Here is a 109787-nt window from a genome sequence, read left to right as displayed (position 1 = left end):
AGCGACGCCTCCCACAGCGCCGACTCCACCAGAGCCTCCGGCGTCGCCTTCCCGTACTTCTTCAGCAGCCGCGCGTCCAGCGAACCCGCGTTCACGCCGATCCGGATCGGCGTACCGGCATCACCGGCCGCCTTCGCGATCTCCTTGACCTTGTCGTCGAACTGCTTGATGTTCCCCGGATTCACCCGCACCGCCGCACAGCCCGCGTCGATCGCCGCGAACACGTACTTCGGCTGGAAGTGAATATCCGCGATCACCGGAATCTGCGACTTGCGCGCGATCGTCGACAGGGCATCCGCGTCATCCTGCGTCGGACACGCCACCCGCACGATCTGACAGCCCGACGCCGTCAGCTCGGCAATCTGCTGCAACGTCGCACCGATGTCCGACGTACGCGTCGTCGTCATCGACTGCACCGACACCGGTGCGTCCCCACCGACCGCCACCGACCCGACCTGGATCTGACGGCTGACCCGTCGGTCGGCGAGCTTGGTCGGAACGGCCGGCATTCCGAGAGAAATCGCAGTCATGCGCTGAGCATCCCCAAGGTGTGGATCGAGGTCCCGAGAACGGCGGGCTCCAGAGTTCGAGGTTACGGCACCGGAGGAAGGACGGGCGCACCCCGTCCGGCAATACCGCCGAACGGTGAGTGGCCGGACACCGCCTGTGTGCCCGGCCGCCACCTCCGGGACGCGGGAGGCGTCAGGTGATCTTGACGGGGTTCACGATGTCGGCGACCAGCACCAGCAGCGTGAAGCAGATGAATACGCCGGCGACGACATAGGCGACCGGCATCAGCTTGGCCACGTCGAAGGGGCCGGGGTCGGGCCGCTTGAAGACGCGGGCCACATTGCGGCGCAGGGATTCCCAGAGAGCACCGGCGATGTGTCCGCCGTCGAGCGGCAGCAGGGGCAGCATGTTGAAGAGGAACAGCGAGAGGTTGAAGCCGGCCAGCAGGAACAGCATCATCGCGATCTGGTTCTGTGCCGGGACGTCGAGGTTCATCACCTCGCCGCCGATCCTGGCCGCGCCGACCACGCCGACCGGCGAGTCGTCGGCGCGCTCGCCGTCGCTGAAGGCCGCGTTCCACAGATCGGGGATCTTGGAGGGCAGGGCGATGATCGAGTCGACGCCGTTCTCGATCATGTCGCCCATGCGGACGACCGAGTCGCCGAAGGAGAGCGGCAGGATCTCCGTGTTGGCGGCGAAGCCGAGGTAGCCGGCCTCGACATAGGCCTTGGGGACGACCTGGCCGTCGGAGTCCTTCTTGGCGACGGTGTTCTTCTGCAGCACGGCGTGCAGGGTCTGCTCCCGGCCGTCGCGCTCCACGGTGAGGGTGGCCGGCCCGATGGTCTTCCGGATCCGGTCCGAGAGGGTCGCCCAGTCGTCGATCTTCTCGCCGTCGAAGGCGACGATCCTGTCGCCCTTCTGCAGCCCGGCGGCCTTGGCGGGCGAGACCGGGTCGGAGGCCTTGCAGGCGTCACGTTCCTCGCTCTGCTCGATCACGCACTGCTGGACGCCCGCGACCTCCGTGGTCTGGGTCTGGAAGCCGAAGGTCATGGCCACGCCCATGAAGATCGCGACGGCCAGGACCAGGTTCATGAACGGCCCGGCGAACATCACGATCACGCGCTTCCACGGCTTGCGCGTGTAGAAGAGCCGGGTCTCGTCGCCCGGCTCGAGCTCCTCGAAGGCGGCGGATCTGGCGTCCTCGATCATGCCGCGCCAGGGCGAGGTGGAGCGTGCCTCCAGCCGCCCGTCGGGTCCCGGCGGGAACATGCCGATCATCCGGATGTAGCCGCCGGCGGGAATGGCCTTGATGCCGTACTCGGTGTCGCCCTTCTTGCGCGACCAGATCGTCGGGCCGAAGCCGACCATGTACTGCGGCACCCGGATGCCGAAGAGCTTGGCGGTCGACAGGTGACCCAGCTCGTGCCAGGCGATCGAGAACAGCAGACCCACGGCGAAGATGGCGATCCCCAGGACCGTCATCAGGATCGTCGTCATACTCATGCGTGCGCCTCCGCTGTCGCTTTCGCCGAGAGTTCCCTGGCCCGGGAACGGGCCCAGGTCTCCGCCTCGAGGACGTCCGCGACGTCGAGTGAAGTTCCCGTGGCAGGGGTGCCGTGTTCGGCGACCACTGCGGTGACCGTATCCATGATGCCGTTGAAGGGCAGCCGTCCTGCCAGGAATGCGTCCACGCACTCCTCGTTGGCGGCGTTGAACACCGCCGGGGCGGTGCCGCCCAGGGTGCCGACGTGGCGGGCGAGCCCGACGGACGGGAAGGCCTCGGTGTCCAGCGGGAAGAACTCCCAGCTGGAGGCCCTCGTCCAGTCGAAGGCGGGGGCCGCGTCCGGGATCCGCTCGGGCCAGCCGAGCCCGATGGCGATCGGGCCCCGCATGTCGGGCGGGGTCGCCTGCGCGAGGGTGGAGCCGTCGGTGAACTCCACCATCGAGTGAACGTACGACTGGGGGTGGACCACGACCTCGATCCGGTCGAACGGAATGTCGTAGAGGAGATGCGCCTCGATGACTTCCAGGCCCTTGTTGACCAGCGTCGCCGAGTTGACCGTGATGACCGGGCCCATGGCCCAGGTCGGGTGCGCGAGGGCCTGCTCGCGGGTGACGCCGGCGAGCTCGCTCCTCGTGCGTCCGCGGAACGGCCCGCCGGAGGCGGTCACGACGAGCTTGCGCACGTCGGCGCGCTTTCCGGCGGCGAGGGCCTGGAAGAGCGCGGCGTGCTCGGAGTCGACCGGGATGATCTGGCCGGGAGCCGCGAGGGCCTTCACGAGCGGGCCGCCGACGATCAGCGACTCCTTGTTGGCGAGGGCGAGCGTGCGCCCGGCCTTCAGCGCGGCGAGCGTGGGGGCCAGGCCGATGGAGCCGGTGATCCCGTTCAGCACGGTGTGGCAGTCGCTCGCGGCGAGCTCGGCCGCGGCCCCGGGCCCGGCCAGGATCTCGGGGAGCGGTTCGCCCGCCCCGTAACTCGCGCGCAGGGCCTCGCGCAGCGCGGGCACCTTGTCCTCGGCGGCGACCGCGACCGTACGCACCCGCAGCTGCCGCGCCTGCTCGGCGAGGAGCTCGACCCGGCCGCCCGCGGCGGACAGCGCCGTGACACGGAAGCGGTCGGGGTTGCGCAGCACCAGGTCGATGGCCTGCGTGCCGATGGACCCGGTGGAGCCGAGGATCACAAGATCCCGGCGGCCGTCCGCGGCGTCGAATACGAGATGCGGATCGGCGAGGGGTACGGGGCTGTCGCTCATGCCCCCCATTGTTGCCGCATCCGCTGTGCGCGCGGACAGTGCGTCCCCGTCGGGGCGTGCCTCAGGCCTGCCCGGCACGGAATTTCTTCCACTGGGCGGCCATGATGTCCTGCGGCACCCCGCCGATGTCCTTGGTGGCGAGGATCTCCCCGCGGAAGGCGAGCGTGGTGGAGCCGGCCCGTACGACGGTGAGGTACTCGTACAGCTTCACCTTGTCCTTCACGTCGAGGATGGTGAAGCGGTACGCACTCGCCTCGTCGGCCTCGCCCGCGAAGGCGGGCAGCCCGGTGGGTTCGACCTTCACGTACCTGGCCCGCGCGATGGCCCGCTCCTCCATCAGGCCCCCGGCACAGTCCCGGCCGGCCTTGCGGAGGGACTGCATGACCTTCGCGGCCTCGCCGTTCCCGTACGAGCGAAGGGTCACGTCGACCATGACGCCGAGCATGTCGTCGGGGACGTCGACCCTGCGCTGCACCTGGGCGGCGGGGTCGTGGTCGCCGGCGTCACCGGCGAGGCTGACGAGCGGCTGGCAGACGGCCGGGGTGGCGGTGTATCCGTCGCCGAGCGGCCCGTCCAGGGCGTACTCGTTGGCGGTGTAGGCGCCTGCCTTCTCCCCGTCGGTGAAGGCGACCGCCTCGAGCTCTGCTTCGGTGAGCGCCGGGGCCGCGGAGCGCGACGGGGCGGGGCTCTTCCCGGCCTTGTCGTTGCCGCCGTCGCCGCTGTCACCGCATCCGGTGACGCCGAGGAGCGTCACCACCGCGCATCCCACGGCTGCGGCGCTCCGCCATCCGGCCCGCCGGTATCCCGCCCCGAACATCCTTGCCCCACTCTCCCGTTGGTGGTGACGATCATGTCTCCGACCGCCGCCGAGGCTCGATTGTGCTGCATACGGGGGTCAGATTCGCGTATCGATGCCGAACTTCTTCCTCAGCTGCGCCATGTCCCGGACGTCACGGTCGGCCGGTTCGTACCCCTGGTGGAACAGGACCTGCTGCTCCGCGGAGATGCAGCGCACGGTGGTCGCTCCGATGGTGCCGGTGACGAAGCAGGACGCGGGGTAGCGAAAGGGCTCGGCCGGATCGAGTGAGGACTGCACCGCGGAGCCGTCGGCGGCGAACTCCAGCGGATGCAGGTCGATCTCGAGCCCGGAGGGATGGCTGAGGACGAAGCGCGCGGGGCGCCAGTCGAGTGTCTCGGCATAGCCCGCCGAGGTCAGGGCCGCGACGACGGCGGGCTCCTGCTCCCGGACGTGCAGGAGGTCGAGGTCCCGGTGCTCGCGGGTCTCCTCGCCGAGCAGGGCGTCGATGCCCCAGCCTCCCGCGATCACCACGTCGGCCCCGGCCGCTCGGAGCAGGGACAGGATGGACAGGACATCGCTCCGGGACATCATGCGGGCAGGGTAGGCGCCGCCGCCGGCCGTGCGCACGGCCTTTTCCGTCAGCCGGTGCTCCCTGCCGCGAACTCCGCGAACACCTCGTGGAATTCGGGGAACGTCTTGCGTACGCAGCCGGGGTCGTCGTAGCTCATCCCGGGCGCGCGCAGCCCCGCGACCGCGAACGACATCACGATCCGGTGGTCGCCGTGGGTGGCGATCTCCGTGGCACGGGGGGTTCCGGGGTGGATCTCGATCCAGTCGGGTCCGGTGTGCACGGTGATCCCCATCCGCCGCAGGTTCGCCGCGCAGGCCTCCAGCCGGTCGCACTCCTTCACCCGGGTGTTGGCGACGTCCTCGATCCGTACGGGCGACGAGGCGAACGGCGCGATCGCGGCCAGGGTGGGCATCGTGTCGGAGATGTCGCGCATGTTGACGGTGAGACCGCGCAGGGCACCGGTGGACCGGACCGTCGTCGCGTCGGCCGTGGTCCGCACCTCGGCGCCCATGCGGCGCAGCACGTCGGTGAAGCGCAGGTCGCCCTGGAGCGCGTCCGTCCCGAGGCCGGGAACGGTGACCTCACGGCCGGTGAGAGCCGCGGCCGCGAAGAAGTAGCTCGCGGTGGACGCGTCGGGCTCGACGGCGTACGTCGTGGCGCGGTAGCCGCCCGGGGGGACGCTGAACGTGTTCCCCTCCCGGGCGACCTCGACGCCGAAGCTGCGCATCATCGAGAGGGTGATCTCGATGTACGGCGCCGACACGAGCTCCGTGACGTCGATCCGCAGCCCTTCAGCGGTGAGCGGTCCGAGCATGAGCAGGGCGGTGAGGTACTGGGACGACTCCCCCGCGTCCAGGGTCAGTTCACCGCCCTTGACCCCCGATGCCTCGATGCGGAGCGGGTGGTGGCCCTCCGCGCCCTCGTGGTGCAGCTCCACGCCGAGGGTGCGCAGGGCCTCGGTGAGCGGGGCGAGGGGGCGCCGGCGCATCTGCGCCGAGGCGTCGAAGCGGTAGGTGCCGGTGGCCGCGGCGGCTGCCAGCGTCGGCAGGAAACGTGCGGTGGTGGCCCCGTCGCGGCAGTGGACCTCGGCCTCGGTGACGGCGGGACCGGAGGGGCGGCCCTCGATGTGCCAGCGGTCCGGCTCGCGCGTCACCCCGTATCCGAGGCGGGTCAGCCCTTCGGTGAACCCTTCGGTGTCGTCCGAGCGCAGGGGCCTCAGGAGGGTGGTGGTGCCGTCCGCGGCGGCGGCCAGGAAGAGGGCGCGGGCGGTGACGGACTTGGAGCCGGGGATGTGGATGACGGTCACGGGCACCCATCCTGCCGTGCGGCGGGCGCACCCGCGGGGCGCGTCCAGGCAGTGGACGCGCCCCGCGGGGGTGTTGCCGGTTCAGCGGATGGGGCGGTGGACGTTCTCCCCGGTGGCCGGGCCGGGGGTGGCGTCGGCGATCCAGGGGCCGTCGCCGCTGGGGTCGATGACGCCCTCCTCCAGCCAGGTGTACGTACCGGACAGGACTCCGTCGACCACACGCCGGTCGATGTCGTCGGTGTTGGACCACAGCCGGGTGAAGAGTTCCTCCACCCGGATGCGGGACTGACGGCAGAAGACGTCGGCGAGCTGGTACGCCTCGCGGCCGTGGTCGCCGTTGACACGCAGGTGTTCGGCACGGACGCAGGCGGCGCTCATGGCGAAGAGTTCGGCGCCGATGTCGACGATCCGGCCGAGGAAGCCCTGCTTGGTCTCCATGCGGCCCTGCCAGCGGGACATCGCGTAGAAGGTGGAGCGGGCGAGCTTGCGGGCGGAGCGTTCGACGTACCGGAGGTGGGCGGAGAGGTCCGGGTGCCCGGGAACCCTGAACTCGCTGTACGCGCTGGGGAGCTGCCCCGGCCCGCTGACGAGCTTCGGCAGCCACCGTGCGTAGAACCCCGCCGCGTTGGCGCCCGCCTTCGCCTTGGCCGAGAGGGGCTTGTCGGGGTCGATGATGTCGCCGGCGACCTTGAGGTGGGCGTCGACGGCCTCGCGGGCGATCAGCAGATGCATGATCTCCGTGGAGCCCTCGAAGATCCGGTTGATCCTCATGTCGCGGAGCATCTGCTCGGCGGGTACGGCGCGTTCGCCGCGGGCCGCGAGCGAATCGGCGGTCTCGAAGCCGCGCCCGCCGCGGATCTGGACCAGTTCGTCGGAGATCAGCCAGCCCATCTCGGAGCCGTACAGCTTGGCCAGGGCGGCTTCGATCCGAATGTCGTTGCGGTTCTCGTCGGCCATCTGCGAGGAGAGGTCGACGACCGCCTCCAGCGCGAACGTGGTGGCGGCGATGAAGGAGATCTTCGCGCCGACCGCCTCGTGCCGGGCGACCGGTCGGCCCCACTGCTCGCGCACGGCCGTCCATTCGCGGGCGATCTTCAGCGACCACTTCCCGACGCCCACGCACATGGCGGGCAGCGAGAGGCGTCCGGTGTTGAGCGTGGTCAGGGCGATCTTGAGCCCTGCGCCCTCGGGGCCGATCCGGTTGGCCGCGGGTACGCGGACCCGGTGGAAGCGGGTCACCCCGTTCTCGATGCCGCGCAGGCCCATGAAGGCGTTGCGGTGCTCGACGGTGATGCCCTCGGAGTCCGCCTCGACGACGAAGGCCGTGATGCCGCCCTTGTGGCCCTCGGACTCCGGGACGCGGGCCATCACGACGAGCAGGTCGGCGACGACGCCGTTGGTCGTCCAGAGCTTCACGCCGTCCAGGACGTAGTCGTCCCCGTCGGGAACGGCCGAGGTCGCGAGCCTCGCAGGGTCGGAGCCCACGTCGGGTTCGGTGAGGAGGAACGCCGAGATGTCCGTACTGGCCAGGCGGGGCAGGAAGGCGTCCTTCTGCTCCTGGGTGCCGAACATCTTCAGCGGCTGCGGTACGCCGATGGACTGGTGGGCGGAGAGCAGCGCGCCGAGCGAGGGGCTGGCGGAACCGACCAGGGCGAGCGCCTTGTTGTAGTAGACCTGGGTCAGTCCCAGGCCGCCGTACTTGGGCTCGATCTTCATACCGAGGGCGCCGAGTTCCTTGAGGCCGTTGACGACCTCGTCGGGGATCCTGGCCTCCCTCTCGATGAGCGCCCCGTCGATCCCGGTCTCGCAGAACTCGCGCAGCCGGGCGAGGAAGGCCTCGCCGCGCCGTACGTCGTCTGCGGCGGGCAGGGGGTGCGGATGGATCAGGTCCAGCCGGAAGCGTCCGAGGAAGAGTTCCTTGGCGAAGCTCGGCTTGCGCCAGTCCTGTTCGCGGGCGGCCTCGGCCACCTGCCGTGCTTCACGCTCGGTGACCTTGGGGGCCTGGGGAATGTCGGATGGGGCGGACATGAGGAGCTCACCTCGCCGCGAGTCGGGTCGATGGTCGGGACGTACGCATACCGATCGGTACTACTCGTCCGTATGTACCCGATCCGCGCCACCCCCACCACCCCTGGGACCGGCTCGCGGCGGCTACGGAACCGGCCGGAGCCCCCGCACAGCGGGCTCCGGCCGGTTCCTGACCCACGCGCGGGCTACAGGGCCAGGCCAGTGAGGACCAGGACCCTCTCGTAGGTGTAGTCGTCCATCGCGTAGCGGACGCCCTCGCGGCCCACGCCGGACTGCTTGGCGCCGCCGTACGGCATCTGGTCGGCGCGGTAGGAGGGGACGTCGCCGATGACCACGCCGCCCACCTCCAGGGCGCGGTGGGCGCGGAACGCGGTCTGCAGGTCGTGCGTGAAGACGCCTGCCTGCAGGCCGTACTTGGAGGCGTTCACGGCGGCGAAGGCCTCTGCCTCGCCGTCGGTCCGCTGCACGGACAGCACCGGGCCGAAGACCTCCTCGCAGGCGATCTTCGAGGTGCCGGGCAGGTCGGTGAGGACCGTCGGGGCGTAGGTGGCCCCGTCGCGCTTGCCGCCGGTGAGCAGCTGGGCGCCCGCCTCGACGGCCTCGTCGACCCAGGACTCGACCCGGCGGGCGGCGTTCTCGTCGACGAGCGGGCCGACGTCCGTGGCCGCGTCCGAGGGGTCGCCGGTCACGAGGGCCTCGACGGCCGCGACGATCTTCGGGACGAGGCGGTCGTACACCGAGGAGTCGGCGATGACGCGCTGCACCGAGATGCAGGACTGGCCGCCCTGGTAGTTGGAGAAGGTCGCGATACGGGTCGCGGCCCAGTCCAGGTCCGCCTCGGAGGCGTAGTCGGCGAGTACGACGGCCGCGCCGTTGCCGCCGAGTTCCAGGGTGCAGTGCTTGCGCGGCACCGACTCCATGATCGAGTAACCGACCGGGCCGGAGCCGGTGAAGGAGATCACGGGCAGCCGCTCGTCCTTGACCAGGGCGGGCATCCTGTCGTTCGGCACGGTCAGGACGGACCAGGAACCGGCCGGGAGGTCGGTCTCGGCCAACAGCTCGCCCAGGATCAGGGACGAGATGGGGGTGGCCGGGGCGGGCTTGAGGATGATCGGCGCGCCGACGGCGATGGCCGGGGCGACCTTGTGGGCGCTCAGGTTGAGCGGGAAGTTGAAGGGCGCGATGCCGAGGACGGGACCGCGCGGGAAGCGCCGGGTCAGTGCGAGGCGGCCGGTCCCGCCGGCGTCGGTGTCCAGCCGCTGGGCGTCGCCGCCGTTGAAGCGGCGGGCCTCCTCGGCGGCGAACCGGAACACGGAGACGGCACGGCCGACCTCACCGCGGGCCCACTTGATGGGCTTGCCGTTCTCGCCGGAGATCAGCTGGGCGATCTCCTCGGTGCGCTCCGTCAGGCGCCGCACCACGTGGTCGAGCGCCGCGGCCCGCACGTGCGCCGGGGTGGCGGCGAACTCGTCACGCACGGCGTGCGCGGCGGCGACGGCCTCCTCGACCTGGGCGTCGGTCGGCACGCTGACCGTGCCGATGAGACGGCCGTCCCAGGGGTTGGTGACGTCGAAGCTGTCCTCGCCGGTGGCCTGGCGGCCGGCCAGCCAGAAGGCGTGGGTGGAAGTCATGGCGGTTCCGGCCCTTCGGGGGGTGTGAACGGGAGGTCTCGGGCACCGCGGAGGCACCCTCCTGGCCCCACCGTAGGTCGGCCGGGCGCCGATGACGTTTGTCCGGCGTGGAGCGGACCGGAGGGGCGTTGCGCCGGATTGTCGGAGCCGGGCGGCCGCGGTCCTGCCCGCTACTGGGTCCCGGACGACGCGGCTGTCGTCTTCAGGGCCAGCCACAGCTCCATGCGGACGTCCGGATCGTCCAGGGAGCGGCCCAGGATCTCCTCCACCCGGCGCATCCGGTACCGCAGCGTGTGGCGGTGGACGCCCAGGTCCGCGGCGGCGGCGTCCCACTGGCCGTGCCGGGAGAGCCAGGCCTGCAGCGAGGCGACCAGGTCGCCCCGGCCCTTCGCGTCGTGCTCGTACAGGGGGCGCAGCATCCCGTCGGCGAAGGCCCGTACCGCGTCGTCGGCCAGGAGCGGCAGGACGGAGCCGGCGGCGAGCTCCTCGTGCTCGACCAGGGCCCTGCCTCTGCGGCGGGCGACCGAGAGCGCCTGTTCGGCCTGCTTGTACGCGGCGGCGACGGCGATGGGGCCGCAGGGGGCGGACAGCCCGACGACGACGTCACCCTCCTCCTTGCCCGGCTCGTGGGCCGGGCGCTCGTCCTGCGTCCCGGCATGCGCGGCGCACGCGGCGACCGCGGCGCCGCCGTCCGCGGCCAGCACCACGACCCGTTCGCCCTCGGGGACCATCAGCAGTGCCTCGCCCGACCGGGCCGCCGCGGCCTCCATCGTCTCGGCGAGCAGCTCGGTGGCCACGGGGGCGGAGGGGGCCGACGGGGTGAAGGCCTCCGCGATGAGCAGCCGGAAGGGGGCGTCGAGCAGGCCCCCGTACAGGTCACCGGCGACCGCACGGGCGTGGTCGGGCTGCCCGGCCAGCAGCATGCGCAGGACCGCCGCGCCGAGGCGCTGCTCCGCGCCCTGGAGCGAGCGGGAGCGGGCCGTGGTGAGGGTGAGCAGGGCGACCGCGGAGTGCACCGCGTAGCGCTCGGCCGTGCCGAGCGCGGCCCCCGTGCCGACGGCCAGCGCGCCGCGGGTGCGGTGGCCGGTGCCCAGCGACTGGAGCTCGACCCGGTCGTCGGTGTCTCCGACGACGGCGCTGGCCGGGGCGGGACGGTCCCGGAGGCGCTCCACGTCGGGCGTGAGCCGGGCGGCGCGGCGGGCCGCCCAGTCGGGCGCCGCGGCGACGACCGCGCCGGATGTGTCGTACAGCGCGGCCCAGCCGTCGACGTACGCGGCGAGGCGCGTCAGGAGTTCTCCCGGGCCGTCCCCGGCGAGTGCGGCCCGGGTCAGCTCCCGCTGGGCCTCGAAGCCCGCGGTGACGGCCCGGTACTGGTCGGCGGCGATCGCCGCGGACACGGCCTTGCTGATGGCGATGAACGGGGTGCGGCGGGGTACTTCGAGGAGCGGCAGCCCGGATTCGTCGGCGGCGGCGACGAGGGCATCGGGAATGTCCTCGTAGGTGACGCCGACGGCGAAGCCGATCCCGGCGACTCCGGCGCCGGCCAGGCGCTGGACGTACCTGCGCATGGCCTCGGGGTCCTCGGCGTCGAGGTTCGTGGCGGTGACGAGGAGGAGCTCGCCGCCGTCCATGTACGGCACGGGGTCGGCGAGCTCGCTGGCGTGCGCCCAGCGCACCGGCGTGTCGAGCCGGCCCGCCCCTGCCCGGACCGTGAGCTTGAGCGCGGAGTGCTGGACGAGCGAGGCGAGAGTGGGGGGCATGGGATCGCCGGACCTCTGGGAGTCGATTGCGCCGTCCCGTACAGACGGCCGCAATCGATTCTGCCAGGGCGGCAGGTTTCCCGTAACCGCTTGCCCCGGCCCGCGCCCTCAGCGTCCGAGCTCGACCAGCAGGGGCGGCGCGTGTTCGCCGTCGACTGTCGTCAGGGACAGGACGGCGTGTCCGGAGGGCAGTGAGTAGGCCAGCTCGGACGCCGACCAGCGCTCCCGTTCGACGCGCCGTACGGTCACGGCGTCCCTGGTCACGGCCTTGCCGGTGACCAGTTTGCGCAAGCCGTGCAGCGCGCGGGTGAACGGCTGGTCGGCGAAGACCGCGTGCTGGGCGACCTCGCGGGTCTCCACCCACTCCTTGCCCCAGACCTCCGCGAAGCGCTTGCCGTCCCAGGTGGTGACCCCGGAGAAGGCCATGCAGCAGCCGACCGCGCCGAGCAGCGCGGTGTGCAGCCCTTCGGGTACGTCGTCGACGGTACGCAGGGTGAGGACGGCGCCCGCGTTGACCGACCGCAGCCGCCTCACGCCCCTGACGGTCTCGGTGGTGACGGTGTGCGTGGCGTCGTCCAGTACCAGGCAGACGAAGAGCGAGTGGTCCGTGCGGGCGGCGGCGATCGCGTTGAACTGGGCGAGGACGAGCCGGGCGAGGAGCCGCGAGGCCTCGGCGTGCGCACGCTCCGGCAGATCGATCCTGACCCGCAGCGGAAGGTGCTCCAGGGAGCGCAGCGAGAAGGGGCGGGCGCCGTCGCCGGTGGCGAAGAACGGGGCGAACGCGGGCCGGTCGAGCAAGGCGATCCGGTCGGCGAGCACCGGCGCCGGGTCTCCGGCGCCGCCCTTCTGGCGCGCGCGGGTCTCGAGTTCGCGCAGCATCGCGTGGTGGCCGCCGGCCGACAGGGCCTCCCGCAGGGTGCCGATCGCGGAGTCGTCGCCGTCGAGGAGTTCCCTGAGCGCGGGCACCCCGGGAAAGTGTCCGTGGACGGCACGGTAGGGGCCGAGCAGCTGGGCCAGCACCGTGGCGGCGCGCCTGCTGTCCAGGTGGGTGACATCGCCGACGAGCCCTTCCGCGAGCACACCAGCGGCCTCGTCGGGGTCGGTCGTGCCGCCGTACAGATCGAAGTCGTGGACGGATGCGGGGTCGCCGATCCGCACGACGACGTCGTACGCGTCGTCGGGGCCGAGCCGGCCCCCGGCCGAGCCGACCGCGAGTACGGCCGCCCGCCCGGCGAGTGCCTGGAGGGCGAGCGACTCCACGACCGGGCGCACCAGACGGGCGGACTTCCCGGCCCCCGGCGGCCCGACCGCGAGGAGCGAGGTGCCGAGCAGCGCGGGTTCCAGGGCGACGCCCGAGCCGCGGCGCGCGTAGGGGTTGTGCGGGTCATCGGCACAGCTGCCGATGCGGACCTGGCCGGTCAGCAGGTCGTGGTGCGCGGTGCGCTGCGGCAGGTCGCGGGCTCCGGAGGGGTGGAGCGCCGCGGCTCCGCCGGTGCGCAGGACGGCTTCGGTGAGTGCGGCGACCCGGCCGGCGTGCGTCCGGCCCACGGTCCAGGCGTGGCGCAGACGCGCGACGTCGACGTCGTTCATCCGGCCGGTGCGTACCTCGGCGGCGAGTGTCTCGGCCGCGTCGGTCTGCCCTGCCGCGCGCAGTTCCGGCCACTGTTCGGGGGTGGTGGCGTCCGGGGGTGCGACGGGGGCCGCCGGGACGGGGGCCGGGGCGCCGGAGCGGCCCCTGAGGCGCTCGGCGGCCGTCTCGCGCCAGTTCCCGAGGCGGGCGAACGGCCAGAGGACCCCGAGAGTGATCAGGGTGTAGATCACGTTCACCACGGCCTGGCTCTGGAAGATCTCGCCGCCCGCCACCGAGGCGACGAGGACGAGCACCGGCCTGACGACGGGCACGGCGTCCTTCCACACCAGGAGCTGCGCGACCCCCGCGGCGGCGGCCGTCACCAGGGCGAGGAAGGGCTGCCCGCGCCCGGCGACATGACGCCGGAAGATCTCGGACCAGTTCCCCAGGCGCCCGCACCCGTAGACGAGGAGCCCGAAGAGGACGGCCTCGTAGACGGTGAGGGCGTCGGCGCCCTCGACCGTCCTGGGTCCGCCGAACGTTCCCGCGTACCACCAGTCGCCCGGGGTGAAGAGCTTCAGGGGGACCAGCCGGTAGGGGATGTAGCCGTTGCGCCACAGGGACCACAGGAGGAGCCCGCACAGCGCCGAGATCAGAACCCCGGCCACCAGCGAGCGGTCGGAGACGCCCTCCGGCTTCTCGGGCGGGCGCGGGGTGTGTCCGTAGCGCCAGACGCCCGGTTCCCTTACGGGGCGGGGGGTGCGCAGCCACTCCTCCAGCGGGGGGCCGGCGGCTGCGGGGGCGTGCGCGGGGGGCGGTGGAGCGGACGGCGGTGGTCCCGCCGGGCGGGGCACCCGGTCCGCGCTCGTACCCCGTTTGCCGTACGTGCCTTCGGTGTCCATGAACCGCTGCCCCCTGACCAGCCACGTCCCGCCTTCTGCACCGGTCAATCTAGTGCCAGGACACGGGGAGTTCAGCAACCCGGCCGGATGGCGCAGGTCGGGGCGGCACAGCATGCGGGGAAGGCCATCTGTCCGCCGCGGACAAGGACACGCCCCCAGTGCTCCCGATCGGAGCATGCCTGCCGCCCGCCGCCGCCCCTAGCCTGCAGAAAGAGAAGCGTCCGAAACACCCCCAGGAGCCCCGCATGTCCGACATTCCGCAGGAGCGCCGCGTCGTCACTGCCATTCCCGGCCCGAAGTCGGTCGAGCTGCAGGCTCGCCGCGTCGCGGCCGTCGCCGCGGGCGTGGGCTCCACGCTGCCGGTGTTCACCGCCAGGGCGGGCGGCGGGATCATCGAGGACGTGGACGGCAACCGGCTGATCGACTTCGGTTCCGGTATCGCCGTGACGTCCGTGGGCGCATCGGCCGAGGCGGTCGTGCGCCGCGCCACCGCGCAGCTCGCCGACTTCACCCACACCTGTTTCATGGTCACGCCGTACGAGGGGTACGTCGAGGTCTGCGAGCAGCTCGCGGAGCTGACGCCGGGCGACCACGCGAAGAAGTCGGCGCTGTTCAACTCGGGCGCCGAGGCCGTCGAGAACGCCGTGAAGATCGCCCGCGCCTACACCAAGCGCACCGCGGTCGTCGTGTTCGACCACGGCTACCACGGCCGGACGAACCTCACGATGGCCCTGACCGCGAAGAACATGCCGTACAAGCAGGGCTTCGGCCCGTTCGCGCCCGAGGTCTACCGCGTCCCGGTGGCGTACGGCTACCGCTGGCCGACCGGCGCCGAGAACGCCGGTGCCGAGGCGTCCGCGCAGGCCATCGACGAGATCACCAAGCAGATCGGCGCGGACAACGTCGCGGCGATCATCATCGAGCCGGTCCTCGGCGAGGGCGGTTTCATCGAGCCGGCCAAGGGCTTCCTCCCGGCGATCGCGCAGTTCGCGAAGGACAACGGCATCGTCTTCGTCGCGGACGAGATCCAGTCCGGCTTCTGCCGCACCGGCCAGTGGTTCGCCTGTGAGGACGAGGGCATCGTCCCCGACCTGATCACCACGGCCAAGGGCATCGCGGGCGGCCTGCCGCTCTCGGCGGTGACCGGTCGCGCCGAGATCATGGACGCCGCGCACGCCGGCGGCCTCGGCGGCACGTACGGCGGCAACCCGGTGGCCTGCGCGGGTGCGCTCGGCGCCATCGAGACGATGCGCGAGCTGGACCTGAACGGGAAGGCCAGGCGCATCGAGGAAATCATGAAGGGCCGTCTGGCCGAGCTGCAGTCCAAGCTCCCGAACGGCGACATCATCGGTGACATCCGAGGCCGTGGCGCGATGATCGCGATCGAGCTCGTGAAGTCCGGCACGAAGGACCCCGACGCGGCAGCCGCGGCGGCGCTGGCCAAGGCCTGCCACGCCGAGGGCCTGCTGGTGCTGACCTGCGGCACGTACGGCAACGTCCTGCGCTTCCTGCCGCCGCTCGTCATCGGCGAGGACCTGCTGAACGAGGGCCTGGACATCATCGAGCAGGCGTTCGCCACGCTCTGATCCCGTGCGGGCCCGCCGGCCGCCGCGAGGCGATTTCGGCGGGGATGACCTGGGCCCGCGTGTGGGCCTGTGAAGAAGGTGTGCGGGGGCCATGGCGGGATAACGTGGGCGCTATCGGTCCCCCCTCCCTCTGACGTACGGTTTCCGCAGATGAGAGAAACACCCCGCCCGCAGGGGACTGCGGGCGATGCCGGGCCGGGGCTCCCCCAGTGCCGATCCGGTCGTGCCCTGGCGCACACCACTGGAGCTTCTGGCTCCGGAACTCCTCACCGATCGGATGGCCGCTCGCCCCACACCCCCCGGGGCGCGCGGCAAACCGATCCGACCGGCCACCTCGGAACAATCCCCCCTGTTCCCCGGTGGCCGGTTCTTCTCGTTTCCCAGGTGTCGGCGCTGCTGGTGCTCTTCGCACTGGTCACCTGGCAGGTCGTGGCCGACGGCCCCCTGCTCGGACCCGACGAACGGGCCGGTCTGGCCCTGGCCGGACGGGGTTCCGCCCGGCTCTCCGACTTCTTCGCCGATCTCGGCAACATGCAGGTCGCCGTGCCGGTGCTGGCGTGCGCGGTCGCCTTCGCCTGGTTCCGCCGTGACCGTCGTGCCGCGCTGTGCGCCGTGGCGGTCATGGCGGCGGTACCCGTGCTGGTCGTTCCCCTCAAGCTGTGGACCGATCGCCAGGGACCGCTGACCGAGGCGACCGGCTACTACCCCTCGGGCCACACGGCCACGGCGGCGGTGGCGTACGGGGCCGCGGCCCTGCTGCTGGCTCCGTACGTGCGCCGTTCATGGATGATGCTCGTCGCCGCCGTCCTGATGACGGCGGCGACGAGCATCGGTCTGGTGCTGCGCGGCTACCACTGGCCGCTGGACGTGATCGCCAGCTGGTGCCTGAGCGCGGTACTGCTGCTGGTGCTGCGGGAGGTCAGCTGCCGAAGTAGGCGTCGAAGTTCTTCTGGAACTCCCAGTTGTTGAAGCGGTCCCAGTTGATGGACCACGTCATCAGCCCGCGCAGCCCGGACCAGGTGCCGTGGGTCTGGTACGAGCCACAGGACGTGCCCGCCTTCTTCGTCAGGCAGTCCAGCGCCTTGGTTACCTCGGCGGGCGAGGTGTGGCCGTTGCCCGCCTGGGTGGAGGCCGGGAGGCCGAAGGCGACCTGCTCGGGGCGCAGGGCCGGGAAGACCTTGGTCTGGTCGCCCGCGACCGGGAAGCCGGTGAGGAGCATGTCGGTCATGGCGATGTGGAAGTCGGCGCCGCCCATCGAGTGGTACTGGTTGTCCAGCCCCATGATGGAGCCCGAGTTGTAGTCCTGGACGTGCAGCAGGGTGAGGTCGTCGCGCAGGGCGTGGATGACCGGGAGGTAGGCGCCGGCGCGCGGGTCCTGGCCGCCCCAGGGGCCTGAGCCGTAGTACTGGTAGCCGAGCTGCACGAAGAAGGTCTCGGGGGCCATGGTGAGGACGAAGCCGGCGCCGTACTTGGCCTTGAGGGACTTCACCGCGGAGATCAGGTTGACGATGACGGGGCTCGTCGGGCTGCGGAAGTCGGTGTCTCCGGTGTTCAGCGAGAGGGAGTGGCCCTCGAAGTCGATGTCCAGGCCGTCGAGCCCGTAGGTGTCGATGATCTTGGACACGGAGGTGACGAAGGCGTCGCGCGCGGTGGTGGAGGCGAGCTGCACCTGGCCGTTCTGGCCGCCGATGGAGATCAGCACCTTCTTGCCGGCGGCCTGCTTGGCCTTGATGGCGGCCTTGAACTCCGCCTCGGACTCCACCCCGGGGCACTCGGCGGCCGGGCAGAGCGAGAAGCGGATGTCCCCGGAGGTCACGGACGTCGGCTCGCCGAAGGCGAGGTTGATGACGTCCCACGAGTCGGGCACATCGGCCATCCGGGTGTAGCCGGAGCCGTTGGCGAAGCTGGAGTGCAGATAACCGACGAGGGCGTGGGCGGGGAGGTCCCCGTTCCCGCCTCCCCCGCCGCCGGCGGTCGTCGTGGCGCTCACGGCGGCGGACTTCGCGGACTCCCCGGCGGCGTTGACCGCGGTGACCTGGAAGCTGTACGCGGTCGACGCGGCCAGCCCCGTCACGGTCGCCGAGGTACCGGAGGCGCTGAGCACCTTCGTCCCGCCCCGGTAGACGTTGTAGCCGGTGGCTCCGGCGGAAGCGGTCCAGGACAGCGGAACGGCGGACGCGGTGGCCGTACCGGCCTTCAGCCCGGTGGGCGCGGCGGGCACGACGACGGGTTCGCCGCCGGGGCCGACGAGGGTGAGGTCGTCGGCGTAGTAGGCCGGGGTGCCGTACCAGCCGTGGGTGTAGACGCTGACCGAGGTGGTCGCGGCGCCGGTCCTGAACGTGGTGGTGAGCTTCGTGTACGCACCGGCGGACTGGGTCCAGGTGGAGACGTCGGTGGTCCCGGTGCCGGAGGCGCCGAGGTACACGTAGCTGCCCTGCACCCACGCGCTCAGCGTGTACGTGGAGTCGGGCTTCACCGTGACGGTCTGGGAGCACTTGGCGTTGTCGCTGCCGGCCGGTGTCGCCTTCAGCGCGGAAGTGCCGCCGTGTACGGGCGTGCTGACGACGGCTCCGCTGCCGCCGGTACAGCTCCAGCCGTCCAGGCCCGCCTCGAAGCTGCCGTTGCGCGCCAGGTCCGCGTCGGCCGCACCGGCGGCCGGCGCCGTGGCGACGAGCCCCCCGGCGGCGAGCAGGGCGGCCGAGAAGGCAGCCAGGAGTCCGGAGAATCGGGCGGGTGGTCCGATGCGTTCCACAACAGCCTCCGTGCAGGGGGGAATTGAGTGGGGCCGCGCACAACATGGTCCAGACCAATCAAGTTGTCAAGACCTCTGGCGGCTCCTCGCTCCTCGTCGTCGCCGGCGCCGAGCGCTGCGGCCTGCCCGTCCGGCCGGGCGGATGCCGCTGTTCGGGGGATCCGCAGGCCGCCTTCGCCCTCCTCCCGCACGGAGCGGGTATCCCCTGACGAAACGAAAGAGGGACACGATGCCGCTCTACCTGTCGAGGTTCAGCTACACGCCGGAAACGTGGGCACGCCTGATCGGCCACCCCGAGGACCGCTCGAAGGCGGCCCGGTCGTACATCGAGTCCGTCGGCGGGAAGCTCCACGGCTTCTGGTACGCCTTCGGCACGCATGACGGCTACAACCTCTGGGAAGCCCCGGACAACGTGTCCATGGCCGCGGTCGCGCTGGCGATCGGCGGAGGTGGCGCGCTCGACTCGTTCGAGACGACGGTCCTCCTGAGCGTCGAGGAAACGCTCGATGCCCTGCAGAAGGCCGGGCAGGTCCGGTACCGCGCCCCCGGCACGTAGCGATGCGGGCTCAGGGCAGAAGAAACACCGCCCCGCTCAGTCGCGTTCGCCTCCCCCGTAGGCGCTTCGGGCGGCTGCGGCCTCGTGCATCGCGAGCTCCAGGACGGTCGCGTCGGTGAGGGTCCCGGACCCGTCCGGCTGGATGAGCCACCGCACCCCGCCTACCGTGCGGCCCGGGTAGGGAATGACGATCCAGGTGCCCTGTCCCGCCCCGCGGATACCGGTTCCGAGCCAGCGCGCGGCCGTTCCCGGCGGCACGAAGAACCCCATGCGGGCGTCGCCGAAATCGGCGAGGACCGGCCCCGGCCGGTCGATGAGCCGGGTGAGCACATCGAGGGTCGGATAGCCCAGCTCCCCCGGCAGGATCAGTACGTCCCAGCGCTTTCCGGCGGGAAGGAGCGCAATCCCCTGCGGATTGCGCTCCCATTCCCACCGGCATGCTGCCGGGTCCGGTGCCACCGATGCGAGCCATTCGACCGCGGCGTGAGCCCCCGTGCCGGTCATGGACTGCCTCCTTTGACGTGGGCACCGGCAGGTTTCTGCCGGTGCGTTCACGTGGGAGAGAGCCGTCCGCCCGGATCATGACGCGGGTTCGGCCACCCGTCTGCAGTGAGCTGGGTCACTCACGGCCCTTGGGGCTGCCGGGGCGTCAGCTGTCGAAGCCGAGCCCCATCCGGTCCATGGCCCGCAGCCACAGGTTGCGGTGTCCGCCGTGGCTGTCCGCGCGGGCGAGCGACCGTTTGGTGAGCTCGATCCCGGCCCAGGCGAAAGGCTCGGGCGGGAACGGCAGCGGCTTGGAGCGGACCATTTCGAGGGCGGTGCGCTCCGTTTCCTCGCCGGACAGCAGATCCAGCATCACATCGGCCCCGAAACGCGTGGCCCCGACGCCCAGTCCGGTGTATCCGGCCGCATAGGCGACCCGGCCGCGATGGGCCGTTCCGAAGAATGCGGAGAATCGCGAACAGGTGTCGATCGCACCGCCCCAGGCGTGGCTGAAACGCACATCAGACAGCTGCGGAAAACACTCGAAGAACTGGCCTGCGAGCTTGAGGAAAGTCTCCGGGCGCTGGTCGAGATCGGAATTCAGCCGGCCCCCGTAGGGATAGATCGCGTCGTATCCGCCCCACAGGATCCTGTTGTCGGCCGAGAGCCGGAAATAGTGGAACTGATTCGCGCTGTCCCCCAGTCCCTGCCGGTTCCGCCAGCCGATCGAGGCGAGCTGGTCGGCAGTGAGCGGTTCGGTCATCAGCGCGTAGTCGTACACCGGGACGGTGAACGGGCGCATGCGCTTGACCAGCGACGGGAAGATGTTCGTGCCGAGCGCGACCTGACGGGCGAAGACCCTGCCGTACGGGGTGCGCACCGCCATGCCGGCTCCCTGCGCGGCGAGGTCGAGGGCCCTGGTGTGCTCGAAGATCCGTACACCCAGGCCGAGGCAGGCCTGCTTCAGCCCCCAGACGAGCTTCGCCGGGTGCAGCAGGGCGACCCCGCGCCGGTCCCACAGACCACCCAGGAATGTCGGTGAATCGACATGGGTACGCACCTGTTCCCGGTCCAGGAACTCCACTCCGGTGAAGCCGAGCTCCTCGGCCCTGCTGTGCCATTCCCGCAGCTCTTCGAGCTGGTGGGGCTGGGTGGCCACATCGATCTCGCCGGTGCGCTCGAAGTCGCAGTCGATGGAGTACCGGGCGACGGCGGCCTCGATGGCGTCGAGGTTCCGCCCGCCCAGCTCCTCCAGCTTCCCGATCTCGTCGGGCCAGCGCTCCAGTCCGTTGGCCAGGCCGTGGGTCAGCGAGGCCGCGCAGAATCCGCCGTTGCGGCCCGAGGCCGCCCAGCCCGACTCGTTTCCCTCGATGAGGACGACATCGCGCCCGGGGTCCCTCTCCTTGGCGAGCAGCGCCGTCCACAGTCCGCTGTAGCCGCCGCCGACGACGAGGAGGTCGCAGTGCTCGTCCGCGGTGAGTGCCGGGAGCGCGTCGGGCTTTCCCGGGTCGTCGAGCCAGTAGGAGAGGGGGGTCGCATCGGAGAGCGAATGGGCAGCAGTACGCATGGCATCCGGGGCCATGGTTTCCAACTCCTTCAGGTGTTACTTTCGCGCGTTGCTCTTCCGCCGGGTCGCGATGAGCTGTCCGACGAGTACCACCGCCACGGCGATCACGAACATGGCCGTACCGATGACGTTGATCTGCACAGGTGTACCGCGCTGCGCCGATCCCCAGACGAACATGGGGAAGGTCACCGTGGAGCCCGCGTTGAAATTGGTGATGATGAAATCGTCGAAGGAGAGCGCGAAGGCGAGCAGTGCGCCCGCCGCGATCCCGGGAGCGGCGATCGGGAAAGTCACCCGGACGAATGTCTGTACGGGGCCCGCGTAGAGATCGCGTGCGGCTTCCTCGAGCCTCGGGTCCATCGACATCACACGCGCCTTGACCGCCGTCACCACGAAGCTGAGGCAGAACATGATGTGCGCGATCAGCACGGTCCAGAAGCCGAGTTCGGCTCCCATGTTGAGGAAGAGCGTGAGCAGCGAGGCTGCCATGACGACCTCGGGCATCGCCATCGGCAGGAAGATCAGCGAGTTGATCGCGCCGCGCGCCCGGAAGCGGTAGCGGACCAGCGCGAAGGCGATCATCGTGCCGAGCACGGTCGCGCCGATGGTCGCCCAGACGGCGATCCTGAGCGAGAGCCCGAGCGATCCGCACAGGTCGGCGACGCCGCAGGGGTCCTTCCAGGCGTCCAGCGAGAACCGCTGCCAGGCGTAGTTGAAGCGGCCGTTCGGCTTGTTGAAGGAGAACACCATCACGACGATGTTCGGCAGGATCATGTACGCGAGGGTCAGCAGACCCGCGATCACGATCAGGTTCCGGCGAATCCAGCGGAGTACGGGCATCAGACCAGGTCCTCCGTCCCGGAGCGGCGGATGTAGAAGCTGACCACGAGCAGGACCACCGCCATGAGGATGAAGGAGAGGGCGGCCGCCGTCGGGTAGTCCAGGACTCTCAGGAACTGGGTCTGGATGACGCTGCCGACCATCTTGGTGTCCGTGGAGCCGAGCAGCTCCGCGTTGACGTAGTCGCCGCTGGCCGGGATGAAGGTCAGCAGGGTTCCGGAGACCACACCGGGCATGGACAGCGGGAACGTGACCTTGCGGAAGGTGGTGGCGGGGGTGGCGTACAGGTCGCCCGCCGCCTCGTGCAGCCGGCCGTCGATCCGCTCCAGCGAGGTGTAGAGCGGAAGGATCATGAATGGCAGGAAGTTGTACGTCAGGCCGCAGACGACGGCCATCGGGGTGGCCAGGACCCGGTTGTTCTCCGTCCAGCCGAGCCAGCTGGTGACGTCCAGGACGTGCAGGGTGTCCATGACGTCGACGACCGCGCCGCCGTCGGCGAGGATCGTCTTCCAGGCGAGCGTCCGGATCAGGAAGCTGGTGAAGAACGGGGCGATGACCAGCACGAGCACCAGGTTGCGCCAGCGGCCCGCCTTGAACGCGATCAGGTACGCGAGCGGGTAGCCAAGGAGCAGGCACAGGAGGGTGGCGGTGCCGGCGTACAGCAGGGACCGGATGAACTGCGGGTAGTAGTCGGCGAAGGCGTCCCAGTACGTCCGGAAGTGCCAGGTGACCTGGAAGCCCTTCTCCAGGGATCCGGTCTGTACGGAGGTCGACGCCTGGTAGACCATCGGCAGCGCGAAGAAGACGAGCAGCCACAGGATGCCGGGGAGCAGCAGCCAGTACGGGATGAGCCTCTTGCGCGTGGAGGGCTTGCGGATCTTCGGTTCGGTGGGCGGCGCCGGCGGCGCGTCGGTGACGCTCACGCCGCGTCCTCCACGCTCTCCACGCCCGCGTCCATGTCCTGTGCGGCGTCCAGGCCGAAGGTGTGTGCGGGGTTCCAGTGCAGGACGACCTCGGCACCCGGGACGAGGCCCGCGCGGTGGTCGACGTTCTGCTCGTACACGTGCAGCGCCTTGCCGGCCGGGCTCTCGACGACGTACTGCGTGGAGACACCGATGAAGCTCGAGTCGGCGATCCGTCCGGTGACCCGGTTGCGGCCGTCGGCTATCGCGTCCGCCTCGTCGGCGCGCGTGAGGGAGATCTTCTCGGGGCGGATGCCGACGAGCAGCCTGCCGCCGCTCACCGTGGGTGCCGAACACCGGCCGCCGGGCAGCCGGAGCTTCCCGCCGCCGGCCGAGACGACGATGTCCGTGCCCGCGGAGACGATCTCGGCCTCGATGAGGTTGGAGGTCCCGAGGAAGTTCGCCACGAAGGTCGTCTGCGGGTTCTCGTACAGCTCGGCGGGGCTGCCGAGCTGCTCGACCCGGCCGCCGTTCATCACCGCGACGGTGTCGGCCATGGTCATGGCCTCCTCCTGATCGTGGGTGACGTGGATGAACGTGATGCCGACCTCGGTCTGGATCCGCTTGAGTTCGAGCTGCATCTGGCGGCGCAGTTTGAGGTCGAGCGCGCCCAACGGCTCGTCGAGCAGCAGCACCTGCGGGTGGTTGATGAGTGCCCGGGCCACGGCGACGCGCTGCTGCTGGCCGCCGGAGAGCTGGTGCGGTTTGCGCCGGGCGAAGTCTCCGAGCTGGACGAGATCCAGCATCTCCCCCACCTGCTTCTTCACGGACTTGATGCCGCGGCGGCGCAGCCCGAAGGCGATGTTCTCGGTGACGTCGAGGTGCGGGAACAGCGCGTAGCTCTGGAAGACGGTGTTGACGGGCCGTTTGTACGGCGGCAGGCCCGTGATGTCCTTGCCGCCGAGCGAGACCGTGCCGGTGCTGGCTTCCTCCAGGCCCGCGATCATCCGCAGGGTCGTGGTCTTGCCGCATCCCGATGCGCCGAGCAGGGCGAAGAAGGAGCCCTGGGGGACGGTCAGATCGAGTGGCTGTACGGCGGTGAAGGAGCCGAACGTCTTGCTGATCCCGGTGAGACGGACGTCGCCGCCCGCTGTCTGCTGCTGTGTCATGGGTCGCAGTCCCAGTGGTGTCGAGGGAGGTCGGGAGGGGGAACGGGCCGGTCAGGCGCCGATGAGCTTGGCGAACTTCTCCTCGTACGCCGTCTCTTCCTTGGAGCTGAGCGAACGGAAGGAACGCGACTTCGCGGCCATTTCCTTGTCCGGGAGGATCAGCGTGTTCGAGGCCATCGACGCGTCGATCTTCGCGAGCTCCGCGGCGACCCCGTCGACCGGGCAGACGTAGTTGATGTACGCGGCGAGCTGGGCGGCGACCGGGGGCTCGTAGTAGTAGTCGATGAGCTTCTCGGCGTTGGTCTTGTGCCGGGCCTTGGCCGGGACCAGCAGGTTGTCGCTGGAGGTGATGTATCCGGCGGCGGGTATCGCGAACTTGATGTCGGGGTTGTCGGCCTGCAGCTGGATGATGTCGCCGGCCCAGGCGACACAGGCGGCCAGGTCGCCCTTGCTGAGGTCCGCCGTGTAGTCGTTGCCGGTGAAGCGGCGTATCTGCTTCTTGTCGACGCCCTTCTGGAGCCTGCCTATCGCGGCGTCGAAGTCGGCGTCGGTGAACGACCCGGGGTCCTTGCCCATGTCGAGCAGGGTCATGCCGACGGAGTCGCGCATCTCGGAGAGGAAGGCGACCTTGCCCTTGAGCTTCGGGTCGTCGAGCAGCTGGGTGACGGAGTCGACCTTGCGGCCGCCGGTCGCCTTCACGTTGTACGCGATGACGGTGGGGATGCCGGTCCAGGGGTAGGAGTAGGCGCGTCCCGGGTCCCAGTCGGGGCTGCGGAACTGGGCCGAGAGGTTGGCGAACGCGTGCGGCAGGTTCGCCGGGTCGAGCTTCTGCGCCCAGCCGAGCCGGATGATGCGGGCGGCCAGCCAGTCGGTGACGACGACGAGGTCGCGCCCGGTGTCCTGGCCGGCGGCCAGCTGCGGCTTGATCTTTCCGAAGAACTCGACGTTGTCGTTGATGTCCTCGGTGTACTTGACCTTGATCCCGGTGCGCTTCGTGAACGCCTGCAGTGTCGGGCGGCTCTTCTCGTCCTCGCTGACGTCCATGTACTCGGTCCAGTTGGAGAAGTTGATCTGTTTCTCACCGGCCGAGTGGTCGTCCGAGGCCGCCGCCGCGTCCCCTTCACGCTTCGCGGGCGGTATTCCGCACGCGCCGAGCGTTCCTGTGCCGCCGAGCACGAGGGCGCCGGCGCCGGAGGCGCGCAGCAGTGAACGGCGGGTGAGGGCGCCCCTGCCTGTGGTCAGGCTGCGCCTCATGGCGGCCAACTGGGCCGCGGAGAGGTGCTCGGGCTCGTACTGCTCCATACGCGTTGCCCTTCCGGGTGGGTGGGCCGCCGGGCGGCGGCCGCTGCTATCGGTCCCCGAAGACGGTGCGGTGCCAGTCCTTCCTGGCCACCGCGGAGTTGTCGTACATGACGTGTTTGACCTGCGTGTACTCGTCGAAGGAGTACGACGACATGTCCTTGCCGAAGCCGCTGGCCTTGTATCCGCCGTGCGGCATCTCGCTGATGATCGGGATGTGGTCGTTGATCCACACGCAGCCCGCCTTGATCTCACGGGTGGCGCGGTTCGCCCGGTACAGGTCGCGGGTCCACGCGGAGGCGGCGAGTCCGTACGGGGTGTCGTTGGCGAGGCGGATTCCCTCGTCGTCGGTGTCGAAGGGCAGCACGACCAGGACCGGACCGAAGATCTCCGAGTTCACGATCTCGCTGTCCTGGGCGGCGTCCTTGATCAGCGTCGGCCGGTAGTAGGCGCCGGCCGCGAGGTCGCCCCCGGGGGCCTCGCCGCCGGTGACGACGGTGGCGTACGCCCGGGCGCGCTCCACGAAGGCGGCGACGCGGTCGCGCTGTGCGTGGCTGATCAGCGGGCCGAGGTCGGTCGACGGGTCGAAGGGGTCGCCGAGCCGCACGCTCTCCATCAGTTCGGCGACTCCGGCCACGAAGGCGTCGTACAGCGGGCGCTGGACGTAGGCGCGGGTGGCGGCGGTGCAGTCCTGGCCGGTGTTGATGAGAGATCCGGCGACCGCTCCGTTGACCGCGGCGTCGAGGTCGGCGTCGTCGAACACCAGGAAGGGCGCCTTGCCGCCGAGCTCCAGGTGGAGGCGCGTGACGGTGGAGGCCGCGATCTCGGCGACCCGCTTGCCGACGGCCGTGGAGCCGGTGAACGAGGTCATGACGACGTCGGGGTGCCCGACGAGGTGCTCACCCGCGACCTTTCCGGCGCCGCAGACGATGTTGATCACGCCGTCCGGAATGCCTGCCTCGGTGGCCGCCTGGGCGAACATCAACGAGGTCAGCGGGGTGATCTCAGCGGGCTTCAGCACGATGGTGTTGCCCGCGGCGACGGCCGGGAGGATCTTCCAGGCAGCCATCTGGAGCGGGTAGTTCCAGGGGGCGATGGAGCCGACGACCCCGATCGCCTCGCGGCGTACGTAGGAGGTGTGGTCGCCGCTGTACTCGCCGGCCGACTTCCCTTCCAGGTTGCGGGCGGCGCCCGCGAAGAACGAGGTGTTGTCGACGGTTCCGGGCACGTCGAACTCGGTGGAGAGCTTGACGGGCTTGCCGCACTGCAGGGACTCGGCGTACGCGAAGTCGGCTGCCTGCGCGTCGAGTACGGCGGCGAAGCGGTGCAGCAGTCCGGACCGCTCGGCGGGGGTGGCGCCGGACCACGCGGGGAACGCCTCGCGGGCGGCGGCGACGGCCGCGTCGACATCGTCCGTACCGGCCAGCTCGTAGCGGTAGACCGCCTTGCCCGTCGCGGGGTCCACCACCTCCTGGTGGTGTCCCGATGTGCCGGGCAGCAGTTTCCCGCCGATGTACTGCGCACCCTCCGCGAAGCGGTCCTGCACCTGGAAGCCGTTACCCATGACGCTCTCCTCCGCTGTCCCCGTGATCCGGGGGCGGCGTAGCTTCTTCCCGAATTGAGTGCCGATCCTGACAGAGCAGACCTCGGCCAACAAGGGATTCCGTTGTTTCCTTTTGGTTACGCGACGGAATCTGTCGACCATGTGTCGTGTGGGTACGGAAATCCCCATACGGACTGTCAGTGGCGGATGCCAGACTCGGCTGCCATGGGACAGGAACACATGGACGGCCTCCTGGAGCGCGCGGCACGCGGGGAGCACGTGAAGTACCTGCCGTTCTGGGGACATCGGCCCCGCGCGGACGGCCGTCTCGGCGAGAGCTGCCTCAGCCAGTGGTGGCCCGCGCCGTTCACGGTGGATTCGGTGACCTACGCGTCGGCGGAGCACTGGATGATGGCCGGCAAGGCACGGCTCTTCGGTGACGCGGAGGCGGAGCGCAAGGCCGTGGCGGCGAGCAGTCCGGCGGCGGCGAAGAAGGTGGGCCGGCTGGTCCGGGGATTCGACGACGCCGTATGGGTGCGGGAGCGGTTCGCACTCGTGGTGGCGGGCAGCGTCCACAAGTTCGGCCAGGACCCGGCGCTGCGCGCGTACCTGCTGGGTACCGGGGATCGCGTGCTGGTCGAGGCGAGCCCGATGGACCGGATCTGGGGCATCGGGCTGGCCAAGGACGATGCGCGGACCGCGGACCCGGCCGCATGGCGGGGGCTGAATCTGCTGGGCTTCGCGCTCATGGAGGCGCGTGCGCAGCTGCGCACGATATGAAACAGCCCGTGGCGGGGCCGGGGATCTCCTCCCCGGCCCCGCCACGGGCGGTTCCTGCGGTCAGCGCGTGCCGCCGACGACCAGTGAGGTCGCGTACGGATCGTCGTAGTCGTAGTCGCTGCTGCCGGACTCTTCGTTGGCGATGGCCCAGATCAGGAATCCGAGGAACACCGCGCTGATCAGGATGGAGATCGAGCCCAGGATGATCCCGGCGAGCGCCATGCCCCCGTTGGTCGCCTCGCCCCGCCTGGCGCGGCCCCGGCCGATGATGCCGAAGATCAGCGCGAGGATCCCGAGGATGATGCCGAGACCCCACATGCAGAAGCCGACCACCGCGATGATGCCGAGCACCATCGCCGCGATACCGAGCCCGTTCGCGGGTGCCGGGCCCCAGGCCGGCTGACCGCCGTAGCCGGGGTATCCCGGGTAGCCGCCGTACGGAGCGGCGGGCGCCGCGGGCGCGGCCGGGTAGCCGTACTGTCCCGCGGGCGGCGGGGTGGGCTGCCCCGGTCCGTTCGGCGCGATCGGCGGCGGCGGTACGTCGGCCGTCGGCGGGCCGAAGCCCCCGCCTGCCCCGGGTATCTGCCCGCTTCCCGAATCGACGCCCGGCATGGACGTGACGGTCTGCTGGTCGTGCACGCCCGGCGGACGGGCGTCGGCCGCCGGCTTGCTCAGCTCCACCCTGCTCTCCGGCGGTGCCCACGGATCGCGCGGCCCGCCCCCGGGCTGCTGTGTGTTGTCTGACATGGGCCTCCCCCATCGTGGTCCCGCCATGCTACGGCCCGCTCCGAGGCGGCCGGGCCCCGCCTACGATGATCGATGCAGCCGGTGTGCCCGGCCCATATCCGAGATCCGGGAGAATCCGATGAACGATCTGCACCCCTTCATCGCGGGGCTGCCCAAGGCCGAGCTCCACGTGCACCACGTCGGTTCCGCCTCGCCCCGCATCGTGGCCGAGCTGGCTGCCCACCACCCCGACTCCAAGGTCCCCACGGACCCGGAGGCGCTGTCGGACTTCTTCACCTTCACCGACTTCGGCCACTTCATCGACGTCTACCTCTCCGTGGTGGACCTGATCCGCACCCCCGAGGACGTCAGACTGCTGACGTTCGAGGTCGCCCGGGACATGGCGCGGCAGAACATCCGGTACGCGGAACTGACCGTCACCCCGTTCAGCTCGACCCGCCGGGGCATCCCGGAGCAGGGCTTCATGGAGGCGATCGAGGACGCGCGGAAGTCCGCCGAGGCCGAGCTCGGGGTCGTCCTTCGCTGGTGCTTCGACATCCCGGGCGAGGCGGGCCTCGAGGCGGCCGCGGAGACCGCCCGGCTCGCGGTGGACCTGCGGCCCGAGGGGCTCGTCTCCTTCGGTCTCGGCGGGCCCGAGGTCGGGGTGGACCGCCCCCAGTTCAAGCCCTACTTCGACCGGGCCATCGCCGAGGGCCTGCACTCCGTCCCGCACGCCGGGGAGACAACGGGCCCGCAGACCGTCTGGGACGCGCTCATCGCACTGCGCGCCGAGCGCATCGGCCACGGCACCAGCTCCGTCCAGGACCCGAAGCTGCTGGCCCACCTCGCCGAGCACCGCATCGCTCTGGAGGTCTGCCCGACGTCGAACATCGCGACCCGCGCCGTCGCCGACATCGAACAGCACCCGGTGAAGGAGATGGTCCAGGCGGGCGTCCTCGTCACGATCAACAGCGACGACCCGCCGATGTTCGGTACCGACCTCAACAACGAGTACGCGGTGGCGGCACGGCTGCTGGGCCTGGACGAACGCGGTGTGGCCGACCTGGCCAAGAACGCGGTGGAGGCCTCGTACCTCGACCCGGCGGGCAAGCGGACGCTGGCCGCCGAGATCGACACGTACACGGCGAACTGGCTGGAGGCGCCCGGCCGGTGACCTCCGAGGTCACAATGGACGCATGGCCACCACCGTCACCGCCGTGGGACATCGCGGCGATCCGTACCGTGCCCGCGAGAACACGCTCCCGTCGATCCGCTCCGCCCTCGAACGGGGGGCCGACGCGGTGGAGATCGATGTCCGCGTCACCCGTGACGGGGTGCCCGTCCTCCTCCACGACGCCTCGCTGGAGCGCCTGTGGGGGCACGACGTCCCCCTGGACCGGATCGAACACCGGGAACTGGTGGAGGTGACCGGCGGCGGGGTCCCCACCCTGCGCGAGGCACTGTCCGCCGCCGGTGCCCACCGGGTCATGGTGGACCTGCCGGGCTCCACGGACGCCTCGGTACGGGAAATCGTCGGTGTGGTCCGCGAGTGCGGGGCCGGCGAGCGCGTGTACTACTGCGCGGGTCCGGCAGCCATGCTGCGGGTACGCGCCGCCGACCCGTCCGCCGAGATCGCGCTGACCTGGACGTCGCTCGCGCCGCCCCGCCCCGTACTGCTCGACACCGTGAAGCCGCACTGGCTGAACTACCGGTTCGGGCTGCTGAGCGGCGAACTGACGGACCGTATCCACCGGGACGGGCTGCTGGTCTCCGCCTGGACGGCGGACACCAGGCGCACGATGCGCCGGCTGATCGGGTACGGCGTCGACTCGGTCACCACCAACCGGATCGACGTCCTGCGCGCCCTGGTGGCCAACTCCCCGTCCGGGGAAGCTTCTTGATCGGTCATGCATCATGGGTGCCGCGTCATTCGTGATGTCCCCCACCGGCGCCCGAGGAGCAGAAGTGACCGACCCCCGCACGGCATCCGCCCGTGTCCGTTCCGACATCGCCCACAACTCCCGGGTGTGGAACTACTGGCTGGGCGGCCAGGACAACTACCCCGTGGACCGCGTGGTCGGCGACCGGGTGACCGCCATGTATCCGAGCATCGGCGAAGTGGCCCGCGCCGACCGCGCGTTCCTCGGCCGGGTGGTCCACCATCTGGCCGGGGACGTCGGCATCGGCCAGTTCCTGGACATAGGCACCGGCCTGCCGACGGTGAACAACACCCATGAGGTGGCCCAGCACACGGCGCCCGACGCCCGCATCGTCTATGTCGACAACGACCCGACCGTGCTCGCCCACGCACGCTCCCTGCTCACCAGCTCCCCCGAAGGGGCCACCGAGTACCTCGACGCGGACGCCCGTGACACGGAGCGCATCCTGCGCGCCGCGGAACGGACCCTGGACCTTCGGCGCCCGGTCGCGGTGATGATGCTCGGCATCCTCAACTTCGTCCTGGACACGGACGAGGCGCGCTCCGTCGTGACCGGGCTGATGGGCGCGCTGCCGTCGGGCAGCCACCTGGTGCTCACCCACCCCACGCTGGAGCTGGGCGGCGAGGGCAACGAGGCCGCGATGAGCTTCTGGAACAAGAACGCCACCCCGCCGATCACGGCCCGCAGCCGCTTCGAGTTCGCCTCGTTCCTGGACGGCCTGGACATCCTGGACCCGGGGATCGTGTCGTGCTCCCGCTGGCGCGCCGACGCCCGCACCGGGGGCCCCGAGGTCGCCCAGTTCGGGGCTGTGGGCCGGAAGCCCTGATGCGGATACCGGGCAGCCGGTGGCTTCCGCGCCGGGCGTGGGCCGTCGACGTCGGCGTCGCCCTTATGGTGCAGGCCGCCGTCACCATGCCGTTCGTGGTGCCCCGCTCGGCGGACCTGCCGGCGGCCACCTGGCCCTCGTACGGTCTGACGACGCTGACCGTTCTGCCGCTGGTGGCCCGTCGGCGCGCCCCGGTGTCCGTGCTGCTCCTGGTGCTCGCGGCCGGCGCCCTGTACAAGTTCTCCGTCGACGGCCCCGGACAGCCCCTGCCGTACACCGGACTGGTGGCCTTCTACACCGTGGCCGAGCTGTCCTCGCCACGGCGGCGGGCGGCGGTGGCGGCGCTGGTCCTGGCGGCGGTGTTCCCGTCGGTGGCGAAGAACACCGGAGAGGCCAGGGAACTGCTGTTCTCGCTGTTCGTGTTCGCGGCGGCGTACGCCTTCGGGCGGTTCACCCACACCCGCAAGGCGTACATCCGGGCGATGGAGGACCGGGCGCGGCAACGGGAGGAGACCCACCGGATCGAGGCGGAGCAGGCGACCGCGCGGGAACGGGCCCGGATCGCCCGGGAGATGCACGACATCCTCTCCCACGCCGTGAGTCTGATGATCGTGCAGGCGGAGGCGGGCCCGGTCGCGGTGCGTACGGCTCCGGAGCGGGCGGAAGCCGCGTTCGACGCCATCTCCGAGACCGGCCGCGACGCGATGATGCAGCTGCGCCGGATGCTCGGCGTGCTGCGGGAGGAAGGTCCCGGACAGCCGCCCCCACCGCGTTCTCCGCAGCCCGTACTGACTGAGCTGCCGGGTCTGCTGGAGCGGGTGCGGTCCGGGGGACCGGCGGTGACGTACACGACGACGGGGCAGCCGCGGCCGCTTCCCGCGGACACGGAGGCCACTGTCTACCGGATCGTGCAGGAGGCCCTGACGAATGTCGTCAAACACGCCGGGGCACACCGCGCACAGGTCGAACTCGACTACGCGGAGACCGGACTGACCGTCACCGTCACGGACGACGGGCGGGGCCCGGGGACCACGACCGGGCTCGGGCTGGCCGGCATCCGTGAGCGGGCGGCCGCGCACGGCGGCACGGCCCTGGCCGGGGCGGGCACAGGGGGCGAGGGGTTCCAGGTCCTCGTCACCCTGCCCCTTGTAACCTCCGTCGATGGGGTGGTGAGTTGACGATCCGTGTGGTGGTGGCCGACGACCAGGAGCTGGTGCGCAGCGGCTTCGCGATGATCCTGGACGCGCAGCCCGACATCGAGGTCCTCGCCGAGGCGGGCGACGGCGCGCAGGCGTTGGAGGCGGTGCGCAGGCTACGGCCGGACGTCGCGCTGCTGGACATCCGCATGCCCGTCATGGACGGGATCGAGTCCTGCCGGGCCATCAGTGCGCAGACCGCCTGCCGCACGGTCATGCTGACGACGTTCGACTCGGACGAGTACGTCTACGAGGCGCTGCACGCGGGCGCGAGCGGCTTTCTGCTCAAGGACGTCCGACGCGACGACCTGGTGCACGCGGTGAGGGTGGTGGCCGCAGGGGACTCGCTGCTCGCCCCGTCCGTGGCCCGCCGGCTGATCGCCGAGTACACCTCTCGCCCCGCGGTCCGGTCCGCGCCGGAGCCGGAACGGCTGGCGGCACTCACCGCCCGCGAGCGGGAGACGCTGTTGCATCTGGCGCGCGGCCTGTCCAACGCGGAGATCGCCGCCGCGCTCGTGGTCAGCGAGCACACCGTCAAGACCCACGTGGGCAACGTGCTGTCCAAACTGGGGCTGCGGGACCGCATCCAGGCGGTCATCTGCGCGTACGAGACCGGACTCGTAGCTCCCTCGCCGGAGGGAGGGGCCGCTCCGTCCTCCCCCGCTCAGGGGAGAAGACCTCCCCCGCAGGACCCCTCGGTCGGGTGATCCGCCGAGGGCCGGGGACGAACAGGATGGATCCGTCGAGCAGTTACGGAATCCACTCCCCGGAGGCACCGATGAACACCCGCACCCGCACGCTTCTCGCCGGAGCCCTCGTCCTGGCCGTCGTGGCGGGCCCGGCCGCGCCCGCCCTAGCGAACGGCCCTGCCCCTGCCGCACCGGCCGGCGCGAGCTCCCATGGGATCCCCGGGGCGGCGGTCCTGCGCGCGGCGATCTCCGGCCTCCCCGCAGAGGACGCCACCGCCGCACTCGTACGGGTGGGCGGCAGCGACGGCACCTGGCGCGGCAGCTCGGGCGTGCACGATCTGGTCTCGAACCGTCCGGCCGATCCGCGGGCACGGTTCCGGGCCGGATCGGTGACCAAGATCTTCACCGCGGCCACGGCCCTGCAGCTGGCGGGCGAGGGGAAGCTGGAGCTCGACCGGACCGCCAGGCACTACCTCCCGGACCTGATCCCCGCCGCGTACGGGCAGGTCACCGTCAGGCAGCTGCTCAACCACACCAGCGGCATACCGGCCGCGGGCATGCCCGGAGGGACCGTCGAGGAGTGGTACGCGCACCGCTTCGACCTGTACACACCGCGCGGCATGGCCGCCGCGGCCACGGCCAAGGAGCCGGAGTTCACCCCCGGCGGGAGCCAGCACTACCTCAACATCAACTACACGGTGCTGGGACTCCTGATCGAGCGGGTGACCGGCGACTCCTACGCCCACCAGGTGAGTGAGCGCGTCCTGCGCCCGCTGGGTCTGCGCTCCACGTCGTTCCCCGGCACCGACCCGCGTATCCGTGGGCCGCACAATCACGGCTACCAGGTGTTCGCCGCACCCGGCGGTGGGACGGAGCTGCGGGACGTGTCGGTGTGGGGCCCCACCGACGGCTGGGCGGCGGGGGACATCATCTCGACCACCGCGGACCTGGAGCGCTTCATCACCGCGCTGTTCCGGGGGCAGGTGGTGCGCGGTCCGCTGCTGGAGGAGATGTTCACGCTGCCCGACTCCTCGGTGCGTACGTACGGAACCGGCAGGCCCGCCCAGTTCGGCGCGGGCCTGAGTGTGATGACGCTGGGCGGGCGTGAGGTGTGGGGGAAGACGGGTGGCCGCTACGGGTACAACTCGCTGGTGGCGGCCACCCGTGATCTGTCCCGGACACTGGTGTACAGCGTCAACTCGACGGACGCGAAGGGCCAGGACGTGAATGCCACGGCGATGAACATAGTCGTCGCGGCCTTCGGCGCCCCGTCCGCCGGTTGAGCCGCCGAAGGTCATCCGCAGGCGGGTGACCTCCGGCCCGGTCGGCCCGGTCAGGCCGGCGCCAGGGCCGGAACCGGCGCCGCCTGCACCGCTTCCAGTCGCTTGATCATGCGGTGGACGACGAGCAGCGGGAGGATGCCGAAGACCCCGAAGGACATGTCGATGACGGTCCACCAGAAGGGGATGTCCCGGATGGGTCCGCAGATCAGGGCCAGCGGGATGATCCCGGCACAGGCGATCATGCCGAACTCGATGACCCAGATGTTGCGGACCGGATCGCGGTAGGGGCCGTAGAAGGCGACCGCGATGACCAGGTGGGCGAAGGCCAGCCAGTCGGTGCCGTAGAGCACGAAGGGGTACTTCGCGTCGGCCTCGTCGAGGCCGGTGCGGACCCTGGTGATCCATTCCATCAGGGCCGGGAAGTGCTCGGGGACGGGGGAGGCGGAGGACCTCAGCAGGTCCTCCGCCCAGTGGAGTTCGTGCACCAGCGGGAATGCGGTCAGACCGCTCAGCACCAGGCAGACGATGAAGAGGACCAACCACACGCGTATGCGCCGCAAGAGGGCTCGCTCGCTCATGCCCGCAGCGTACGCCCATCATGAACACGTTCAAAAGCGGGGGGGGTGGCCCTCGTGGCGCGACTCACGGCGCACTCACGGGCGATCGCGGCTGCCGACTCGCTTCCGGATCGCTGCCGGCTCAGAGGCCGACGATGGAGTTCCACTTCTTCGCAAAGCCGGTGCGCTCCTCGGAGGTGATGTCGCGGGCGATGGCGAGCCGTTCGCGCATCGCGCCGTCGGGGAAGATCAGTGGATCCTCGGCGAGCGCGGCGGTCTCCTCGTCCTTCGAGGAGGCCAGGATCTCGCGGGCGGCAGGTACCGGGCAGACGTAGTTGACCCAGGTGGCCAGTTCGGCGGCGACCTCCGGCTCGTAGTAGTGGTCGACGAGCCTCTCCGCATTGCGCTTGTGGGCGGCCAGGTTGGGGATCATGAGCGACTCCGCCCAGAGCTCGGCGCCCTCCTCGGGCACCACGAACTCGATGCCGGGGTTGTCGGCCTGGAGCTGGATGACGTCCCCCGAGTACGCCTGGCAGGCCAGCACATCGCCGTTGGCCAGGTCCTTGATGTAGTCGTTGCCGGTGAAGCGACGGATGTGCCGGGACCGCACGTGCTTCTCCACCTGCTCGCACATCCGGTGGAAATCGTCGGCGGTCCACCGGGTGATGTCGGCCCCGTTGCCCTGCATGAGAAGGGCGAACGCCTCGTCGAGACCGGAGAGCAGCGTCACCCTGCCGCGCAGATCGTCCGCCCAGAGCTCGCTGGTGTGCCGGATCTCCCGGCCGAGCTTCGCCCGGTTGTACGCGATGCCGGTGATCCCGGACTGCCAGGGCACGCTGTGCAGCCGCCCCTTGTCGAACGCGGGCGAACGCAGCTGCGGGTCCAGGTACTTGGCGACGTTGGGCTGCTTCGACCGGTCCATCTCCTGCACCCAGCCCAGCCGCACGAACCGCGCGGCCATCCAGTCGCTGACGACGACGAGGTCCCGGCCCGTCGACTGGTGGTTCATCAGCGCCGGGCTGATCTTCCCGAAGAACTCGTCGTTGTCGTTGATCTCCTCGGTGTACGTGACGGAGATCCCGGTCCGCCGGGAGAACGCGTCGAGCGTGGGCCGCTTCGACTCGTCCTCGTCGTCGGTGTCGATGTAGAGCGGCCAGTTGGCGAAGTGGAGCGAGTGGTCGCTGTCCGAGCTGTCGCGTCCGGAGCGGTCACCGGGCTCCACATAGGCGGCGGGCACTCCGCAGCCGGCCAGGGCGGTACCGGCCGCTCCCGCGCCGAGGGCGCGCAGCAGGGAGCGACGGGACATGAGGTGTTCCGGAATCGAGCGCACCCGCGCAGGATGCCCGTCCCCCGCGACGGCGGGCAATGGACCAACCGTCCAGCGGAAGCGGCCCCTTCCGCACACCATGTCCATGCCGTGCGACGCGCGGGAGGCTCCCGGGACGCCGAACGGCCCCGGACCGGAGCCCGGGGCCGTTCGCGCGTTACGTCGGCCGTTCGCCGACCGGTGTCGGTCAGTCGTCGAGCGACGTCATGACGTGCTTGATCCGGGTGTAGTCCTCGAAGCCGTAGGCCGAAAGGTCCTTGCCGTAGCCGGACTTCTTGAACCCGCCGTGCGGCATCTCGGCGACGAGCGGGATGTGGGTGTTGATCCACACGCAGCCGAAGTCGAGGTTCTTCGACATCCGCATCGCGCGGCCGTGGTCCTTGGTCCACACCGAGGAGGCCAGCGCGTACTCGACCCCGTTGGCGTACTCGAGCGCCTGGGCCTCGTCCGCGAACGACTGGACGGTGATGACGGGGCCGAAGACCTCGTGCTGGATGATCTCGTCGTCCTGCTTGAGGCCGGAGACGACGGTCGGGGCGTAGAAGTAGCCCTTGTCGCCGACCCGGTGGCCGCCCGCCTCGACCTTGGCGTGGGCAGGGAGGCGCTCGATGAAACCGCTGACCTGCGCCAGCTGGTTGGCGTTGTTGAGGGGGCCGTACAACACGTCCTCGTCGTCCGGCAGGCCGGTCTTCGTGTCGGCGGCAGCCTTGGCGAGCGCGGTGACGAACTCGTCGTGGATGGACTCGTGGACCATGACGCGGGTCGCGGCCGTACAGTCCTGGCCGGCGTTGAAGTAGCCCGCGACGGAGATCCCCTCGACGGCCTTGGCGATGTCGGTGTCCTCGAAGACCACGACCGGGGCCTTGCCGCCGAGCTCCAGGTGGACGCGCTTGACGTCCTTGGCCGCGGACTCGGCCACCTGCATACCGGCGCGTACCGAGCCGGTGATGGACGCCATCGCCGGGGTCCGGTGCTCGACCATCGCGCGGCCGGTCTCCCGGTCGCCGCAGATGACGTTGAAGACGCCCTTGGGGAGGATCTGCCCGATGATCTCGGCGATCAGCACGGTCGACGCCGGCGTGGTGTCGGACGGCTTGATGACGACGGTGTTGCCCGCGGCGAGCGCCGGGGCGAACTTCCAGACGGCCATCATCATCGGGTAGTTCCACGGGGCGACCTGCGCGCAGACGCCCACGGGCTCGCGGCGCACGATCGAGGTCAGGCCCTCCATGTACTCGCCGGCCGAGCGGCCCTCGAGCAGCCGGGCGGCACCCGCGAAGAAGCGGATCTGGTCCACCATGGGCGGGATCTCTTCGGTACGGGTGAGCTCCAGCGGCTTGCCCGTGTTCTCCGACTCCGCCGCGATGAGGTCCTCGGCCCTCTCCTCGAAGGCGTCCGCGATCTTCAGGAGCGCCTTCTGGCGCTCGGCGGGTGTCACGTCGCGCCACGCGGGGAACGCGGCGGCGGCGGCTTCCATGGCGGCATCGACGTCGGCCTGTCCCGAGAGCGGCGAGGTCGCGTAGACCTCTTCCGTCACCGGGTTGACCACGTCGATGGTCCGCCCGTCCGCGGCGTCCCGGAACTCTCCGTTGATGTAGTTGCGCAGACGGCGCACCTCGGTGGTCACAACCACCACTCCTGTCGGCTGTCCGATGGGTGAGACTTCCACCCTAAACGCTGCGGTGACGCTTTCGACATACCCACCCGCCGAGAACTTCGGATTCGGTGAGATTCAGGTGCCCAGACAACGAATTTCATCGATTCGGGCTTGCCAGACAGACGAGTAGGGGTGCAGAGTGGATGCGTGGCCAGTCGTAGCGCAGACTCCAGGACCGGGAACGGATCGTCACCCGCGGTCGATGCCGTATCCCTCGCAATCATCGAACAGCTCCAGGAGGACGGACGTCGGCCGTACGCCGCCATAGGCAAGGCCGTCGGCCTCTCCGAAGCGGCCGTGCGCCAGCGCGTCCAGAAGCTGCTCGACCAGGGCGTGATGCAGATCGTCGCCGTCACGGACCCGCTGACGGTGGGATTCCGGCGCCAGGCCATGGTCGGCGTCAACGTCGAGGGTGATGTCGACCCTGTGGCGGAGGCGCTGTCGGCGATGACCGAATGCGAGTACGTGGTGATGACCGCGGGCTCCTTCGACCTGATGGTGGAGATCGTCTGCGAGGACGACGACCACCTGCTGGAGACGATCAACAGACGCATCCGGGCCGTTCCCGGAGTGCGCTCCACCGAGAGTTTCGTCTACCTCAAGCTGAAGAAGCAGACCTATATGTGGGGAACCCGATAGCCGTGAGCAAGGACCTCAGCCGAACCGCGTACGACCACCTGTGGATGCACTTCACCCGCATGTCGGACTACGAGAACGCGCCCGTTCCCACCATCGTGCGTGGCGAGGGCACCCACATCTTCGACGACAAGGGCAAGCGCTACCTCGACGGCCTGTCCGGCCTGTTCGTGGTGAACGCCGGACACGGCCGCCACGAGCTCGCCGAGGCCGCGTACAAGCAGGCTCAGGAGCTGGCCTTCTTCCCCGTGTGGTCCTACGCCCACCCGAAGGCCGTCGAGCTGGCCGAGCGGCTCGCCACCCACGCGCCGGGCGACCTCAACAAGGTCTTCTTCACCACGGGCGGCGGCGAGGCCGTCGAGACCGCCTGGAAGCTGGCCAAGCAGTACTTCAAGCTCACGGGCAAGCCGACCAAGTACAAGGTCATCTCGCGTGCGGTCGCCTATCACGGCACCCCGCAGGGCGCCCTGTCCATCACCGGCCTGCCGGCCCTCAAGGCCCCCTTCGAGCCGCTGGTCCCCGGCGCGCACAAGGTCCCGAACACCAACATCTACCGCGCCCCGCTCTTCGGCGACGACCCGGAGGCCTTCGGCCGCTGGGCCGCCGACCAGATCGAGCAGGAGATCCTCTTCGAGGGCGCGGACACCGTCGCGGCCGTCTTCCTGGAGCCGGTGCAGAACGCCGGCGGCTGTTTCCCGCCGCCGCCCGGATACTTCCAGCGGGTCCGCGAGATCTGCGACCGGCACGACGTGCTCCTCGTCTCCGACGAGGTCATCTGCGCCTTCGGCCGGCTCGGCACGATGTTCGCCTGCGACAAGTTCGACTACGTACCGGACATGATCACCTGCGCCAAGGGCATGACCTCGGGCTACTCCCCCATCGGCGCCTGCATCATCTCCGACCGGCTGGCCGAGCCGTTCTACCAGGGCGGTAACACCTTCCTGCACGGCTACACCTTCGGCGGCCACCCGGTCTCCGCCGCGGTCGGCCTCGCCAACCTCGACATCTTCGAGCGCGAGGGTCTCAACCAGCACGTCCTGGACAACGAGAACGCCTTCCTCACCACGCTGCAGAAGCTGCACGACCTGCCGATCGTCGGCGACGTCCGCGGCAACGGCTTCTTCTACGGCATCGAGCTGGTGAAGGACAAGGCCACCAAGGAGACCTTCACCGACGAGGAGACCGAGCGCGTCCTGTACGGCTTCCTCTCCAAGGCGCTGTACGAGAACGGCCTGTACTGCCGGGCCGACGACCGTGGCGACCCGGTCGTCCAGCTCGCTCCGCCGCTGATCTCCGACCAGTCGACGTTCGACGAGATCGAGGGCATCCTGCGGGCCGTCCTGACGGAGGCCTGGACGAAGCTCTGACCGACGCTCCGGCCACCGGTCGCACCACTTCCGGCAGTCATTTCATACGGTCCACGCGGCCCGGATACACCCGTTCGAGTGAGAAGGGGTGCGTCCGGGCCGCGTGCTGTCCCGACACCCCGCTCCGACTACCTAGCGTGCCGAGTGACCGATCGGCCCTGTCTTCGTTCCCCCGTACGGGGGACGGGAAATCTGATCTGAACCGAGGTGTACGCCATGGTGGCCCCGCCGGACAACGACGTGATCTGGGCACGTTCCCTGCACCACTCCCACAACGGATCACCGGGGCTCGGCGGTGTCTCCCTCGGCGTCCGCGACGGTGAGGTCCTCGCCGTCACGGGCCCCCGGGGCAGCGGCAAGACGACGCTGCTGCACTGCCTCTCCGGCCAGTTGGTGCCCCAGCAGGGCGAAGTCTGGTTCAACAGCGTCCCCATCCACACCATGGGCCCGCGGCTGCGCGAGCAGCTCCGCCGCGACCGCTTCGGCTGGATCGCCGCCGAGCCCCAGCTCGTACCGGAGCTGACCACCTGGGAGAACGCCGCTCTTCCGCTGCTGCTGCGGGGCGTCTCGCACCGGGCGGCGAAGAAGGCCGCGACGGAGTGGCTCGAGCGTCTCGACATCGGCATGCTCGCCAAGAAGCGCCCGCACACATTGCTCCAGGCGCAGCGTCAGCGGATCTCCGTGGCCCGCGCCCTGACCGCGTCACCGTCCGTGATCTTCGCGGACGAGCCGACGGCGACCCTCCACCGCCCGGAGCGCGCACAGCTGCTGCGCACCCTCACCACGGCGGCGCGGTCCCACGGCATCACCGTCGTGCTCGCCACCCATGACGCCGAGGTCGCCGCCCTCGCCGACCGCGCGGTCTCCCTGCTGGACGGCCGTCGTGTCACCACCGTCGCCCTGCCCGCCGTATCGGATACGGAAGGCCGCTCGGCGTGCTCGCTCTCCGTCTGACCCGCGGTTCCCATCCCCTGGTCCTGACGCGGCGGCTGCTCGTCGCGGCCGCGTCGGCCGGGGTCGGCTTCCTGCTCCTGTGCACCCTCGGGTACGCCTCCGCGCACCCGGCGCACGCCTCGACCTCCGTCCTGAGGTTGCTGTGGTGTGCCGTGCCGCTGGCCGCGACGGTGCAGTTCGCGGTCGCGGTGGCGCGTACCGATCCGAGTACACGCCCGCGCCCGGGACTCTTCGCCGTGGGACTCGGGCCGGTCCGGCTGAGCGTGCTCGCCGCCGTGTCCACCGCGGTGTCCACCACGCTGGGCTCGATGGTCGCCCTGCTCTTCTTCCTCCATCTGCGGGGCGATCTGACCGGGCTGCCGTTCGACGGCGGTGCGGCCGAACTCCTCGGCGCCCAGGCCCCGTTGCCGCTGGCGGCCGCGCTGATGCTGCTGACCCTCGTGCCGCTGGCCTCGGCGGCGGCGAGCGGGCTCGCGCTGCGCTCCCGTCCCGTCGCACCGTCCGAGGCCCAGGAGGCGGAGGAGCTCCTCGCCCCCGTACCGGCCCCGACCGGGCTTCCGTGGGGAGTCGCGCTGACGGCCGCCGGCCTCGCAGTCGAGGCGTACGCGAACCGGGGTTCGGCGGGCAGTCCCTTCCCGCTGCCGGGGAGGCTGGACTCCACTCCGGCGAGCGTGCTGGTGGGCTGGACCCTCACGGCGATCGGTCTGGCCATGGCCGGTCCCGGCCTGACCCATCTCTGCGGGCGGCTGCTCCAGTCGGTGCGCCCCGGAGCCGTGCGTCTGCTGGCGGGGAGGGTCCTGATGGACGAGGCGCGCCGGATCGGCCGTCCGCTCGGGATCGTCTGCGCGGTGCTGTCCGGGGTGATCGCGGGGTCGGTGCTGTACGACGGGGGACCGCGGCCCTTCGGCCCGCTCACCACGCTCGGCGCCGTACTCGTCCTGGGCTGTACGACGGCGACGCTGCTGACCTCCGCGCTGGAGGCCAAGCAGTCCCGGACGCGTACCGCCGAGACCCTGCTCCGGCTCGGCGCACCGGCTTCCTCGCTCCGCGGCGCCGCCGCCCTGCGGGCATTGGTGCTGCTGGCTGTCTTCGCCCCGCTGACCTGGGTGATCGCGGAGCTGGCGGCCCTTCCTCTGACGGGGTGACACCCGGCGCCGGGGCGGTCCGTAGCATGGCGGCGTGGAGAATCCGGACGAGAACACGTACGCACCCGGCGTCGAGATCGAGACGCTCACCGCATTCGACGTGGCAGTGGCCGCCGGGACCCTGGCCGGCCATCGTGTCCAGTCCGTCGACCTGACCGGCCGGGGCGAGGCGCTCCTCGTGACCGAGACCCGGGGCGCGGTCTTCCTCGGCTGCCGCATGGATCCCCGTGCCGAGGCGAAGATACGGGCGGACGGGGCGTTCGTCTTCCCGCCGGTGCCCGGGCTGCCCTTCGACCCGTACCGCGGACTGCTCTACACCCCCGACGCCCTCTACGAGGGCCTGGCCGAGGGCGGTTACGGGTCGACGCCGGACGCGCGGGCGTACGACTGGTTCCAGCTGACCAAGTCGAACGGCGATGTCTTCGCCTCGATGCTGCGTGCGCTCCACGACGACGCGGTCTCCGACGCTCTGGACGAACACCTCGCCGGGGCCCGGGTGGTGGGCGTGATGGGCGGCCATGCCATGGCCCGCGGTTCCGAGGCGTACCGCGGCGCCGCCGCACTCGGCAGGGAGCTGGCCCGCAGCGGTCTGACCGTGGCGACGGGCGGCGGCCCGGGTGCCATGGAGGCGGCCAACCTCGGCGCGTACGCAGCCCCGCACTCCGACGCGATGCTGCTCAAGGCCTGCGAACTCCTCGCCGCGTCACCGTCGTTCAGCCCCTCGGTCACCGACTGGGCGACTGCTGCCTTCGCCGTCCGGAGCCGCTGGCCCGACGGCGGATCCTCGGTCGCGATCCCGACCTGGTTCTACGGCCACGAGCCGCCGAACGCCTTCGCGGACCACATCGCCAAGTACTTCGCCAACGCCGTGCGCGAGGACGGGCTGCTGGCCCGCTCGAACGCCGGTGTGATCTTTCTGCCCGGCGCCGCCGGGACCGTGCAGGAGATCTTCGACAACGCGACGCCGAACTACTACGAGTCCCGTTCCGCGCCCACGCCGATGGTGCTGGTGAACCGCGCGCACTGGACGGAGAAGCTGCCCGCCTGGCCGCTGCTGAGCGCGCTGGCGGCGGACCGGGCGATGGAGTCCCGTATCGCGCTCGTCGACACGGTGGAAGAGGCAGCCGGGGCCCTCGCCCGGCTGACGGACTGAACGGCAGGCCCAGGTTCCACCGGCTCGCCGGTCGGCTCAGCGGGCGGCGAGGCGGACGTCGAGGGCGTCGAAGAAGGCGTCCCAGCCGTCCTCGGCCGCCGCGTACTGCTCGGGCGTGAGATGGCCGCCGCGCTGCTGGAAGACCATCTCGGTGGACTTCCTGCTGCGCTCGGTGAAGGTGACCGTGACGGTCTCGCCCTCGGCGTCCGCGGGCGCGCTCCGGTCCTTGAGCGTGAAGACGAGTCGCTCGGGGGCGGACACCTCCCGGTAGACGCCGTGGAACGGCATCTCCGCGCCGGGCACGATGATGACCAGGCTCCACTCACCGCCGGGCGTGACGTCCATCGACACCCGGTCCAGCGGCACGTCCGCGTCACCCCCGTACCAGGCGGCGAAGTCCTCGGGGACCGTCCAGGCTGCGAAGACCCGGTCCCGCGGTGCGTCGACGACGCGGGTGATGTCGATGCCCTCGCGTGCTGATCCAGTCATGATCCCTGTCCTTCCCGACGGTTCCGTGTCCAGGGGACCAGGCTCCGGGGTGCTCCGCCAGCCGAACGGGCCGGGCCCGAGGGCCTTGCGTCCGGGTCAGGCCGGGGAGAGGACCACCGTCTCCGCAACGTCGAACCTCACGCCCACCGTGGCCCCCTCCTCCGGGGTGTCCCGCAGCCCGCATTCGGCCTCCAGAGCGGGCCCGTCGGCGGGGTGCAGGGTCACGGCGACGTGGTGGCCCCGGAACGTGCGCGCGCCCACCGTGCAGGTCAGCCCGTCCTTCGCGCCGCCGATCCGTACCCCGGCCGGCCGGACCAGCAGCTCGCACGTGCCCTGGGGCGAGTCCTCGGGCACCGGCACCTTGCCCCATGGCGTGTCGGCGGCCGTGCCGGTCACCGTCGCCTCCACCACGTTGTCGAAGCCGAGGAACCGGGCGACGAACGCGGAGGCAGGGCGCTGCCAGACCTCCAGAGGGGTCCCCGCCTGGGCGATCCTGCCGTCCCGCATGACCACCACCCGGTCCGCGAGGGCGAAGGCCTCGCCCTGGTCGTGGGTGACGGCGAGCACCGTCGTACCGAGCCGACCGAAGAGGGTGCGCAGCTCGACGACGAGCCGTTCGCGCAGGCTCCGGTCCAGCTGCCCGAGCGGCTCGTCCAGCATCAGCAGTTTCGGGCGGGGTGCCAGCGCGCGGGCAAGGGCGACGCGCTGCTGCTCGCCGCCCGACAGGGCGGCGACGGCCCGCCGTCCGGCGCCGGGCAGGCCGACGAGGTCGAGGAGCTCGTCGGCCCTGCGGTCGCGCTCGGCCCGGGAGACCCCGTGCATCCGCAGCCCGAACGCGACATTCGCGCCGACGTCCCGGTGCGGGAAGAGCTGGTGGTCCTGGAACATCAGCCCGAGCCCGCGACGGTGCACCGGCACGGCGGCCTGGTCGGCTCCGTCCAGGAGCACCCGTCCGCCGTCCAGCCGCTGCAGCCCCGCGACGACCCGCAGGAGCGTCGACTTGCCGCTGCCGCTGGGCCCGAGGACACAGACGATCTCGTGGTCGGCGACCTCCAGGTCCACGGCGTCCAGCGCGGTCCGCTCCCCGAAGCGGACCGTGGCCGCGTCCAGTGCCAGCATCTCTAGAACTCCCCGGATCGGTCGGTGCGGATACGTTCGAGCAGGAGCAGCGACACCGCGCAGACGAGCATCAGGATCGTGCTGAGTGCCATCGCCTGCCCGTAGTTGAGCTCCCCGGACCGCCCCAGCAGCCGGGCGACCGCCACCGGCAGGGTGGGGTTGTCGGGGCGGGCGATGAACACGGTCGCCCCGAACTCGCCGAGTGACACGGCGAACGCGAAGCCCGCGGCCACCAGCAGCGCCCGGCGCACCAGCGGCAGATCGACCTCTCGCCAGGCCCGCAGCGGCGAGGCGCCGAGCACCGCCGCTGCCTCCCGAAGCCGGTCGTCCACCGCGCGCAGGACGGGCAGCATGGTCCGTACGACGAAGGGAACGCCCACCAGCGCCTGGGCGAGCGGTACGAGGATCCAGGACGTACGCAGGTCCAGGGGCGGCTCGTCGAGCGTGATCAGGAAGCCGAAGCCGACGGTGACGGCGGACACCCCGAGGGGCAGCATCAGCAGCGCGTCGAAGCCGCGCACCAGCGGTCCTGCCCGCCTCGTCAGGGCCGCCGCGGCGAGACCGCCGATCACGAGGGCGATGAGGGTCGCGACCAGCGCGTACTGCAGCGAGTTCCCGATGGCTTCCAGCGGCGGGACCAGGAACGTGGAGCCGCTCGCGTCGGCGGACTGCAGCGCGCGGTAGAAGCCGAAGCCGTAGCCGCCGGACGTGTCCAGGGAGCGTTCCACCAGCACGCCCAGGGGCACGACGATGAGCAGCGCGACGGTCAGCAGTACGCCGCCGAGCAGGGCACGCTGCCCGGCCCCGCGCGGCCGGCGGGAGGTCTGCGCCGGGTCGACGAGCCTCAGCGCGGTCTCCCTGCGCCGCACGGTCCACGCGTGTACGGCGAGGATCCCGCCGACCGCGGCGAACTGGACCAGGGTCAGCACGGCGGCCGTCGGCAGATCGAGCAGCTGGGCGGTCTGCCGGTAGATCTCCACCTCCAGCGTGGAGTAGGCAGGACCGCCGAGGATCTGGACGACTCCGAAGGAGGTGAACGTGAAGAGGAAGACCATCAGGGCGGCGGCGCCCACGGCAGGCGCCAGCGCGGGCAGGGTGACCCGCCGCCAGGCCGCGAGGCGTCCCGCGCCGAGCACCCGGGCGGCCTCCTCCTGACGGGGGTCGAGTTGCGACCACAGCCCGCCGACGGTCCGTACGACGACCGCGTAGTTGAAGAAGACATGGGCGAGGAGGATCGCCCAGACCGTGGTGTCCAGCCGGACGCCCCACAGCTCGTCGAGAAATCCGCCGCGCCCCAGCAGTGCCAGGAACGCCGTCCCCACGACGACCGTAGGCAGGACGAACGGCACGGTCACGACCGCACGCAGCAGTTGCTTGCCGGGAAAGTCGAACCGGGCGAAGACGTAGGCTCCCGGCAGCGCGATCAGCAGCGTGAGCACGGTCGACGCGAGCGCCTGCCAGGTGGTGAACCAGAGGACGTCGGCGATGTCCGGCCGGCTCAGCACCTCGCCGATCCGGCCGAACTGCCAGACGCCGTCCGCCTTCAGCCCCCGGCCGACGATCGCGACGACGGGGTAGGCGAAGAACAGCGCGAAGAACGCGACGGGCACGGCCATCAGGCCGAGCCGCGCCGCGTTCCCCCTCCAGGAGGGACGCGCTGCTACTTCACGACGAGCGAGGACCACGACTGGACCCACTGCTCACGGTTCTTGGCGATCTTCTCCGGGTCCACGGTCGCCGGCTTGTCGACGGTCGCACCGAACTTCGTGAAGAGCTCCGGCAGGGCGGCGTCCTTCGCGACCGGGTTCACGAACATGTTGAGCGGCATGTCCTCCTGGAACTGCTTGCTGATCAGGAAGTCCAGCAGTGCCTTGCCGCCCGCCTCGTTCTTCGCACCGTCCAGCAGGCCGGCGAACTCGATCTGGCGGAAGCAGGTTCCGGTGGCGACCCCGGTCGGTGCCTCGGTGGGCCGGGGCTCCGCGTACAGCACCTCGACGGGCGGGCTGGAGGCGTACGAGACGACGAGCGGCCGGTCGGCCTTGGTCTTCTTGCCGCCCGCGGAGCCGGAGAACTCCTCGTTGTACGCCTGCTCCCAGCCGTCGACGACCTTGACGCCGTTGTTCTTCAGCTTCTTCCAGTAGTCCTGGTAGCCGTCCTCGCCGTAGGTGGCGACGGTGCCGAGGAGGAAGCCGAGGCCGGGCGAGGAGGTCGCCGCGTTCTCGGTGACGAGGAGGTTCTTGTACGCGGGCTTCAACAGGTCGTCGAACGACTGCGGCGGCGCGAGCTTCTTGTCCGCGAAGTACTTCTTGTCGTAGTTGATGCAGATGTCGCCGGTGTCGACGGGCGTGACCCGGTGCTTGTCCGCGTCCAGCTGGGTGTCGGCCGCGACGCGGTCGAGCCCCTTCGCCTCGTACGGCGTGAACAGTCCGTTGTCCAGGGCGCGCGAGAGCAGCGTGTTGTCGACGCCGAAGAACACATCGCCCCGGGGGGATCCCTTGGTCAGGATCTCCTGGTTGAGCGCGGCACCGGCGTCACCGCTCTTCAGCACCTTGACCGTGTAGCCGGTCTCCTTGGTGAACGCCTTGAGGACCGAGTCCGAGGCGTTGAAGGAGTCGTGGCTGACGAGCGTCACCGTCTTGGAGGCCTTGGAGTTCCCGGAACCGGAGGCATCGTCGTCGGATCCGCCGCAGCCCGCGAGCACGGTGACGCCCAGCGCGGCGGCAAGCGCCGTCGCGGCGCACTTCGTGGTGGTGTTCATGTGATTCCTCCTGGAAGTGACCAGGAAGAGACGCGGCCCCACCCGCTCGGCGAGCGGGCAGGGCGCAACAGCTTGAGTAAGGTCCGAACTTCCTACCCGGAATGACCCGGGCGAGGTTCAGAGGGTCTGCGGCTCGGTGCCGCACTCTCAGCGCTGTGGCGCTCCCCTGTCGGAATATGAAGTTGATTTCCGGGCCAGGCTACACCGGCCGGATCACGCCGTTCCGGCCGGATGGCGCCCGTACCCGGAACCGCGTCAGCGCTCGGAGGCCGCCAGCTGTCCGCAGGCCCCGTCGATCTCCTGACCACGGGTGTCACGGACCGTGACGGGCACACCGTGAGCGGCGATCGCGTCGACGAACGCCTTCTCGTCCTCGGGCCGCGAGGCGGTCCACTTGGAACCGGGCGTCGGGTTCAGCGGGATGAGGTTGACGTGCACCCGCTTGCCCTTGAGCAGCCGGCCCAGCCGGTCGCCCCGCCATGCCTGGTCGTTGATGTCGCGGATCAGCGCGTACTCGATGGAGATGCGCCGGCCGGACTTCTCGGCGTACTCCCACGCCGCGTCCAGCACCTCCCGGACGTTCCAGCGCGTGTTCACGGGAACGAGGGTGTCGCGCAGCTCGTCGTCCGGGGCGTGGAGCGAGACGGCGAGACGGCACTTGAAGCCCTCGTCGGCGAAGCGCAGCATGGCCGGCACCAGGCCCACCGTGGACACGGTGATCCCACGCTGCGAGAGTCCGAGCCCGTCCGGCTCGGGGTCGGTCAGCCGCCGGATCGCCCCGACGACGCGCTTGTAGTTGGCCAGGGGCTCGCCCATACCCATGAAGACGATGTTGGAGAGCCGCGCGGGCCCGCCCGGGACCTCACCGTCGCGCAGCGCCCGCATGCCGTCCACGATCTGGTGCACGATCTCGGCGGTCGAGAGGTTCCGGTCGAGGCCGGCCTGCCCGGTCGCGCAGAACGGACAGTTCATCCCGCACCCGGCCTGCGAGGAGATGCACATCGTCACCCGGTCCGGGTACCGCATGAGGACGGACTCGACGAGCGTCCCGTCGTGCAGCTTCCAGAGCGTCTTACGGGTGGTGTCGTCGTCGCAGCTGATGTGGCGCATCACGGACATCAGGTCGGGGAACAGCGCCTCGGCGAGCTTCTCCCGCGAAGCGGCCGGGATGTTGTTCCACTCGGCCGGGTCGTGCGCGTACCGCGCGAAGTAGTGCTGCGACAGCTGCTTGGCGCGGAAGGGCTTCTCGCCGGTCGCGGCGACTGCTTCCTTGCGCTCGTCGGGGCTGAGGTCGGCGAGGTGCCGCGGCGGCTGCTTGGCTCCGCGGGGCGCGACAAACTGGAGTTCTCCGGGCTTAGGCATGGTTCTTCCAGTGTCGCAGACACGCCGTGGTACCAGAGGTCGTCGCCCGCCCGGGTGGGCGAGGGCGCGACCGTGTCCGGGGCGCTGCCGGCGCCGTCCGCCGATGTCGGAGGCCTTGTGACGGCCCACGGGCGGGTGCGGGCCGCGCGCACGACCGTGACCGATCGCACCCAAGGACTGCTGTACGCGGTGCGGCTGCCCACCCCCGGCGCCGAGGCCCGGACACCGCACGAGTGAGGGTCCGCCGCCCTGTGGGCAACGGACCCTCACTCGTAGAACTGCAGGTCACACGGCACGTGGCCGCAACAGTGGCTCAGCCGGATCCGACGAACAGCACCAGCAGCAGCCAGACCACCGGCGCGGTCGGCAGCAGCGAGTCGAGCCGGTCCATGATGCCGCCGTGACCCGGCAGCAGTGTGCCCATGTCCTTGATCCCGAGGTCACGCTTGATCATGGACTCACCCAGGTCACCGAGGGTGGCACTGGCGGCGACCGCGAGGCCCAGCAGCAGCCCCTGCCACCACCTGCCGTCGTCGATCAGGAACTGCATGCACAGCGCACCGGCGACCATCGCGAACCCGATCGCGCCGAAGAGGCCCTCGCGGGTCTTCCCGGGACTGATGCGCGGCGCGAGCTTGTGCGTACCGAAGCGCCAGCCGACGGCGTACGCACCGGTGTCGGCGACCACGGTGAGCAGCAGGAAGGTCAGCACCCGCCACGGACCGTCGTCCGCGGTGAGCATCATCGCGACGAACGTCGCCAGGAACGGCACGTAGAAGACGGCGAAGACACCGGCCGTGACGTCCCTGAGGTAGCCCTCCGGCGGCTCGGTCATCCGCCAGACGAGCACCGCGAGCGCGGTGAGCGCCATGGCGACCCAGGCGCCCTCCGCGTCCCGCACGTAGCCGGCGACGACCATGGCGGCGCCGCCGACGGCGAGCGGCACGAGGGGGGCGTTGATCCCCTTGCGCTCCTTGAGGCGCGAGGTGAGCTCCCAGAGCCCGACCACCACCGCCAGCACGACCACACCGACGAAGACGGCCTTCACGATGAAGAGCGAACCGGCCACGACCACGCCGAGCCCGAGACCGACCCCTATCGCGGCGCGCAGATCACGACCTGCCCGCTTCTTCTGCGGTGGGGGCGACGGCAACGAGGTGGACATGGGCTCCTGCTGCTTCTCGTCACGGAACAGGGGACCGCTGACGTGCGCGGCTTCCCTGTCCCGGTTGTCGCGGTCGTCTGCGTCTCTACCTGCGTCGGGAACGTCCGGCACGATGGGCATGGGCCGAGTCTGCTGGGCGACGTGCACATCGTGGGCAGGACCCGCCGGAGCGGTCCCCATCTCGGGCGGACCCCAGTAGCCGGCGCCCTGCGGGGCGCCCCAGGAAGAGTCGTTCATCAGACCTCGAGCAGCTCGGCTTCCTTGTGCTTGAGCAGCTCGTCCACCTGTGCGACGTACTTCGCGGTGGTGTCGTCGAGCTCCTTCTCCGCACGGCGGACCTCGTCCTCGCCGGACTCCTTGTCCTTGACGAGCTTGTCGAGCGACTCCTTGGCCTTGCGGCGGATGGAGCGGATCGAGATCTTGGAGTCCTCGGCCTTGGTCTTGGCGACCTTGATGTACTCCTTGCGGCGGTCCTGCGTGAGCTCCGGGAACGTCACACGGATGATGTTGCCGTCGTTGCTCGGGTTGACGCCGAGGTCGGAGTCGCGGATCGCCTGCTCGATGTTGCGCAGCGCGGTCTTGTCGAACGGAGTCACCACTGCCATGCGCGGCTCGGGGACCGAGAACGAGGCCAGCTGGTTGATCGGGGTCAGCGCGCCGTAGTAGTCGGCGACGATCTTGTTGAACATCGCCGGGTGCGCACGGCCGGTACGGATCGCCGCAAAGTCCTCTTTGGCGACCACGACGGCCTTCTCCATCTTCTCCTCGGCCTCGAGGAGGATTTCTTCGATCACCACGTGCTCCTGCGTGTCTTGAGTGGGCCCGGCATCGTCGGGCCCTGCGGATCCTGCGTCGCGTCCTCACCTGCACGGTGTCCGACCGGCAGGCCGTTGTCCATCCTTTGGGCCGTCAGGCCCTGGTGCTCTCGTCACTCACGAGCGTGCCGATCTTCTCACCCTTGACCGCGCGGGCGATATTGCCCTCCGTGGTCAGCTCGAAGACGAGGATCGGAAGCTGATTGTCACGGCAGAGCGTGATGGCGGTGGCGTCGGCGACCTTGAGGTCGCGGGCGAGCACCTCGCTGTACTCCAGCGCGTCGAACTTCACCGCAGCGGGGTTGTTCTTCGGGTCGGAGTCGTAGACGCCGTCCACGCCGTTCTTGCCCATCAGCAGCGCCTCCGCCTCGATCTCGAGGGCGCGCTGGGCCGCGGTGGTGTCGGTGGAGAAGTACGGCATGCCCATGCCCGCGCCGAAGATGACGACGCGTCCCTTCTCCAGGTGCCGTACGGCACGGAGCGGGATGTACGGCTCCGCGACCTGACCCATCGTGATGGCGGTCTGGACGCGTGAGTCGATGCCTTCCTTCTCCAGGAAGTCCTGCAGTGCCAGGCAGTTCATGACCGTGCCGAGCATGCCCATGTAGTCGGACCGTGCCCGGTCCATGCCGCGCTGCTGCAGCTCGGCGCCGCGGAAGAAGTTGCCACCGCCGATGACGACCGCGATCTCCGCGCCGTCCCGTACGACCGCGGCGATCTCGCGGGCGATGGCGTGCACGACATCGGGGTCGACGCCGAGACCCCCACCACCGGCGAACGCCTCGCCGGACAGCTTCAGCATGAAGCGGCCGGAAATCTTGCCGTCGTCGCCCTTGTGGTCACCCTGGGAGGCGTCTGCGCCCTTGTTCATGGAGATTCTCCTCGTGCACATACGAAGAAGGCCATTGCCGGTGGGTCTGGTGTCCCTCAGCGGCAATGGCCTCCTCGTCAGTTCTGCGGTCGTCCGGCATGAGTGCGGCCAGCGACTGCACCAGACCCTATCGGGGTCCGCCGTTGTTCGCGGACGGACTCAGATGCCGACCTTGATGCGCGCGAAGCGCTTCAGGCTGACACCGGCCTCGTCCAGGACCTTCTGGACGGACTTCTTGGCGTCCTTGGCGAACGCCTGCTCCAGGACGACGACGTCCTTGAAGAAGCCGTTGACGCGACCCTCGACGATCTTCGGGAGGGCGGCCTCGGGCTTGCCCTCCTCACGCGAGGTGGCCTCGGCGACACGGCGCTCGTTCTCGACCGTCTCGGCGGGGACCTCGTCGCGGTTGAGGTACTTCGGGGCGAAGGCAGTGATGTGCTGCGCGACGTCCTTGGCCACCTCGGCGTTGGGCTTGTCCAGCTCGACGAGCACGCCGACCTGCGGCGGGAGGTCGGGCATCGTGCGGTGCATGTACGCAGCCACGTAACCGCCGGTGAACTGCGCGAAGCGGTCCAGGACGATCTTCTCGCCGAGGTTGGCGTTGGCCTCGTCCACGTACGCCTGGACCGTCTTGCCGGGCTCGATCTCCGAGGCGAGGAGCGCCTGGATGTCGGCCGGGGAGGTCGCGGCGACGTGCGCGGCGAGCGTGTTGGCGACGGCCTGGAACTTCTCGCCCTTGGCGACGAAGTCCGTCTCGCACTTCAGCTCGAGCAGGACGCCGGAGGTCTTGTCCTCGGAGATGAGGGAGACGACGGCGCCGTTCTCGGCAGAACGGCCCTCGCGCTTGGCGACGCCCTTCTGGCCCTTGATACGGAGCGCCTCGACGGCGCCGTCGACGTTGCCGTCGGCCTCGTCGAGCGCCTTCTTGCAGTCCATCATGCCGGCGCCGGTGAGCTCGCGGAGCTTCTTGACGTCAGCGGCGGTGTAGTTCGCCATGAGTCTGTTTCTCTCTCGAAGTCTGAAAGATCTACGGGTGAACGGCGGGGGCGGTGCCAGTGGCACCGGCCCCCGCCGTCATTCAGCCGTGACTGACGGGTGTCAGGCCTGCTCGTCCGTGGCCGGAGCCTCGGCGGCGGGGGCGTCCGCGGCCGGAGCCTCGGCAGCCGGGGTCTCGGCCTCCTCGGCAGCGGCGACGGCCGGCTCGGCGTCGGCGGCCTTCTCGGTCTCGGCGGAGGACTGAACCTCGGCGTCGTCCTTCTTCTCGCCCTCGAGCAGGTCTCGCTCCCACTCGGCGAGCGGCTCGCCGGCGGCCTTCTCGCCCGGCTTCGAGTCACCGGTCGCGGCACCGGAACGGGCGATGAGGCCCTCGGCGACGGCGTCGGCGATCACGCGGGTGAGCAGGGTGACGGAGCGGATCGCGTCGTCGTTGCCCGGAATCTTGTAGTCGACCTCGTCGGGGTCGCAGTTGGTGTCGAGGATCGCGACGACCGGGATGTGGAGCTTGCGCGCCTCACCGACGGCGATGTGCTCCTTCTTGGTGTCGACGATCCAGACGGCGCTCGGCACCTTCTGCATCTCGCGGATACCACCGAGGGTCTTCTCCAGCTTGGCCTTCTCGCGGGAGAGGACCAGGAGCTCCTTCTTGGTGAGGCCGGAGGCGGCCACGTCCTCGAAGTCGATGAGCTCGAGCTCCTTCAGACGCTGAAGGCGCTTGTAGACGGTGGAGAAGTTGGTGAGCATGCCGCCGAGCCAACGCTGGTTGACGTACGGCATGCCGACGCGCGTCGCCTGCTCGGCGATGGCCTCCTGCGCCTGCTTCTTCGTACCCACGAACATGATGGAGCCGCCGTGGGCGACGGTCTCCTTGACGAACTCGTAGGCGCGGTCGATGTACGACAGCGACTGGAGCAGGTCGATGATGTAGATGCCGTTGCGCTCGGTGAAGATGAAGCGCTTCATCTTCGGGTTCCAGCGACGGGTCTGGTGACCGAAGTGGACGCCGCTTTCCAGCAGCTCCCGCATCGTGACGACGGCCATGGCCGTACTCCTTGAGGTGCTCGGTTATCGCGACCGCAGGTTTGCTGTCGCGCCTGACGCCCCGACGCGCCGTGCCACGAGGGACCGAGGAGCGCGGACACCTCCGAAGAGAGGGAGGTGGCGGGGCGTGCGAAGTCGACCCGGTGACCCGGATCGCCAAAAGAAGTGTACGGGACCCGTCGAGTGCCGGGTGACGGCGATGTCCACAACCCGTCGGCTGTCCACAGATCCGGTCCATGATCCCCGCGGAACCGCCTGCCGGGAGAACGTTCCGTCATGTACCGCACTTCCGAAACAAGCGTACGGCGCTTCCGCGCCGCGCTGCCGGTGGTCCTGCTGCCCGTACTGAGCGCGCTGCTCACCGTGCTGCTGGGAGGGGCCGGCGCCCGGGCGGCACCGGGGCCCGCGCCGGAGGGTGACCGCGCCTGGCCGCTCGCGGGCAGGCCACTGGTGGTACGCGGATGGGAGCCGCCCGCCGGTCCGTACGCGCCGGGCCACCGGGGCGTCGACCTCGCCGCGCGGCCGGGCACCCCGGTGAGGGCCGCCGCACCGGGCCGGGTCTCGTTCGCGGGGCCCGTGGCGGGGCGCGGGGTGGTCTCGGTCGAGGTGGCCGCAAGCGGCGAGCCGCCGCTGCGCATCACGTACGAACCCGTACGGGCGCAGGTCGCGAAGGGCGACGAGCTCGTGGCGGGCCAGGTGGTGGGGGTGACCGGGCCGGGGCCGTCCCACTGCGCGTCCGGCTGCCTGCACTGGGGGCTGCGGCGGGGTGACGCCTATCTGGATCCGCTGTCGCTGCTTCCCCCGTCACTGCTGCGCCGCGGGCCCTCCCGCCTGCTGCCGGTCTTCGGCGTACCGCTGCCGGGGGCGGAACCTGCGCCGGGGTCCGGGCACGCTGCCTCGGTCTCCGGACCTGCGCCGCAGTCCGGGCTCCCCGCCGTGGTCACGGCGCAGCCGGCCGGTTACGGCACGGGCGGATACGGGCCGGGCGGGTACGCGCAGGTCGTGGCGCTGCTGCTCCTGACGGGAGCCGTCACCGTGCACCGCGGCCGCAGGGGGCGGCGTAGCGGGCGGTTCAGCCGCGTACGCCGCGCAGGACCATCGCCACGGCGGTGTCCGCGACCACGCCGGGCTCCTCGGCCGCGCCCAGCTCGATCCGGCGCACCGCCGCGTCCACGGAGCCCTGCAGGAGCATCGCGGCCAGTCGCGGCTGGGCATGGCCCAGGTCGCCGAGCGCCTCGACGATCATGGCGATCAGTCCGCCGTGCGCGGCCCTGATCTTCTCGCGCGCACCCGCATCCAGCTCGCTCGCGGAGATGGCGACGACCGCGCGGTGCCGCCGGTCGCCCACCAGATCGAGCTGCCGGCGCACATAGGCCTCGATCTTCTCCTCGGGCGTCCCGGCCCGGTCCATCGCGTTCTCGACCTCGGCGGCCCAGACGGGAAAGTCGACGGCGCAGAGCTCCTCGACGACTGCCGCACGGGAGCGGAAGTACTCATAGACGGAGGACCTGGCAAGGCCGGTGCGCTCGGCGAGGGCGGGGAAGGTCAGCGCTTCCGTACCGCCCTCGGACAGCAAGGAGCGTGCGGCGTCCAGGAGGGCGCCGCGCTGCATGGTCCGGTGCTCGGCCACGGAGGCCGCTCGAATCCTGGGCACGCCTCCACTCTACGGCGGCATCTGTTCGAGAGGGGGTGCTCGGCTGCGATCGGGTGGCCGAACCGGCCCCGGCTCAGCGGCCGGCGTCCGCCAGTTTGGCCCGGAGCTGCAGCACGGACTTGGTGTGGATCTGACTGACCCGGCTCTCGGTGACTCCGAGGACGTTCCCGATCTCGGCGAGGGTGAGGCCCTCGTAGTAGTAGAGGGTCACCACGGTCTTCTCGCGTTCGGGGAGGGTGTTGATCGCGCGGGCGAGCAGCCGTCTGAGCTCACGGTCCTCGGCGACCTCGACCGGGTTGTCGGCTGCGGTGTCCTCCAGGGTGTCCATCAGGCTCAGCCGGTCACCCCCCTCACCACCGACGTGCAGGAGTTCCTCCAGAGCCACCACGTTGGCGAGCGACAACTGGCTGAAAACAGCGTGAAGTTCCTCCAGCGCGATGCCCATCTCCGCGGCGACCTCGGCCTCCGAGGGGGTACGCCGCAGCTGCGCCTCCAGGGTGGCGTAGGCGCGCTCCACGTTGCGCGCCTTCTGGCGCACCGACCTCGGGATCCAGTCCAGTGCCCGGAGCTCGTCGATCATCGCGCCGCGGATCCGGGTGATCGCGTAGGTCTCGAACTTGATGGCCCGTTCGATGTCGAACTTCTCGATGGCGTCGATCAGCCCGAAGACCCCGGAGGAGACGAAGTCCGCCTGTTCCACGTTGGACGGCAGCCCCACGCTCACCCGGCCGGCGACGTACTTCACCAGGGGTGAGTAGTGCAGGATCAGCTGCTCCCGGAGGCGCCCGTCGCCAGTGGTCTTGTATGAACGCCACAACTCCTCGAGCGAGGAAGGGGCGGGAGGGCGCACAGTGCCACGCGCAGCCGGTGGTACTGCCGCGCGGTCAGACCCGGAGGTGTGCTGGGGCATGTGGTGCCTTGAGCCGTTCTGCTGTGAAGTGCTGGGGACGTGTCTCTGGGGCGGATTCCTTGTGAGCGTAGCGTGACTGAAGTGTTGCGGTGCGCGCAGGACAACGGATCCGTGCTGTGCAATTCCGTTCCATATCCCGCGCTGTCGGACATGACCGAAGGCCGGGAACGTCACCGCGCGCACCGGCCCCGGCGGCCCGAACGGGTACTGCCGAGGTCATCTGCATCACCTTTTCACCCGAATGCTGCCGGTCAAGTACCGCCTCGCCGCGCGTCCCCATTGCGTGTCGGTGCCACCGTCAACTGCCATCCGTCGCCCTCGCGTTCGACGAACCCCAGTGAGTGCAGTTCGTACAACCGCCCGAGTGCCTCATCGGTGCTGGTCCCGGCCGTACGGGCGACGTCGCGCCCCTCCACCGTCCCCTTGCGGGGCAGCGCGTCCAGCACCCGGGCGCTGACGTGGTCCAGGAGGTCCCTCGGCAGGACCGGGCCTCGCCTGGCCGGGGCCAGATCGCCTATCTCCCCCACCAGTTCGGCGATTTCGGAGGCGTCGGTGACCAGGACGCCCTCACCGCGCAGAAGTTCATGGACCCCTGCCGACAGGCCGCTGGTGGCGGGGCCCGGTACCCCCATCGTGTAGCGGCCCAGCCGCTGTGCGCTCCTCGCGGTGACCAGCGAGCCGCTGCGGTATTCGGCCTCCACCACGACGGTGCCCCTCGTGAGGGCGGCGATCACCCGGTTCCGGAGGATGAACCGGCTGCGCGTGGGGTGGTCGGAGGGCGGCAACTCGCCGATGACCAGTCCCTGTTCGACCATGCGTCCGATCAACTCGGCGTGCCCCCGCGGATAGGCGACATCCACCCCGCAGGCCAGCACCGCCATGGTCGCCCCGCCGGCGGCCAGGGCGCCGCGATGGGCCGCACCGTCCACCCCGAAGGCCGCCCCCGAGACCACCACCCAGCCCCGTTCGGCCAGCCCCGCGCCGATGCTCGCCGCCATGTGCGCCCCGTACGGTGTGCAGGCCCGGGCTCCGACCACGGCGACCGAGCGCAGCGCCCACAGGCGCAGGTCGGGCCGCCCCCGGACCCAGAGGCCGATGGGCCGCGCGTCCGACAGGTCGTCGAGCTGGCTCGGCCACTCCGGGTCGCCGGGACAGACGAACCGCCCCCCGACCGCGGCCACGTCCGCCAGGTCCCGCTCGGGATCGGCGGTCGAGGCCCGTAAGCGGTACCCGCTCAGCCGTGTCGCGGTCATCCCCTTCAGCTTCTCCGCCGAACCGTCCGCGACGGTGAGGCGCCTCACCAGCTCGACGGGACCCACCTCGCGGAGCCATCGGCCGGCACGCTCGTCCCCCGGCTCGAAGATGCGGGTCAGCGCGGCACGTGCCGGCCGCTCCCGGCCGGCACGGACCGACGGGCTGTTCACGAGGCACCGGCCCGCACGGGTACGCCCCGGTGAATGCCCGTCCGCAGTTCCAGGGCTGTGGCGATGTCTGAGGCGTCCGGGCGGTCGGCGGCCCTCAGGTCCGCCACCGTCCACGCGACCCGGAGCACCCGGTCCAGGCCCCGGGCGGTGAGGATGCCGCGTTCCATGTCGCGCTCCGCGGCCATCAGCGCACCGGGTGCCGCGAGCAGCCTGGTCCGCAGCTCATGACCGGGGACTTCGCTGTTGGTGGTCCAGGGCGTGCCCGCGAGCCGGTCCGCGGCCCGCACCCTGGCCTCCCGCACCCGGGCGGCGACATCGGCCGAGGTCTCGCCCCGGCCGCCACGCCCCATCAGATCCGCCCGGCCCACCGGCTCGACCTCCACCCGCAGGTCCACCCGGTCCAGCAGCGGCCCGGAGAGCCGGGCCTGGTAGCGGCGGACCAGCGAGGGCGGGCATTCGCAGCCCGCGCCCGTCAGGGTGTGCCGGCCGCAAGGACAGGGGTTCGCGGCCAGGACCATCAGGAATCTGGCGGGCAGCCGCACCACCCCGGCCGCACGTGCGACGACCACGTGTCCGGATTCCAGGGGCTGACGCAGCGCGTCCAGAGCCCGTCCGGAGAATTCGGGAGCCTCGTCAAGAAAGAGAACACCTCTGTGTGCCAGGGATACCGCTCCGGGCCTCGGCAGCCCGTTGCCCCCGCCGACGAGCGACTGCATCGTCGCCGAGTGGTGGGGTGCGCAGTACGGCGCCCGGGTGACCAGCGGTTCACCCGGTGGGAGGATGCCCGCCACCGAGTGCACGGCCGTCACTTCGAGGGATTCCTGCCGGGTCAGCGGCGGCAGGATCGCCGTGAGGCGTTCGGCCAGCATCGTCTTGCCTGCACCGGGCGGTCCGGAGAGCATCAGATGGTGCCCCCCGGCTGCGGCGACCTCCAGGGCCTTGCGCGCTCTGGGCTGCCCGGCGACGTCGGCCAGGTCGGGGCGGTGCCCCGCGCCCTGCGTGCCGAGCGGCGCGAGACCCGTGCCGATGCCGGCGCCCGGCATCATCAGTCCGGCCAGCATCGCGTCGGGGCGGCCCCGGTCGGCTGCCGGCTCGTCGGGCACGGGCTCGTCGCCGAGCACGGCGATCAGCTGACGCAGGCTCCGCACCCCGAGGACCGAGACCCCCGGCACCAGCGCGGCCTCCCCCGCGGTCTGCTCCGGAACCACGACCTGCCGGTAACCCGCCTCGGCCGCCGCGAGGACCGCGGGGAGCACCCCGCGCACCGGACGGACCCGGCCGTCGAGGCCGAGCTCCCCGATCATCACCACATCGGCGATGGCCGCGGGATCGATCCGCTCCGCGGCGCCGAGCACCGCGCACGCTACGGCGAGGTCGAAGCCGGACCCTCCCTTGGGCACGGACGCGGGGGAAAGCCCCACCGTGAGCTTCTTCTGCGGCCACTCGGCCCCGGAGTTGACGACCGCGGCCCTGACCCGGTCCCGGCTCTCCACCAGACTCTTGTCCGGCAGTCCGACCAGGGTGAATGCGGCCACGCCCGGTTCCAGATCGGCCTGGACCTCCACCACCACGCCCTCGACGCCCACCAGCGCCACCGAACACGCCCGCGCGAACCCCATCAGGCCACGCCCCGGACATGCTCGGCGACCGGCGCTCCGCGCCGGGGCAGGATCACACCCACCAGATCGATCCGGACCCCGCCCCGGGGCGGTCCGCCGTGACGCTCGAGCCAGATCTCGGCGAGCCGGCGCAGCCGGTCCGCCTTGGTCGGGGTCACGGCCTCCATCGGATGCTCGAAGCATCCTGCCCTGCGGGTCTTCACTTCGCAGAAGACCATCGCGTCGCCGTCCCTGGCGACGATGTCGATCTCCCCTGCGCGACAGCGCCAGTTGCGCTCCAGTACGGCCATACCGGCGTCGGCCAGCAGCCGCGCCGCCAGGTCCTCGCCGTACCGCCCGAGTGCCCCCCGTGCGTTCATGTCGGCACCACCTCCGGCACCGACTCTGACGCGCCCCGTCCGATCTATTGGATCTTGGTGGACAACTCACTCATTGTGAATATTCCGGCCACCCGGACGAGTGAACCAACGCCCGGAAGCGACACCCGGAGCGGCATGCCGATCACCCGCCCGGAAGTTCGAGATCGCTCTTGTTGAGCTCCTCGATGTTCACGTCCTTGAAAGTCAGCACGCGGACCTGCTTGACGAACCTGGCGGGCCGGTACATGTCCCAGACCCACGCGTCCGCCATGGAAACCTCGAAAAAGACCTCGCCCTGGACCGAGTGCACCTGCATCTCGTAGTCATTGGTGAGGTAGAAGCGCCGTTCGGTCTCGATCACATATTTGAACAGACCGACGACATCGCGGTACTCCCGGTAGAGCTTCAGCTCCATCTCGGTCTCGTACTTCTCGAGGTCCTCGGCGCTCATGGCATGTTCCCCTTCAGCCGTGCGTCCCCCTATTGTGCGTCAGCCTCACGCACCCCTGGACGATTAGACGATTTCGGGGGCGAGAACCAGCGGATCGCGCGGGGGACCCTCGTCGAGCAGCGTGCGCAGCAGCTCGCCGAGCCTGGTCGGGTACACCGTCTCACGCGTCGCGAGAAGTTCGGCGGAAGTCCACCACCTGAGCCCGGCAACGCTGCGGAGCTCCAGCTCGGTGAGCCCCTTCTGGTCCGTGGCGGTCTGCGCCGTTCGAGCCAGGAAGTACCACTCGTCCTGGTCCCAGCGCCGCCCGTCGAACGGGAAGGAGCAGATCCGCGTCCAGAGAACCGGGCCCAGCTCGAGGTCCGTGATCCCGGTCTCCTCGGCGAGCTCGCGCAGCGCGGCCTCCGCCCTGGTCTCGTCGCCCTCCAGCCCTCCGCCGGGGGTGAACCACCAGCTCGTCCCGGGGTCGTCGGGCTCGAACCCGTGCAGCAGGAGGATCCGGTCGTCCGGGTCCAGGAGCACGACCCGGGCCACCTTGCGTGCCTCAGCGGGCACCGGCAGCGGCCCCTGCCCGCTTGTTCCCGCGTCCGGAGCGCCCCGCGATCGCACCGAAGGCGGCCCCGCCGACGATGAGTGCCACCCCCGCCACAACGGCCCCGATCTGCAGTCGCAGCGGCCCGTTGGACGACACGCCGCCCGGCAGGGCCGCGAAGGCCTCGGGGCGGTCGATCATGCCGTTCATGGGCCACGCGATGGCATCCACCCGCGCCTGCACGGCGCTGCGCGGCACCGAGCCCTGCCCCGGGTCCTTGAGGTGGACCCTGGAGTCCAGCGAACCGGTGCGCTCGTCACCGAGCAGGAAGAGCTGCCCCTCGGGGACCTCCGCCGTGAACTCCTGCACCGAGGCAGGGGCCTCGCCGTCGGCCTCGACCAGCAACGGGCCACCGTTCGCCCGCAGATACGGTTCCTCGATGGGCTTGCCGTTGATGGTCAGCCGGCCGTTCCTGTCGCAGCAGGCGACCTTGTCACCGCCGACACCCACGACCCGCTTCACCATCGGCACATCGCCCCACGCCGCGTCCGTGAAGACGACCACGTCACCGCGCCGCACGTCGGCGCCGTCCACCCGCTCCGCGAGCACCCGGTCCCCGGCGTTCACCGTCGGGGTCATCGACTCGGTCGGCACCGTGTACGGCTGGTACACCACCGCTCCCCAGGCGAACCCGCCGAGGAAGAGCACACAGCCGACGGCCACGGCCAGGTTCGACAACATGGTGCCGAGCCGGCCGCGGCCGTCATCCGTACGTCCTGTTCCGCTCATCCCAGCGCTCCCCCATCGGAGATCGACAATCGCTGATCCGAGTCGGCACCCTACCCGGCGGTACGCCCGCTGGTCAGCCTCCGACGGCGCCAGAACACGAGGGGCAGCGCTCCGGCTACACCGAGTGCTGCCGGAGCGGCGGCAGCCGCCTTGTTCAGCCCGGGCTGGTCGAACGTGCTCGGGACCGGCAGGGTCGCCCAGCGGTTGACCGGCCAGGCGACGACGATGGCCCGTCCGACCACCTCGTCCGTGGACACGGTGCCCTGCCCGGGCAGTTCCTGGTGGTAGCGGGAGTCCAGCGAGTTCTGCCGGTGGTCGCCCATCACCCAGATCCGGCCCTCGGGGACATGGATCGGCCCGAAGGGCTCGTCATCGCACGCGCTGTTGCCCCCGAAGATGAACGACTTGTCGTCCAACGCCTTGCCGTTGACGACGACGGGGCCGTTCTTCTTGCACTCCACCGTGTCGCCGCCGACGGCGATGACCCGCTTGATCAGGTCCTTCTCCTCGGCGGACGGCATGAGCCCGATGAAGCTCAGGAACTTCTGCACCGCGTTCGGTTCGGGAGCCGCGGTGTCCTCGAGCCAGCCGCCCGGGTCGTGGAAGACCACGACCTCGCCGCGCTCCGGCTCCGAGCCGAACCACGGCGTCAGCTTGTCGACGAGCACCCGGTCGCCCCGCTGCAGCGTGTTCTGCATGGAGTCCGAGGGGATCGAGAACGCCTGCACCAGGAACGTCTTGATCAGCAGCGCGAGAATGAGCGCGATACCGATGAGGAGCGGCAGCTCCTTCCAGAACGAACGCGGCTTCTTCTGCGCCGTACTGCCGCCGCCCGGTGAGTCGTCGCCCGGGGAATCGCCACCCGGGAAGCCGTCGCCCGGAGGGACGCCGTCACCCTCCGTCCGGCCCGCCGGGTCCGCCGGGATCCCGCCGCTCGAAGGCCGGTCCTCGGGTTCGCCGTGTCCGGATCGTGCGCCGACCGCCAAATCCCCCACATCCACTCCTCACTCCGTGCCACCGCCCGCGCCCGAATCGGCGCAGGCCCACCACTCCCATAACGAGCGGGAGTTCCGCAGGGGTCGGGAGCAGGATCATTCCGTTGCGATCCTGGGAGGACACACTATTCGACGGGCCGGTGGCCTCCGTCGTCCCGGCACGCGCATCCGGCACCGACGCGAACGTCCCGGGTTCCTCGAGCTTGCGCCAGTGACCGAACGGCCAGGCGATCACGACCGCCCGTCCCACGACCTCATCCTCCGAAACCGTGCCCCTGTCCGGTTCGTCGAGGTGGAAGCGGGAGTCCGCTGAGTTCGACCGGTGGTCACCCATCACGAAGATGCGGCCCTGCGGAACCTTTACCTCGAATTTGAGAGTGGAGGGCACATTGTCCGGATGCAGGTACGGCTCGTTGAGTGCCACACCGTTGACGGTGACCTTGCCGTCCGTGCCGCAGCACTTCACGGTGTCGCCCCCGACGGCCACCACACGCTTGATCAGATCCTGCTCGTCGTCCGAGGGCAGCAGTCCGATGAAGGTCAGCAGTTCCTTGACCTGCTTGACGCCGACCGGCGGGTCCTCCTTGGCGACGTTCTCCTGCTGCAGCCAGCCGCCCGGGTCCCGGAAGACGACGACGTCGCCGCGCTGGGGCTCGGAGCCGAACCACGGTGTCAGCTTGTCGACCAGCACCCGGTCGCCGATCTTGATGGTCTGCTCCATCGACCCGGAGGGAATGACGAAGGCCTGCACCAGGAAGGTCTTGAGCACCAGCGCGATCAGCAGAGCCACCAGGACGAGGAGGGGTATCTCCTTGATCGCGGACCTGCGCCTGCGCCGCTTGACCCTGCGGGCCAGCTTGCGGCGCTCCGCCCTCGTCGGCAGTGAGCGGGCCGTGGTCGGCCGGGTCCCGGTGGGCAACGGAACGTGCGCTTCCGCCTGTCCGCGCCTGCGCCCCCGGTTACCCATGGGTCGCGTCCGGCGGCCGTATGCCGGTGAAGGCATCGGTCCCGCCCAGGGAGCCGAGCCTGCCGAGCGGCCAGCCGAGCCAGTCGACCCGTCCGACGACCCGGTCCACGGGCACCATGCCGCCACCGGGCTGCCCCAGGTGGTCGCGGGAGTCCCGCGAGTTGCTGCGGTGGTCCCCCATGACCCACAGCGTGCCGTCGGGCACCACGATGTCGAACGCCACTTCGGACGGGTTGTCACCCGGGTACAGATACTCCTCGTACACCGACCGGCCGTTCACCTCGAGCCTCCCCCGCTTGTCGCAGCAGACCACGCGATCGCCCCCCACGCCCACCACCCGCTTCACGAAGTCGGTCTCGGCGGGTTCGGCCAGCCCCAGGGACGAGGCCGCCCCACGCAGGAGCGCGGTGACGGGGTTCTCGTCGGGCGTCTCCCGCACGAAGGAGCCGGTGCCGTCGAAGACCACCACGTCGCCGCGCTGTGGCTCGGAGCCGAAACGGTACGCCAGTTTGTTGACGAGCACCCGGTCCCCCACCCGCAGCGTGGGCTCCATGGAGCCGCTGGGGATGAGGAAGGGCTGCAGCACGAATGCGCTGAACAGCAGGAGAGCGACCGTGCAGAGCAACCCCAGGAAGGCGGCTCGCCCCCAGGACATCGGGGTGTCCGGCCGGTCCGGGACATGCGTGAAGCGCGACCCCTCCTCCGGCCCCTCTTGAGGGGCGGAGGAGCGATCGCGCTCCGTGTGCTGAGCTTCCGTGTCCATCGGGGCCGAATCCTATCCGGCCGCGCTGTGGACGCCGGCGCTGAATCAGCGGTCGCGCTTCTCCTTGATCTTCGCGGCCTTGCCGCGCAGCTCACGGAGGAAGTACAGCTTGGCGCGGCGGACGTCACCACGGGTGACGAGCTCGATCTTCTCGAAGATCGGGCTGTGCACCGGGAAGGTGCGCTCGACGCCGACGCTGAAGGAGACCTTGCGGACCGTGAAGGTCTCGCTGACGCCCGAGCCCTGGCGGCGGATGACGATGCCCTTGAACTGCTGGATACGGGAGCGGTTGCCCTCGATCACTCGCACGTGGACGTTGACGGTGTCACCCGGGCGGAAGGCCGGGAGGTCGGTACGCAGCGAGGCGGCATTGACGCCATCGAGCAGGGAAGCCATGTTGTCTGCTTTCTTCGCCGATGCCACAGGTCATCGACGGGAGAGTGGGAAAGTTCGGATGCTGATCACATCGGGCGGGCGTCTTTCCCCCTGTGGCAGGGGCGCACGCCGGACGTACAGCGGGCCTATTCTTCCACGGCCTCGGGCCTGCGCCAAAATCGGCCGCCCGGCTCCGGGGACCAGCCCAGGATGGAGAGGATCTCGCGGTCCTTCTTGTCGAAGCCGGCCGCCTCGCAACGCTCGATCAGGTCGGGCCTGTTGAGGGCGGTACGACGGAAGGCCTCGTCCCGGCGCCACCGCGCGATCCTGCCATGGTGACCGCTGAGCAGCACGTCCGGAATGCCGCGCCCACGCCACTCGGGCGGCTTCGTGTAGACGGGACCCTCGAGCAGATCGGCCATGGCTCCGGGCGCGAAGGAATCGTCACGGTGCGATTCGGCGTTGCCGAGGACTCCCGGCAGGAGCCGGGCCACGGCTTCCGTGATCACCAGGACGGCCGCTTCCCCGCCGGCCAGGACGTAGTCCCCGATGGACACCTCCACGACCGGCATGCGGGTGGCGTACTCGTCCATCACCCGGCGGTCGATGCCCTCGTACCTGGCGGGCGTGAAGATCAGCCACGGCCGCTCCGAGAGCTCGACGGCGAGCTCCTGGGTGAAGGGCCGCCCGCTGGGCGTGGGCACCACGAGCACCGGGGAGTGCGCCCCCGCCTCGTAGCCGCCGGCCAGTGCGTCGTCCAGGGCCTCGCCCCAGGGCCCGGTCTTCATGACCATGCCGGGGCCGCCGCCGTACGGGGTGTCGTCCACCGTGTTGTGCCGGTCGTACGTCCAGTCCCGCAGGTCGTGGACGTGTACGTCGAGGCGCCCCCGGGAGCGCGCCTTGCCGACGAGTGAGACGTTCAGCGGTTCCAGGTACTCGGGGAAGATCGTGACGACGTCGAGCCGCATCACGCGTCGCCCTTCCCGGGCTCGTCGGAGGCCTCACCGGCCGCCTCGTCAGGCGTGGAGGCCTCGTCGGCCTCCTCCTCGGCCTCGTCGCGCGAGGAGGCGACCACGGCCTCGCTCTCGTCGATCAGGCCGGGCGGCGGCGTGATGACGGCCCGCTGCTCCTCCAGGTCGATCTCGCTGACGATCTCCTCGACGAACGGGATCATCACCTCGCTGCCGTCGGGACGCTCCACGATGAACAGGTCCTGGGAGGGCAGGTGGGTGATCTCGGTGATCCGGCCGATCACGGTTCCGTCGGCGAGGACCACGTCGAGGTCCATCAGCTGGTGGTCGTAGAACTCCTCGGGGTCCTCGGGAAGCTCTTCCGGGTCCACCTCGGCGATCAGCAGCGTGTTGCGGAGCGCCTCGGCGGCCGTACGGTCGCGTACGCCCTCGAAGCGCAGCAGCAGCCTGCCGCTGTGCACCCGGCCGGTCTCGATCGTCAGGGGGCCCGTAGCCGCCGGTTCCGTGGCGAGGACGGCCCCGGGGCCGAGCCGCAGTTCGGGCTCGTCCGTGCGCACCTCGACGGTGACCTCGCCCTTGATGCCATGGGCGCGACCGATCCGCGCAACTACCAACTGCACGCTACTTCTCCCGGTGATGGTGTAGGGACGACAAAGGCCGGGGACGGCTCGAAAGCCCTCCCCGGCCCCGGCCGGTGTTCAACTCTTTCAGCGAACCTGATCCACATCGACGAGGTCGACGCGGATACCACGGCCGCCGATAGCACCCACGACGGTACGCAGGGCGCGTGCGGTGCGGCCGTTGCGGCCGATCACCTTGCCGAGGTCATCGGGATGGACCCGGACCTCGAGCACACGTCCACGGCGCAGATCGCGCGAGGCGACCTGCACATCGTCGGGGTTGTCGACGATGCCCTTCACGAGGTGCTCAAGAGCCTCCTCGAGCATGCTCAGGCCTCGGTCGACTCGGTGGACGCGGCAGCGTCGGCCGCCTCGTCCGCCTTCTTGTCCGACTTCTTGGCCTTCTGGGTGATGGCCTCACCCTTGGCCTCGTCGCCGTCCGAGGTAAGGGCCTCGAACAGGGCGCGCTTGTCAGCCTTGGGCTCCGGCTGCAGCAGCGGCGCGGGGGCGGGAAGGCCCTTGTGGGCCTGCCAGTCACCGGTGAGCTTCAGGATCGCGAGGACCGGCTCGGTCGGCTGGGCGCCGACGGACAGCCAGTACTGCGCGCGCTCCGCGTTGACCTCGATGCGCGAGGGGTTCTGCACCGGGTGGTACAGGCCGATCTCCTCGATCGCCCGGCCATCACGGCGGGTGCGGGAGTCGGCGACGATGATGCGGTAGTGAGGCGAACGGATCTTGCCCATGCGCTTCAGCTTGATCTTGACTGCCACGGAAGTGGTGTCTCCTGGTCTCTGACGTGGTTGGGCACAACAAGATGCCACGTGGGGTTGCGGTACTCGGGTGCCCGATGGACGCGTCAGCCGGAGGAAGAGAGGGGTCCTATGCGACTGTCGAGTACAGCTAGCCATTGTGCCACACCACATCACCTCACCCCACCGCGACCACTGCTTCCGGGATACGGAACGGCTTTCCGCAGCCGCCGCACACGATCGGGGCCTGTGCGAGGACCGAGGGGACCACGCGCACATTGCGACCGCAGTCGCAGACGGCCTTGACCCGCACGCCCCCTCCGGAGGAGCCGTGCCGGGCGGCGGGGCCGCGGAAGGAGCGCTTGGTGTCGGCGGCGGTGGCCACGGTGTGCGCCTTGAGGGCACGCTGGAGCCGCTCCGTCGTGGGACGGTACCGGCGTTTGGCCTCGGGATTGAGTGTCACCAGCGAGAATCCGCTGCTGGCATGGGGTTCCTCGGAATGATCCAGACCCAGTTCCTCGGCGATCGCGAGGAACCGTCGGTTGTGGTACCGGCCGGCACGGGAGGTGTCCCGGACACCTCTCGCGGCGGCGATGCCATGGACTGCCTCATGGAGCAGTCGTTCGAAGGAGAGCTCGGCGCCACAGGCGGACGAGGACTCTCCGATCAGGGACTCTGGCGCGGCAAGATCGGGCAGCTCGGGGTGGTACCGCTGAATGTCGGCCCACGCCTGTGCCAGCTCTGCGGCAAGTACAGGTGGTGTCGTGCTCACGTCGTGATAACGAGCCTGAGTGCCCCGGTGTTCCTATTCCGGGGCATCCCAAATAATTTGCACGTACCAGTCAGTTGCCGTCGATGCGTCCGGACGAGGGCGGGTGCGCAGATCTGCGGAGAAGGCTCACAGCTCGCACCAAGGCGGTACGTAGCGCCGCGTACGCCCCGGCGCGTATGCGGGGTAGCCCCACGGGCGACATTACCCGGCGCCGCCCGGACGGCCCCGAACCCCCCGCCCGTCCGGGCGGAGAGCCTTCGACGTGCTCCGTCCCGCGTGTCGGGTAAGACTGGGACGAGAGCGAGCAGCGGGCGTGCTGGTCCCCGGCACCCCCGGCCACGATGCGGAGGCCGGGGGCGCACGACCGGAGCACGCAAGCAATGCCATCCCACCCCGTCCGACCTCTGGACGGGACCGCGGATGCGGAGTTCTCTGGCATACGGGGGCTGCGGGCGCACCTACGACATCGGGGGCCGCCCACTCGGGCACGACCGACCTCTCGGCGGATTGGGGCGCATTCCATGACACCAACGCTCGTCCGGCACCACCGGTATGCGGATTCGTCCGCCACCGTGGATGGCGGCACCCGTGCCCGTGACTGGGCCGAGATCCAGGAGCGCATGCTGGCGCCGCTCTACGAAGCGGTGTACGAGCGGCTCGAAGTCGGGGCCCACACCCGGATGCTCTCCATCGGCTGCGGTTCCGGGCTCGCCCTGCTCATCGCGGCATCGCGCGGGGCGCACGTCACCGGAGTCGACACCGACCGTGAACGGCTCGCGCTGGCCCGCGAGCGCCTCGTGTCCGGCCAGGAGGCCGGGCCCGGGCGGCCGGACGCACCGGCGCGGGCGCGGCTGGTCGCCGGCGCCTTGTCGGCGGCCGCACCGGCCGGTGATCCGCCGTACAACCTGCTCACGGCGTTCGATCCGATCGGCTGCGCGGCCGGCGACTCCGAGGGTCTCTCGCCCGCGCTCGCCTCCGCCGTGCCGCTGGCCGCGCGGGGGGCCACCGTGGTCCTGACCGGCTGGGGACCGCCCGAGCGGTGTGCCACGGCTCCGGTGCTCCGGGTGGCGGCCCGGCTCGCCGAGTCGGCGCGCACACCGCGCCCCGGCGGCTGGCGGCCCGCGCTGCGGGACGACCTGGAGGACGTCGCGGCGCGGGCGGGGCTGAAGCCCGACGGATCGGGCCGGGTCTCCTGCCCCTTCGGGTACGCGGACCTGGACAGCGCGGTGCGCGGACTGCTGTCGACCGGCCTCTTCGACACGGCGATACGGGCCACGGACCGTTCCCAGGTGGAGAAGGAGGTCGCGGAGGCCCTGCATCCGCACCGGCGGCCCGACGGGACGGTATGGATGCCGAACGTCTTCCGTTATCTGGTGTGCGTGGTCTAGCGCCCGGGAGAGCTGTTGACATGAGGAAGGGGCGCCCAGCCGAGCGGGGCGCCCCTTCCTCATGTCTCCGGCCGGTCAGCCCATGAACTTCTTGAACTCGTCCGGCAGCTCGAAGTTCTTGTCCTCCTGGGCGGGCAGACCGAACGCGCCGCCCTGCGCCGCAGCCTCACGGCGGGCCGCCTCGGCCTGCTCCTCGGCCTTGCGCTTCATCGGGTTGCCGCTCTTGCGCTTGCCCTTGGCCTGCTTGACCTGCTTCTTCTGACGGCCCGCACCGCCACCCGAGCCGGGCATCCCGGGCATGCCCGGCATTCCGCCGCCCTGGGCCATCTTCGACATCATCTTGCGGGCCTCGAAGAAACGCTCCACCAGGCTCTTCACCGCGGAGACCTCGACGCCGGAGCCCTTGGCGATACGGGCCCGGCGCGAACCGTTGATGACGGTCGGTTCCTGGCGCTCGTGCGGCGTCATCGACTTGATGATCGCGGCCGTGCGGTCCACGTCCCGCTCGTCGATGTTGGCGATCTGGTCCTTGATCTGCCCCATGCCCGGCAGCATCCCGAGCAGCTTGGAGATGGAGCCCATCTTCCTGACCTGCTCCATCTGCGCCAGGAAGTCGTCGAGCGTGAAGTCCTTGCCCTTGCTCGACGCCAGCTTGGAGGCCATTTGAGCGGCCTCTTCCTGGCTGAAGGTCTTCTCCGCCTGCTCGATCAGGGTGAGCAGGTCACCCATGTCGAGAATGCGGGACGCCATGCGGTCGGGGTGGAAGGCGTCGAAGTCCTCGAGCTTCTCACCGTTCGACGCGAACATGATCTGCTTGCCCGTGACATGGGCGATCGACAGGGCGGCACCACCACGGGCGTCGCCGTCGAGCTTGGAGAGGACCACGCCGTCGAAGCCGACGCCGTCGCGGAAGGCCTCGGCGGTGTTGACCGCGTCCTGGCCGATCATCGCGTCGACGACGAAGAGGATCTCGTCGGGGCTGACGGCGTCGCGGATGTCCGCGGCCTGCCGCATCAGCTCCTGGTCGATACCGAGGCGGCCCGCGGTGTCGACCACGACCACGTCGTACTGCTTGGCCCGGGCGTGCTCGATCGAGTCCTTGGCCACCTGGACCGGGTCACCCACACCGTTGCCCGGCTGCGGCGCGTACACCGCGACACCGGCGCGGTCGGCGACGACGCTGAGCTGGTTCACGGCGTTCGGGCGCTGGAGGTCACAGGCGACCAGCAGCGGCGAGTGGCCCTGGCTCTTGAGCCAGAGACCGAGCTTTCCGGCGAGGGTCGTCTTACCGGCACCCTGCAGACCCGCGAGCATGATCACGGTGGGCGGGTTCTTGGCGAACCGGAGGCGCCGGGTCTCGCCGCCGAGGATCCCTACGAGCTCCTCGTTGACGATCTTGACGACCTGCTGGGCCGGGTTCAGCGCCTGGGAGACCTCGACGCCGCGCGCCCGCTCCTTGACGTTGGCGATGAACGCACGGACGACGGGCAGGGCGACATCGGCCTCGAGCAGTGCGATACGGATCTCGCGAGCCGTGGCGTCGATGTCCGCCTCGGACAAGCGGCCCTTGCCCCTGAGGTTTTTGAAAGTCGCGCTAAGGCGGTCGGAGAGAGTATCGAACACGGCGCTCGTCGGTCCTCAGGGTCGGGGGTGGTGGCAGGTCAATCGCCCTCCAGGGTATCCGGACCCCGTGGAACGCAAAGCCCCCGGCCGTTTCTCGTGACGAACGGCTCCGGCGGCGGGGTTCAGCGCAGTGCCTTCTCCACCTCCCGGGCGACTGCCGCCGCCCGCTCACGGGGCAGCGGCTCACCGTCGGTGTCCGTGACGTAGAAGGCGTCCACCGCGTTCGCGCCGAGCGTCGAGACATGGGCGCTGCGCACCCGTACCGCACTCTGCTCCAGGGCCCAGCCGATCCGGTGCAGCAGTCCCGGGGCGTCCTGGGCGCGCACCTCGATCACCGTGGCGAGCCGCGAGCCGGCCGCCGCCACGGTCACCCTGGGCGGCGGCGCCTTCACCCCGCGCCGCCTCGGGTAGGCGGCCTCGCGTTCGGCGAGGCGGGTCCGGATGTCCAGCGACCCGTCCAGGGCGCGTACGAGGTCGGCGCGGAGCCGGACGGCCTGCGGGAGGGATCCGTACTCGGCCGCGACCCGCCAGCTGAGCACCAGCAGACCGGCTGTTTCGCCGAGCTCGGTGGGGAGCTCGACGGCGCGCAGATCGGCGGCGCGGACGGTGAGGCGGTGCAGGGCGAGCACCCCTGCCGCGGCCGGCAGCACGCCGGGGCGGTCGGGCAGGGCGATGAGGAGTTCAACGCCCACGGGCCCCGGTTCGCCGTCCTCCGAGACGGGCTCGGGCTGGGTGTGCAGGGACAGGACGGGTTCGCCGGTGCGCAGGGCCTCGATCGCGAGACGTTCCTGTTCGGCGCTGGGCGCCAGGGGTTCCGGCTCGGGCGGCTCCTCCCCGGCCAGGAGCGCGGCGACGCGCTTGACGAGGTCCGTGACGAGTGAGGCACGCCAGGAGCTCCACGCGGCAGGGCCGGTGGCCAGGGCGTCGGCCTCGGTCAGGGCGTGCAGGAGCTCCAGCGTGGAGGCGCTGCCCACGGCGGTGGCGACGGAACGGACGGTCGCAGGATCGTCGAGGTCGCGCCGGGTGGCGGTCTCGATGAGCAGGAGGTGGTGGCGTACGAGGGTGGCGAGGACACCCACGTCCTGCTTGTCGAAGCCGATGCGGGCGGCCATGTCGCGCGCGATGACCTCGCCCGCGACGGAGTGGTCCCCGGGCCAGCCCTTGCCGATGTCGTGGAGGAGGGCCGCGACCAGGAGGAGGTCGGGGCGGCCGACGCGGCGGGTGAGGGAAGAGGCGCGGACGGCCGTCTCGACGAGGTGCCGGTCGACGGTCCAGGTGTGGACGGGGTTGCGCTGCGGACGGCAGTGGACCCGTTCCCAGTCGGGCAGCAGCCGGGTGATGATGCCTTCCGCCTCCAGGGCCTCCCAGACCCCGACGGTGGACTCGCCCGCGCCCAGCAGGGTGACGAGCTCCTCGCGGGCCTGCGCCGGCCACGGCACGGGCATCGGCTGGGCCGCGGTCCTCAGGTGGCGTACGAGGTGGCGGGAGAGCGGCAGCCCGGACTCGGCCGCCGCCGCGGCGGCCCGGAGGGTGAGGACGGGGTCCTTCTCGGGGCGTGCGGTGCGTGCCAGGACGACTTCGCCGTCCGCCTCGACGACGCCCTCGGCCAGCGGGGTGCGTTCCGGGGCGGCCTTGGCGCTGCCGCCGAGGATCGCCCGCAGCCGGGGCCGGACGGAGCGGGCGCGCAGGACGCGGTTGACCTCGCGCCAGGTGACGTCGGTGGCGTACGAGACGGTGCGGGCGGCCTCGTACACCTGGCGCAGCAGGGCGTCGGAGTCGAGGAGGCCGAGGGCGCCGGCGACCTGGTCCTGTTCCTGCAGGGCGAGCCGGTCGGTGGCGCGGCCGGTGGTGAGGTGGAGGGCGTCGCGGGCGTCGAGGAGGGTGCGACGGGCTTCGGCGAGGCCTTCGCGGGGTGCGTCGGCGACCCAGGAGGCGGCGACGGCGCGCAGGGCGGTGGCGTCGCGGAGACCGCCGCGGGCTTCCTTGAGGTCGGGTTCCAGCAGGAACTGGAGCTCGCCCATGCGTTCGGCGCGCTCCCGGCAGAGTTCGTCGAGGGCGGGGAGGCGCTTGGGTGCCTGGTTCCGCCAGTCGGCGAGGACCGCGGTGCGGAGTCCGGCGACGAGGCCGAGGTCTCCGGCGACGGGGCGCGCGTCGAGCAGCCCGAGCTGGACCTTGAGGTCCTCGCCGGCGGTCTTGAGTGCTTCGCCGGGGGTGCGTACGGAGTGGTCGAGGGCCAGACCGAGGTCCCACACGGGGTACCAGATGCGGTCGGCGAGGGCGGCGATGGCTCCGGCGTCGGCGCTGCCGTCGTGCAGGAGCAGGAGGTCGAGGTCGCTGCGCGGGGAGAGTTCGCCGCGGCCGTACCCGCCGACCGCGACGAGGGCCGCGCCGCGGACGCCCGCCGCCTCGGCGGCCGCGGCGAACAGCGCGGTCAGCCACTCGTCGGTGATCCGGGCCAGGGCAGCACGGCGCGGCGGCCCGGACTGCGTCTTCTCCTGGAGAAGACGCAGCCGGGCCGCCGCGTAGCCGCTGGGTCCCGAGTCCTCGGATTCGGTGGTCACTTCGGTGCTCGTCACCCAGCTGCCTTTCCGTTCGGGGGAACCGTCGGTCAGAGTGCGTCCGGGCCGCGCTCACCGGTCCGTACGCGGATCGCGGTCTCGACGGGGACGCTCCAGACCTTGCCGTCACCGATCTTGCCCGTCCGGGCGGCCTTGACGACCACGTCGATGAGCTGTTCGGCGTCCTCGTCCTCGACGAGGACCTCGATGCGGATCTTAGGTACGAGGTCGACGGTGTACTCGGCGCCCCGGTAGACCTCGGTGTGTCCGCGCTGCCGCCCGTAGCCGCTGGCCTCCGTGACCGTGAGGCCCTGGACGCCGAAGGCCTGGAGGGCCTCCTTGATCTCGTCCAGCCTGTGTGGCTTCACGACTGCGGTGATGAGCTTCATGCGTCCACCTTCTTGTTCGTCGGGGCTGCCGTGGCGCCGGGCGCCGGAGGTGTGCTGCGCGTGGCCGCGCCGCCGCCGGCGCCGCTGAAGTCGTACGCCGTCTCGGCGTGTTCGACCTGGTCGATGCCCGAGATCTCGTCGTCCTCGGAGACCCGCATGCCGATCGTCTTGTCCAGCAGGAAGGCGAGGATCGCGGAGACGACCAGAGAGTACGCGAGGACCGCGAACACTCCGACGGCCTGCTTGCCGAGCTGGTCGAGGCCGCCGCCGTAGAAGAGGCCCTTGACGTCGGACTGCACACCGCCGGTGGCGAAGAGGCCGACGAGGAGGGAGCCGATGACACCGCCGACGAGGTGGACGCCGACGACGTCCAGGGAGTCGTCGTAGCCGAACTTGTACTTGAGGCCCACGGCCATGGCGCACAGGACACCGGCGATGACGCCGATCGCGATGGCGCCGAGCGGGCTGACGGCGCCGCCCGCCGGGGTGATGGCGACGAGGCCTGCCACGGCGCCGGACGCCGCACCCAGGGTGGTGAAGGAGCCGTGGCGGATCTTCTCGTAGGCGAGCCAGCCCAGGACTGCCGCACCGGTGGCGACCTGGGTGTTGACGAACATGACCGCGCCGACACCGTCGTCGTTGCCGAGCCACGAGCCGGCGTTGAAGCCGAACCAGCCGAACCACAGGAGCGCGGCGCCGAGCATGACGAGCGGCAGGCTGTGCGGCCGCATCGGGTCCTTCTTGAAGCCGACCCGCTTGCCGATGACCAGGATCACGCCGAGGGCCGCGGCACCCGCGTTGATGTGGACCGCGGTACCACCGGCGAAGTCGATGACACCCAGCTCGAAGAGCCAGCCGCCGGCGCCCCAGACCCAGTGCGCGACCGGGAAGTAGACGACGGTGACCCACAGCGCGACGAACAGGGCCCAGGAGGTGAACTTGACCCGGTCGGCGAGGGCACCGCTGATGAGGGCCGGGGTGAGCACGGCGAACATCAGCTGGAAGACGGCGAAGACGTAGGTCGGGATGGTGTAGCCGTCCCAGAGCTCCGTGACGCCGATCCCGCTGAGTCCGACGAAGTCCGAGCTCCAGCCGATGACGGAGCCGACGTCGGCGCCGAAGGCGAGGCTGAATCCGTAGAGGACCCACAGGATCGTGACGATCCCGAGGCTGATGAAGCTCATCATCAGCATGTTCAGGGTGCTCTTGACGCGGACCATGCCTCCGTAGAAGAAGGCCAGGCCCGGGGTCATCAGCATCACCATCGCGGAGCAGATGAGCATGAACCCGGTGTTGGCGGCAGACAGCGTCGGGGCGTCTGCGGCAAGCGTCGTGATGCCTGGGGGCATCGGCGTCTCCTCGTCGTCGGTGCGGCCACGTGCGGGGGTGCGGGACCACTGTGGAAAAGGTGCGGGCCGGTTATGCGCCATGAGATTCGCGCAGCGCGGTTTCCACGAATGCCGCACGATGTTTCGCCTCAGTGACGAAGGAGCTTCGCGTGTTACGTCCGAATGAACCGGGAGTGGCGAAGCCGTTGTGCTGCCTACCATGCTGCCTGCGCCGCATACGGTGCGGTTCGGACGGCTCAGGACGTGAACCGGCCACGACAACCACCCGCTGACCTGGCAATGGGGGAGCCGAGTCGGGTTGTACGGGATGGCTGTCGTGGCCGGTGGCCGGGGTGGCGGTCAGACCGCTTCCGCTGTCTCCGGAAGCTGCTCGGTGAGCAGGTCGGTGAGCCGGGCGACCTCGGGAATGTCACCGAAGTCCCTGGCAGCGGTGTCGACGGTCTTGCGGAGCCGCGTGTTCACGCGCTCGGACCTGACCTTCTTGGCGATCTTCAGGGCCTGGGTGGCCAGCACGGTCGACTCCTCGGGCTCGCGCTTGAGGAGATGCACGGTGGCCATGCCGATGAGATTGAGCGCGAAGGACCTCTGGTGCTCGTCGTCCTCGCCGAAGAGCTCGACGGCGCGCGCCATGACGGGCTCCGCGAGCGAGGCGTACGTGGGGCTGCGGCCTGCGACGTAGGCGAGGTCACGGTAGGAATGGGCGTTCTCGCCGTGCAGTTCGGCGTCGGAGAAGAAGCGGATCCAGTCGGGCTCGGGCTCGCCGTCGAGTCCGGCGTCGGCGAAGGTGTCCTCGGCCATCCGGACCGCCCGCTTGCACTTGCTGGGCTGGCCCATGTTGGCGTACGCACGGGCCTCCATCGCATACAGCATGGCCTGGGTGCGTCCGGTGGCGCAGTCCCGGCTGCCGTACTGGGCGAGGTGGATGAGTTCGAGTGCGTCGTCGGGCCGCCCGAGGTGGATCATCTGACGGCTCATGCTGGACAGGATGTACGAACCCAGCGGCTTGTCCCCCGCCTCCTTGGAGGCGTGCAGGGCGAGGACGAAGTACTTCTGCGCGGTGGGCTGGAGGCCTACGTCGTAGCTCATCCAGCCGGCCAGTTCGGCCAGTTCGGCGGCGCACCGGAAGAGGCGCTTGGCGGTCGCCTCGGGCTGGGATTCCTGTAACAGGTCGGTGACCTCGTGGAGCTGGCCCACGACGGCCTTGCGGCGCAGCCCGCCACCGCACTGCGCGTCCCACTGGCGGAACATCGCGGTGGTGGACTCCAGCAGGTCCAGCTCGGGCCCGGAGAGCCGTGAGGGGCGTCCGCCGGGGGCGGCCTGTTCCGGCACCGGGGGTCCGGAGGGGGCCACGGGCACCAGCCAGCGCTGCATCGGCTCGATGAGGGTGGGGCCCGCCGCCAGGGCGAGGGAGGAGCCGAGGAAGCCGCGCCGCGCCAGCATCAGGTCGCTGCGGGAGAACTCACTGAGCAGAGCGACGGTCTGCGGGCCCGCCCAGGGCAGGTCGACGCCGGCCACCGAGGGGGACTGGTGGGCGGCGCGCAGGCCGAGGTCCTCGACGGCGACGACGGTGCCGAAGCGCTCGGAGAAGAGCTCGGAGAGGATGCGCGGGATGGGCTCACGGGGCTGTTCACCGTCGAGCCAGCGCCGGACCCGGGAGGTGTCGGTGCTGATGTGGTGGGCGCCCATCTGGCGCGCACGACGGTTCACCTGGCGCGCGAGCTCGCCCTTCGACCAGCCGCTGCGCACGAACCATGATCCCAATTGCCCGTTGGGGCGCTTTCCGGCATTCGCCTCGCCTGCGCCGCTGCCACTCACTGGAACGCCCCCATCCCGCTGAAACCTGTCGCGCGAACCTCTATCAGAATGCCGTGCATCGGTGCTGTCCGTACGGACGTTGCGCACCATCGAACAGAGAATCGGGTTGCCCGGGGCATACCCGTGAGCGCACATGCAATTGCATGGTTCGAGTACCGACGGTAATCCTACGATCACTGCTCACGCGAGGGTGACCGCAGAAACGCCACCATTCGCCACCCCTTCGGATGAACGCGCCCGGCGCTGACCGCGATTCACTTGACAGGCCGCGATCAGGGGCGAGCGGAGTGAAGCATTCAGGGGCGCGTGAACCGTATCGCGCAACCCCCGACGTCACCCCCGCGCGTCATATGACCGTCGGCAGCGCCGGAGGACGCTCGCGTGCTCCGGGTCGTAACCACCGGTGACTCGGACCCGTTGGAGGGGGCATGGGCTTCACGATCGGCGGCATCCGTGAGATGCGATCCGGCTCGCGGCGCCGCGGCCGTGCGGCCGAGGGCACCGCGGTGGCCGAGTACACAGGGCTCTGGGGCTGGGCGGTGGCTCCGGGGGCACGGGCGAGCGACGGCGCCTGCTCCTGCGGCGACAGCGCGTGCGCGGCCCCCGGGGCCCACCCCCTGGACTTCGCCCAGGAGGTACCGGCGGGCGCCACCTTCACGATCGCCGCGAACGCCTGGGCCGAGGTGCCCGGCGCTTCGATGCTGCTCCCCGTGGGGCGCAGCTTCGACGTGCTCGACGTCGCCGAGGCCGCCGGCCGCCGGGCCCTCGTACGCATGGAGCGGATGGGGCTGCCGCTGGGCCCGGTGTCGGTGACACCCACCGGCCGGACACAGTTCTTCGTCGCCCCCGGCGCCGCGGCCGGACTGCCGGGGCTCCTGTACCGGATGGGCTGGGACGACGCGGATCTCGACCTGCGGGCACTGGGCCCGGGTTCGTACATCACGGCTCCGCCGTCCGACCTCGGAGGCCTGGGGCCGGTCCGGTGGCTGCGTCCCCCGGTGCCGGACACGGCGGTCGCTCCCCCACAGGCACGGCTGCTGCTGGGGACGCTGGCCTATATATGCCACCGCTGGTGACAGGCGGGACATGAGGAAGGGCGATGGACCCGAGGAGGGTCCACCGCCCTTCCGGCGTGCGCGGGGTACGGGAGTCAGTCGCCGATCAGTGCGTCGACGAAGGCCTCCGGCTCGAACGGAGCCAGATCGTCCGGTCCCTCACCGAGCCCGATGAGCTTCACCGGGACGCCCAGCTCACGCTGGACCGCGATGACGATGCCGCCCTTGGCGGTGCCGTCCAGCTTGGTGAGGACGATGCCGGTGATGTCGACGACCTCTGCGAACACCCGTGCCTGCACCAGGCCGTTCTGGCCCGTCGTGGCATCGAGGACGAGGAGGATCTCGTCGAGCGGCCCGTGCTTCTCGACGACGCGCTTGACCTTGCCGAGCTCGTCCATGAGGCCGGTCTTGGTGTGCAGCCGGCCGGCGGTGTCGATGAGCACGACGTCGGCACCCTCGGCGATACCTTCCTTCACCGCGTCGAAGGCGATCGACGCGGGGTCGCCGCCCTCGGGCCCGCGGACCGTACGGGCACCGACGCGCTCGCCCCAGGTCTGGAGCTGATCCGCGGCGGCTGCACGGAAGGTGTCCGCCGCACCGAGCACGACGCTGCGGCCGTCGGCGACGAGCACCCGGGCGAGCTTGCCCGTGGTGGTCGTCTTGCCGGTGCCGTTGACTCCGACGACCATCACGACGCCGGGGGTCTCGGCGCCGCCCTCCGTCTTCACGGCACGGTCGAAGTCGGTGCCGAGAAGGGTGATGAGCTCCTCACGCAGCAGCGTGCGCAGCCCTTCCGGCGTACGGGTACCGAGGATGCGGACCCTCTCACGGAGCCGCTCCACCAGTTCCTGGGTGGGCGCGACACCGACGTCGGCGGTCAGGAGCGTGTCCTCGATCTCCTCCCAGGTGTCCTCGTCGAGGTTGTCGCGGGACAGGAGGGTGAGCAGCCCCTTGCCCAGGGAGTTCTGCGAGCGGGCGAGCCGGGCACGGAGGCGCACCAGGCGCCCCTCGGTGGGCTCGGGGACTTCGAGCGGGGGGATCTCCGGCTCGATGACCGCCGGGGCTTCCCCGACGGGAGCCTCGGTTCCGGGGGGACCGACCTCCTCGATGGTGCGCCGCGCTTCGTCGCGCGGCGCCTCGGCTTCGTCGCCGATGTGGGGTTCGGCGGGAGCAGTGATGGTCGGCGTGCTCGACGGCGCCGAGGGCGGCAGCTGCTTCTTCTTGCGGCTGCTGACCACGAGCCCGCTGATCAGGCCGACCGCGACCAGGGCGATGACTACAGCAAGGATGACGATTTCCATAACCCGTCCAGTATCGGCCACCGCCGTGGTCCGGGCGGTTCCCAAGGACCGCCCGGACGGACCTCGAGGGCGTTATGCACCCTTTGGTGGTAAAGGTACGCTGCTGCCCGTGGAGAACCGCGGTCTCGATCCCGTCCCCGACGCCGAGCGCACCGGCCGGGTCGGCACTCTCTTCCCCACCTGGGTGACGGCGAACATGACGGTCCTGCTGCTGACCGTGGGCGCCGGGCTCACCGTCTTCAACGGGTTGAACTTCTGGCAGGTGCTCGCGGTCGCGGTGACGGCCCCGCTGCTCTCCTTCGGGCTCGTCGGCCTGGTGTCGATCGCCGGGAAGCGCGGTGGCTCGCCCGGCATGGCGCTGTCGCGGGCGGTCTTCGGTCAGCGCGGCAACCTCTTCCCCGGCGCCCTGCTGTGGGTGGCCCGCTGGGGCTGGGAGACGGTCAACGCGGTCACGGGCTCCTACGCCCTGCTGGCGGTGCTCCACCTACTGTTCGATGTCCGGAGCACCAACAGCCTGGTCATGGCGACGCTGACCGCCTTTGTGGCGAGCAGCTTCCTGGTGTCGGGGCTCGGCATCCGGGCGCTGCGCAGGTGCTGTGCCGTGTCGTCGTACCTGTTCGGCGGCGCCAGTCTCCTCGTACTGGTCCATGTGATCGGCTCGACACCGTGGCGGGCGGTCCTGGACCGGCCCGCGGGCCCGGCGGCGATGATGATCGCGGGAATCGGGACCCTGGTCGCCGGAGGCATCAGCTGGGTCCCGTCCGCCCCGGACTTCACCCGCTACCTGCCGCGTTCGGTCTCCGGGCGGGCGATGGTCGGCGTGACCGTGGGAGGGGCACTGATCATCGTCCTGCCGATGGTGATGATGGGCGCGGTGATGGCGGTGGGTACTCCGGGACTGGCCGTCACGGATGATCCGGTGGCCTTCATCGGACCGCTCCTGCCGGGCTGGATCTCGGTGCCGTATCTCCTGATCGCCGTCTTCGGCATGGTGATGATCAACGCCATGTCGATGTACTCCGCAGGCTTCACCGCGCAGACACTCGGGTTCGCGCTGCCCCGCGCCTGGGCCGTGGGCGTGAACGCAGCCATCAGTCTGCTGCTCGGCGGACTGCTGATGATGGTGGCGACGAGTTTCCTCAACACGTTCATCTCCTTCCTGGCCCTGCTCGCCGTGACGTTCTCCGCCTGGGTCGGGGTGTTCGGGGCGGATCTGCTCCGGGGGCGCACGTACGACGCGGCGGCCCTGATGGACACGACGTCCCGCAGCGCCTACTGGTACTCGGCCGGCTTCTGCTGGCAGGCCATGACCGCGTGGGCCGCCGCACTCACCGTGGGGCTCCTGTTCACGACGGTGGAGTGGTTCAGCGGCCCTCTCGCCACCACCTGGATCGGCCGCAACGGCCTGGGCTGGGCGGCGACGATCCTGGCCGCGGCGGGGGTGTACGCGCTGCTGCCGCGTCCGGCCGCCCGTGGGGACGGCGGCAGCCTCGCCGGCTTCTGACGGGCGGTCCGTCGCGGAACCGGCCCCGGTCCGTCGCGGTAGCCGCCCGCGACAGCACGCTGCCCCGGTCGGGCGAGTGGCCGGACCGGGGCAGCGTTCTGTTCCGAGGAGAGGGGCAGCGGGGATTAGCCCATCTCCTCCAGCGCCTTGCCCTTGGTCTCCTTCACGAACTTGAGCACGAAGGGGATCGAGAGCACGGCGAAGCAGGTGTAGATGATGTACGTGCCCGACAGGTTCCAGTCGGCCAGGCTCGGGAAGCTCGCGGTGATCGCCCAGTTGGCGATCCACTGTGCGGACGCGGCGACTCCGAGCGCGGCGGCGCGGATGCGGTTCGGGAACATCTCACCGAGGAAGACCCAGACCACGACACCCCACGACAGTGCGAAGAAGAGCACGAAGACATGGGCCGCGATGAGTGCGACGGTGCCCTGGGTGTCGGGGAGCTTGCCGTCGACCAGGTCGGCGGAGAAGGCCCATGCCTCGACGCCCAGCGCGACGGCCATACCGGCCGAGCCGACGAGCGCGAGCGGCCTGCGGCCGACCCGGTCCACGAGGATCATCGCGATCACGGTGCCGATGATGTTGATGATCGACGTGGTGAACGAGTAGAAGAACGAGCTGGTCGGGTCGATGCCGACCGACTGCCACAGCGTCGACGAGTAGTAGAACGCCACGTTGATGCCGACGAGCTGCTGGAAGACGGACAGTCCGATACCGACCCAGACGATCGGCAGGAAGCCGAAGCGGCTCCCGAGCAGGTCGCTGAACTTGGACTTGTGCTCGCGGTGCATGGCCGTCTCGATCTCGAGCACGCGGGCGTCGAGATCGACGTTCTTCCCCTCGACCTCTCCGAGGATCTTCCGGGCCCGGTCCTTCTTGCCGACGGAGATCAGGAAGCGCGGCGACTCGGGGATCGCGAAGGACAGCAGCCCGTACAGGACGGCGGGCACGACCATGACGCCGAGCATCCACTGCCAGGCCTCGAAGCCGCCGATCTCACCGCGCTGGTCGCCGTCGGCGATCTGCAGGATGCCGTAGTTGACCAGCTGCGAGATGGCGATGCCGATGACGATGGCGGCCTGCTGGAAGGAGCCGAGCCGGCCGCGGTAGGCGGGCGGCGAGACCTCGGCGATGTAGGCCGGGCCGATGACCGAGGCCATACCGATCGCGAAGCCGCCGATGATCCGCCACATGGCGAGGTCCCACAGGGCGAAGGGGAGCGCGGAGCCGATGGCGCTGATGGTGAACAGCACGGCGGCGATCTGCATGCACCGGATGCGGCCGATCCGGTCGGCGATGCGTCCCGCGGTCGCCGCGCCGATCGCACAGCCGATCAGTGCGATGGCGATGACCTGCGCCAGCGTCCCCGAGCCGATGTCGTAGCGGTCACGGATGGCTTCCACCGCTCCGTTGATCACGGAACTGTCGTAGCCGAAGAGGAAGCCGCCCATCGCCGCGGCTGCGGTAATGAAGATGACATGGCCGAGGTGCTCCGGGTGGGCCTCCCGGGCTCCGGACTCCGGTCCGTGCGCTGTGCTGGTCACATGAACTCCTGATGCCTGGCCGCAACGTCAGGCGTGGGGGGTGAGCTCTCCCAGTGGCGCACAACTTCCCGTCAGACACCACTTGAAGGTAAAAGCAACATTGCAGAGATTATGCGTTCAAGTTTCGAAGTCAAGACGCGGCCCTAGGCCTGGAAGTACTGACAACTACCCACTAGCACCCAAAAGGTGCGTTGAAGTGTTGAAGATTAGGTAAAGACGGCGTGCCCGTGTGTGCCCACGGCCCGCCCGGCCCCGCGGGTCCTCAGCGGAGCCGCTGGCTGATCACCTTGGAGACTCCGTCGCCCTGCATCGAGACGCCGTACAGCGCGTCGGCGACCTCCATCGTCCGCTTCTGATGCGTGATCACGATGAGCTGCGAGCTCTCCTGGAGCTCCTCCATGATCCGGATCAGACGCTGCAGATTGGTGTCGTCGAGCGCCGCCTCGACCTCGTCCATCACATAGAACGGGCTCGGCCTGGCCTTGAAGATGGAGACCAGCAGGGCAACGGCCGTAAGGGATCTCTCGCCGCCCGACAACAGCGACAGCCGCTTGACCTTCTTGCCCGGCGGCCTGGCCTCGACATCGAGTCCGGTCGTCAGCATGTTGTCCGGGTCGGTGAGGATGAGCCTGCCCTCACCGCCGGGGAAGAGCCGTGAGAAGACACCCTCGAACTCACGCGCGGTGTCCCGGAACGCTTCGGTGAACACCTGCTCGACCCGCTCGTCGACCTCCTTGATCACCTGCATCAGATCGGCGCGGGTCTTCTTCAGGTCCTCGAGCTGCTCGGAGAGGAACTTGTGCCGTTCCTCCAGCGCGGAGAACTCCTCAAGGGCGAGCGGATTCACCTTCCCGAGTTGCTGATACGCCCGTTCGGCCGCCTTCAGCCTCTTCTCCTGCTCCGCCCTGACGAACGGCTTCGGCTGGTTGCGCGGGTGCTCCGGATCCTCCGGCAGCTCCTCGCCCTCCGCCGCGGGGGACGGCGGCACGAGCTGTCCGGGGCCGTACTCGGCGGCCAGACCGGCCGGCTCCACGCCGAACTCCTCCAGCGCCTTCGTCTCCAGCTGCTCTATCCGCAGCCGCTTCTCCGCGCCGAGCACCTCGCCGCGGTGCACCGAGTCGGTCAGCCGGTCGAGCTCGCCCTTGAGGTCACGGCCCCGGTTGCGTTCCGCCGCCAGTTCACGCTCGCGCCCGGCCTTCGCGGCCTCGGCCGCGACCCTCTCCTCCTCGGCCCGTACGACGGACACCTCGACGTGCGCGAGCAGCTGCCGGGCTCCGGAGGCCACCGCGGAGGCCACCGCGGCCTCGTGGCGCAGTCGGGCGCGGCGCTGCTCCGCGCGGGTCCGGGCCTCGCGCTCGGCGCGCGCCCCGCGGTCGAGGGCCTCGGCGCGCCCGGCAAGTCCCTTGACCCGCTCCTCGTGGGTACGGACCTGGAGCCGCGCCTCCATCTCGGTCTGGCGTGCGTTGGCGCCGTCGGCGGCGAGCCTGTCCCGTACGGAGGTGTCGGGCTCCTCCTCCACCGGGGTCTCCTCGGCGACGAGCAGCCGCTCACTGAGCTCCTCGGCCTCCTCGGTGGCCCGCTCCAGCGCCTCCTGCGCCCGGGCCGCGGACGCGGTCGTACGCTCGGCCTCCCCGGCTGCGCCCCGGGCCTGCCCGGCCAGGCGGCCGAGTTGCTGGGCGACCCCGGACTTCTCCCGCTCCGCGGCTCGGCGCCGCTCCCCCAGCTCCTCCACACGGGCCGCGCCCTCGCTGCGCAGGGTCCCCGCACGCTGTTGCGCCCCGGCGAGCTCCTCGCACCGTACGGCCAGCTCGGCCAGCTCCGCTGCGGCCTCGTCGACCGAGGCCTGCACCTCCAGAAGGCTGGGCGCCCCGGCGGACCCTCCGTGCGCGAAGTGCGCCCCCAGCACATCGCCCTCGGCGGTCACCGCGGTCAGCCCCGGATGGGCGGCGACCAGGTCCTCGGCGTCCTCCAGCGTGCCGACGACGACCATGTCGCGTACCAGCCGCCGTACGGCCACCATCAGTTCGGCGGGGCCCTGCACGAGCTGGGCGACGGAAGGCGCGGACACGGCCCCCGCCCGGTCGGCGGATGCGACGGCCGCGTCCTGACCGGCCGTGGGCACAAGGGCCGAGGCCGGATCGGCCGGCGCCGGAACGGTCCGCCCCGGCTGCGCGGCCTGCCCGGTGGCCGGGTACCCGGGCGCACCGGGCTCCCCGCCCTGTCCGGGTACGAGCCCCGCACCGTGCTCCATGCCGCCACCGGTAACGCCGGACGCCTGGCCGGGCAGGTGTCCCGCAGCGGCCCCCGTACCTCCGAGCAGCAGCGCCGCGCGGCCCGCGTCCTGCTTGCGCAGCAGACGGATCGCGTCCGCCGCAGTCGCCGGGTCCGTCACCGCGATCGCGTCGGCCGCCGCCCCCAGAGCCGCCGCCACCGCGACCTCGTGCCCCGGAGCCACGGTGAGGAGTTCCGCGGCCGGGCCGAGCAGTCCCGACAGCCGGTCCCCCGCGCCGAGCAGCACGCCCGTGCCGTCCTTGCGGCGCAGTCCCAGCGAGAGCGCCTCGTGACGGGCGGCGAGCGCGGCACGCTTGCGCTCCGCCGACGTGGCCGCCTCCCGGGCCGCGCCGAGTGCGGCCTCGGCCCCCGCCAGCTCCCGCTTGGCCGCCTCGTGCTGTTGCGCCAGTTCCGCGTCGCCCGCGTCCAGGCCGTCGACTTCGGCCTTGAGCTGTTCGTACTCCTCCTGTGCGGCGACCGCCCGCTCGCGTGCCTCGTCCCGCGATGCGGTGAGCCTGTCGATCTCGGCCTGCGCCGAACCGGCGCGGCTGCGGGCAGCGTTGACCTGGCCGTTCAGCCGGGCGAGGCCTTCGCGCCGGTCGGCGATGGCCCGGGCCGCGTCCCGGAGCCTGCGCTCCTCGGCGGCCAACTCGCGTTCCAGCTCGGCCCGGTGCGCGGTGGTGTCCTCCAGGGCGTGTTCCGCCGCCTCCAGCGCGGCCTCCAGCTCCGCCTCCTGCTCGCGGATCCGGGCGGCCTCGCGCTCCATGTCCTCGGGGTCCCGGCCGCGCCGCTCCTCCTCCGGTGCGGCGGAGGCGCTCTTCACGCGCGCGTCGGCGAGCGAGATCGTGCCCCGTACGCGTTCGGCCAGCTGCGAGAGTTCGTACCAGGTCTGCTGGGCCCGCTGCAGCCTCGGTGCGAGCCGCCGTACCTCGTCCTCGAGGTCGGCCTCGCGGGCGAGCGCCGCCTTGAGCTCGGCCTCGGCCTTCTCCCTGCGCAGTTTGAGCGCCGCCTCGTCGGCGATCTCGCCGCGCAGCGCGTCGTGCAGCCCGACCAGGTCGTCGGCGAGGAGGCGCAGCCGTGCGTCACGCAGATCGGCCTGGATGACGGCGGCCCGGCGGGCGACGGCGGCCTGGCGGCCCAGCGGTTTGAGCTGGCGCCGCAGTTCGTCGGTCAGGTCCTGGACCCGGGCCAGGTTGGCCCCCATCGCCTCCAGCTTCCGCAGCGCCTTCTCCTTGCGCTTGCGGTGCTTGAGTACGCCGGCCGCCTCCTCGATGAAGGCGCGTCGCCCCATCGGATCGGCGTGCAGTACGGAGTCCAGCCGCCCCTGGCCGACGATGACATGCATCTCGCGGCCGATACCGGAGTCCGAGAGGAGTTCCTGGATGTCGAGCAGTCGGCAGGTGTCGCCATTGATCTGGTATTCGCTGCCGCCGTTGCGGAACATGATCCGGGTGATCGTCACCTCGGCGTACTCAATGGGCAGCGCACCGTCGGAATTGTCGATGGTCAGCGACACTTCCGCGCGGCCGAGCGGTGGTCTGCCGGTGGTGCCGGCGAAGATCACGTCTTCCATCTTGCCGCCGCGCAGGCTTTTGGCTCCCTGCTCGCCCATGACCCAGGAGAGCGCGTCCACCACATTGGATTTGCCGGACCCATTGGGTCCGACGACGCAGGTGATCCCCGGTTCGAACCGCAGGGTCGTGGCGGAGGCGAATGATTTGAAACCACGCAGGGTCAGGGCCTTGAGGTGCACGCCGCCGGACTCTACCTTTCACTCTCGGTTTCGCTGATGAAGGTGCAGGGCACATCAGACGGTAAGCGAAGAGCGATAGATCCGGGACGGGCCGGGGGGCAAAGAAAGAAGGGACGCCGAGGCGTCCCTTGTAAATCGTATGCAGTCCCGCGTGACGGATCGCGAACGGGCCGGATCACAAGCAATCCATACAGTTCCCGGACGACGATCCGTGACGAAGACATTCCAGTGGTGATCCCGTACGGCTGCCACGTGCAGCCCGACCGGCCCCGACAGGGCCATCGGTCAGGTCAGCGCGGGCTCCGCCTGGGGTACGTCAATGTCGATGCTGTCGAGCAGCGACTCTTGGTGCTGGGCGGCGGCGTTGAGCGCGTCGTTCTCGTCCTGGATCCGTACGAGCTCGGATTCCAGGTCCTGGACGCGCTGCTGGAGCCGTCGCATCTCGGCGAGGAGTCGCGGATCGGAACCGCCGACGTAACCGAGAAGCGCCTTTGCCATGATGGATGGTCCTCCACACTGAGTGACCGACCGATGCGGTGTGGGTCGTGAGGGAATCGCACCCGCGGTGCTCGGCAGTGCTCTGTCTTCACTGTGGTTCTGCTGCCAAACAGCTCTGCCAAACAGCTAAGGTGCGCGGGGTTTTCAGCGTCTCACCAAAAAGTTTGACGGTCAACACGATCACACCCCGTTGAGCCGGGTGTCCCGGGGGCGCGCGGCCGGACGATCATGCGGCGCGACTCTCCTGCGGGGTCCCGAGGGGCGTGGAGATCTTCGTCAATGCCGCAGCCTGGCATGACATGACGTTCTTGGCAACCATGCTCCGTCGGCGGGTTCTTTCGCAGGTCATTTCGGGTGCGGGGTCCTCGACGACCCGCTCGGTCACCCCTCGCGGCACCCCGGATACGGAGCGGATCCGTGTGCCCTTTCGTCACCCCGGTCAGCGGATTGCGAATCCCTCATATCCACCGCGCGGCGTGTCCCAGATCTCAGTGACTCCGTCCACGCGGCCGGGTGTGTCGTCGGAGCCGAGCCAGTCGAGCAGACGGTGGCAATTCTCACGTGCCCCTTCGGCAACAACCTGCACCCTGCCGTCGTCGAGATTGAGGGCAAAGCCGGTGAGGCCTCCGATCTCCAAAGCATTTGCCCTGGTGAACCAGCGGAACCCTACTTGCTGTACTCGGCCGCGTACCCAGACGACGAGTCGTGCATCTTCGCTCATGCCCGAACGCTAACCGGCCAATTGCTCAACGAGCACGTCACCCCTTTACGCCATGGCGTACAGTCCCCTCGCAATAGCCTCACCCGAACGGGTGAGATCGACAGCGAACACGGTGACGTCGCAGTGACGCCCGGAGCACGAGGAAGGCACAGCGCATGGGACGCCATCGACGCTCGGGCGCAGCCCCCGCCGCTGACCAGCACACAGCGGGCGGGACGAGCGGGCACCGCAGCACCCGCCGCAGGAAGCGGGCCGGGGCGCCTCTGCGCACCGGACTTCTCGGCGTGTCCGCGGCCGTGGCCGTCGGCGCGGTCGCTGTCGCGTCGGGCCTTCTGCCCGGCGGTGACAACACCTACAGCGTGAGCGGCGGCCCCGCCTCCGACCAGGTCCGCGCGGGCGGTGCCCCGGACCTGCTGACGCAGGGCGGTTCCTCCGCCACGCCGACCGACCGCGCATCGGAGTCCGCGTCCGCCCAGGCCGGACGGGGAAGCGTGCGCCCCGCGGCGCCGTCGAAGTCCGCCTCGGCCACTCCGACGAAGAAGCCGTCCGCCACCGCCTCGAAGCCGGCGGCCAGGAAGGCCGACAAGCCGACGAAGAAGCCGGAGCGCACGAAGGCGCCGGCCGCGGAGTCGAAGAAGCCTTCGAGCCCGGCCACCAAGGCCCCGGCCGCGCCGAAGAAGCCGTCCGCCACTCCGAGCCGCAAGACCACGGCCCCGACGGCCGACACCTCCGCGCAGGCCGAGGTGCTCGCCCTGGTCAATCAGGAGCGCGCGAAGGTCGGCTGCCGCCCGGTCACCGCCAGCGCCTCGCTGAACGCGCTCGCCCAGAGCTTCAGCGAGGACATGGCCGCCCGCGGCTTCTTCGGCCACACCGACCCCGACGGAGCGACCCCCTGGGACCGCGCCGACAAGGCCGGCGTGGAAGGCCTCGGCGGCGAGAACATCGCCCGCGGCCAGGCCGACGCCCAGGCCGTGATGGACGCCTGGATGAACAGCGACGGCCACCGCGCAAACATTCTCAACTGCGACTACACGACGCTCGGCGTGGGTGTGCAGCTCGGTTCCGGCGGCCCGTGGTGGACGCAGGACTTCGGCTTCTGACCCGCTCCCGGCCGGCTTCCGGCCTCTCCGCGACGGCATGACGTAGGTGCAGCGCTCACCAGAAGTGAGCGCTGCACACGCGTAAGCTGGCCCCCATGGGCGGGACGGACATGGGCGGATCGGGTTTGGGCGGATCGGGCATGAGCGGGTCGGATGCGGACTCCGCGCGCAACGGCAGCGGAGTGCCCTTCGACGTGTTCTCCCGGAACTGCCCCTCCCGCGGAACGCTGGAGCACGTCACGGGCCGCTGGGGCAGTCTGACGCTCGGCGCGCTGTACGGGGGCAGCCTCCGCTTCAACGAGCTGCGCCGTCGGATCGACGGGGTCAGCGAGAAGATGCTCTCCCAGACCCTGCACGCCCTGGAGCGCGACGGTCTGGTGCACAGGGAGGCCCAGCCCACCAACCCGCCGCGGGTCGACTACGAGCTGACAGCTCTGGGCCGCGAGGTCACCGGACAGTTGCTGGGGCTCATCCACCTCGTGCAGGGCCGGATGCCCGAGGTGCTCGACGCACGCGGGCGCTACGACGGGGCACACGGAGCCTGAACCGCCGCGGCCCGTGCCCGGCGGACGTGCCTGAGCCGCCTCAGCCCGTGCGCGGCGGCCGCTGACAGCGTGGGCAGAAATAGCTGGATCGGTTCATCCAGGGGCGACGGCGCATCGGCGTGCCGCAGCGGTGGCACGGCTCGTCCTCGCGTCCGTACGCGTCGAGCGACCGGTCGAAGTAGCCGGACTCGCCGTTCACGTTGACATAGAGGCTGTCGAAGCTGGTGCCGCCCTGATCGAGCGCCTCGTGCATCACCGCCCGTACATGGCCCAGCAGCTCAGCCGACTTCGGCCGGGTCAGGGTCGCGGTGGGCCGCTCGTAGTGCAGCCGGCTGCGCCAGAGCGCCTCGTCCGCGTAGATGTTGCCGACCCCGCTGATCAGGGACTGGTCGAGCAGGGCGCGTTTGACCGTCGTACGGCGCAGGCGCAGCGCCGTGTGGAACGCGGCGTCGTCGAAGGCCGGGTCGAGGGGGTCGCGCGCGATGTGCGCGATGACGTCGGGCAGTCCGTCGGGGGTGTTCTCGTGGAGCGAGAGGCCGCCGAAGGTGCGCTGGTCGACGAAGCGCAGTTCGGTGCCGAGGTTGTCGTCGAAGCGGATCCTGATCCGCAGATGCTTCTCGTCGGGGGCCTCCCCTGGCTGCACCAGCAGCTGACCGCTCATGCCGAGGTGGCCGAGCATCGAGGAGGACACCTCCTCCAGCGGTACCCAGAGGTACTTGCCGCGGCGCATCGCCGTGCCGAAGCGCCGGCCCGTCAGCCGGGCGGCGAAGTCCGGCCCGCCCGCGAGGTGTCGGCGGACCGCACGCGGGTGCAGGACCTCGACCTCGTCGACGGTCCGCCCGGTGACCCAGCGCTCCAGACCGCGCCGTACGACTTCGACCTCGGGCAGTTCGGGCACGGCGCTCCTTCGAGGACATGACGGCAGGACAACGAAAACCCCCCGGTGCGCCAGGCACCGAGGGGCTGTCGGATGGTTCAGGCCGGAGTGGCGTCCGTGTTCGGCGACGGGTCGGCAGGGGTGTCGGCGACCCCTGCGTCGGCAGCGGCCTTCTCTGCCGCCTCCCGCGCTTCTGCGGCGGCGCTGATCTCACGCCAGGCGGATTCTGCCGCCTGCTGCTCCGCTTCCTTCTTGCTACGGCCGGTGCCGGTGCCGTACGAGACACCACCGACGCGAGCAGCAGCAGTGAAGGTCTTCTCGTGATCGGGGCCGGTCTCCGTGACGAGGTACTCGGGAACTCCGAGGCTCTCGCTCGCGGTGAGCTCCTGGAGACTGGTCTTCCAGTCCAGGCCGGCTCCGAGGTTGGAGGACCTGTCGATCAGCGGGTCGAAGAGCCGGTGAACCAGCTCCGAGGCCACGCCGAGGCCCTGGTCGAGATAGACGGCGCCGATCACCGCTTCAAGGGTGTCGGCGAGGATGGAAGCCTTGTCCCGGCCACCCGTGCCCTCTTCACCGCGGCCGAGCCGGATGAAGGAGCCGAGTTCGAGGCCGCGGCCCACTTCCGCAAGTGCACGCGAGTTGACCACCGCGGCCCGCAACTTGGCCAGCTGGCCTTCGGGCAGGTCGGGGTGGGTGCGGTACAGCGTGTCCGTGACCACCAGGCCGAGCACCGAATCCCCGAGGAATTCGAGCCGCTCGTTGGTGGGCAGACCGCCGTTCTCGTATGCGTACGAACGGTGGGTCAGCGCACGCACCAGAAGGGCGGACTCGAGGTGGTACCCGAGCCGCCCTTCCAGAAGCGTGTGGGACGAGGCTGTGTTGACGTTGTCTGCCTGCTTCTTGGCGCTGGACAACTCAGACATCGGGCCTCTCACCAGCCGCTCAGACCTCGAGGACCTGGCGCTTGTTGTAGGTGCCGCAGCTCGGGCACGCAATGTGCTGGAGCTTCGGCTCCTGGCAACGCTCGCACGAAACCAGGGTGGGGACCGCAGCCTTCCACTGCGACCGGCGGTGGCGCGTGTTGCTGCGCGACATCTTCCGCTTCGGAACAGCCACGGCTACTTCTCCTGCTTCTCGTCGACGCCAGGTTCGGCGCCGCCCATGTTGTCCTTCTCGCCGTCCTGAACGGTCTCGGCGAGTCCTTGCAGTGCCGCCCAACGTGCGTCGACGGCATCGTGGTGGTGGCCGGGATTCTCGTCCAGCCTGATTCCGCATTCGGAACACAGACCGGCACAGGTCTCCTTGCACACCGGCTGCATCGGCAGTGCGAGCACTACCGCATCACGCAGCACAGACTCGAGGTCGAACAAGCCGTCCTCGAGGAAGAACCTGTCCTCGTCGTCCTCGGCGTCGTCGACCGGGTCCGCGGTCCTGCTGCGGTTCCGGTCATCGGCGTCAGGGTACGAGAACATCTCCTGGAAGTCCGCTGCCACCTCAAGGCGCACCGGCTCCAGACACCTTACGCACTCCCCCTCGGCCGTTGCACGGGCGGTGCCTGTGACGAGCACCCCTTCCATGACCGATTCGAGGCGGAGGTCCAGCACCACGGGTGCCTTCTCCGGCACACCGATGACCCCGTCGATACCGAGATCCTTCGGCGCTTCCACCGAGCGGGTCAGCCGCTTCAGGGCACCGGGACGCCGACCCAGCTCGCGCGTATCGAACACGAGGGGGTTGCGGTGGTCGAGGTGACCGTTCAGGGCTTTTCCCGCTTTCGAAATCATGTGCAATGTGCAGCTTCTGGAGGGGCCGCCCAGGTCCGGAGAGGAAGAGGGCAGCCGGGATCGCGGCATACGCGCGACCGAAGAGCCAGGATACTGGACGTACCGCCCAGCTCCCAATCCGGTCCGGACTGCCGCCGGCGCGCTCCGGTCAGCGCCCCTGTTCGTACCGGCGCAGCTGCTCCAGGTCGATCATGCTGGTGTCGAAGAGGCTGGTCTCGTCGAGCGCGCTCTCGCCCTGCGGCAGAGGGGCCTGGGCCTGCTGCGGCCAGCCGTACTCCTGCTGGGGCTGCGCCTGGAGCCCGCCCTGGTCGTAGCCCTGCTGCTGGTAGGCGGCGTACGGGTCCGGCTGCTGCTGGTAGCCGTAGCCGTCCTGCTGGACCGGCTGGTCCTGGTAGGCGTACGTCTGCGCGTACTGCGGCTCGGGCTGCGCCTGTACGGGGAACCCGGTCTGCGAGGGGTCCTGGTAGTCCGGCACCGTGCCGTCCTGGTAGTCCGCCACCGGCGCGTAGCCCGGCTGCGCGGGCTCCGCGTACAGGGGCTGCTGGGGTGCGTGCTGCGGCTCCGGGGTCGAGAGCTCGGCCAGGCCCGCCCAGTGGTCCTCGTCGCTGGTGCGCTGGTGGCCGCCCGCGGCGTCCTGGGCGGCCATGTGCGCGCCGAGGTCGTCGGTGGCGACCCGTCCGTGCAGCTTCTGCCGGCCGCGGCCGACCGCTTCCAGGGTCTTGGCCAGCACGGCCTCGAAGGCACCGAGCTTGGTGTCGACGTAGTCGTCCGCGCGCCGCCTGAGCGTCTCGGGGTCCGCGCTGCGCTCGGGCGCCTCGGTGAAGTCCGGGTCCTCGTAGCCCTGCTCGTCGAGCCCTTCGCTGCGGCCCAGGAGCTTCTCCCGGCCGCGGTCGACGGAGCCGATGGTCTTGGTGAGGACGACCTCGAAGTTGGCGAGCTTGCTGTCGACGTACTCGTCGGCCTCGCCGCGGACCTCGTCGGCCTCCCTGCGGGCCTCGGAGAGGATCCGGTCGGCCTCCGCCTGGGACCGCCGGGCGATCTCGGTGTCGGAGACCAGCGAGCCACGCTGGGCGTGGGCCGACTCGATGATCCGCTCGGCCTCCTGCCTGGCCTGCTCCACGAGCTGCTCACGGCCGCCGATGAGCTCCTCGGCGTGGGCCAGCGAGCCGGGCAGCGCCTCGCGCACCTCTTCGAGCATCGCGAGCAGCTCGGCGCGGTTGATCACACAGGACGCCGACATGGGCATGGCGCGGGCGTTCCCGACCGTTTCGACGATCTCGTCGAGCTTCTTCTGCACGTCCACCGTGTGCTCGCCACTCTCTGCTGCTGTTGGAGACGGACGGGACGACTGTAAGGCCAGTCGCCTCCCGTCCGACACCTGGTGACGGACGGTCAGCACATCACTTCTGACCGAGACGTTCCACGAGGGCCTCGTGGACGGACGGCGGCAGCAGGTGCGAGACGTCGCCGCCCCAGGTCGCCACCTCCTTGACCAGGGAGGACGACAGGAAACTGTAGGTGGGATTGGTCGGCACGAAGAGTGTCTCGACCCCCGAGAGCCCGTTGTTCATCTGGGCCATCTGCAGCTCGTAGTCGAAGTCGCTGACGGCCCGCAGGCCCTTCACGATCGCCGGGATGTCGCGCTGCTTGCAGAAGTCGACCAGCAGGCCGTGGAAGGACTCGACCTCGACGTTGCCGAAGTCCGCGGTGACCTCGCGGATCATCTCGATCCGCTCCTCGACCGTGAACAGGCCGTTCTTGGACTGGTTGATCATCACCGCGACGTGCACGACGTCGTACAGCTTCGAGGCTCGGCCAATGATGTCGAGATGTCCGTTGGTGATGGGGTCGAACGACCCCGGACAGACGGCGCGGCGCAACGTGGTTCCCTCGCTCTCCGATGCGGTCATCGTGCGTCTTCGCACGTAGAGGCGGCGCGACCGTACCAAAGCGTTCCCTCGCCGTAGCGACGGGCCCGCAGTGGCTCGAATCCTGCCGGCCAGCTGAATTCTCCGCCTCTGGTGCTGCGTTCCACCGTGACGAGAGCATCGTCGCTGAGCCACCCCTGAGCACGGAGTGTGAGCAGTATCTCGCCAAGATCGCCATCCGTGACTGCGTACGGCGGGTCGAGGAACACCACGTCGTAGGGGTCCGCGGGGGCCGGTCCTGTCACGATCTGCTCGGCTTTGCCCGGCCGGACTTCGGCGCCGGGCAGACCGAGGGTGCGCACGTTGTCACGGACGGTGCGTACGGCCTTGGCGTCGGCCTCCACGAGCAGCGCGTGGACCGCACCGCGGGAGAGCGCCTCCAGGCCGACGGCGCCGGAGCCCGCGTAGAGATCGGCGATACGGATGCCGTCGAGGGTGCCCAGGAGCGCTTCCCAGGTGGAGAACAGGCCCTCGCGCGCCCGGTCGGACGTGGGGCGGGTGCCGGTGCCGGGCGGGACGGCCAGGCGGCGTCCGCCGGCCGAGCCGGCGATCACGCGGGTCATGGGTGTCTGGTCCTCGGGTCGCGGGCAGCACGCAGGACGGGACGCGTGCCGTGCTCCCCACGATATGGCGTCGGTGCGGATCCGGCCCTGGTCACCCCTTGTCGAGGTACTCCTCCCTGTCCTTGTCCAGGAGCGCGTCCAGCGCGATACGCAGCTCGGGGAGCCGCTCCAGCGCGGGGTCGTCCGCGACGACGCGGACCGCCTCCTCGCGGGCTGCCGCGATGACCTCCTCGTCGTCGATGACGCTGAGCACCCGCAGGGAGGAGCGGACGCCGGACTGGGCCTGGCCGAGGACATCGCCCTCGCGGCGCTGTTCGAGGTCGATCCGGGAGAGCTCGAAGCCGTCGAGGGTGGCGGCGACGGCGGAGAGCCTGGCGCGGGCGGGGCTCGCCTCATGGGCCTCACTGACCAGCAGGCACAGGCCGGGGGCCGAGCCCCGCCCGACACGGCCTCGCAGCTGGTGCAGCTGGGAGACCCCGAAGCGGTCGGCGTCCATGATCACCATCGCGGTGGCGTTCGGCACGTTCACCCCGACCTCGATGACGGTGGTGGCGACCAGGACGTCGACCTGGCCGGCGGCGAACCGGCGCATCACGTCGTCCTTGTCGTCGGGGTGCATCCTGCCGTGCAGCACCTCGGTCCGCAGGCCGGTGAGCGCGCCCTTGCGGAGCTGTTCGGCGATCTCCAGCACGGCGAGCGGCGGACGCTTCTCGGCGTCGTCCTCGGGGGCAGCGGGCTTCTTCCCCTTCTTCTTCTCCGCGGCCTCGTCGGCGTCGTCCCCGATGCGGGGGCAAACCACGTACGCCTGGTGGCCGTTCTCCACTTCCTCGCGGACTCGTTCCCAGGCGCGGCTGAGGAAGTGCGGCTTGTCCTTGGCGGGGACGACATGGCTGGCGATGGGTGAGCGGCCGGCCGGGAGCTGGTCCAGGACGGAGGTCTCCAGGTCCCCGAAGACGGTCATCGCGACGGTTCGGGGAATGGGTGTGGCGGTCATGACCAGCAGATGCGGCGGCTGCTTGCCCTTGGAGCGCAGCGCGTCGCGCTGTTCCACGCCGAAGCGGTGCTGTTCGTCGACGACGACCAGGCCGAGGTCGTGGAACTGCACCTTGTCCTCGATCAGCGCATGGGTGCCGATGACGATCCCGGCCTCGCCGGTGACCAGGTCGAGCAGCGCCTGACGGCGGGCGGGAACACCCATGGAGCCGGTGAGCAGGACCACTTTGGTGCCCCGGTCAAAGCCGCCGAGCATGCCGCCCTCCGCGAGCTCGCCCATCATCTCGGTGATGGACCGGTGGTGCTGCTGGGCGAGCACCTCGGTGGGTGCCAGCATCGCGGCCTGGCCGCCCGCGTCGACGACGGTGAGCATGGCGCGCAGGGCGACCATCGTTTTCCCTGAGCCGACTTCTCCCTGCAGCAGCCGGTGCATCGGGTGTTCCGTCGCCAGGTCGCCGAAGATCTCTCCGGTGACCTTCTGCTGGCCTTCGGTGAGCGTGAAGGGCAGCTTGGCGTCGAAGGCGTCGAGCAGTCCGTCGGGGACGGACGCGCGGGCCACCGCCGGGAGTTGGGTGTCCGCGTAGCGGCGGCGGGCGAGCGCGACCTGGAGGACGAAGGCCTCGTCCCACTTCAGCCGCTCCCGTGCGGCGGCGATGTCCGCCTTGGTGTGCGGGCGGTGGATCTTGAGCAGCGCCTCGGGCAGCGGGACGAACCCGCGCCCCTCCCGGAGCGTCGCGGGCAGCGGGTCGACGGCCTCCTGGGCGCTCGGCAGGACGGTGTCGACGGCCTTGGCGATCCGCCACGAGTCGAGTTGCTTGCAGGCGGGGTAGATCGGCAGCAGCTGCCCGGCGAAGGCGTCCACGGCGTCCGTCGCCTCGTCCTCGTCGTGGGCGTCGAGGAGTTGGTAGGTGGGGTGGGCGAGCTGCATCTTCCGGTTGAAGACGGAGACCTTGCCGGCGAACATCGCGCGACGGCCGGGGAGCAGTTCCTTGTGCGGTTTGTGGACGCCGTGTCCGAAGAAGACCAGCTGGAGCCTGCCGCTGCCGTCGGTGAGGGTGACTTCCAGGCGCTTGCCGCGGCCGTTGTTGAACATCATGACCCGCGCGTCGGCGACCTGTGCGACGACTGTCACGTGCTCGTCCAGCGGGAGCTCGGTGAGCGCCGTGAGGCGGCCCCGCTCCTCGTAGCGCCGTGGGTAGTGGTGCAGCAGGTCACCGACCGTGTGCAGGTCGAGGTGCTCGGCCATCACCTTCGCGGTGGCTCCGCCGAGCAGCTTCTTGAGGGGTTCATCGAACGCGGACACGCGATCCATTGCACACCACGGCACCGACAAATGTCGCCGGGCGCCGCACCGGGCCCGCTACTCGACGCCGATCAGCAGGGGTGCCGCCTGGTGGCCGCCCCGGTAGACCACCGTGTCCACGGCCAGGTAGCCCTCGCGGACGTGCTCCTGGAGGGCGTCGGCCAGGGCGTCGGGGACGTCCTCGCCCAGGACCAGCGTGACGAGTTCGCCGCCCGCCGACAGCATCCGGTCCAGGACGGTCCGGGCCGTGCCGGGGACGTCCTCGCCGATGACGGCGACGTCCCCGTCGATCAGGCCGAGGATGTCGCCCGCCTGGCAGATGCCGGCCATGGTCCATGACTGCCGTTCGGCCACGGCCAGTTCGGCGTACCGGGTGGCGCCGGCCGCCGCGGTCATCGCCACGACGTCCTCGTCGAAGCTGCGGTCCGGTTCGTGGACGGCGAGCGCGGCGATGCCCTGGACGGCGGCGCGGGTGGGGATCAGGGCGACGCGTACGCCCTCGGCCCTGGCCTGCTCGGCGGCTGCCGCCGCGGTGTGGCGCAGCTGGGCGTCGTTGGGCAGCAGGACCACTTCGCGGGCGTGGGCCCGGCGGATCGCGTCGACCAGTTCGCCGCTGGCCGGCGGTTCGCCGGGTCGCGCCAGCACCGTGGTCGCCCCGGCCTCCGTGCACAGGCCGGAGAGTCCGTCGCCGGGTACCACGACGACGACGCCGCGCTGGGCGGGTTCCAGGTGGGCGCGGACCCGGTCGGCGGCGAAGTGCGTGATCCGGATCCGGTACGGCCGGCCGGCCTCGACCCCCGCCTCCACGGCGGCTCCGGCGTCGTCGACATGGACGTGGACGTTCCACAGGCCGTCGCCGCCGACCACGACGAGGGAGTCGCCCAGCGCGTCCAGTCGGCTCCGCAGCCGGTCGACGGCTTCGTCGCGGGCCTCCAGCAGGTAGATCACCTCGAAGGCGGGACCACTGTCCGGGCCCTCCTGGGCGCAGTCGCCGGTGAGGGGCAGGGCGTCGGGGGCCACCTTCGGCGTGCGCGCCGGTGCCTGCCCGCCGACCGCTTCGAGCAGCGCCCCGAGCACGGTCACGAGGCCTTGCCCGCCCGCGTCCACGACGCCCGCCCGGCTGAGGACGGCGAGCTGTCCGGGGGTCGCGGCCAGTGCCGTGCGCGCGCCTTCGTAGGCGGCGTCCAGCACGGCCGTGAGGCCGGCGGTGCCCGCGGTGGCCGCGGCGGCTTCGGCGGCGGCGCCGGCGACGGTCAGCACGGTGCCCTCCACGGGGTGGGCGACGGCCCGGCGGGCAGCGGCGGCGGCCTCGGTCAGGGCGGTACGCAGGTGATCCGCGTCACCCGCCTCGGCGAGCACGCCGGCCATCCCGCGCAGCAGCTGGGCCAGGATCGTGCCGGAGTTCCCGCGGGCTCCGATCAGCGCGCCGTGCGCCATCGCCCGTACGGCGTCGGCGGCGGCGGGCACGGTGGAGCCCGTCTCATGGGCCGCGAAGACCGCTTCGACGGCTGCCGCCGCGGACTCCACGGTCAGGTAGAGGTTGGTGCCGGTGTCCCCGTCGGCGACGGGGTAGACGTTGATGGCGTCGATCGCCTCGCGCTCGCGGCCCAGGGCTTCCAGCGCCAGTGAGCACCAGGTGCGCACCGCGACGGCGTCCAGTTCGTCGGGGGACTGCGGCACCGTGTGGTCCTCCTTGAGGCGGCCGAGGGGGGCGGACTGCACCGCAGAGTAGCCCTCGCCCGGAGCACCGGGCCGGGACAGGGGCGGGCGGACGGACCTGCGGTCCGTGGTAGTTTCGTATCTCCGAGGCAGCCGTTGTATGCTGCTTCGGTTGCCCGGCGAGAGTCGGGCCATTCCTCCGGTACCGCCACTTCAGTCAAATGAATCCGGCGCGCCGGAATTCACTGTAAGTGCATCTGAAGTCTTTGGAGTGACCCGTGGCTGCCAACTGCGACGTTTGCGGCAAGGGGCCGAGCTTCGGCAACAGCATTTCGCACTCGCACCGCCGTACGTCCCGTCGCTGGAATCCCAACATCCAGCGCGTGCGTGCCGTGGTCGGTCGGACGCCGAAGCGGCTCAACGTCTGCACCTCGTGCATCAAGGCCGGCAAGGTCGCGCGCTGACGTCTCGTCGTAGCGCAGCCTTCCGGTTGCCCAAAAAGCCGGTCCACCTCGGTGGACCGGCTTTTTGCTGTGCTCTCCGCGCCCTCAGCGGGCGCGGGTCCGCCAGCCGTGGTCGACGGGGCCTATCCCGCCGCCGAGCGCGAAGCCCGCTTCGATCGCGCCGGTGACGTACGCCTTCGCGCCGTGTACGGCCGTCGGCACGTCCTGGCCCTTGGCGAGTCCGCACGCGATCGCCGAGGCCAGGGTGCAGCCCGTGCCGTGGGTGTGCCGGTTGTCGTGCCTCGGCGCGCGCAGCCAGTGCTCCTCGCTGCCGTCCGTCAGCAGGTCCACGGCCTCGCCGGGCAGGTGTCCGCCCTTGATGACCACCCAGCGCGGCCCGTAGGAGAGCATCTCGGCGGCGGCCCGCCGCATTCCCCGCTCGTCGGTGACCGTGATCCCGGTGAGCTGGGTCACTTCGTCGAGGTTCGGGGTGGCCACCGTCGCGGCCGGCAGGAGTTTCGTCCGTACGGAATCGAGGGCCTCGGCGGCCAGCAGCGCGTCCCCGTGCTTGGAGACCCCGACGGGGTCGACGACGACGGGTGCGTCCGTCCCCGCCAGGAGGCCGGCGACGGCGTCGACGAGTGCGGCCGAGGACAGCATGCCGGTCTTCACGGCCTGGACGCCGATGTCGTCGACGACACTGCGGTACTGGGCGCGTACGGCTTCCACGGGAAGGTCCCAGGCCCCCTGGACGCCCAGCGAGTTCTGGGCGGTCACAGCGGTCAGGACGCTCATTCCGTGCGTCCCGAGGGCCAGCATCGTCTTGAGGTCGGCCTGGATGCCCGCACCGCCGCCGGAGTCGGATCCGGCGACGGTGAGCACTCTGGGCGGAACAGCGGTCGGTATAGCCATGCCCCGGAATCTACTGGGCGTCCTCGATGGAGCCGAAGTGGTCCCAGCCGCCCTTGCTCGTCCAGGGCGCCCCGTCGACGGTGACCTGGGGCAGCGCGGAGGGGTTGAGGACCTCTCCGATCACCTTCCAGCGGGCGGGGAGCTTCACGTCCTGGGGGAACGTCGCCACGATCGCGTGGTCCTCTCCCCCGGTGAGCACCCACTGCAGCGGGTCGACGCCGACGGCCTGCCCGATGTCGGACATCTGCGAGGGGATGTCGATCAGTCCGGAGCGCAGATCGATCCTGACCTTGCTGGCCTCGGCGATGTGACCGAGGTCGGCGACGAGTCCGTCGCTGACGTCGGTCATGGCGGTGGCGCCGAGCCCGGCCGCCGCGGGGCCCGCGTGGTAGGGCGGTTCGGGCCGCCGGTGGGCCTCGACGAAGGCGCGCGGTGAGCGGAAGCCGCGGGAGAGCACGGCGAATCCGGCGGCGGACCAGCCCAGCCAGCCGGTGACGGCCACGACGTCGCCGGGCCTGGCACCGGACCGGGTGACGGGTTCGTGGTTGCGCAGGTCGCCGAGCGCGGTGATCGCGACGGTGATGGTGTCGCCGCCGACGACATCGCCCCCGACCACGGCGGCACCGGCGACCTGGCATTCGTCACGCAGCCCGTCCATCAGCTCGGCGGCCCAGGTGACCGGGAGGTCGGCGGGTACGACGAGGCCGAGGAGCAGGGCCGTGGGCACGGCGCCCATGGCCGCGATGTCGGCGAGGTTCTGTGCGGCGGCCTTGCGGCCGACGTCGTACGCGGTCGACCAGTCGCGGCGGAAGTGCCGCCCTTCCAACAGGATGTCCGTACTGGCCACGACCCTGCGGTCGGGAGCGGCCACGACCGCGGCGTCGTCGCCGGGTCCCAGCCGTACCGCCGGAGTGGTGGTGAGCCGGGAAGTGAGCTCTCTGATGAGCCCGAACTCCCCCAACTCGCCCACGGTTCCCTTCACCGAGTCTCACCTCTCATTTATCGCACCGGACACCTGTCCGGGCTGCTTCAGCGGCCGGAGGTCCGGACCGTGAACGGGCCGTCGACGGGAGCCGGTGGCCCCGGGACGTACGGGCATCACTGTCCCCCTTCTGCACCGGTGGGCTTGCGGTCGCGCGCCCTTGCTGCTGTCGGTACCGTCAAGAGATACGTCAACTTCTGTGCTGTGCACGCCACGCTGTGGACGTCAACCGGCCCGCAGGTCTCCCCGCGGCCCGCGGCAACGCGATAACGTGGCGTCCCTTTCCCCCACATGATCCTCGTGGCCGCCCTGGAGGTTCCGTGGTACAGGCGTACATCCTTATCCAGACCGAGGTGGGCAAGGCGTCGATCGTCGCCGAGACCATCGCCAAGCTCCCGGGAGTGATCCAGGCAGAGGACGTCACAGGCCCTTACGACGTGATCGTGCGCGCGCAGGCCGATACGGTCGACGCCCTCGGCCGCATGGTGGTCGCCAAGGTGCAGCAGGTGGACGGCATCACGCGAACCCTGACCTGCCCGGTCGTCCACCTCTGACCCCCTACTACGCTGGTCCGGTGACGCACACCCGCCGCCGGTCCCCCCGATCCGCACTTCTCGCCGCGCCCGCCGCCGCCCTGCTCGTCCTGGCCGCGGTGGGCTGCTCCTCGGGCGCCCGCCTCTCCGTCACGGTTCCCACCCCGTCGCCGGAGGCCGCAGCGTACTGCGAGGCGCTGCACAAGGAGCTGCCGAAGACCGTCACCGGTCTCGAGCGGAGTGATTCCGGACCGGATTCCGTGCTGACCGCCGTCTGGGGGGACGGGGCGATCGTACTGCGCTGCGGCGTCCCCCGGCCCGCGAAGATGGACGATGTCCAGTCCGAGGCGATCGACGCGGACGGCGTCAACTGGCTGCTGGAGCAGCGGGATGACGCCGGTCCGCGGTTCACGACCACCTACCGCAAGGCGTATGTCGAGGTGACGCTCGGGGCGGAGTACGCCCACGACGCCACCCCTCTGTCGGCGTTCGCCGTACCGGTCAGGGCCACGGTGCCCGACAGCCTCTAGACCGCGGGGTCAGCGCAGTCCGGTGGAGCGGTTCAGTGCGGACTGGATCAGCCGGTCCACCAGCTCCCGGTAGTCCACACCGCTCTCCTGCCACATGCGCGGGTACATGGAGATCGGGGTGAAGCCCGGCATGGTGTTGATCTCGTTGATGACGAACGTGCCGTCCTCGGTGAGGAAGAAGTCGGCGCGCACCAGGCCCTCGCAGGACGCGGCCTCGAAGGCTTCGACGGCGAGCCGCTGGACCTCTGCGGTCTGCTCCTCGGTGAGCGGTGCGGGCACCAGGCCGGCCGCCGAGTCGATGTACTTGGCCTCGAAGTCGTAGAAGTCGTGCGAGGTGACCGGCGGGATCTCGGCGGGCACGCTGGCACGCGGTCCGTCCTCGAACTCCAGCACGCCGCACTCGATCTCGCGGCCGCGCAGCAGGGACTCCACGAGGAACTTGGGGTCGTGCCGGCGGGCTTCCTCGATGGCCTCGTCGAGGCCGGCGGCGTCGTCGACCTTGGTGATGCCCATGGAGGAGCCACCGCGGGCGGGCTTCACGAAGAGCGGCCAGCCGTGTTCGGCGGCGAACTCCATGATGCGCTTGCGGGCGGCGGGGCGGTCCGACTCCCACTCCCGGGGGCGGACGACCTCGTACGGGCCGACCGGCAGCCCGAAGGAGGTGAACACCCGCTTCATGTACTCCTTGTCCTGGCCGACGGCCGAGGCGAGGACACCCGCGCCGACGTACGGCACACCGGACAGCTCGAGGAGCCCCTGGAGCGTGCCGTCCTCGCCGTACGGGCCGTGGAGCATGGGGAAGACCACGTCGACCTCGCCGAGGGCCGTGGGCACCGCGCCGGGTTCGCTGAGGACGACCTCACGGCTGCCCGGGTCGACGGAGAGCGCGACGACCCCCCGCGCGGACTCGGTCAGCTGGTCCACCTCGGGGACCTTGCGGTCCGTGATGGCCATACGGGCCGGGTCGTCGGCCGTGAGGGCCCAACGTCCGTCCCTGGTGATGCCGATCGGCAGGACGTCGTACTTCGTCCGGTCGATGGCGCTCATGATGGCACCGGCCGTGACGACCGAGATGCCGTGTTCGGAGCTCCGGCCGCCGAACACGACGGCCACGCGCGGCTTGCGGCCCTGCTCGGAGCTCTGCTCGGAGCTCAGGGGGCTCTCAGGGCTCTGGGGGAGGTTCTGGCTGCTCATATCGCGATGAGCGTACCTGCTGGTAGGGCTCGAGTCAGCGCCGCTCGGGCTTGGCGCTGCGCGACATCAGTTCCTTGACCGCGACCACCGGCGGCTTGCCCTCGTGGACGATGCTGACGACCGTCTCGGTGATGGGCATGTCGACACCGTGCCTGCGTGCCAGATCGAGCACCGACTCGCAGGACTTGACGCCCTCGGCCGTCTGGCTGGTGGCGGCGACGGTCTCCTGGAGTGTCATCCCCCGGCCGAGGTTGGTGCCGAAGGTGTGGTTGCGCGACAGCGGGGACGAGCACGTGGCCACCAGGTCGCCGAGGCCCGCGAGTCCGGAGAACGTCAGCGGGTCGGCGCCCATGGCGAGGCCGAGGCGGGTGGTCTCGGCGAGGCCGCGGGTGATGAGCGAGCCCTTGGTGTTGTCGCCGAGGCCCATGCCGTCGGCGATGCCCACGGCGAGACCGATGACGTTCTTGACGGCGCCGCCGAGTTCGCAGCCGACGACGTCGGTGTTGGTGTACGGCCGGAAGTACGGGGTGTGGCAGGCGGCCTGGAGGCGCTGGGCCACGGATTCGTCCGAGCAGGCGACGACGGCGGCCGCGGGGCGGCGTTCGGCGATCTCCTTGGCGAGGTTGGGGCCGGTGACGACGGCGATACGGTCCGCGGAGACCTTGGTGACGTCCTGGATGACCTCGCTCATCCGCTTGGCGGTGCCGAGTTCGACACCCTTCATCAGCGAGACGAGCACCGTGCCCGGTTCCAGGTACGGGACCCAGTCGGCGAGGTTGGCGCGCAGCGTCTGCGAGGGCACGGCGAGGACCGCGAAGTCGGCGCCGCGCAGCGCCTCGGCGGCGTCGGTGGTGGCCCGGACCGAGGCGGGGAGCTCAATTCCCGGCAGATAGCCCGGGTTGGTACGGGTGGTGTTGATGGCGTCGGCGACTTCGGCGCGGCGGCCCCAGAGGGTGACCTCGCAGCCCGCGTCCGCCAGGACCATGGCGAAGGCCGTACCCCATGAGCCGGTTCCGAAGACGGCTGCCTTTGCGGGGTGCGTCACGTGGGTCCCTTTCCGTCTGCCTTGCGCCGCTGTTCAGCACGGGCCTTGCGGTGATCGTAGAGCTCGGCGGGGGCCTTCTCGCCGCGTACTTCCTCCAGCTGTGCGGTGACCGCGGCCATGATGACCTCGGTGGCACTGCGCAGCACCTCGGGCGTCGGCTCCAGGCCGTAGAAGCGGGAGAGGTCCACCGGCGGTCCCGCCTGGACCGTGAGGGTCTTGCGGGGGAACAGCCGGAGCTTGTCCTCCTTGGCGTAGGGCGGCATCGCGAGGTTGGCGCCCCACTGGGCGACGGGGATGACGGGGGCCTTGGTCATCAGCGCGACGCGGGCGGCGCCGGTCTTGCCGGCCATCGGCCACATGTCGGGGTCCCGGGTGAGGGTGCCCTCCGGGTAGAAGGCGACGCATTCGCCCCGCTCGATGGCGTCGACGGCGGCGCGGAATGCGTCCAGCGCGTCGGTCGTCTCACGGTATACGGGGATCTGTCCGGTGCCGCGGAGCATCATTCCGACAAAGGGGGTCCTGAACAGTCCCGCTTTTGCGAGGAGCCGCGGTACCCGGCCGGTGTTGTACTGGAAGTGCCCGTACGAAAGCGGGTCCAGATACGAGTTGTGATTGACCGCTGTGATGAATCCGCCATCGGCCGGAATGTGTTCCATTCCCCGCCAGTCGCGCTTGAACAGAACCACCAGGGGTGGTTTTGCGATGACCGCCGCCAGGCGGTACCAGAAGCCGATTCTACGGCGGGACACTCGGACGCCTTCCTCTAGGAACTGACCTGCTGCCTGGCTCGTGGCGGTGACGTCTCGCCCCCAGGCCGCTTCTGTGTGGAGAACACCGTACGCCTCGCCTGCGGGGGCGGCCCTCCGGGTTGTCGTACCGGCAGGCGAGAATAAGTCCTGATGCGTACGGAGGGGGAGATCGCCACGAACACCGACCCGACCGAGTCCTGGTCCTTGGTCGTCCCGCTGAAACCTCTCGCACGGGCCAAGAGCCGGTTGGGGCGGGCGGCCGGTGAGGAACTCCGCCCCCGGTTCGCGCTGGCGTTCGCCCAGGACACGGTGTCCGCCGCACTGTCCTGCCGGGCCGTTCGGGATGTGGTGGTCGTCACGGACGACCTGGCCGCGGGGGCGGCGCTGGCCGCGCTCGGGGCCCGCGTCGTGGCCGACGCACCGGCGGCCGGGCTGAACGCCGCGCTGGAGTACGGCGCGCGGTCCGTGCTCGCGCGGCGTCCAGGCGCAGCGGTGGCCGCCCTCAATGCCGATCTGCCCGCGCTGCGCCCGGAGGAATTGGCGCGGGTGCTCGAATTCTCCGCGGAATTTCCGCGCGCATTTGTCACCGATACGCAGGGAATCGGGACCACATTTCTGTCGGCCGCACCCGGGGTGGAATTGCTGCCGGCCTTCGGCGGACCGTCGGCGGCACGGCACCTGGCGTCGGGAGCCGCGCAGATCTCGCTGCCCGGCCTCGACTCCGTGCGCAGGGACGTGGACACGGGCGAGGATCTGCGGGTGGCCCTGGCCCTCGGGGTGGGGCCGTACACCGCGCGGCTGCAGACCTCGGTGGCGCCGACCGGGGACCGATAGGCTGCCGTTCATGCAGGCGACCTCGTTCACGTACGACTCCGAGACCCGCACCGGCAGCGTGCTTCTCGACGACGGCACCCCGGTGGACTTCGATGCCGCCGCCTTCGACGCGGGCAGCCTGCGGCTGCTGCGTCCGGGGCAGCGGGTGCGCATCGAGACCGAGGGCGAGGGGCCTTCCCTCCGGATCACCCTGGTGACCCTGCAGACGCTGTGAACGGCTCCTGACAGCCCGCGGGCCGGGCTCCCCGGAGGGAGCCCGGCCCGGCGCGTATGAGAAGCGAGCGTTGCCCGGTCTCACTTCTTGCGTGCGGTGACCTTCTTGGCTGTGGTCTTGCGCGCCGTGGTCTTCTTCGCGGGCGCCTTCTTCGCCGTGGTCTTCTTGGCGGGTGCGGTCTTGGCCGCCACGGTCTTCTTCGTGGCCGTCGCCTTCTTGGCCGGGGCCGTCTTCTTCGCGGCCGCGGTGGTCTTCTTGGCCGTGGCGGTGGTCTTCTTCGCCGTGGTCTTCTTCGCTGCGGCCGTGGTCTTCTTCGCCGCGGCGGTGGTCTTGCGCGCGGTGGCCTTCTTGGCGGTGGCCTTCTTGGCCGCGGCCTTGGCCGTCGTACGGGTGGAAGAACCGCCGGAGAGGCTGCCCTTGGGTGCCTTCTTCACGGCCACGTCGTTCTTGGGGAGCTTCTTGGAGCCGCTCACCAGGTCCTTGAACCCCTGTCCCGCACGGAAACGCGGGACGGACGTCTTCTTGACCCGGACGCGCTCACCCGTCTGCGGGTTGCGGGCGTACCGGGCGGGGCGGTCGACCTTCTCGAACGAGCCGAAGCCGGTGACCGATACACGGTCCCCCGCGACAACCGCACGGACGATCGCGTCGAGTACCACGTCGACTGCGTCTGCGGCCTGCTGGCGGCCGCCGACCTTGTCGGCAATCGCTTCTACGAGCTGCGCCTTGTTCACGTCTTCCCCTTCGGAGACATCGCCGGAACGAAACTGTTCAGGCTTTTTCGCACGTTAGGCAGATATATACCGCAAATCAAACACGAAACGGGCTAATCACCCTAGTGCCGCAACGAAGTCGACCGCTGCGCTGTTCCGCAGAGTCAGTCACCTTCGGGGAATCGGCCCTCATCGAGGTCCTTCATCAACCGGTCCAGACGCCTTGCCGCGTCCGGGAGATCGTGCTTAGCCGCGGCCGTGACGACCAGCAGCTTCCGGGACAGCGCCATCCTTACGCCCTCCGGGACTTGCAGTGTGCGCACCCTTGCGTGCGCTTCCTTCAATCGGTCGGCGACTTCGCCATAGAGCTCGAGTTGGCTGTCGCGTCCCATGCACCGATTGTGCCATCTGGGGCGAGTTGTCGCCCGAGGGGGTCTCAACAAGCGACTGCGCCCCCTGCCGGAAGGCAGGGGGCGCAGTTCGGGAAAAGCGCTGCTCAGGCGTCAATTGTGCGCGGCTTATGGGACGGCCTGGCCGCCTCGTAAGTCGCAATGTCCGCTTCGTTCTGAAGGGTGAGGCTGATGTCGTCGAGCCCGTTCAACAGTCGCCAGCGGGCGTTCTCGTCGAGCTCGAAGTCGGCGGTGATTCCCTCGGCGAGAACCTGCCGCTTCTCCAGGTCAACGGTGATCTCGGCCGTCGGATCGGCCTCCGACAGGTCCCACAGCGCGTCGACGACCTTCTGGTCGAGGACGACGGTCAACAGACCGTTCTTCAGCGAGTTGCCGCGGAAGATGTCGGCGAACCGGGAGGAGATGACCGCCTTGAAGCCGAAGTTCTGCAGGGCCCAGACGGCGTGCTCGCGGGACGAGCCGGTGCCGAAGTCGGGGCCGGCCACCAGTACGGAGGCGCCACTGCGCTCGGGCCGGTTGAGGACGAAGTTCTCGTCCTTGCGCCAGGCCTCGAAGAGCCCGTCCTCGAAGCCGTCGCGGGTGACCTTCTTCAGCCAGTGCGCGGGGATGATCTGGTCGGTGTCGACGTTGCTGCGGCGCAGCGGGACGGCCCGGCCTGTGTGTGCGGTGAATGCTTCCATGGTTATCGGACTCCGGCGGGCGTACGGGCGTCGGACAGGTCTGCGGGCGAGGCCAGATGGCCCAGCACGGCGGTCGCGGCGGCGACCTGCGGGGAGACCAGGTGCGTGCGGCCGCCCTTGCCCTGCCTGCCCTCGAAGTTACGGTTCGAGGTGGAGGCGGAGCGCTCGCCGGGGGCCAGCTGGTCGGGGTTCATGCCGAGGCACATCGAGCAGCCCGCATGCCGCCATTCGGCGCCGGCGGCCGTGAAGACCTTGTCCAGGCCCTCCTCGACGGCCTGCAGGGCGACCCGGACGGAGCCCGGGACGACCAGCATCCGTACGCCGTCGGCGACTTTGCGGCCGTCCAGGATCGAGGCCGCGTTGCGCAGGTCCTCGATCCGGCCGTTCGTGCAGGAACCTACGAAGACGGTGTCAACGTTGATCTCGCGCAGCGGCTGGCCGGCGGTCAACCCCATGTACTCCAGGGCCTTTTCGGCGGCGTTGCGCTCCGAGGCGTCCTCGTACGAAGCAGGGTCGGGGACGTTGGCCGACAGGGGCGCGCCCTGGCCGGGGTTGGTGCCCCAGGTGACGAACGGCGCGAGCTCGGCGGCCTCGATGACGACCTCGGCGTCGAAGACGGCGTCGTCGTCGGAGCGCAGGGTCTCCCAGTACGCCACCGCGGCGTCCCAGTCCGCGCCCTGGGGCGCGTGGTCGCGGCCCTGCAGGTAGTCGAAGGTGGTCCGGTCCGGGGCGATCATGCCCGCGCGGGCACCGGCCTCGATCGACATGTTGCAGATGGTCATCCGGGCCTCCATCGAGAGCTTCTCGATGGCGGAACCGCGGTATTCGAGGATGTAGCCCTGGCCGCCGCCGGTGCCGATCCGGGTGATGATCGCCAGGATCAGGTCCTTGGCGGTGACACTGTCGGGGAGTTCGCCCTCGACAGTGATCGCCATGGTCTTCGGGCGGGCCAGGGGCAGCGTCTGGGTGGCCAGGACGTGCTCGACCTGGCTGGTGCCGATACCGAAGGCCAGCGCACCGAACGCGCCGTGGGTGGAGGTGTGGGAGTCACCGCAGACCACCGTGGTGCCGGGCTGGGTCAGGCCCAGCTGCGGGCCGACCACGTGCACGACGCCCTGCTCGACGTCGCCGAGCGAGTGCAGCCGGACGCCGAAGTCCGCGCAGTTCTTGCGCAGGGTCTCCAGCTGGACACGGGAGACCGGGTCGGCGATCGGCTTGTCGATGTCGAGGGTCGGGGTGTTGTGGTCCTCGGTGGCGATGGTGAGGTCGAGGCGCCGTACCGGGCGTCCGGCCTGACGCAGGCCGTCGAACGCCTGCGGGCTGGTCACCTCGTGCAGCAGGTGCAGATCGATGAAGAGAAGGTCGGGCTCGCCCTCCGCGCGCCGGACGACGTGGTCGTCCCAGACCTTTTCCGCGAGTGTCCTACCCATCGCTTTCCCTCCGGCCGGCGTCTTCGCCGGCCCAACTAGAGATTCGGTGCGCCTCCGTCCGGACCCCCGAGCGGGGCGGTGGCTGCGGGCCGTTGTGCGGCCGCACGTACAGGTTCGCAACTTCCGGAGAAAATTGAACTTGCGTTTCACAGAGTGAGACGCGAGTATCGTCGTATGGACAACTCTAGCGGCGTCGGCGTTCTCGACAAGGCAGCTCTGGTATTGAGCGCCCTGGAGTCCGGTCCGGCCACCCTCGCCGGACTGGTCGCGGCGACAGGGCTTGCAAGGCCCACGGCTCATCGACTGGCCGTGGCACTGGAACACCACCGGATGGTGGCGAGGGACATGCAGGGCCGTTTCATTCTCGGCCCCCGGCTCGCGGAACTCGCGGCCGCGGCGGGTGAGGACCGGCTCCTGGCGACGGCAGGACCCGTTCTCACGCATCTGCGTGACATCACCGGCGAGAGCGCGCAGCTCTACCGCCGGCAGGGCGACATGAGGATCTGCGTGGCGGCTGCGGAGCGTCTGTCCGGACTGCGGGACACCGTGCCGGTCGGCTCCACGCTCACCATGAAGGCGGGTTCCTCCGCCCAGATCCTGATGGCCTGGGAGGAGCCGGAGCGCCTGCACCGCGGCCTGCAGGGGGCCCGCTTCACGGCGACGGCCCTCTCCGGCGTACGGCGGCGCGGCTGGGCCCAGTCGATCGGTGAACGCGAGCCGGGCGTGGCCTCGGTCTCGGCACCGGTCCGCGGCCCGTCGAACCGGGTGGTCGCCGCGGTCTCCGTCTCCGGCCCGATCGAGCGGCTGACCCGCCACCCCGGCCGGATGCACGCCCAGGCGGTCATCGACTCGGCCGCGCGGCTGAGCGAGGCCCTGCGCCGCACCGGCTGAACCAGTACAGCGCACCACCCTTCCCCGAAGGCCGCTCCAGCGCCGTGGCGGCCCCCTTCTTCATCCTGCTTCTTCCTTCCGGTGCTTACTCCCCGGACGCGATACACGAATCGGCCCGCCGCCCGGCGGCCCCGCCGCTCCGCCCAGGAGCCGGGTGAACTCTCCCCCGTACAAGCCTCCTTGGGCGCACGCGCGGCCACTCCCGTCCGCCTCGGTCACCCTGCGGGGCCGACCGCCTCGCCCAACGGACCGTGCGGCACACGAGAAAGGCCCTTCACCGAGATGAAGGGCCTTTCCCTGTCGAGCTGTTGTACCCCCGACCGGATTCGAACCGGCGCTACTGCCGTGAGAGGGCAGCGTGCTAGGCCGCTACACAACGG

Annotated in this window: 104 protein-coding genes, 1 pseudogene and 1 riboswitch; of the genes and pseudogenes, 28 read left to right on the top strand and 77 right to left on the bottom strand. The window is 70.4% G+C overall.

The annotated features are described in order from the left end of the window. The 10 genes from ACFQ6X_RS07775 to ACFQ6X_RS07730 form a co-directional block, all read right to left on the bottom strand. Positions 1-530 (bottom strand): flavodoxin-dependent (E)-4-hydroxy-3-methylbut-2-enyl-diphosphate synthase (locus ACFQ6X_RS07775; protein WP_383177451.1); only part of this gene is annotated, 530 nt, incomplete at its 3' end. Between the two features lie 172 nt (positions 531-702). Then, complete coding sequence (locus tag ACFQ6X_RS07770; RefSeq protein WP_383177448.1) at positions 703-2013, bottom strand: M50 family metallopeptidase; 1311 nt, start codon at positions 2011-2013, stop codon at positions 703-705. Continuing rightward, a complete protein-coding gene (gene dxr, locus ACFQ6X_RS07765) occupies positions 2010-3272 on the bottom strand; it encodes a 1-deoxy-D-xylulose-5-phosphate reductoisomerase (RefSeq protein ID WP_383177445.1) in 1263 nt (420 codons plus the stop codon). Before dxr ends, ACFQ6X_RS07770 begins: the two co-directional genes overlap by 4 nt. Before the next feature lie 52 nt (positions 3273-3324). Next, entirely contained in the window at positions 3325-4080 is a 756-nt protein-coding gene (locus ACFQ6X_RS07760) for a hypothetical protein (protein ID WP_383177442.1), read from the bottom strand. Positions 4081-4158: 78 nt separating this feature from the next. Further along, entirely contained in the window at positions 4159-4653 is a 495-nt protein-coding gene (locus ACFQ6X_RS07755) for a nucleotidyltransferase domain-containing protein (RefSeq protein WP_383177439.1), read from the bottom strand. Positions 4654-4700: 47 nt separating this feature from the next. Further along, the gene (gene aroA / locus ACFQ6X_RS07750) at positions 4701-5939 is read right to left on the bottom strand and encodes a 3-phosphoshikimate 1-carboxyvinyltransferase (protein ID WP_383177436.1); all 1239 of its coding nucleotides are present in this window, start codon (positions 5937-5939) and stop codon (positions 4701-4703) included. Positions 5940-6020: 81 nt separating this feature from the next. Then, positions 6021-7967 carry an acyl-CoA dehydrogenase family protein gene (locus ACFQ6X_RS07745; protein WP_383177433.1) on the bottom strand — a complete coding sequence of 649 codons (1947 nt, stop codon included), beginning with the start codon at positions 7965-7967 and terminating at the stop codon, positions 6021-6023. A 185-nt stretch (positions 7968-8152) separates the two neighbouring features. Next, positions 8153-9598 (bottom strand): aldehyde dehydrogenase family protein, encoded by a 1446-nt coding sequence (locus ACFQ6X_RS07740; RefSeq protein ID WP_383177430.1) that lies wholly within the window; start codon positions 9596-9598, stop codon positions 8153-8155. A 170-nt stretch (positions 9599-9768) separates the two neighbouring features. Then, complete coding sequence (locus ACFQ6X_RS07735; RefSeq protein WP_383177427.1) at positions 9769-11358, bottom strand: PucR family transcriptional regulator; 1590 nt, start codon at positions 11356-11358, stop codon at positions 9769-9771. A 108-nt stretch (positions 11359-11466) separates the two neighbouring features. Then, complete coding sequence (locus ACFQ6X_RS07730; protein ID WP_383177425.1) at positions 11467-13830, bottom strand: ATP/GTP-binding protein; 2364 nt, start codon at positions 13828-13830, stop codon at positions 11467-11469. A gap of 245 nt (positions 13831-14075) precedes the next feature. On the opposite strand from ACFQ6X_RS07730, the gene gabT reads away from it, so the two are divergent. Both gabT and ACFQ6X_RS07720 read left to right on the top strand, forming a co-directional pair. Next, positions 14076-15416, top strand: a complete 1341-nt coding sequence (gene gabT / locus ACFQ6X_RS07725) for a 4-aminobutyrate--2-oxoglutarate transaminase (protein ID WP_383177422.1) — start codon at positions 14076-14078, stop codon at positions 15414-15416. 150 nt (positions 15417-15566) lie between these two features. Continuing rightward, complete coding sequence (locus tag ACFQ6X_RS07720) at positions 15567-16385, top strand: phosphatase PAP2 family protein (protein ID WP_383177419.1); 819 nt, start codon at positions 15567-15569, stop codon at positions 16383-16385. On the opposite strand, the gene ACFQ6X_RS07715 is transcribed toward ACFQ6X_RS07720, so the two are convergent. Then, positions 16336-18168, bottom strand: a complete 1833-nt coding sequence (locus ACFQ6X_RS07715) for a chitinase (protein ID WP_383177416.1) — start codon at positions 18166-18168, stop codon at positions 16336-16338. The two genes, ACFQ6X_RS07720 and ACFQ6X_RS07715, sit on opposite strands and share 50 nt — an antisense overlap. 229 nt (positions 18169-18397) lie before the next feature. Here ACFQ6X_RS07715 and ACFQ6X_RS07710 point away from each other — a divergent pair, with 229 nt between their 5' ends. Continuing rightward, positions 18398-18724 carry a GYD domain-containing protein gene (locus ACFQ6X_RS07710; RefSeq protein WP_383177413.1) on the top strand — a complete coding sequence of 109 codons (327 nt, stop codon included), beginning with the start codon at positions 18398-18400 and terminating at the stop codon, positions 18722-18724. A gap of 36 nt (positions 18725-18760) precedes the next feature. Here ACFQ6X_RS07710 and ACFQ6X_RS07705 read toward each other — a convergent pair whose 3' ends face one another. The 7 genes from ACFQ6X_RS07705 to ACFQ6X_RS07675 form a co-directional block, all read right to left on the bottom strand. After that, entirely contained in the window at positions 18761-19228 is a 468-nt protein-coding gene (locus tag ACFQ6X_RS07705) for a hypothetical protein (protein WP_383177410.1), read from the bottom strand. A gap of 145 nt (positions 19229-19373) precedes the next feature. Then, positions 19374-20789: an NAD(P)/FAD-dependent oxidoreductase gene (locus ACFQ6X_RS07700; RefSeq protein ID WP_383177407.1), complete on the bottom strand. Its 1416-nt coding sequence runs from the start codon at positions 20787-20789 to the stop codon at positions 19374-19376. 21 nt (positions 20790-20810) lie between these two features. After that, positions 20811-21614: an ABC transporter permease gene (locus ACFQ6X_RS07695; RefSeq protein WP_383177404.1), complete on the bottom strand. Its 804-nt coding sequence runs from the start codon at positions 21612-21614 to the stop codon at positions 20811-20813. After that, positions 21614-22537 (bottom strand): ABC transporter permease, encoded by a 924-nt coding sequence (locus ACFQ6X_RS07690; RefSeq protein ID WP_383177401.1) that lies wholly within the window; start codon positions 22535-22537, stop codon positions 21614-21616. Before ACFQ6X_RS07690 ends, ACFQ6X_RS07695 begins: the two co-directional genes overlap by 1 nt. Beyond that, entirely contained in the window at positions 22534-23685 is a 1152-nt protein-coding gene (locus ACFQ6X_RS07685; protein WP_383177397.1) for an ABC transporter ATP-binding protein, read from the bottom strand. Before ACFQ6X_RS07685 ends, ACFQ6X_RS07690 begins: the two co-directional genes overlap by 4 nt. A gap of 51 nt (positions 23686-23736) precedes the next feature. Next, on the bottom strand, positions 23737-24987 hold the full coding sequence (locus ACFQ6X_RS07680; protein ID WP_383177394.1) for a spermidine/putrescine ABC transporter substrate-binding protein: 1251 nt from the start codon (positions 24985-24987) through the stop codon (positions 23737-23739). 46 nt (positions 24988-25033) lie between these two features. After that, positions 25034-26548 carry a gamma-aminobutyraldehyde dehydrogenase gene (locus tag ACFQ6X_RS07675; RefSeq protein WP_383177391.1) on the bottom strand — a complete coding sequence of 505 codons (1515 nt, stop codon included), beginning with the start codon at positions 26546-26548 and terminating at the stop codon, positions 25034-25036. A gap of 219 nt (positions 26549-26767) precedes the next feature. Between ACFQ6X_RS07675 and ACFQ6X_RS07670 the strand changes: the two genes are divergently transcribed. Further along, positions 26768-27307: an NADAR family protein gene (locus tag ACFQ6X_RS07670; RefSeq protein ID WP_383177483.1), complete on the top strand. Its 540-nt coding sequence runs from the start codon at positions 26768-26770 to the stop codon at positions 27305-27307. A gap of 60 nt (positions 27308-27367) precedes the next feature. On the opposite strand, the gene ACFQ6X_RS07665 is transcribed toward ACFQ6X_RS07670, so the two are convergent. Then, positions 27368-28054: a DUF4190 domain-containing protein gene (locus tag ACFQ6X_RS07665; protein ID WP_383177388.1), complete on the bottom strand. Its 687-nt coding sequence runs from the start codon at positions 28052-28054 to the stop codon at positions 27368-27370. Between the two features lie 118 nt (positions 28055-28172). Between ACFQ6X_RS07665 and ACFQ6X_RS07660 the strand changes: the two genes are divergently transcribed. The 6 genes from ACFQ6X_RS07660 (at position 28173) to ACFQ6X_RS07635 (ending at position 33967) form a co-directional block, all read left to right on the top strand. Then, a complete protein-coding gene (locus ACFQ6X_RS07660; RefSeq protein ID WP_383177385.1) occupies positions 28173-29207 on the top strand; it encodes an adenosine deaminase in 1035 nt (344 codons plus the stop codon). Positions 29208-29229: 22 nt separating this feature from the next. Further along, positions 29230-29934, top strand: coding sequence for a glycerophosphodiester phosphodiesterase (locus tag ACFQ6X_RS07655; protein WP_383177382.1), 705 nt, complete (start codon positions 29230-29232; stop codon positions 29932-29934). Positions 29935-29968: 34 nt separating this feature from the next. Beyond that, positions 29969-30799: an SAM-dependent methyltransferase gene (locus ACFQ6X_RS07650; protein WP_383177480.1), complete on the top strand. Its 831-nt coding sequence runs from the start codon at positions 29969-29971 to the stop codon at positions 30797-30799. Beyond that, positions 30799-31977, top strand: coding sequence for a sensor histidine kinase (locus tag ACFQ6X_RS07645; RefSeq protein WP_383177379.1), 1179 nt, complete (start codon positions 30799-30801; stop codon positions 31975-31977). Before ACFQ6X_RS07650 ends, ACFQ6X_RS07645 begins: the two co-directional genes overlap by 1 nt. Next, positions 31974-32702, top strand: coding sequence for a response regulator (locus ACFQ6X_RS07640; protein ID WP_383177376.1), 729 nt, complete (start codon positions 31974-31976; stop codon positions 32700-32702). Before ACFQ6X_RS07645 ends, ACFQ6X_RS07640 begins: the two co-directional genes overlap by 4 nt. 71 nt (positions 32703-32773) lie before the next feature. After that, positions 32774-33967, top strand: a complete 1194-nt coding sequence (locus ACFQ6X_RS07635) for a serine hydrolase domain-containing protein (protein ID WP_383177373.1) — start codon at positions 32774-32776, stop codon at positions 33965-33967. A gap of 50 nt (positions 33968-34017) precedes the next feature. On the opposite strand, the gene ACFQ6X_RS07630 is transcribed toward ACFQ6X_RS07635, so the two are convergent. The 3 genes from ACFQ6X_RS07630 to ACFQ6X_RS07620 form a co-directional block, all read right to left on the bottom strand. Continuing rightward, entirely contained in the window at positions 34018-34545 is a 528-nt protein-coding gene (locus ACFQ6X_RS07630; RefSeq protein WP_383177370.1) for a hypothetical protein, read from the bottom strand. A gap of 121 nt (positions 34546-34666) precedes the next feature. Next, a complete protein-coding gene (locus ACFQ6X_RS07625; RefSeq protein WP_383177367.1) occupies positions 34667-35830 on the bottom strand; it encodes a spermidine/putrescine ABC transporter substrate-binding protein in 1164 nt (387 codons plus the stop codon). 208 nt (positions 35831-36038) lie between these two features. Next, complete coding sequence (locus ACFQ6X_RS07620) at positions 36039-37478, bottom strand: gamma-aminobutyraldehyde dehydrogenase (protein ID WP_383177364.1); 1440 nt, start codon at positions 37476-37478, stop codon at positions 36039-36041. Positions 37479-37655: 177 nt separating this feature from the next. On the opposite strand from ACFQ6X_RS07620, the gene ACFQ6X_RS07615 reads away from it, so the two are divergent. The 5 genes from ACFQ6X_RS07615 (at position 37656) to ACFQ6X_RS07595 (ending at position 42763) form a co-directional block, all read left to right on the top strand. Then, entirely contained in the window at positions 37656-38147 is a 492-nt protein-coding gene (locus ACFQ6X_RS07615) for an Lrp/AsnC family transcriptional regulator (RefSeq protein ID WP_383177361.1), read from the top strand. Beyond that, on the top strand, positions 38132-39511 hold the full coding sequence (locus ACFQ6X_RS07610; RefSeq protein WP_383177358.1) for an aspartate aminotransferase family protein: 1380 nt from the start codon (positions 38132-38134) through the stop codon (positions 39509-39511). Before ACFQ6X_RS07615 ends, ACFQ6X_RS07610 begins: the two co-directional genes overlap by 16 nt. A gap of 216 nt (positions 39512-39727) precedes the next feature. Then, the gene (locus ACFQ6X_RS07605) at positions 39728-40465 is read left to right on the top strand and encodes an ABC transporter ATP-binding protein (RefSeq protein ID WP_383177355.1); all 738 of its coding nucleotides are present in this window, start codon (positions 39728-39730) and stop codon (positions 40463-40465) included. Further along, positions 40447-41610, top strand: coding sequence for a hypothetical protein (locus ACFQ6X_RS07600; protein WP_383177352.1), 1164 nt, complete (start codon positions 40447-40449; stop codon positions 41608-41610). The genes ACFQ6X_RS07605 and ACFQ6X_RS07600 overlap by 19 nt, the downstream gene beginning before the upstream one ends. A gap of 34 nt (positions 41611-41644) precedes the next feature. Continuing rightward, positions 41645-42763 (top strand): LOG family protein, encoded by a 1119-nt coding sequence (locus ACFQ6X_RS07595; RefSeq protein ID WP_383177349.1) that lies wholly within the window; start codon positions 41645-41647, stop codon positions 42761-42763. A gap of 36 nt (positions 42764-42799) precedes the next feature. On the opposite strand, the gene ACFQ6X_RS07590 is transcribed toward ACFQ6X_RS07595, so the two are convergent. The 5 genes from ACFQ6X_RS07590 to rlmN all read right to left on the bottom strand — a co-directional run bounded on the left by ACFQ6X_RS07590 (position 42800) and on the right by rlmN (position 48491). Next, positions 42800-43252 (bottom strand): SRPBCC domain-containing protein, encoded by a 453-nt coding sequence (locus ACFQ6X_RS07590; RefSeq protein ID WP_383177346.1) that lies wholly within the window; start codon positions 43250-43252, stop codon positions 42800-42802. A 96-nt stretch (positions 43253-43348) separates the two neighbouring features. Continuing rightward, on the bottom strand, positions 43349-44371 hold the full coding sequence (locus ACFQ6X_RS07585) for an ABC transporter ATP-binding protein (RefSeq protein ID WP_383177342.1): 1023 nt from the start codon (positions 44369-44371) through the stop codon (positions 43349-43351). Between the two features lie 2 nt (positions 44372-44373). Continuing rightward, positions 44374-45987, bottom strand: coding sequence for an ABC transporter permease (locus tag ACFQ6X_RS07580; RefSeq protein ID WP_383177339.1), 1614 nt, complete (start codon positions 45985-45987; stop codon positions 44374-44376). A gap of 44 nt (positions 45988-46031) precedes the next feature. After that, entirely contained in the window at positions 46032-47129 is a 1098-nt protein-coding gene (locus ACFQ6X_RS07575; RefSeq protein ID WP_383177336.1) for a thiamine ABC transporter substrate binding subunit, read from the bottom strand. 71 nt (positions 47130-47200) lie between these two features. Next, a riboswitch (TPP riboswitch) is annotated at positions 47201-47307 on the bottom strand. Positions 47308-47384: 77 nt separating this feature from the next. Further along, positions 47385-48491 (bottom strand): 23S rRNA (adenine(2503)-C(2))-methyltransferase RlmN, encoded by a 1107-nt coding sequence (gene rlmN, locus ACFQ6X_RS07570; RefSeq protein WP_383177333.1) that lies wholly within the window; start codon positions 48489-48491, stop codon positions 47385-47387. A gap of 72 nt (positions 48492-48563) precedes the next feature. Here rlmN and ACFQ6X_RS07565 point away from each other — a divergent pair, with 72 nt between their 5' ends. After that, positions 48564-48728 carry a hypothetical protein gene (locus tag ACFQ6X_RS07565; RefSeq protein ID WP_383177330.1) on the top strand — a complete coding sequence of 55 codons (165 nt, stop codon included), beginning with the start codon at positions 48564-48566 and terminating at the stop codon, positions 48726-48728. Positions 48729-48804: 76 nt separating this feature from the next. On the opposite strand, the gene ACFQ6X_RS07560 is transcribed toward ACFQ6X_RS07565, so the two are convergent. The 5 genes from ACFQ6X_RS07560 to rpsB all read right to left on the bottom strand — a co-directional run bounded on the left by ACFQ6X_RS07560 (position 48805) and on the right by rpsB (position 53379). Beyond that, a complete protein-coding gene (locus ACFQ6X_RS07560; RefSeq protein WP_383177327.1) occupies positions 48805-49893 on the bottom strand; it encodes a phosphatidate cytidylyltransferase in 1089 nt (362 codons plus the stop codon). Continuing rightward, on the bottom strand, positions 49893-50450 hold the full coding sequence (frr, locus tag ACFQ6X_RS07555) for a ribosome recycling factor (protein WP_031100531.1): 558 nt from the start codon (positions 50448-50450) through the stop codon (positions 49893-49895). Before frr ends, ACFQ6X_RS07560 begins: the two co-directional genes overlap by 1 nt. A gap of 115 nt (positions 50451-50565) precedes the next feature. Then, positions 50566-51342, bottom strand: coding sequence for a UMP kinase (gene pyrH / locus ACFQ6X_RS07550; protein WP_329206932.1), 777 nt, complete (start codon positions 51340-51342; stop codon positions 50566-50568). A gap of 159 nt (positions 51343-51501) precedes the next feature. Next, complete coding sequence (gene tsf, locus ACFQ6X_RS07545) at positions 51502-52338, bottom strand: translation elongation factor Ts (RefSeq protein ID WP_351182178.1); 837 nt, start codon at positions 52336-52338, stop codon at positions 51502-51504. A gap of 102 nt (positions 52339-52440) precedes the next feature. Then, on the bottom strand, positions 52441-53379 hold the full coding sequence (gene rpsB / locus ACFQ6X_RS07540; protein ID WP_329206935.1) for a 30S ribosomal protein S2: 939 nt from the start codon (positions 53377-53379) through the stop codon (positions 52441-52443). 276 nt (positions 53380-53655) lie between these two features. Between rpsB and ACFQ6X_RS07535 the strand changes: the two are divergent. Next, positions 53656-54105: pseudogene (locus ACFQ6X_RS07535) on the top strand (peptidoglycan DD-metalloendopeptidase family protein); the annotation flags it as partial. Between the two features lie 346 nt (positions 54106-54451). On the opposite strand, the gene ACFQ6X_RS07530 reads toward ACFQ6X_RS07535, so the two are convergent. The 17 genes from ACFQ6X_RS07530 to ACFQ6X_RS07450 form a co-directional block, all read right to left on the bottom strand. Beyond that, positions 54452-55009 carry a helix-turn-helix domain-containing protein gene (locus ACFQ6X_RS07530; RefSeq protein WP_351177748.1) on the bottom strand — a complete coding sequence of 186 codons (558 nt, stop codon included), beginning with the start codon at positions 55007-55009 and terminating at the stop codon, positions 54452-54454. Between the two features lie 97 nt (positions 55010-55106). After that, positions 55107-55943 (bottom strand): RNA polymerase sigma factor WhiG, encoded by an 837-nt coding sequence (gene whiG, locus ACFQ6X_RS07525; RefSeq protein WP_329206937.1) that lies wholly within the window; start codon positions 55941-55943, stop codon positions 55107-55109. A 251-nt stretch (positions 55944-56194) separates the two neighbouring features. After that, positions 56195-57367, bottom strand: coding sequence for a DNA-processing protein DprA (gene dprA / locus ACFQ6X_RS07520; RefSeq protein ID WP_383177321.1), 1173 nt, complete (start codon positions 57365-57367; stop codon positions 56195-56197). Beyond that, positions 57364-58986, bottom strand: coding sequence for a YifB family Mg chelatase-like AAA ATPase (locus ACFQ6X_RS07515; protein WP_383177318.1), 1623 nt, complete (start codon positions 58984-58986; stop codon positions 57364-57366). The genes dprA and ACFQ6X_RS07515 overlap by 4 nt, the downstream gene beginning before the upstream one ends. Beyond that, complete coding sequence (locus ACFQ6X_RS07510; protein ID WP_383177315.1) at positions 58986-59345, bottom strand: YraN family protein; 360 nt, start codon at positions 59343-59345, stop codon at positions 58986-58988. The genes ACFQ6X_RS07515 and ACFQ6X_RS07510 overlap by 1 nt, the downstream gene beginning before the upstream one ends. Before the next feature lie 142 nt (positions 59346-59487). Beyond that, the gene (locus ACFQ6X_RS07505; protein WP_003965949.1) at positions 59488-59796 is read right to left on the bottom strand and encodes a DUF2469 domain-containing protein; all 309 of its coding nucleotides are present in this window, start codon (positions 59794-59796) and stop codon (positions 59488-59490) included. Between the two features lie 63 nt (positions 59797-59859). Further along, positions 59860-60348 (bottom strand): NUDIX hydrolase, encoded by a 489-nt coding sequence (locus ACFQ6X_RS07500; protein WP_383177312.1) that lies wholly within the window; start codon positions 60346-60348, stop codon positions 59860-59862. Beyond that, positions 60338-61114 carry a signal peptidase I gene (gene lepB, locus ACFQ6X_RS07495; RefSeq protein ID WP_383177309.1) on the bottom strand — a complete coding sequence of 259 codons (777 nt, stop codon included), beginning with the start codon at positions 61112-61114 and terminating at the stop codon, positions 60338-60340. Before lepB (ACFQ6X_RS07495) ends, ACFQ6X_RS07500 begins: the two co-directional genes overlap by 11 nt. Before the next feature lie 50 nt (positions 61115-61164). Continuing rightward, entirely contained in the window at positions 61165-62100 is a 936-nt protein-coding gene (lepB, locus tag ACFQ6X_RS07490; protein WP_383177475.1) for a signal peptidase I, read from the bottom strand. Continuing rightward, positions 62006-63076 (bottom strand): signal peptidase I, encoded by a 1071-nt coding sequence (gene lepB / locus ACFQ6X_RS07485; protein ID WP_383177306.1) that lies wholly within the window; start codon positions 63074-63076, stop codon positions 62006-62008. Before lepB (ACFQ6X_RS07485) ends, lepB (ACFQ6X_RS07490) begins: the two co-directional genes overlap by 95 nt. Next, on the bottom strand, positions 63069-63839 hold the full coding sequence (lepB, locus tag ACFQ6X_RS07480) for a signal peptidase I (RefSeq protein ID WP_383177303.1): 771 nt from the start codon (positions 63837-63839) through the stop codon (positions 63069-63071). Before lepB (ACFQ6X_RS07480) ends, lepB (ACFQ6X_RS07485) begins: the two co-directional genes overlap by 8 nt. 45 nt (positions 63840-63884) lie before the next feature. Then, entirely contained in the window at positions 63885-64235 is a 351-nt protein-coding gene (rplS, locus tag ACFQ6X_RS07475) for a 50S ribosomal protein L19 (RefSeq protein ID WP_014048592.1), read from the bottom strand. A gap of 125 nt (positions 64236-64360) precedes the next feature. Continuing rightward, positions 64361-65182, bottom strand: a complete 822-nt coding sequence (trmD, locus tag ACFQ6X_RS07470) for a tRNA (guanosine(37)-N1)-methyltransferase TrmD (protein WP_329215033.1) — start codon at positions 65180-65182, stop codon at positions 64361-64363. Beyond that, on the bottom strand, positions 65182-65805 hold the full coding sequence (rimM, locus tag ACFQ6X_RS07465; protein ID WP_383177299.1) for a ribosome maturation factor RimM: 624 nt from the start codon (positions 65803-65805) through the stop codon (positions 65182-65184). Before rimM ends, trmD begins: the two co-directional genes overlap by 1 nt. Positions 65806-65892: 87 nt before the next feature. Next, the gene (locus ACFQ6X_RS07460) at positions 65893-66132 is read right to left on the bottom strand and encodes an RNA-binding protein (protein ID WP_014153811.1); all 240 of its coding nucleotides are present in this window, start codon (positions 66130-66132) and stop codon (positions 65893-65895) included. Between the two features lie 2 nt (positions 66133-66134). Beyond that, positions 66135-66575, bottom strand: a complete 441-nt coding sequence (gene rpsP, locus ACFQ6X_RS07455; RefSeq protein WP_329206954.1) for a 30S ribosomal protein S16 — start codon at positions 66573-66575, stop codon at positions 66135-66137. A gap of 157 nt (positions 66576-66732) precedes the next feature. Next, positions 66733-67326 carry a hypothetical protein gene (locus tag ACFQ6X_RS07450; protein ID WP_329206956.1) on the bottom strand — a complete coding sequence of 198 codons (594 nt, stop codon included), beginning with the start codon at positions 67324-67326 and terminating at the stop codon, positions 66733-66735. Between the two features lie 521 nt (positions 67327-67847). Here ACFQ6X_RS07450 and ACFQ6X_RS07445 point away from each other — a divergent pair. After that, a complete protein-coding gene (locus ACFQ6X_RS07445; protein ID WP_383177295.1) occupies positions 67848-68714 on the top strand; it encodes a methyltransferase domain-containing protein in 867 nt (288 codons plus the stop codon). A gap of 75 nt (positions 68715-68789) precedes the next feature. Here the strand turns inward: ACFQ6X_RS07445 and ffh are convergent, their stop codons facing one another. The 5 genes from ffh to ACFQ6X_RS07420 all read right to left on the bottom strand — a co-directional run bounded on the left by ffh (position 68790) and on the right by ACFQ6X_RS07420 (position 76448). Further along, a complete protein-coding gene (gene ffh, locus ACFQ6X_RS07440) occupies positions 68790-70337 on the bottom strand; it encodes a signal recognition particle protein (RefSeq protein ID WP_383177292.1) in 1548 nt (515 codons plus the stop codon). Positions 70338-70459: 122 nt separating this feature from the next. Further along, positions 70460-72913: a [protein-PII] uridylyltransferase gene (locus tag ACFQ6X_RS07435; protein ID WP_383177289.1), complete on the bottom strand. Its 2454-nt coding sequence runs from the start codon at positions 72911-72913 to the stop codon at positions 70460-70462. A gap of 32 nt (positions 72914-72945) precedes the next feature. Continuing rightward, the gene (locus ACFQ6X_RS07430) at positions 72946-73284 is read right to left on the bottom strand and encodes a P-II family nitrogen regulator (protein WP_014048583.1); all 339 of its coding nucleotides are present in this window, start codon (positions 73282-73284) and stop codon (positions 72946-72948) included. Beyond that, a complete protein-coding gene (locus ACFQ6X_RS07425) occupies positions 73281-74633 on the bottom strand; it encodes an ammonium transporter (protein WP_383177286.1) in 1353 nt (450 codons plus the stop codon). Before ACFQ6X_RS07425 ends, ACFQ6X_RS07430 begins: the two co-directional genes overlap by 4 nt. A gap of 339 nt (positions 74634-74972) precedes the next feature. Next, on the bottom strand, positions 74973-76448 hold the full coding sequence (locus tag ACFQ6X_RS07420) for a hypothetical protein (protein WP_383177284.1): 1476 nt from the start codon (positions 76446-76448) through the stop codon (positions 74973-74975). 428 nt (positions 76449-76876) lie between these two features. Here ACFQ6X_RS07420 and ACFQ6X_RS07415 point away from each other — a divergent pair, with 428 nt between their 5' ends. After that, complete coding sequence (locus ACFQ6X_RS07415) at positions 76877-77524, top strand: bifunctional DNA primase/polymerase (RefSeq protein WP_383177281.1); 648 nt, start codon at positions 76877-76879, stop codon at positions 77522-77524. A 74-nt stretch (positions 77525-77598) separates the two neighbouring features. Here ACFQ6X_RS07415 and ftsY read toward each other — a convergent pair whose 3' ends face one another. Beyond that, positions 77599-78804 (bottom strand): signal recognition particle-docking protein FtsY, encoded by a 1206-nt coding sequence (gene ftsY / locus ACFQ6X_RS07410; RefSeq protein WP_383177278.1) that lies wholly within the window; start codon positions 78802-78804, stop codon positions 77599-77601. Positions 78805-78913: 109 nt separating this feature from the next. Here ftsY and ACFQ6X_RS07405 point away from each other — a divergent pair, with 109 nt between their 5' ends. Beyond that, on the top strand, positions 78914-80308 hold the full coding sequence (locus tag ACFQ6X_RS07405) for a purine-cytosine permease family protein (protein ID WP_383177275.1): 1395 nt from the start codon (positions 78914-78916) through the stop codon (positions 80306-80308). 125 nt (positions 80309-80433) lie between these two features. On the opposite strand, the gene ACFQ6X_RS07400 is transcribed toward ACFQ6X_RS07405, so the two are convergent. The 4 genes from ACFQ6X_RS07400 to ACFQ6X_RS07385 all read right to left on the bottom strand — a co-directional run bounded on the left by ACFQ6X_RS07400 (position 80434) and on the right by ACFQ6X_RS07385 (position 87095). Next, positions 80434-81852 (bottom strand): sugar porter family MFS transporter, encoded by a 1419-nt coding sequence (locus ACFQ6X_RS07400; protein WP_383177271.1) that lies wholly within the window; start codon positions 81850-81852, stop codon positions 80434-80436. 262 nt (positions 81853-82114) lie between these two features. Continuing rightward, positions 82115-85876 carry an AAA family ATPase gene (locus ACFQ6X_RS07395; RefSeq protein ID WP_383177268.1) on the bottom strand — a complete coding sequence of 1254 codons (3762 nt, stop codon included), beginning with the start codon at positions 85874-85876 and terminating at the stop codon, positions 82115-82117. Between the two features lie 285 nt (positions 85877-86161). Beyond that, positions 86162-86374 carry a hypothetical protein gene (locus tag ACFQ6X_RS07390; RefSeq protein WP_018551753.1) on the bottom strand — a complete coding sequence of 71 codons (213 nt, stop codon included), beginning with the start codon at positions 86372-86374 and terminating at the stop codon, positions 86162-86164. Positions 86375-86813: 439 nt separating this feature from the next. Further along, the gene (locus tag ACFQ6X_RS07385; protein WP_356428079.1) at positions 86814-87095 is read right to left on the bottom strand and encodes an acylphosphatase; all 282 of its coding nucleotides are present in this window, start codon (positions 87093-87095) and stop codon (positions 86814-86816) included. Positions 87096-87250: 155 nt separating this feature from the next. On the opposite strand from ACFQ6X_RS07385, the gene ACFQ6X_RS07380 reads away from it, so the two are divergent. Together ACFQ6X_RS07380 and ACFQ6X_RS07375 are read left to right on the top strand one after the other, a co-directional pair. Beyond that, positions 87251-88195 carry a CAP domain-containing protein gene (locus tag ACFQ6X_RS07380; RefSeq protein WP_383177264.1) on the top strand — a complete coding sequence of 315 codons (945 nt, stop codon included), beginning with the start codon at positions 87251-87253 and terminating at the stop codon, positions 88193-88195. Positions 88196-88335: 140 nt separating this feature from the next. Next, the gene (locus tag ACFQ6X_RS07375; RefSeq protein WP_383177261.1) at positions 88336-88740 is read left to right on the top strand and encodes a winged helix-turn-helix transcriptional regulator; all 405 of its coding nucleotides are present in this window, start codon (positions 88336-88338) and stop codon (positions 88738-88740) included. A gap of 40 nt (positions 88741-88780) precedes the next feature. Here the strand turns inward: ACFQ6X_RS07375 and mutM are convergent, their stop codons facing one another. The 9 genes from mutM to ACFQ6X_RS07330 form a co-directional block, all read right to left on the bottom strand. Continuing rightward, complete coding sequence (gene mutM / locus ACFQ6X_RS07370; RefSeq protein WP_383177258.1) at positions 88781-89638, bottom strand: bifunctional DNA-formamidopyrimidine glycosylase/DNA-(apurinic or apyrimidinic site) lyase; 858 nt, start codon at positions 89636-89638, stop codon at positions 88781-88783. A gap of 77 nt (positions 89639-89715) precedes the next feature. Then, positions 89716-90540, bottom strand: coding sequence for a ribonuclease III (gene rnc, locus ACFQ6X_RS07365; RefSeq protein WP_329206980.1), 825 nt, complete (start codon positions 90538-90540; stop codon positions 89716-89718). Between the two features lie 19 nt (positions 90541-90559). Further along, entirely contained in the window at positions 90560-90733 is a 174-nt protein-coding gene (gene rpmF, locus ACFQ6X_RS07360; protein ID WP_003965982.1) for a 50S ribosomal protein L32, read from the bottom strand. A gap of 2 nt (positions 90734-90735) precedes the next feature. Then, complete coding sequence (locus ACFQ6X_RS07355; RefSeq protein WP_329206982.1) at positions 90736-91401, bottom strand: DUF177 domain-containing protein; 666 nt, start codon at positions 91399-91401, stop codon at positions 90736-90738. Positions 91402-91549: 148 nt separating this feature from the next. Continuing rightward, positions 91550-92704, bottom strand: coding sequence for a cell division initiation protein (locus tag ACFQ6X_RS07350; RefSeq protein WP_383177253.1), 1155 nt, complete (start codon positions 92702-92704; stop codon positions 91550-91552). A 97-nt stretch (positions 92705-92801) separates the two neighbouring features. Further along, entirely contained in the window at positions 92802-93281 is a 480-nt protein-coding gene (gene coaD / locus ACFQ6X_RS07345) for a pantetheine-phosphate adenylyltransferase (RefSeq protein ID WP_329215035.1), read from the bottom strand. 26 nt (positions 93282-93307) lie between these two features. Then, positions 93308-93892, bottom strand: coding sequence for a 16S rRNA (guanine(966)-N(2))-methyltransferase RsmD (gene rsmD / locus ACFQ6X_RS07340; RefSeq protein WP_329206985.1), 585 nt, complete (start codon positions 93890-93892; stop codon positions 93308-93310). Between the two features lie 91 nt (positions 93893-93983). Then, positions 93984-96197 carry an ATP-dependent DNA helicase RecG gene (gene recG, locus ACFQ6X_RS07335; RefSeq protein ID WP_383177250.1) on the bottom strand — a complete coding sequence of 738 codons (2214 nt, stop codon included), beginning with the start codon at positions 96195-96197 and terminating at the stop codon, positions 93984-93986. A 48-nt stretch (positions 96198-96245) separates the two neighbouring features. Beyond that, positions 96246-97868, bottom strand: a complete 1623-nt coding sequence (locus ACFQ6X_RS07330) for a DAK2 domain-containing protein (RefSeq protein WP_383177470.1) — start codon at positions 97866-97868, stop codon at positions 96246-96248. A gap of 257 nt (positions 97869-98125) precedes the next feature. Between ACFQ6X_RS07330 and rpmB the strand changes: the two genes are divergently transcribed. Next, a complete protein-coding gene (rpmB, locus tag ACFQ6X_RS07325; RefSeq protein ID WP_003965989.1) occupies positions 98126-98311 on the top strand; it encodes a 50S ribosomal protein L28 in 186 nt (61 codons plus the stop codon). Positions 98312-98395: 84 nt separating this feature from the next. On the opposite strand, the gene thiD is transcribed toward rpmB, so the two are convergent. Together thiD and ACFQ6X_RS07315 are read right to left on the bottom strand one after the other, a co-directional pair. Next, positions 98396-99202 (bottom strand): bifunctional hydroxymethylpyrimidine kinase/phosphomethylpyrimidine kinase, encoded by an 807-nt coding sequence (thiD, locus tag ACFQ6X_RS07320; RefSeq protein WP_383177247.1) that lies wholly within the window; start codon positions 99200-99202, stop codon positions 98396-98398. A 10-nt stretch (positions 99203-99212) separates the two neighbouring features. Next, positions 99213-100184: a thiamine-phosphate kinase gene (locus ACFQ6X_RS07315; RefSeq protein ID WP_329206991.1), complete on the bottom strand. Its 972-nt coding sequence runs from the start codon at positions 100182-100184 to the stop codon at positions 99213-99215. Between the two features lie 320 nt (positions 100185-100504). On the opposite strand from ACFQ6X_RS07315, the gene ACFQ6X_RS07310 reads away from it, so the two are divergent. Both ACFQ6X_RS07310 and ACFQ6X_RS07305 read left to right on the top strand, forming a co-directional pair. Further along, a complete protein-coding gene (locus ACFQ6X_RS07310) occupies positions 100505-100738 on the top strand; it encodes an Lrp/AsnC family transcriptional regulator (RefSeq protein ID WP_056791028.1) in 234 nt (77 codons plus the stop codon). Between the two features lie 20 nt (positions 100739-100758). Next, positions 100759-101247 carry a DUF3515 domain-containing protein gene (locus tag ACFQ6X_RS07305; protein ID WP_383177243.1) on the top strand — a complete coding sequence of 163 codons (489 nt, stop codon included), beginning with the start codon at positions 100759-100761 and terminating at the stop codon, positions 101245-101247. A gap of 9 nt (positions 101248-101256) precedes the next feature. Here the strand turns inward: ACFQ6X_RS07305 and ACFQ6X_RS07300 are convergent, their stop codons facing one another. Genes ACFQ6X_RS07300 through ACFQ6X_RS07290 form a run of 3 tightly spaced genes read right to left on the bottom strand, consistent with a single transcriptional unit; the run spans position 101257 to position 104235 of the window. Then, complete coding sequence (locus ACFQ6X_RS07300) at positions 101257-102441, bottom strand: D-alanine--D-alanine ligase family protein (RefSeq protein WP_383177240.1); 1185 nt, start codon at positions 102439-102441, stop codon at positions 101257-101259. 34 nt (positions 102442-102475) lie between these two features. Further along, positions 102476-103486 carry an NAD(P)H-dependent glycerol-3-phosphate dehydrogenase gene (locus ACFQ6X_RS07295; RefSeq protein WP_383177237.1) on the bottom strand — a complete coding sequence of 337 codons (1011 nt, stop codon included), beginning with the start codon at positions 103484-103486 and terminating at the stop codon, positions 102476-102478. After that, positions 103483-104235 (bottom strand): lysophospholipid acyltransferase family protein, encoded by a 753-nt coding sequence (locus tag ACFQ6X_RS07290; RefSeq protein ID WP_383177234.1) that lies wholly within the window; start codon positions 104233-104235, stop codon positions 103483-103485. Before ACFQ6X_RS07290 ends, ACFQ6X_RS07295 begins: the two co-directional genes overlap by 4 nt. Positions 104236-104385: 150 nt before the next feature. Between ACFQ6X_RS07290 and cofC the strand changes: the two genes are divergently transcribed. Both cofC and ACFQ6X_RS07280 read left to right on the top strand, forming a co-directional pair. After that, on the top strand, positions 104386-105069 hold the full coding sequence (gene cofC, locus ACFQ6X_RS07285) for a 2-phospho-L-lactate guanylyltransferase (protein ID WP_383177231.1): 684 nt from the start codon (positions 104386-104388) through the stop codon (positions 105067-105069). A 10-nt stretch (positions 105070-105079) separates the two neighbouring features. Then, entirely contained in the window at positions 105080-105283 is a 204-nt protein-coding gene (locus tag ACFQ6X_RS07280) for a hypothetical protein (protein ID WP_383177228.1), read from the top strand. Positions 105284-105363: 80 nt separating this feature from the next. Here the strand turns inward: ACFQ6X_RS07280 and ACFQ6X_RS07275 are convergent, their stop codons facing one another. The 4 genes from ACFQ6X_RS07275 to leuC all read right to left on the bottom strand — a co-directional run bounded on the left by ACFQ6X_RS07275 (position 105364) and on the right by leuC (position 108516). After that, positions 105364-106017: an HU family DNA-binding protein gene (locus tag ACFQ6X_RS07275; protein ID WP_383177225.1), complete on the bottom strand. Its 654-nt coding sequence runs from the start codon at positions 106015-106017 to the stop codon at positions 105364-105366. A 143-nt stretch (positions 106018-106160) separates the two neighbouring features. Next, positions 106161-106388 (bottom strand): hypothetical protein, encoded by a 228-nt coding sequence (locus ACFQ6X_RS07270; RefSeq protein WP_329207005.1) that lies wholly within the window; start codon positions 106386-106388, stop codon positions 106161-106163. Positions 106389-106492: 104 nt separating this feature from the next. Next, positions 106493-107086, bottom strand: a complete 594-nt coding sequence (gene leuD / locus ACFQ6X_RS07265) for a 3-isopropylmalate dehydratase small subunit (protein ID WP_383177222.1) — start codon at positions 107084-107086, stop codon at positions 106493-106495. Between the two features lie 2 nt (positions 107087-107088). Next, complete coding sequence (gene leuC / locus ACFQ6X_RS07260; protein ID WP_329207009.1) at positions 107089-108516, bottom strand: 3-isopropylmalate dehydratase large subunit; 1428 nt, start codon at positions 108514-108516, stop codon at positions 107089-107091. 174 nt (positions 108517-108690) lie between these two features. Between leuC and ndgR the strand changes: the two genes are divergently transcribed. Then, a complete protein-coding gene (gene ndgR / locus ACFQ6X_RS07255) occupies positions 108691-109407 on the top strand; it encodes an IclR family transcriptional regulator NdgR (RefSeq protein ID WP_014048551.1) in 717 nt (238 codons plus the stop codon). The last annotated feature ends 380 nt before the right edge of the window (positions 109408-109787 follow it).

The organism is Streptomyces sp. NPDC056452 (assembly GCF_042796085.1).
Classification (GTDB): Bacteria; Actinomycetota; Actinomycetes; order Streptomycetales; family Streptomycetaceae; genus Streptomyces.
This window is presented reverse-complemented; position numbering and strand designations above follow the sequence as displayed.

Coding starts and splice junctions, on each gene's coding strand:
- ACFQ6X_RS07730 (WP_383177425.1), bottom strand. CDS start 13,830: ATGGACACCGAAGGCACGTACGGCAAACGGGGTACGAGCGCGGACCGG.
- ACFQ6X_RS07510 (WP_383177315.1), bottom strand. CDS start 59,345: ATGAACGCACGGGGGGCACTCGGGCGGTACGGCGAGGACCTGGCGGCG.
- ACFQ6X_RS07445 (WP_383177295.1), top strand. CDS start 67,848: ATGACACCAACGCTCGTCCGGCACCACCGGTATGCGGATTCGTCCGCC.
- recG (WP_383177250.1), bottom strand. CDS start 96,197: ATGGATCGCGTGTCCGCGTTCGATGAACCCCTCAAGAAGCTGCTCGGC.
- ACFQ6X_RS07515 (WP_383177318.1), bottom strand. CDS start 58,986: ATGGGGTTCGCGCGGGCGTGTTCGGTGGCGCTGGTGGGCGTCGAGGGC.
- ACFQ6X_RS07700 (WP_383177407.1), bottom strand. CDS start 20,789: ATGGCCCCGGATGCCATGCGTACTGCTGCCCATTCGCTCTCCGATGCG.
- ACFQ6X_RS07460 (WP_014153811.1), bottom strand. CDS start 66,132: ATGCTCGAGGAGGCTCTTGAGCACCTCGTGAAGGGCATCGTCGACAAC.
- ACFQ6X_RS07675 (WP_383177391.1), bottom strand. CDS start 26,548: ATGGGTAACGGCTTCCAGGTGCAGGACCGCTTCGCGGAGGGTGCGCAG.
- ACFQ6X_RS07425 (WP_383177286.1), bottom strand. CDS start 74,633: ATGCCCCCAGGCATCACGACGCTTGCCGCAGACGCCCCGACGCTGTCT.
- thiD (WP_383177247.1), bottom strand. CDS start 99,202: ATGGCTATACCGACCGCTGTTCCGCCCAGAGTGCTCACCGTCGCCGGA.
- ACFQ6X_RS07740 (WP_383177430.1), bottom strand. CDS start 9,598: ATGACTTCCACCCACGCCTTCTGGCTGGCCGGCCGCCAGGCCACCGGC.
- ACFQ6X_RS07605 (WP_383177355.1), top strand. CDS start 39,728: ATGGTGGCCCCGCCGGACAACGACGTGATCTGGGCACGTTCCCTGCAC.
- ACFQ6X_RS07580 (WP_383177339.1), bottom strand. CDS start 45,987: ATGGCCGTGCCCGTCGCGTTCTTCGCGCTGTTCTTCGCCTACCCCGTC.
- ndgR (WP_014048551.1), top strand. CDS start 108,691: ATGGACAACTCTAGCGGCGTCGGCGTTCTCGACAAGGCAGCTCTGGTA.
- ACFQ6X_RS07585 (WP_383177342.1), bottom strand. CDS start 44,371: ATGCTGGCACTGGACGCGGCCACGGTCCGCTTCGGGGAGCGGACCGCG.
- ACFQ6X_RS07680 (WP_383177394.1), bottom strand. CDS start 24,987: ATGGAGCAGTACGAGCCCGAGCACCTCTCCGCGGCCCAGTTGGCCGCC.
- ACFQ6X_RS07560 (WP_383177327.1), bottom strand. CDS start 49,893: ATGAACGACTCTTCCTGGGGCGCCCCGCAGGGCGCCGGCTACTGGGGT.
- ACFQ6X_RS07660 (WP_383177385.1), top strand. CDS start 28,173: ATGAACGATCTGCACCCCTTCATCGCGGGGCTGCCCAAGGCCGAGCTC.
- dxr (WP_383177445.1), bottom strand. CDS start 3,272: ATGGGGGGCATGAGCGACAGCCCCGTACCCCTCGCCGATCCGCATCTC.
- ACFQ6X_RS07630 (WP_383177370.1), bottom strand. CDS start 34,545: ATGAGCGAGCGAGCCCTCTTGCGGCGCATACGCGTGTGGTTGGTCCTC.
- ACFQ6X_RS07430 (WP_014048583.1), bottom strand. CDS start 73,284: ATGAAGCTCATCACCGCAGTCGTGAAGCCACACAGGCTGGACGAGATC.
- ACFQ6X_RS07655 (WP_383177382.1), top strand. CDS start 29,230: ATGGCCACCACCGTCACCGCCGTGGGACATCGCGGCGATCCGTACCGT.
- leuC (WP_329207009.1), bottom strand. CDS start 108,516: ATGGGTAGGACACTCGCGGAAAAGGTCTGGGACGACCACGTCGTCCGG.
- ACFQ6X_RS07705 (WP_383177410.1), bottom strand. CDS start 19,228: ATGACCGGCACGGGGGCTCACGCCGCGGTCGAATGGCTCGCATCGGTG.
- ACFQ6X_RS07670 (WP_383177483.1), top strand. CDS start 26,768: ATGGACGGCCTCCTGGAGCGCGCGGCACGCGGGGAGCACGTGAAGTAC.
- lepB (WP_383177309.1), bottom strand. CDS start 61,114: ATGAGCGGAACAGGACGTACGGATGACGGCCGCGGCCGGCTCGGCACC.
- whiG (WP_329206937.1), bottom strand. CDS start 55,943: ATGCCCCAGCACACCTCCGGGTCTGACCGCGCGGCAGTACCACCGGCT.
- rnc (WP_329206980.1), bottom strand. CDS start 90,540: ATGTCTGAGTTGTCCAGCGCCAAGAAGCAGGCAGACAACGTCAACACA.
- ACFQ6X_RS07650 (WP_383177480.1), top strand. CDS start 29,969: ATGTCCCCCACCGGCGCCCGAGGAGCAGAAGTGACCGACCCCCGCACG.
- rlmN (WP_383177333.1), bottom strand. CDS start 48,491: ATGCCTAAGCCCGGAGAACTCCAGTTTGTCGCGCCCCGCGGAGCCAAG.
- ACFQ6X_RS07415 (WP_383177281.1), top strand. CDS start 76,877: ATGGGCTTCACGATCGGCGGCATCCGTGAGATGCGATCCGGCTCGCGG.
- trmD (WP_329215033.1), bottom strand. CDS start 65,182: ATGCGGCTCGACGTCGTCACGATCTTCCCCGAGTACCTGGAACCGCTG.
- tsf (WP_351182178.1), bottom strand. CDS start 52,338: ATGGCGAACTACACCGCCGCTGACGTCAAGAAGCTCCGCGAGCTCACC.
- ACFQ6X_RS07770 (WP_383177448.1), bottom strand. CDS start 2,013: ATGAGTATGACGACGATCCTGATGACGGTCCTGGGGATCGCCATCTTC.
- ACFQ6X_RS07685 (WP_383177397.1), bottom strand. CDS start 23,685: ATGACACAGCAGCAGACAGCGGGCGGCGACGTCCGTCTCACCGGGATC.
- ACFQ6X_RS07505 (WP_003965949.1), bottom strand. CDS start 59,796: ATGAGCGCCGAGGACCTCGAGAAGTACGAGACCGAGATGGAGCTGAAG.
- ACFQ6X_RS07645 (WP_383177379.1), top strand. CDS start 30,799: ATGCGGATACCGGGCAGCCGGTGGCTTCCGCGCCGGGCGTGGGCCGTC.
- leuD (WP_383177222.1), bottom strand. CDS start 107,086: ATGGAAGCATTCACCGCACACACAGGCCGGGCCGTCCCGCTGCGCCGC.
- ACFQ6X_RS07755 (WP_383177439.1), bottom strand. CDS start 4,653: ATGATGTCCCGGAGCGATGTCCTGTCCATCCTGTCCCTGCTCCGAGCG.
- ACFQ6X_RS07270 (WP_329207005.1), bottom strand. CDS start 106,388: ATGGGACGCGACAGCCAACTCGAGCTCTATGGCGAAGTCGCCGACCGA.
- rplS (WP_014048592.1), bottom strand. CDS start 64,235: ATGGCTTCCCTGCTCGATGGCGTCAATGCCGCCTCGCTGCGTACCGAC.
- rpsB (WP_329206935.1), bottom strand. CDS start 53,379: ATGGCCGTCGTCACGATGCGGGAGCTGCTGGAAAGCGGCGTCCACTTC.
- ACFQ6X_RS07375 (WP_383177261.1), top strand. CDS start 88,336: ATGAGCGGGTCGGATGCGGACTCCGCGCGCAACGGCAGCGGAGTGCCC.
- lepB (WP_383177306.1), bottom strand. CDS start 63,076: ATGGGTAACCGGGGGCGCAGGCGCGGACAGGCGGAAGCGCACGTTCCG.
- ACFQ6X_RS07625 (WP_383177367.1), bottom strand. CDS start 35,830: ATGTCCCGTCGCTCCCTGCTGCGCGCCCTCGGCGCGGGAGCGGCCGGT.
- ACFQ6X_RS07735 (WP_383177427.1), bottom strand. CDS start 11,358: ATGCCCCCCACTCTCGCCTCGCTCGTCCAGCACTCCGCGCTCAAGCTC.
- ACFQ6X_RS07590 (WP_383177346.1), bottom strand. CDS start 43,252: ATGACTGGATCAGCACGCGAGGGCATCGACATCACCCGCGTCGTCGAC.
- ACFQ6X_RS07710 (WP_383177413.1), top strand. CDS start 18,398: ATGCCGCTCTACCTGTCGAGGTTCAGCTACACGCCGGAAACGTGGGCA.
- rsmD (WP_329206985.1), bottom strand. CDS start 93,892: ATGACCCGCGTGATCGCCGGCTCGGCCGGCGGACGCCGCCTGGCCGTC.
- ACFQ6X_RS07760 (WP_383177442.1), bottom strand. CDS start 4,080: ATGTTCGGGGCGGGATACCGGCGGGCCGGATGGCGGAGCGCCGCAGCC.
- lepB (WP_383177303.1), bottom strand. CDS start 63,839: ATGGACACGGAAGCTCAGCACACGGAGCGCGATCGCTCCTCCGCCCCT.
- ACFQ6X_RS07280 (WP_383177228.1), top strand. CDS start 105,080: ATGCAGGCGACCTCGTTCACGTACGACTCCGAGACCCGCACCGGCAGC.
- ACFQ6X_RS07695 (WP_383177404.1), bottom strand. CDS start 21,614: ATGCCCGTACTCCGCTGGATTCGCCGGAACCTGATCGTGATCGCGGGT.
- ACFQ6X_RS07575 (WP_383177336.1), bottom strand. CDS start 47,129: ATGAACACCACCACGAAGTGCGCCGCGACGGCGCTTGCCGCCGCGCTG.
- ACFQ6X_RS07665 (WP_383177388.1), bottom strand. CDS start 28,054: ATGTCAGACAACACACAGCAGCCCGGGGGCGGGCCGCGCGATCCGTGG.
- ftsY (WP_383177278.1), bottom strand. CDS start 78,804: ATGGAAATCGTCATCCTTGCTGTAGTCATCGCCCTGGTCGCGGTCGGC.
- ACFQ6X_RS07385 (WP_356428079.1), bottom strand. CDS start 87,095: ATGAGCGAAGATGCACGACTCGTCGTCTGGGTACGCGGCCGAGTACAG.
- ACFQ6X_RS07635 (WP_383177373.1), top strand. CDS start 32,774: ATGAACACCCGCACCCGCACGCTTCTCGCCGGAGCCCTCGTCCTGGCC.
- ACFQ6X_RS07745 (WP_383177433.1), bottom strand. CDS start 7,967: ATGTCCGCCCCATCCGACATTCCCCAGGCCCCCAAGGTCACCGAGCGT.
- ACFQ6X_RS07380 (WP_383177264.1), top strand. CDS start 87,251: ATGGGACGCCATCGACGCTCGGGCGCAGCCCCCGCCGCTGACCAGCAC.
- ACFQ6X_RS07300 (WP_383177240.1), bottom strand. CDS start 102,441: ATGAGCAGCCAGAACCTCCCCCAGAGCCCTGAGAGCCCCCTGAGCTCC.
- ACFQ6X_RS07390 (WP_018551753.1), bottom strand. CDS start 86,374: ATGGCAAAGGCGCTTCTCGGTTACGTCGGCGGTTCCGATCCGCGACTC.
- ACFQ6X_RS07720 (WP_383177419.1), top strand. CDS start 15,567: ATGAGAGAAACACCCCGCCCGCAGGGGACTGCGGGCGATGCCGGGCCG.
- gabT (WP_383177422.1), top strand. CDS start 14,076: ATGTCCGACATTCCGCAGGAGCGCCGCGTCGTCACTGCCATTCCCGGC.
- ACFQ6X_RS07355 (WP_329206982.1), bottom strand. CDS start 91,401: ATGATTTCGAAAGCGGGAAAAGCCCTGAACGGTCACCTCGACCACCGC.
- pyrH (WP_329206932.1), bottom strand. CDS start 51,342: ATGAACAAGGGCGCAGACGCCTCCCAGGGTGACCACAAGGGCGACGAC.
- cofC (WP_383177231.1), top strand. CDS start 104,386: ATGCGTACGGAGGGGGAGATCGCCACGAACACCGACCCGACCGAGTCC.